Source organism: Paenibacillus sp. FSL P2-0173, assembly GCF_038008045.1.
Taxonomy (GTDB): domain Bacteria; phylum Bacillota; class Bacilli; order Paenibacillales; family Paenibacillaceae; genus Paenibacillus; species Paenibacillus polymyxa_B.
Genome location: NZ_JBBOYK010000001.1, coordinates 865,071 through 980,413, shown reverse-complemented (window position 1 = coordinate 980,413; position 115,343 = coordinate 865,071). Strand labels below are relative to the sequence as shown.

The window sequence follows — 115,343 nt, the reverse complement described above, 5'->3', positions numbered from 1 at the left end:
TGGAGAAACTGTTCACAGCGATGACAGCGGGAGATACAGCTAAAATCGGGAATTGCCATGAACGCCTGCAAACGCTATCCCACCAACTGTTGATGATGGAAGTGTAATACATCTGAACACCTCATGAAAATGGGGTGTTTTGATCTGTGAATAGACAGGGGTTCACTTCTGACACCAAAAACGTTAAAATAGAAGTGCACGTGTTCCGATTCACATAAAGTGTAATGCGGTAAAGCGGCGATGTAGAAGACAAAATATGTTGCAAAGGATGAGGAACCAGATGGCAAAACAGCAAATTGGTGTGATCGGCCTGGCGGTAATGGGTAAGAATTTAGCCCTTAATATTGAGAGCAGAGGCTTCACCGTCTCGGTTTTTAATCGCTCTCCAGAAAAAACGCACGATCTTATCAAAGAAGCAGAAGGTAAAAAACTGACGGGTACTTTCTCTATTGAAGAATTTGTGAACTCATTGGAGTCACCCCGTAAAATCCTGATCATGGTTCAAGCTGGTAAAGCTACAGATGCCACGATTGAACAGCTTGTGCCTCATCTGGACAAGGGCGACATTATTATAGACGGAGGCAATGCCTACTTCCCTGATACACAGCGCCGCAGCAAGGAGCTGGAGGAAAAAGGACTTCGCTTTATTGGTACAGGCGTATCCGGTGGTGAAGAAGGTGCCTTGAATGGTCCTGCTATTATGCCAGGTGGACAAGAAAGTGCCTATAAACTGGTAGAGCCGATTCTGACGGCAATCTCTGCCAAAGTGGAAGGCGACCCATGCTGTACATATATCGGTCCCGACGGTGCTGGTCACTATGTAAAAATGGTGCATAACGGTATCGAGTACGGCGACATGCAATTGATCGGTGAAGCTTATCACCTGTTAAAATCAGTCCTGAACGTGAATGCGGAAGAGCTTCATGAAATCTTCACGGAATGGAATAAAGGGGAACTGGACAGCTACCTGATCGAAATTACAGCTGACATCTTCTCCCAATACGATGCTGAAACAGGCAAGCCAATGGTAGACGTTATCTTGGATGCTGCTGGTCAAAAAGGTACAGGTAAATGGACAAGCCAAAGCGCTTTGGATCTGGGTGTGCCATTGTCCATGATTACCGAATCCGTATTCTCCCGCTTCTTGTCTGCTATGAAAGACGAGCGCATTGCGGCAAGCAAAGTGCTGAGCGGTCCTAATGCTGAGTCCTTCAGTGGCGACAAAAAAGAATTTATCGAAAGCGTACGTAAAGCACTGTTTGCAAGTAAAATTGTGTCCTATGCTCAAGGTTTCGCTCAAATGCGTGCAGCTTCCGATGAATATGATTGGGATTTGAAATACGGAAAAATCGCTATGATCTTCCGCGGCGGTTGCATTATCCGCTCGCAATTCCTGCAAAACATCAAGGATGCATATGACCGCGACCCTGCCTTGAAAAACCTGTTACTGGATTCTTACTTCAAAAATGTAGTTGAAACGTATCAAGATGCATGGCGTCAAGTGATTTCCGTAGCTGTATCTCAAGGTATTCCAGTGCCTGGCTTCTCCAGCGCGCTTGCATACTATGACAGCTACCGGACTGAGCGTTTGCCAGCAAATCTGCTGCAAGCACAACGTGACTACTTTGGTGCCCATACGTTCAAACGTGTGGACAAAGAAGGCGTATTCCATCATCAATGGTTCTAATGAACGGACGGATATGCATGAATAGCATTATGTAATACAACGGAAGCTTTTTTGCCCTATGGGTAGAAGAAGCTTCCGTTTTTTAATTTTTAATTATGGATATCATTCTAGGGTAGTAGAGGATTGTGTAATCTTTTGAGGCTATGGTATGATAGGGACAGAACGTTTTAATGCATTACCGCGTCTAAGCTTTGAGTTAAAACAAAAGAGACGGGAAGTTCCCGTCTCTTTTGTTAAGTAGGTTTTCTATTGCTCCTGTGCCCATTGCAGCATGCCGCCGGTCATGTTAGTACAGCCTTCATAACCTAGCTGCTGTAGATATTCGCAGGCTCGTTCACTGCGATAACCGCTCCGGCAAATAAAGATAATTTCACCGGTGCGTTCAATTTCTTCAAGACGACCCGGAAGTTGTCCGAGCGGAATGTGCTTGGCACCTTCAATCATGCCTTCCGCTACTTCTTCCGCTTCGCGGACGTCGATTAATTGCAATTGCTCTCCTGCTTGCAGACGTGCGCGCAACTCAGAAGGTTCAATCAGGGCGATTTGCGTCATGGCCGGACCTCTTTTCTGATAAATAATGGGTGCTGCGTATGTTTTTGATGTGTGCAAAATGTCACACATACTCTATGTATGATAGCTAAGCTATCTCTAGGCTGTCAATTGGCTTAATCCTAAAGGCAGGTATAGATTAATTAACCGACGGGATTCACTCGGGCGACCTAGATTAATATTTCTTATTTTTTGGGTGGAGAAATGAATGCTACAACTTGTATAATTAACGTAAAATAGGATGGTTTGAACCGAAAAGGAGCATGTACATTATGGATGTTATCGTTAGACCTACCCCTTCCTTGCAAGGAGAGATTGGGGCCCTATCCTCCAAAAACTACACTACCCGTTATCTGCTCACTGCGGCACTTGCTGAGGGACAAAGTACCATTTATTATCCAGCCCATAGTGAAGACAGTGATGCTATGCGTCGTTGTATCGCCGATCTGGGTGCAGTACTGGAAGAGGATGATGAAAAAATAGTTATTACAGGTTTTGGTAGCCATCCTCAAGCTGTGAAGGAATTGAATGTGGGAAACGCAGGAGCGGTGCTCCGTTTTTTGATGGGTATTGCATCTCTATGTCCGGATGTTACATTTGTTAATACATATCCCGACTCATTGGGTAAGAGACCACATGATGATCTAATCGATGCACTGGGGCAACTGGGTGTGGAAGTAGATCATCGTGAAGGTAAGTTGCCAATTCGTATTCAGGGTGGTCAGGCGAAGGGCGGTAAAATTCAGGTGTCCGGCTCGGTTAGCTCACAATATTTGAGCGCCTTGCTATTCCTTACGCCTTTACTGGAGGAAGACAGTGAAATCGAAGTGCTGCATGACTTGAAATCCAAGGTGGTCATTGGGCAGACCCTGGAGGTATTGCAAGAGGCTGGTATTATCATTCATGCAAGCGATGATTACATGTCTTTCCGTGTCCCGGGGCGGCAATCCTATCAGCCACGTACGTATACTGTACAGGGAGACTATCCAGGGAGTGCAGCGGTGCTAGCGGCTGCTGCAGTAACGAATTCTGATGTTACCATTCATCGTCTTAAAGAGCAGAGCAAACAGGGAGAACGCGCTATCGTAGATGTGCTGCGCATGATGGAAGTGCCACTGACACACGAGAACGATACCGTTGTCGTGAAGGGCAATGGCCGATTGAAAGCTGTCGAGTTTGACGGTGATGCTGCAACAGACGCTGTGCTTGCAATGGTGGCTGCGGCTGTATTTGCTGAAGGCACGTCCCGCTTTTATAACGTGGAGAATTTACGGTATAAGGAATGTGACCGCATTACCGATTATTTGAATGAGCTGACCAAGGCTGGAGCTCGGGTAGAAGAACGCCAAGCGGAAATTATCGTACATGGCAGACCGGAGGGTGTCGAAGGTGGCGTGGAAATTAACGCGCATTTTGATCACCGTGTTATTATGGCCTTGACGATTGTAGGTTTGCGTTCACAGAAGCCGTTAGTGATCAAGGATGCACATCATGTCGCCAAATCGTATCCGCAGTATTTTGATCATCTAACGACGCTTGGTGCTTCTGTAGAATGGGTAAAATAAAAGCAAACGAAGATGCGAATAGGAGGGAACAGGATGGCTTTTGAAAATCCGTCGAGAGAAGAGATTAAAACCATTTTGGAACAAGTAGGCAATATTGCGGTTGTAGGTTTGTCTGATAAATCAGATCGAACCTCTTATATGGTTTCTTATGCCATGCAGAAGCGGGGATACCGGATTATTCCGGTTAACCCTGCGGCGGCAGGGCAAACGATTCTTGGGGAGACTTGTTATGCCAGTCTTGCTGAAGTACCTGAGCCTGTGGAGCTGGTCAATGTATTCCGCCGCAGTGAATACTGTGCAGAGGTTGCGCGTGAAGCAGCAGCTATTGGAGCTAAGATTTTATGGCTTCAACAGGGGATTATAAGCCAGGAAGCCGCTGACATTGCGCAGGAGCATGGAATGACGGTTATTATGGATCGTTGCATTAAGGTGGAGGACTCAGTGACCCAGGCTGTACGTAAAGGATAAACAAGGATCAGTGACCCGTGCTATACGCACATGAAAACCTTCTTCCCTTGCTTCACAGGGTTGAAGGTTTTTGGTGCGAAATGAGGAATATGGTAAAGTATATTATACTTTTAGCAATCCATATAATGTATGTATGCCTGATGATGAAAATGGTCTAGACGGATTCATAGTGTTATCTGTTGTGGTGATAAAGTTTTTTGACCTGTAGAAGTGTAAATAAATATTTTGGCAGATGGAATCATTGCTTTGACAAAAGTATTTATTCGGCTTACCATCAGGGATAGAAAGGAGAGGAATGCCATGAATTGGCTCGGATCCTTACAACAGCTCGGTCGTGCTGTCATGCTCCCGACGATGGTGCTACCAGCCGCTGCAATATTGCTAAGTCTCGGCAGCCTTCCTTGGTCCACATGGGGATTCCCTATGGTGTCTGATATGGCAAATGCGGCGGGACATGGGATTTTTTATTTTTTGCCATATTTATTTGCGGTTGGTGTTGCACTGGGGATGTCGAATCAGGCAGGTCAGGCGGGACTGGCAGCATTAGCTGGTATGGCTATATATGATCAGGTCACATTGAGATTTGGAAACGGACTCATTCAACCGGCGACGCTCATTGGTATCATTTTGGGGGTCATTTCAGGGGTGGCTTATAATCGCTTCAAAAGCATCAAATTGCCCGAGGTGCTTCAGTTTTTTGGGGGTACCCGATTTGTTCTGCTGCTTATTGGCCTCTTCTCGGCTGTGTTTGCAGGACTCATGCTAATTATTGCCCCACTCATACAGAGAGGGCTGCAATTTATAGTAGGTCTGGAATCGAGCTTGGGCGGCTTTGGACTGTTTATCTACGGTATTCTATATCGGTTGCTGGCGGCCTTTGGTCTGCACCATCTGCTTAATAATATTTTTTGGTTTCAACTGGGTACATATAAAACGCCGTCTGGCAACGTTGTGCAGGGAGATTTACCCCGGTTTTTTGCTGGCGATCCGACAGCGGGCTATTTCATGTCCGGGTTGTTCCCCATTATGATGTTTGCGATCCCTGCCATTGCGCTGGCGATCATTCAGGAAGCACGTGAAGATTTGAAGCCAAAGGTGCAAAAAACATTTTTGACGGCTGCGCTTGTCTGCTTTTTTACCGGAGTGTCGGAACAGATCGAGTTCGCCTTTTTGTTTGCAGCACCTTATTTGTTCCTCGTTCATGCGGTTATGTCTGGGCTGGCCATGTGGCTTACCTTTGAGCTGGATATTCATCACGGATTTTCCTATTCGGCGGGTTTTATAGATTATGTCCTTAATTTTCATCTCTCACATAACGCCTGGTTGTTAATTCCAGTGGGAGTGGCGTATGGGCTTGTGTATTATGTACTGTTTCGATGGGCTATCCGGCGGTTCCGTATTCCAACTCCTGGGCGCGAGGAAGGTTCGGTTCTGGAGGATTGGGCCGGCAATATTCCTTATAGTGCTCCGCTTATTTTGGAAGCACTTGGCGGGAAGGAAAATATTGTGCAGGTGGAGGCCTGCATCACACGTTTGCGGCTGACCGTCCACAATGACAGACTGATCGATACCGGAGCGATGAAGGCTTTGGGATCGGCCGGGCTTATCAATCTGGGTGGAGGTAATTTGCAGGTTGTATTCGGAACGTATTCAGAACTGATTCGTGAGGAAATCGCGAAGCTGATGGAGCGTGATCTCCCTCAAATTTTGTTCAACGCTCCTGTACATGGAAAAATGCTCCCGATTCATGAAGTGCCTGACAAAATTTTTGCGACGAAGCTGGTCGGGGACGGTGTTGCTTTTGTTCCTGAACGTGGTGAACTTGTGTCTCCAGTGTATGGTACTGTGATGCACTTGTATCCGACTATGCACGCTTTAGGCATCTCCACACGAGAGGGACTTGAGGTTCTGCTCCACATAGGGATTGATACTTCACAGCTAAAAGGAAATTTTACTGCTATGGTAGAAGCAGGCGATACGGTGGAACCGGGGCAATTGCTGATCAAATTTGATTTGCAGGCGCTGCGCGAGCAAGCTCCATCGCTGGTGACTCCTATGGTCATCACGAATCCGGATCGCGTCAAGTCGTGGAGCTTTGCTCCGTTTAAAACAGTGAAAAAAGGTCAGGCCTCGGTAATGTCCGTTGTGCTGCATGACAGGAATGTTGGAGGGGTAGAAACATGATAGAAGGCATCGGCGCCGCAGCAGGTGTGGCAATCGGGAAGGCATTTGTCCTGCCGAGCTGGGAGTGGGATTTACCTGATCAAAAAATGGATGCGGTAGATCTTGCAAAGGAATTTGAACGGTTGTATGAAGGGATACGCACATCCAAAAGTGAGATCCAGTTTATTAAGGATGAGTTTCGAGAGATGGTGGGGCCGGAGGAATCCAGCATTTTTGATGCTCATCTTGCGATATTGGAAGATCCAGAATTCATGAATGAAATTCGCGGAATTATTGAGCGTCAGTATAAGGCGGCCGAGGTGGCCGTGAAGGAAGCCATTGATCATTTTGTAACAATGTTTGATTTACTGGATGATGAATATATGAAGGAGCGGGCAATTGATATCAAAGATGTGGGAAACCGGCTGCTCAAGCATTTGCTGGGTGCACCGGAAGTGACTCTTCCCAAGGATACACAGCCCTATATTCTGGTAGCCAAGGAGCTCTCACCCTCCCAATCGGCACACTTGAATCCTAGCTATGTTTTAGGGATTGTAACTATGAATGGTGGTAAAACATCACATTCTGCGATCATGGCCCGCGCACTTGGTATTCCACTCGTTTCAGGACTGGAGAGCAATCTGAATTTGCCCGTTCAAACGGGAGATATGATGGTTGTGGACGGAGACCTGGGCAAAGTTTATGTGAATCCGGAAAAAACGGTAACTGATCATTATAAAATTTTGCGTGACGAGCAGCGACGCAGAAAAGAGCAGCTTCAGGTACTTGCTTCTGTAGATGCCGTGACCAAGGATGGAACCACCCTGAGGCTGGCGGCCAATATTAGTTCGATTAAAGAGCTGGAGGCAGCTTTGAAGCATGGCGCTCAAGGTGTGGGACTGTTCCGCACGGAGTTTTTATACATGGATCGCAAATCTGCTCCAGATGAAGAGGAGCAGTATGAAGTATATCGGCTGATAGCGGAAAAGGCAGGAAACCACTCTGTAGTCATCCGTACATTGGATATCGGTGGAGATAAGCCGTTGGACTATCTTCAACTACCAGAGGAAGAAAATCCTTTTCTAGGTTACCGTGCTATACGGATCAGTCTGGATTGGAAGGAATTGTTTAAAACCCAGTTGACTGCAATTTTAAGAGCCAGTGCAACGGGAAATATCAAGGTAATGTATCCGATGATCTCATCCGTGGAGGAGGTCCGCCAGGCAGATGCTCTTTTGAAGGAGGCTATGGCGGATTTGGATGCAAGAGGGCTTGCCTATAATCCAAACATTCAGCGAGGAATTATGATTGAGGTACCGGCTGCAGCGATGATCGCTGATCTATTGGCAGCTGAAACAGATTTTTTTAGTATCGGAACGAATGATCTGGTTCAGTATGTGCTGGCTGTAGACCGTATGAATGAGCAGATTGCACATATGTACCATCCATACCATCCAGCTGTACTTCGAATGCTGCGCATGACTGCACAAGCGGCACATCAAGCAGGAATTGATGTGAGTGTATGTGGTGAGATGGCTGGAGATGAACGTTCCGTTCCTCTTTGGCTGGAACTGGGGATACATCAACTCAGCATGTCTCCCCAATCTTTGTTGCGGGTCAAGCATCGTGTGCTGAATACGACTGCATCTGAGGCAACGACAGTCGCTCAGGTTTGCTTTGGCATGTCCACTGGTGCAGCGATCGAAGACAAGCTGACTGCAGCTAATGTCAGCTGCACTCCGGCCGGGCCTGGACGGCAGTAATATATAATGTCCGCAAAGCTTTGCACAGCCAACACCCCGTATTGTTGAGCTTGTCGTAGCAAACCTTAAGGCGTAGCACGGCTTGGACGAAAAAGAACCTTCAAAACCACTTATTCATGGTTTTGAAGGTTCTTTTTTTCATCTTGTTGACAGCCTCTTGAGATTACGGAAAATTAACTTAATCTCTTATTTCCGGGTGTTATCTGCTAACAAATCGCAGAACGCTTTTCCGTAAGGTGGAAGATCAGGCGGCCGACGAGCAGATACAATATGTCCGTCCGTCACAACTGCCTCATCCTTCCAAATAGCTCCTGCATTCTCCATATCATCACGAATACCTGGTGTGGAGGTTACCGTAACACCATCCAAAATTTTAGCAGAAATCAGTACCCAGCCTGCATGGCAGATTTGTCCAATCGGCTTATGAGCAGCATGAAACTCCTGTACGAGTTGAATTACCTTGGGATAGCGGCGCAGTTTATCAGGTGCCCAACCGCCAGGGACGAGAATCCCGTCATAATCACTGCTATTCAGTTCCTCAAAGGCATATTCCGCTTCAGCAGGTACGCCATATTTTCCAATATATTTTTTACCTTTTTCCGCACCGGCTAAATGCACTTCTGCGCCTTCTTCACGAACACGGTAAATCGGATACCACAGCTCCAGATCCTCGAATTCCTCATCCACCAGGGCGATAACCTTTTTTCCGGCAAGTCTTGACATCCAACCATCCTTTCGTGCGTCACATGATGACACCTCTGTTTTGTAATCTGTACTTTTACATCTTAAGAAAAAGAACGCTCGAAGTCCATTCCTTCGCAGATTCTTATGTTAGCAGTCTGCTCTTTGACAGCAATTGTCGTCATTTTCTGACCCGCCAAAGCTTTGGTAATTTGTTCATAGCTGCAATCTGTGGAAGGATTTGAGGTCCCAAAGTCGAAATAAAACAAGGTATGATAGATTTAATGGAGTTAACAATTATTTATTAGACTAGTAGATAGATATATTTGGATTCTGATGAGATCCTCGTATAGTTTGATCCTACGTAATGAGGTGGTTAAATGCAGAAGCAATGTCAATGTGGCAAACCGATGGGACTGGAACTGCGAAAGGTAATCTATGCGGGCAAGGTTGAAATTTTGCACGTCCCTGTATTCTCATGCTCGTCATGCTTTTCCAGTGAGGTTTTGCAGCATGTGACGAAGGACATTAAGGCACTATTACAAAGTCTAGGGAGCAAACCTACGGCACGGAGAATATCTTTTGCTCGCAACAATGAACTGGCAGAAATAATTCGCAAGCTTGTATTGGAGGAAGCGGACAATCCCAATGTGGATTGGCAATCTGCTTTGGAGGAGCGCATGGAGCTTCGAATTAATCTCTTACTGGATCTTTATCGCTATGCGAGAAGTCTGGGAGACGAAGATTGGATGAATGATGTAGAGAAAAAATTGGTTCAATTATCCGGTTTTACCAGTGAATCGGTATTTACGAATACAAAAAACTAAAAAATATGAAAATTTTCATGGTCACCATTGGATTTTACATGTTCTTTTTGTTACGATGTGAATAGGCCATACGACAAGACACAGAAAGGAATGTATATCCAATGGCGACGATGACAAAAATGACTACTGTTCAACAATTAAATACGGCTCTGGAAGCGTCATCAGACAAGCCGTTGCTTCTCTTTAAACATAGCACACGTTGTCCGATAAGTGCAGGCGCATATCAGGAAGTGGAGTCCTATTTGCATGGCGCTCCCAACGAAAATATTGAATACGGTATCATTTATGTAGTAGAAGATCGGCCGGTGTCCAATGAAACCGCGGACAGGCTTCAGGTGAAGCATGAATCCCCGCAGGCCATTTTAATCAAGGGCGGAGAGGCTGTTTGGCATACATCCCATTCGAATATTACAGCCCGTGCACTCCACGATCATCTCACATAGATAGAATGTGTGCTGTCGTTGCATAAAGTAGTATTTTGTCGTATCATGGTTCTAATTAGTTGATCTAGGATTCGGTTGAAAATTTATTGGCAATGGAGAGAAGGAATGTGACGGTAACGATCTATGATGTAGCTCGCGAAGCTGGTGTCTCAATGGCCACAGTGTCCCGCGTAGTTAACAATAATCCTAATGTGAAACCTCAGACCCGCAAGAAAGTGTACGAAGCGATTGAACAATTGGGATATCGCCCAAATGCGGTCGCTAGAGGTCTGGCCAGCAAGAAGACAACGACCGTCGGCGTGGTTATACCCGATATATCGAACTCAATTTTTGCAGAAATTGCGCGCGGTATTGAGGATATAGCGAATATGTATCACTATAATATTATTTTGTGTAATGCCGACAAGCGAAAAGAAAAAGAGATTCGTGTCATCAACACATTGCTTGAAAAGCAAGTGGATGGTCTTCTGTTCATGGGTGGTACAGTAACGGACGAGCATATTCAGGCGTTCCATACAGCTGCGGTCCCTATCGTTCTATGTGCAACGAGTGATGAAAAAGGAAGCTATCCTTCGGTCGATATCGACCATGAAGCCGCTGCTTTTGATGCAGTAAACACGTTGATCCGCCATGGACACCGTCAAATCGCAATGATCAGTGGTACGCTTCAAGACCCTGCAAACGGCTATGCACGTTTCCAAGGTTACAAGAGAGCACTGGAAACAGCCGGAATTGATTATCAGGAGGATCTCGTGCGAATCGGGAACTACCGTTATGAATCCGGTGTCGAAGCAATGAAATATTTTCTCGGCCTGAAGAAGAAGCCAAGTGCGATTTTTGCTGCTACGGATGAAATGGCAATTGGTGCGATCCACAGTATTCAGGATGAGGGATTGAAAGTTCCTGATGATTTTTCGGTAATCAGTGTTGACAATATTCGTATGGCCTCTATGGTTCGTCCTCAGCTGACAACCGTCGCGCAACCGATGTACGATTTGGGTGCGGTAGCGATGCGTTTGCTGACCAAGCTGATGAAAAAGGAAAACGTGGAGAACCCTCGCGTTATTTTGCCGCATGAAACTATTTTGCGGTTGTCAGTTAATTATTTAGACTAGATGCAGTGCTGAATAGGATATACCTTCGATGAAAGCTCCTTTGATGGAGCTTTTTTCGCGGATATAAAGCTTCTTATGGACATCATCATCAAACCAAGAATAGAGGGATGCGTAATGAGCCGACTTTACGGATTAATGGGTGCTATGGATGAAGAAATTGAATTGCTGCTGGCAGCGATGACGGAAGCGAGCAAGACGGTCAAGGCTGGAATCACGTACACTACAGGAATCATTCACGGACAAAGAGTCGTTGTCTGCAAATCCGGTGTAGGCAAGGTTAATGCTGCGGTAACAACACAAATCCTGATTGATCATTTTGGTGTAGAACAGATTATATTTACGGGAGTGGCAGGGGCAGTTCATCCCGATTTAAACATTGGGGATATTGTCATCTCATCAACATGTATGCAGCATGATATGGATGTAACGCCTTTGGGTTATGCCAGAGGGGTCATTCCTTATCAGGACACCTCAGAGTTTGTGGCTGATCCCGAGCTTGCAAGTCTAGCTGAGCAAGCCTGCAAATCGTTTGGCGATCGGTATATTGTCGGCAAGGTACTTTCTGGCGATCAATTTGTTGCAAATCGTGAGTTAGTGACTGCATTGCATCAGGAAATGGACGGTGCTTGTACCGAAATGGAGGGTGCAGCTGTGGCTCAGACAGCTCATATGAACGCTGTGCCTTATGTTGTCCTACGATCTATGTCAGATAAGGCTGATGGATCGGCTCACGTTAATTATGCTGAATTTACGGTAGAGGCTTCACATCGTTCGCATCGTATTGTGGAGTTCATGCTCAAGCATTTGGGATAAGGGTATAATTTTTTAATACATGAATCTTCGGACAAACCGGATATGGTCAAACTGCTCCTGTGATGCGAGGGGCACATCCGTTCCCATTCGTACCATCAGACAGTTGGCAGGATGTGAGCATATTTCAGGATCATCCGTGGCGTACCAAACCATATCTACAGTTTTCATCAGACGTTCCATCATGCGGCGGTATTCCCATACGGAGAGACCGCTGCCTTTTAAATCCCAATGCCAATAGTATTCGGTGGTAAAAATAATATAGGATTCAAGTTGTCTGTCCTCAAAGGCAATCCGAATCATTCGGCTACCCAGGCCCAGACCACGATAGTCATCGGCTACCTCAACAGCTCCAAGTTCCAGTAAATCCTTCATGCCAGCTTCCGACCAGCGCTCCATCTCATCTGGGTAATGAAAAGTAACATATCCCAGAAGGGTTTCCCCGTTGTGGGCAATGATAATTCTGCCTTCAGGCAGTTCTGAAATATCCACCAACGCGTCGAACTGTTCCTTTGGTTTGCGAAAGGCATCTAATTGCTTGTGCATTTGAAATGAACGCAGTTGATCCGCGGATACGGGGCCTTCTACATAGATTGTTTGTCCGTTATGATCCAGCGTGTCCAAGTGGTACAGTTTTAAATGCTGCATGTGTACGCCCTCCTTGTTCGCCATGAGCTCGTTCCTCATATCCCCTACTTATAGCAAAAAAACAATTAAATGAAAAGGATGGTCGTCACATCCTGACCTATGATATACTGTTTTAGACATAAAATGTTCACAATTAAGTGCTTAAATCAACCAGTACACCAAAGGACTTCATCTGCTTTATTGATTTTGTAAGCGTTATCTTGTTCTGTGTGATTCTCATTAATCCATTGTGAGGAGGCTTAACGCATGAAGATTGAAGAACTCCAGACTGTAGTTCCCACATCCAACATGGGCCCGTATGAACAAGCTTACAACAACTTTCAGTGGGAGGATGCAGAGCGTCATTTTACGTGGTATGAAACAGGCAAGGTCAATATGGCACATGAAGCCATTGATCGACATGTACAGGAAGGACGAGGTGAGAAAGCGGCACTATTGTATTGTGACGCAAACCGTCACGAAACCTACACCTTCTCTCAGCTTCGTGCTAGTTCTAACAGGTTCGGAAATGTGCTGCGGAAATACGGTATTGGTAAAGGGGAGCGGGTGTTTATTTTCATGCCACGTTCACCCGAGCTGGTTATTAGTTTACTTGGTGTTCTAAAGGTAGGAGCTGTTGTCGGTCCATTGTTTGAGGCGTTTATGGAAACTGCGGTTAAGGATCGATTGGAGGATAGTGGGGCGGTGGCATTAGTGACCACACCTGCGCTTCTGTCACGGGTAAAACGTGAGGAGCTTCCTGAGCTGCGACATATTTTTGTGGTTGGTGATATGGATGCACGCGAGCAGGGGATTATCGATTTCGAGACAGAAATGCTTATGTCCTCAGAGGAACTTGAGCCAGAATGGTTGAATCGTGAAGATGGATTAATTATTCACTATACATCAGGCTCAACAGGCAAGCCCAAAGGCGTGTATCATGTGCAAAATGCGATGATTCAGCATTACTATACTGGCAAAATGGTGCTGGATTTGCGGGAAGATGATGTGTATTGGTGTACTGCTGATCCTGGCTGGGTCACGGGAACATCATACGGTATTTTTGCTCCATGGCTAAATGGAGCGACGAATGTCATTCGTGGGGGGCGTTTCAGCCCGGAAGACTGGTACCGCACGATTGAGCGTCACGAAGTGACCATATGGTATAGTGCTCCTACAGCGTTTCGGATGCTGATGAGCGCAGGGGAGCAGGTTGTTTCCAAATATGATCTTAGCAGTCTGCGGCATGTATTATCCGTTGGGGAACCGTTGAATCCAGAAGTGGTGCGATGGGGATGGCAAGTGTATACACAGCGCATTCATGATACTTGGTGGATGACGGAAACAGGAGCACAGTTGATCTGTAATTACCCTGAGCTGCCAATTAAGCCGGGTTCGATGGGAAAGCCACTCCCAGGTATTCAGGCTGCTATTTTGGACGACAGAGGGCAGGTGTTGCCTCCTGACCGGATGGGCCACTTGGCGATCCGTACACCATGGCCATCCATGATGAATCGTATATGGAACAATCCGAACAAGTTTCAGGAATATTTCCGCTTTCCCGGTTGGTATGTATCGGGTGATTCAGCTTACATGGATGAGGACGGATATTTCTGGTTTCAGGGTAGGATTGATGATGTCATTAACTCCTCCGGGGAGCGAATTGGCCCTTTTGAGGTGGAGAGCAAGCTTCTGGAGCATCCTGCAGTAGCGGAAGCCGGAGTCATTGGAAAACCAGATACCGTGCGGGGAGAGATTATCAAGGCTTTTGTTGCACTGCGTGAAGGCTATGCACCGTCTGAAGCTTTACAGCAGGACATCTATCGCTTCGTTAAGGAAGGGCTGTCTGCTCATGCTGCTCCACGCGAAATTGAGTTTAAGGAAAAGCTACCCAAAACCCGTTCCGGTAAAATTATGAGACGCGTGTTGAAAGCCTGGGAGCTTAACCTTCCTACAGGTGACTTATCTACCATAGAGGATTGAAGTGCTGTGCATATTAGAATTAAAAAAGGGAGTCTCCAAAGCCTTAATGGCTAAGGGGACTCCCTTTTTGATAGGGTGAATCTCATATTCACCCTATCACTTTCTGCTTTGTCTTCTGTTATGGACGGACGGCTCCGGAAGGAGCCGATTCCCCCATGGCATTCATGGAAGTGACACGAAACCAGCCTTTTGGCTTTTTCCCCGACTTATATTCAAAGCTGGGAGATGCGGTAGAGCCTATGTTTGTAAAAGGCTCCGCACCGCTTTCGCTGTAATACACGTTATAGCCTGTAATAGCGTCCGCAGACTTACCTGCGCTCCATTGGAGCGCTACGGATGAGCCAGCGGCTTTAGCTTGAGGCTGTCCAGGGGCAGTAGGAACCTCTGTAGGCTGTGCACCTGTTCCATCTCCCTCGCCCGGAACGTCTGGAGACTCAGAATCTGCAGGTGGCACCACAGGTGCTGCGCTTGCTTTCGTGCTTGGCCCAGACTCATGGCCGCCTACATCAACGGCGGTCACGTAGTAGCTGGAGCTGCTGCCCCCAGGGCTGTCAGAGAACACCTTGGAGCCGTCAGCCATAACAACCTTGCCAAGCCGTTGGAAGCTGCCCCCATCTGTAGAACGATACAGACGGTATCCTACGACGTCGCTGTTTCCGCTTGGGCTAAAGCTGATTATGGCTTTGCCGTCACTATAGCTTACGTTGACGCTAGATGGAGCGTTAGGGGCTGCTCCATCGTCCTTGCGTGGATCAATCTGAGTAGGAGCTTCCTTATCTGCATCCTGAGGCAGATAGTAGGACAACGAATTATGTCGTCTCATCACCTTGAAGGCTTGCTGAAGCTCTTTAATCAATTCTGAGATGGGCTTTTCCCGTTTTCTAACGGTCCGTTCATATAACATATCATCCGGTGTACCATCGCGTGGAATATAATTCACACCTTGGTAGGTAATATATTTCGCACGGCTCACACCATTTTCACTGTTTTTAGGTGGATACTTACTGTTATAAATGTCCGAACCATACGCGGATGCTGTGCGGCTTACAATGCCGTCAGGTCTCTTGAAGCTGTCCGTTTGGAACAGCTGGGCATCTTTAGCTGTTACTTCATTCATGATTAGAGCCCATAAGCGACGAGCCCGCTCTTTTTGGACTTTCGTTTCAAGCTTATTGACAGGTTGCTTGTAACCAACCCATACACCCAGCGTGACGTCAGGCGTAAAGCCCTCGAACCAAACATCAGTGTAGGATTGCGTAGTGCCTGTCTTGCCGGCAATCGGAATCTTGCCGGATTGATCAAAGTTCCGCTTCACCAGTCTGCCTGTGCCTTCCGACACGGCTGTACGCAACATATCCGTCATCAGGTAGGCGGTTTGCGGTGAGAAGGCCTGCACAGGATTAGCCTGATGCTTATATACAATATTGCCTTGCGAATCCACAATCTTTTCGATCATATAGGCGTCATTAAACACACCGCCATTTGGAATGGCTCCATATGCATTCGTGAGTTCCTCGACAGTCACCCCATGGGCCAAGCCGCCAAGTACACCCGTTTGAGCGTTGTTATCACTGGATTCCAAGGTGGTGATACCCAGTTTTTTAGCAAAAGCCCAAGCGTTGCTAATCCCTACTTTTTCGTTAAACAGCTTGAGTGCTATCGTATTTAGCGATTGATTCAGTGCATAACGCGCCGTAACCAATCCTTGATAGCGGTTGTTAGCATTTTTCGGAATGTGATATCCATTACTGCCATCTTTCAAAATAATAGGGGCATCATCCACGATACTACCAGGCTGCACAAGACCGCTGTCCAATGCAGGGAGATAGGCAGCAATCGGTTTCATTGCCGAACCTGGCTGACGTACCATCTGCGTGGCATAATTCATCTGCTCCTTTTGGAAGTCCCGACCTTCCATCATTCCAAGAATGGCGCCTGTTTTATGCTGAATCAGAATAGCCGCTGCTTGTTCGTCACCCTTGGTTTTACTAGTGGCAGAGAAGTTGTTTTTATTTTCTGCAATTTGACGCATAGATTTGTAGACGCTCTTATCAATGGTGGTGTACACCATATAACCGCCTGTGCGAAGCTGCTGTTCAGCTTCTTTGAGTAAATCGTTATCGTCCTTGGTCTTGGCATCTGCACTGGCATTAGCTGCTTGACCCGGATTGGTGACAGACATGAGTGCCTGCGCAGCCTGTCGTTCTGTTTCCATCATAAGGTATGGATAGGTGTTATAAGCTTTAACAGTGCGTGGTGCGAGAGATTTTTTGATATCAAAAGCCATCGCTTCATCATACTGTGCTTTATTGATTTTGTTCTCCTCCAGCATTCGACTGAGCACCAGGTGCTGGCGGTTGATGGCTCTTTTAAAGCCAGCTTCATTAAACTCGCCCTTACCGTTGTAAGCAGAATAAGAAGAAGGAAGCTGTGGCAAACCTGCCAGATAGGCGGCCTGGGCTACATTAATCTCGTTCAGATCATTCTCATTAAAAATACCTTTGGCCGCTGCTTTAATGCCAAAGACGTTGTAACCGCTTGAACCGTTACCAAAAGGTACTTTATTGAGATAGGCCGTAATAATTTGCTGCTTGCTCAGGAAGCGCTCAAGGCGCAGAGACAGCAAAATTTCTTTGACCTTGCGGTCATCCGTGCGATCGAGATTTAGAAAGACACGACGCGCAAGCTGCTGGGTGAGGGTACTCCCCCCGGTTTGTACGGATTCATGCAGCGCCTTTTGCTTCACAGCACGCAGCGTTCCCGACAAATCGACACCTTTATGCTCATAAAAATGATTATCTTCAATGGCAATGACTGCGTCAATGACGAGTTGTGGAATCTCCTTAAACGTGACAGGTCTTCGATCTTCTTCTGTCCGAAGTTGTCCGATGGGAGAGCCATCATTGAAATAAGCGAAGCCTGTAATTGCATTCTTATCTACTTCCTGTAGGATCATGGATCTGGAACGCACGGGTTCGCTTTTTACAATAGAAGCGACATATCCAGCGGCGGCCCCCCCTGCAAATAGTGCCCCCATAAAACCGATGATGATGACCCACTTTATGACACGGCCGAGCCTTCGCATGGTTGTCCTCAAGCGGGAAGGCTTTGGCGCTGATACATTGTTTTTTTCTTCAACCATTAAGTCTTCCTCCTTTATAACAGCCATTATTATAGCATAAAATTACAAAATGAACCCATATGCTAAAAAGCCTGTCTTTTGGTGTCGTTGACTACATAAAAGCAGTGTGTTATAAATAGGTCAAAGTAAATATCGTGAAAAGCAGAGAAAGACTTCAGTAGAAGGCGGATTCACGTTGTACAGAGAGCCGATGGGTGGTGTGAATCGGTAGCGTCCCTCCTTTGAATTACCGTCTGGAGCTGTCTGGATGAATGGAAAGCATTTGCAGGTTTGCGAAGCTACCATAGTAATCCAGTACCGGGTGTAGGCCCGTTATAGGAATGAAGTGAAAGAAATGTCTGTCTTTGACATGCGTTTCTTTAATTAGGGTGGTAACGCGAGTAGCTCCTTCTCGTCCCTTGGGATGAAAGGGGCTTTTTGGTTTGTCTAATATGTAATATTTTGGATGAAAAATAGGAGGTATACAGGATGAAGTGGGAAGAATTGAAGCCGGAGCAACAGGTAGAGGTCGAGCGACAGCTAGAGGTGATACAGCGGGGTGTGGCGGAAATTGTACCGGAGGATGAGCTGAAGCGTAAGGTAATCAAATCGGTCGTTAGCGGCGAGCCGCTCAAAATTAAGCTGGGTCTTGATCCATCTGCGCCCGACATTCACATCGGACATACGGTTGTTATGCACAAACTGCGCCAGTTCCAGGAATTAGGCCATCAAGTGCAACTGATTATCGGAGATTTTACAGGCAGAATTGGTGATCCGACAGGTAAATCGGAGACTCGTAAGCAACTGACTGAGGAAGATGTACAGCGTAATGCACAAACGTACAAGGAACAAATTTTTAAAATTCTCGATCCTGAAAAAACAAAGGTATTCTACAATTCCGAATGGTTAGGGCCAATGTCTTTTGCTGATGTAGTAACCCTGTCGGCCAAAGTAACGGTTGCCCGTATGTTGGAACGAGATGATTTTACAAAAAGGTACCAAAACGGATTGCCGATCAGCATCCATGAGTTCTTTTACCCGCTGATGCAGGGCATGGATTCCGTGGCTCTCCAAAGCGATATTGAATTGGGGGGGACGGATCAGAAGTTTAATCTGCTGATGGGCAGAACCCTGCAAAAAGAATACGGAGTTGAGCCGCAGGCTACTATTACATTACCATTGCTTGAAGGGCTGGATGGCGTCCAGAAGATGAGCAAAAGTTTGGGGAACTACATTGGTGTTGATGAGGAGCCGAACGAAATATACGGGAAATCCATGTCCGTTCCTGACGAGCTGATGCTGAAATATTTTGAGCTTGCAACGGATATCAACAACGAGGAGCTGGCAGAGCTGGCGAAAGGTGTTAAGGACGGCTCAGTACATCCACGTGATGCCAAAATGAAGCTGGCTGGAACGTTAGTGCGCATGTACCACGGTGAAGAAGCAGAGGAAGCAGCAAAGCAGCATTTTGTGACCGTATTCCAGCAACGTGCGCTGCCTGACGATATTGAAGAGTTCACCTTGACGGCTGATCAGTTAGAAGAAGGTGGCATTCGTGTAATCCAGTTGCTGACTCATCTGGGCTTTGCAGCATCTAATGGTGAAGCCAAGCGCAGTATTCAGCAGGGTTCGGTCAAAATTAACGAAGAGAAATGGACCGATGTGAACGAAGCATACACGCCGAAGGAAGGCGACATTGTGCAGGTAGGTAAACGGAAATTTGCTAAAATCAAGCTTGGATAATGAAAATATTTTCAAAAGCAGCGCTGAGATTGTATCGATCTCAGCGCTGCTTTTTTATTTCTGACAAGTGAAAAGTCATGGTAAACTTAGCACAAATAATCAAACATGTAGGTAAAGAGTTATACATAATGAAAACGTGGGTTGCACAATTTGGGTGTAGGATAGATAACCAAAACAATTACAAGTGCGGGGAAGGATTATATGGACTATTTTAAACGAATTCAGTGTGCGATTGAGTTTATTGAATTGAATCTCCGGGAGGATTTAAAAATTGCCGAGATTGCTTCACAGGCCTGTTTTTCAGCTTTTCATTTCCAACGGGTTTTTCAGGCCATTTCGGGTTTTACGGTTCAACAATATATAAGAAGGAGAAGATTGTCCGAGGCGGCTGAACAGCTAAAACAATCCAATCAAAAAGTGTTGGACATTGCTATTGAGTATCAGTACAACTCACAAGAAGCTTTTACCCGCGCTTTTGAAAAGAATTTTGGGATCACCCCTGGGAAGTATCGTAACGGTGATATCGAGTTTCCTGCGCAAAGTAAAATCAATTTTCTGGATTACCAAAAAAATACGATAGGGGATTTGGATGTGAATAAGCCGGTGATATTGCAGCTCGAAACAGTTAAAATTGTAGGATATGAATATAAAACAAATCTGAATAATGAGCAGCACTATAAAGAAATCCCAGGGTTTTATGGGCACTTTGGAGCAAATGAATATTTTATGTTTATCCCGAACAAAATTGCACCGGGAATGTCATATGGGGTTGCCTGTCGATTTGAAGACAACGGTGCATTTTCATTTGTGGTGGGCGAGGCAGTTGAAGAAGAGTCAAAAGAACTGGCAGAGGGTTTCGTATATATGGAGATTCCAGCAGGGAAGTATGCTGAGTTTGACGCTTCGGGTTCAGATGGACGGGTTCAGAATATACGAGACTTTATCTATGGCACATGGCTTCCTAATTCTAATTTTGAACGGAGGGAGGGGCCTGATTTTGAAATTACGGACGTGATGAATTCCTCCTATCCAGATCACTTGAGTATGAAGGTATACATCCCCATTGAATAAAACCCTCAGGCTCGATGCATAGGGAATATAAAAAAAGCACCCGAATAAATTCGGGTGCTTTTTGGTGCTAATACAAGGATTAGCGGTTGTAGAATTCGACGATTTGTTTTTCATCGATATCTTGGGACAATTCGCCACGCTCAGGCAAACGAATGAATTTACCTTCCAGAGCTGCGTCATTGTACTCCAGGTAAGCTGCCAAGTGGTTGCGGTTTTCCAAAGCTTCTTTAATGGAAGACAGGGAACGACTTCTTTCACGAAGACCGATCACGTCGCCAAGACTTACTTGGTAAGAAGCGATGTCAACTTTTTTACCGTTCACAGTAACGTGACCGTGAGCTACCAATTGACGTGCGCCTGCACGGGAATTAGCAAAGCCAAGACGGAACACAAGGTTGTCCAGGCGGCTTTCCAGCAAGAACATAAAGTTTTCACCAGCGATACCGTGCATGTGTTGAGCTTTGTTGAACAGGGTACGGAATTGTTTTTCACCCAAGCCGTACATGTGACGCAGCTTTTGTTTCTCTTGAAGCTGCATACCGTAGTTGCTGATTTTTCTCCGTTGGTTTGCACCATGTTGTCCCGGAGGGAAAGGGCGTTTCAATTCTTTACCTGTGCCGCTCAGGGAAATACCGAGACGACGGCTCAATTTAAATTTAGGACCAGTGTAACGTGCCATTATAGAGTTAACTCCTTCATAATTAAAATTTGAGTTGGGGCTCTCTTTGCGCTCCAATTTGTTCGGCGCTACCAATTAAGGTAAGACGCACTACTGACAGAAAAGTTCAGCCGCTGTCCTGTCAGCAACAAAAAAGATGAGGGTGACACAAACTGTTACGCCCAAAATTTAAGATCCGCACAGTAGATAGTTCTGCCGTACAGTCTTTTTCATTAATATATACTATATGTAAGAGTGGGTCAATGTCAAGAAAAGAAAAAGAATGAAAACGTCAGAATTTGTCGATAGGGCTTAAGAACTAAAAAAGTGGGACGAATTTCTGAAAAATGGATGCAAATTTCTAGAGTTGAGAGTAAAATAGATCATATTATGAGCTATAGTGGTGTATAGCCGCTGTCTTGGTACAGCTAATTTTGCTGTGAAGGAGCGCCTTAATATGTCGGAATTTTCAACAACGGATCAGCAAATGCTTGACAGTAAAACAGTCCAGGCTGGCGGTGCTCCGCTGTTTGATGATAAAGGATATACGTCTTTTGCCTGGCTCCAGAACATGGATATGACACCCTATGATTTCCCCTATATTAACCAGCTGCTTGTCCAAGGATATCGGAGTTGGTTACAGCAGAGCAATGGTATATCCTGGATTAACGAAGAATATACTGGTGTTTTTAATTTTATAGGTGTTCGTGTTGCTGGTAGGGAAGAAGATGATGACGAGGATTTGGATTTGGTCGAACGTTGTTGCATATCTAGAGAGATGGAAGTGAGTCAGCGCAAACTTCGTGATGGAAGCCTTGCGTTTGTGTATATGGTTCCCATACTATGCCGTAATTACAAGAGGGAGCCCTTTGCCGCTCTTCGTTTTACACGGCCTGCTCAACATTCTGTCTCAAATCAGGACACATTGTTAGCAGCTGCTTTACATTTTAAATCCTGCTTTTACTCGAAGTTTGAGTATATATTTATGGAAGATATCCTTGGGATGCAGAATCGAAGCGATCGTGAAGGTAGACGCCGTTCTATTTTATTTCAGATTGTAAAACGGATGCATGACAAAATTGACGTGGAAGGCGTGCTGGATGAGGTATTCGGGAGCATCGCCTATTTGTTTCCCCATGTAGATATCACCTTGTATATGAGTCAGGATCGACACAGTCGCAATCCGCAGGTCAAACCTTTGCTGCTGCATGAACGGGACGAAGATGTATGCGTCCGTGCATTTATGAAAGGGCAAATGGCTGTGAATGAGCCTGTCGGTACACAAGATGAAATGACTGAAATCGGCATCCCATTACGTGGCAAGCAGGGTGTATACGGTGTTTTCCATATGATCCTTCCATCGGGTGCGGATAGTATGAAAAAAGTGGATGTAGAGCTGATTGCCATGATGGCGGATACGGCTGGCACTGCATTTGAAAATGCGAAGCTGCTTGAGCAGTCTAATGTACTTATTCATGAATTGCGTCTCATTAATGAACTGGTTCAGCGCTTGAATCAGAGCCTGAAGTTAAATGAAATATTTGAATTTGCCGTGCAGGAGTTATTAAAAATGTTCATGGCTGACTTTTGTTGTATTGTACAGCTTGATCAGGATGGAAGCTGTTTTAAGGTCATGTCGAGTAATGTGGAAAGCTTAAAATTAGAAAGTTACCCTCATGAAGAGGGATTTGCTGGACTGATACGCAAAACAGGAGAACCAGTGATTGTGTCTGACTATAGAAAGGATGGGAAGATAACCTCTCATTTTATGGATGCGACGGACTCCCAGTCTTTGATGGCTGTACCTATGAAGACCAGCGGTACTCCTAGAGGGGTTATACTATTGTCCAGCAAGCTTCCACACTTTTTCTCTTATGATAATTACAAAATGCTGCAAATGCTAGCCCCTCATATCGGGTTGGCGGTAACCAATGCTATGCTGCACGCTGAGGTGCGACGTTTGGCTAATATGGATATGTTAACAGGTCTGTATGTACGTCATTATGTGGACCAAATCATTCAGCAACATCAGGAAAAGGATTTCTGTGGATCTCTTATTTTGGTAGATATTGATCAATTCAAACAGGTGAACGATACGTATGGGCATCAGACGGGTGACGAAATTCTGAAAAGCGTCAGCAATATCGTTCGTTCGGCGACTCGCGATGAGGATGTATGTGCCAGATGGGGCGGCGAGGAGCTTGCCATTTATTTACCGCAGCTGGGGGTACAGCAGGCGCTCGGATATGCAGAAAAAATACGTTACCGTGTACAGCATGAAACCGAGCCTCAGGTGACTGTTTCTTGCGGGATTGCTGAATGGAACTGGCTGGACGAGCAGATCAGTATTGAATCTTTATTTTATGGGGCTGATATGGCCTTGTACGAAGCGAAAAATGAAGGACGCAATCGAATAGTTGTTGATCATGTAGCCAATGTGTAGAGAATATTTCTTAGGGAATGTTCTCTTTTTGTCTTGCATAACCCATTGCAGACAGGTAATCCTAAACGTAGCTTTATCGTGTGTATGTTTGAACTATAGGGAAAACACGATAAAGTGAACCAGGTAGCATAACTGCCTTGAAGCAGGATTATTGCTCATGAGTACAGTTATGTTCAGGATAGGACGGATGATGGGATGCATTGGAGAAAGCAATGGGTGATTCAGGTTTGTGGTGTGTTCCTTGTGATAGGTGTGTTAAGTGGTTGTGCACTGGATCGACAATATACTCCTGAGCAGATTTTTAAGAGATCTGTTGCAGGAATGGCTGGCAAAGAGATGGTAACGTTTACTGGACGGACTGCAATTAGAACTGACAGTGGTCTGCCAACGAATAAGCAGTTTGAATATCGCGGTAGGCTAAGAAATCACGATGAATTGATCATGCATTGGGGCTCTACAGAAGCTTTTCGTAAGCAAGGTGGCTACGTAGCCCTGCAACAAGGTAAGTCCAAGCATGATGTTACACAAGAACATTTTCTTCGTCAGAGTGGAAAATGGGTTGCGCTGACATCCGGTTATCCCCCTCTGGGTGGAAATGGTATGTTAAATCGCTTCAATCCGATTCAGGAGCTTGAGGAATTAAATACACTGAATAAGAGCATTCGTATGGAAACGGGAGCTGCCCGGGGAACTTGGATGTTGAGGATTGAACCGGAATCTGCTTCGGCAAAGCGCTGGTTGAAAGATCGTTTAATAAAAGAAATGAATACGTTAAACCCTCAAATCGGGATATTAAAAACGCAGCATACAGGAACGAATCGAGAACTGCAAAAGAAGCTGACTCAAGTATGGTCACAAAGTTGTGAGGATATGAGCAACCAGTTGGAGCAATCCATTGTGCGTACTGTGTATCATCTGACCATAGATCGCCAAACAGGTTTACCCTTAAAGCTTTCATCGGAATGCAGGATTTCCCGACAGGGAGTGAATGAAGAGCTGCATCAAGAGGCTTTGATAACCAGAGTTACTTTTGAGGACTACAAGTAACGGAGCGGGCGTGATACAATGAATTTTGAATTAACCATTGTTCAAAAAGAATGAAATAGAGAAGGAGAGACACTACATGAAAGATCCTAGAATACTTAAGCTGGCGGAAAATTTGGTAGGTTACTCTGTTGAGGTGCAGCCTGGAGAAAATGTATTGATCGAAATGATTGGTACAGAGCGTGACTTGCTTAACGCCATCATTCATGAAGTTGGTAAAAAAGGTGGAAATGTTTTTGTACAACTTACAGACCGTAAGGTACAGAGCGCCATGCTTCGTCACGCGACAAAGGAAATGCTGGAGACCTGGGCTGAGATTGACCTTAACCGGATGAAGCAAATGCACTGCTACATCGGAATTCGTGCAGGGGAAAATGTAAATGATCTGTCAGATGTGCCGGAAGATAAAATGAAAATGTATAATTCCATTTATCAGCATGCGGTACATAGCGAACAACGGGTGAAACACACCAAATGGGTAGTGCTGCGTTATCCGAATGACAGCATGGCTCAATTGGCGAATATCAGCACAGAAGCATTCGAAGATTTTTATTTCGATGTGTGTAATTTGGATTATGCAAAAATGGACAAAGCTCAAGATGCATTGGCAGACCTGATGAATCGGACGGACAAGGTACGGATCAGCGGACCGGGTACGGATTTGAATTTCTCTATTAAACAAATCGGAGCTATCAAGTGTTCAGGTCAATGCAATATCCCGGATGGCGAAGTATACAGCGCACCTGTACGTGATTCCGTTAACGGAACTATCAGCTACAATGCACAAACCCTATATAATGGTATTACTTTTGAAAATGTTAAATTCCGTTTTGAAAATGGTAAGATCGTGGAAGCGACGAGTAACGATACGAAGCGGCTGAATGATATTCTTGATTCTGACGAGGGAGCACGTTATATTGGCGAGTTTGCCATCGGGTTTAATCCGCACATTTTACATCCAATGAAGGATATTTTGTTTGACGAGAAAATCGCTGGCAGCTTGCATTTTACACCAGGTCAAGCTTATGAAACAGCGGATAACGGTAATCGTTCATCCATCCACTGGGATTTGGTGTTGATTCAGCGTCCAGAATACGGCGGTGGTGAAATTTATTTTGACGATGTTTTGATTCGTAAAGACGGCATCTTTGTACTGCCTGAGCTGGAGCCATTAAACCCTGAAAATTTAAAATAACGATATCCGTTCTTGCTGAGAAAGCGATTTCAATGTATTATTATGGATGAGTAACGATACATGACAATTCAGTAAAGCGAGGGATCTCTATGTCCAATAATAACGCGGCTGTTGTTGAAATTGCACAGACGGCGAGCAAGTTTACCTCTTCCATCGTCCTTCATTCCGAAAATAAGTATATTGATGTGAAAAGTATACTGGGCTTGTTTACGACCCTAGTCAGCAGCCATAGCTATGAACTACACGTTCATGGACCAGATGCGGAGGAAGCTAAGAAAGCGATCATCGAGGTGTTCGAGAAGCACGGACTTCATATTTCAGTAGCCAGCTAACTTTATTCTTGAAGCAAAAGCATCCCTACCTGTAACTGTAGGGATGCTTTTTTTGTCAGGTTCTTGTATTAGCCTGCAATTTGGTCTAATATTAAGGATAGGACGTCTTGTGCGACATTGAGACATAGGGGGGAAGAATCCATGACTTCATCTGATTTGCAGGAACAATTGAATATCAAGGCTATTAATCTGCTTCAGGAAGATGCAGATAAAATAAAGAAGCTTATTGAAGTACAGATGGAGAATCTGGCAACCCGTTATTGCCCTCTCTATGAGGAAGTGCTGGATACTCAGATGTACGGATTTTCCAAGGAAGTGGATTTTGCGGTTCGCGCTGGACTTCTTCCGGAAATGGTAGGTAAACAGCTGGTCAGTGAGCTGGAACGCAATCTGGCTATTCTATATGAGGCCATGAATAATAAGGCCAATTAGGAAGACGGTTGAATTGATGAGAGCATGCGTAGTTTGAGAGCATGCTTTTTTTGATGCCTTTTTTAAAAAAATGTTCTTTTAGGATGGTGAAAGCGCATCGCCCTTCCACCATCCTAATGCACATTTTAAAACCTTAAAAGCTACACAAGGAAGAAGGATACACCTAACAATACATACACTACCAGTAGCATGAGTCCCTCATACCAGTTGGTTGAGCCGTCCTGGGTGATGGATTTGGCGATAAATACAGCGACAGCAATGGCGACCAGCTCAATTGTGGTGAAAACAATATTCATCGTGTTTCCCATAAAGTAACTGATAAAAATCAGCACAGGGGCAACAAATAGTGCAATTTGCAAACTGCTGCCGATAGCTATTTCGACAGATGCACCGATTTTGTTCTTCATCGCCAGTAAAATAGCAGCGCTGTGTTCGGCTGCATTACCAATAATAGCGACGAGGAAGGCACCTACAAACAATTCGCTGAGCCCAAATTGGGTCGTAAATACCTCCAGTGTACCTACCAGCCATTCGCTGACAAAAGCGACCATGACAGTAGCGAGTACCAAATAGGCAATGGATTTGTTTCTGGACCACACAGGGGCATGCTCATGTGGCAATTCTTCATCTTTTTGTTCGGTCACATCAGCTAAATAGTCCTTATGCGTAATCATAGAAAAAATAAGCCACGCAATATACGCGACAATGAGCGTGCCTGCGACAATGAGGCTGAGCGTATCTGATTCGTTATCCGTGATAACGTGTGTGTTCAGAAAGACAGCTGGAACGAACAAGGCAATAACAGCCACAATCATCAGAGAACCACTTAATCCAGCCAGCGATATATTGAAATTTTGCACTTTGTACTTTAAACCGCCAGCGAACAGACTTGCTCCGAGCACCAGCAGCAGATTACCGATGATGGAACCGGTAAGACTGGCCTTTACCATATCGTAAAGACCTTCTTTAACAAGAAAGATGGCGATGATCAGTTCGGCTGCGTTACCAAAGGTGGCATTTAAGAATCCGCCTAAACGTTGGCCAGCATAATGCGCGACACTTTCGGTCGCCCTGCCGAGAAAACCGGCTACGAATACAACAGAAATTGCGCAAATGACAAATTGGGCTATAGCGTTCCAATGCGTGTAATGAGCGACTGCGCTAAGAGCAAATGTCACTATAAGCAAAGCGGGAGATAACCATTTTTTCAATGAAGAGCACCTCGATATCAATAGATGTGTACAAGTTTGGTGAAAGCTGTCACTTGTATGGATTTTCTAAATTAATATACCCAAAATGATATAGGTTGTAAACGAAAGTTGTTTTTCATACGTAGGGTTTGCATTTGGAGTGGCTGAGGCTTTACAATACAAATAAAGGATGGATGAAGGGGGACATAGGTCATGGCAGAGCAAATTCAACAACTGGAAGCAGGAAACATCAAGATTTCCAACGATGTCGTAGGTAAAATTGCCGGGATGGCCGCATTAGAGACACCGGGCATTGCTGCAATGTCAGGCGGTTTATCGGAAGGCTGGGCCAAAAGGCTGAGCGGTAAAAATGTGCAAAAAGGCGTATCAGTGGAGGTTGGACAGCTGGAAGCTGCCATTGATCTACGTATTATCGTGCTCTACGAAACACCTATTCATGAGGTGTCCCGAATTCTTCAGCAAAATGTGCGAGAAGCCGTCGAAAGTATGACGGGTTTGCGGGTCGTGGAAGTGAACGTAAAAGTGGAAGGTGTCGCGTTCAAGGACGACGCAGTGTAAAAGAATCAGGAACCGATAAATTGACGTTTTTCACCAATTGTATACATGCCGGGAATTCCGTGGGATAACCCGAATAAAAACACGAAAACTGGTGGTTATAGAATCGCCAGTTTTCGTTTTGTGAGTCAACAGTATAGCCATTTTTGCAGAGGATTCCCGTATTTTTATACATAACCAAAAGAACTTCCAAAGCCACCGTTGTAAGTGGTCCATGGAAGTTCTTTTTTTAACGAAAACGGTTGGTTCTACGCGTTTGAAAGCGATTGGGTACTTCATTACGGACAGCTACCCCTGTGGTGCGTTCCTGCACCGCTTGTTTGGTGTTCTCACGAGAAATACTGAGCATAATGCCCATGGAAAACATCATGACAAGTAGGGAGGAGCCACCAAAGCTGATAAATGGAAGCGTTACGCCAGTGATTGGAATCGTTTGGGTTACACCGCCGATATTAATGAAGGCCTGAATAGCGATCAAACCCATGATGCCAGTGCCTACCAACGTTCCGAACGGATCATGGCAACGCAGAGCAATGATCATGCCTCGCCAAATGAAATACAAATATAGCATCAGGAATATGGCTGTTCCGACAAATCCGAATTCTTCACCAATTACAGAAAAGATAAAATCATTAAATGAATTAGGAAGATAGTGAAGCTTGATAATACCTTTACCAAATCCTGCCCCGTTTAAACCGCCTTCACCTATAGCTTGCAAGGACTGTACCAGATTGTATCCTGTTCCTTGTCTATATTTCTCGGGATTAAGAAAGGCTTGAAAGCGTCCGATTTTATAATCTTGCTTGGCAGCAGCTTGTCCATCTGTGGTTCCAGAATCTCCTCCAAACAACGACCCAATGCCAAATACGATGGAAGCGCCTAGCACGAGCAGAACAATTGATGCTGTAATATGCTTGACACTGGCTCCACCGGCATAAATAATCAGACCACTGGTAGCAACCAAAATGAAGCAGGAGCCTAAATCAGGTTGAAGCATGATGAGTCCTGCAACACAGCCTACAATGACTGTTACAGGTATGTAGCCAGTCCGCAGATCTCTAAAGCGATCTCCTTTTTTGACGATTAGTGCGGATAAGTAAAGAATGATGGAAATTTTTGCAAGCTCCGTTGGTTGGAAGCCAACACTACCAAACCTGAGCCAGCTTTTTGCGCCGTTAAGTGAGCCTGTAAAAAGAACGATGATTAGCAGTAATATAGTTATGAAAAATAAAGGTACAAAAAGCTTTTTATATTTTTCCATCTTAATATTCATAGCTACCAACATAATAAAAAGTCCAAGTACAGCAAAAGCAGATTGGCGCTTCACAAAATATAAAGAGTCAAAATTGTATTCTTTATTCAGCAGAGCTACGCTGGAGCTGGAGCTAAATACCATAATTACACCGAATCCAACCAATAACAAAGTGAGGATCAGCAATTGAAAATCCGGTGTGCCTCTTCTTCGAGTCTCCGGCTTCGTATTTCTCATATCAGCTTCCCCCGGTATTCGCCACAAGGTATATTCCTCGCAGACGGTTATCATTTTATCGTTTATCCATTTTATCATATTATGTTTGTTGGGCTTCTGCAACCTCCCTGAAGCAACAGATATCGCAACAATTCCATATCTGCTACAATAGGATGAAAATGAAGACTTGAGAGCAGCGGTGCATACGTGGTGACGCTGCATGATTAATTCGGGAACTTGCCCGGTGCTTTAAAAGGAGAGGTGGAGCAGAATTGACACAACATGCGATAGATAAGATCTGGTTTGATCGTTTGCAAGAAAACATGGTGGAGTGGCGTAGACATTTACATAAGAATCCCGAAATTTCCTTTCAAGAAAGCAAAACCGCAGCTTTTGTGGCGGATAAGTTGGAGAGTTGGGGAATCGAGATTCGCCGTCAGGTAGGGGGACACGGTGTTGTAGGCACCATTCGTGGTGCTAAACCTGGGCCTGTCGTCTTGCTGCGCGCCGATATGGATGCTCTTCCTATTCAGGATGAAAAGGAATGTGAATATCGCTCCAGCGTGGACGGAGCCATGCATGCTTGCGGCCATGACGGACATACATCCGCGTTGCTTGGAACGGCTTACTATTTCAGTCTGAATCGGGACGAGCTGCAAGGAGAAATTCGGTTGTTGTTCCAACCTGCGGAGGAATTGCTGCCTGGCGGAGCGGTCAGTGTAATAAAGGATGGTATATTGGAAGGTGTGGATGTCATTTATGGCATCCATTTATGGACACCTTTTCCGGTCGGGACGGCCGCGAGTTGCGCAGGGCCGTTGATGGCGGCGGCAGACGATTTTTATATTGAAATCACAGGTAAGGGTGGGCATGGTGGGATGCCCCAGTCCACTAATGATAGTGTCGTGGCGGGTTCAGCTCTTGTTATGCAACTGCAAAGTGTTGTAAGCCGTTCAGTCGACCCATTACGACCTGCCGTGCTGACGGTGGGAACCATCCAAGGGGGCTCTGCGCAAAATGTGATCGCAGAAACGTGTCGCTTGAGTGGAACGATTCGTACGTTTGATGAGGAGACACGAACGGTAATGAAGGAGCGACTGCATGAGGTGACGGAGCTTACAGCCGCAACATACGGTACAACAGCACAGGTTCGCTATATTATGGGATACCCACCAGTTGTCAATGACACACATGAAGCATCTCGTTTCTTTAATGAAGCAAAATCTGTTTTCGGCGAGGAGAATGTGCAGGAAGCGTCGAAGTTGATGCCTGCTGAAGATTTTGCGTATTATTTGGAACGTGTGCCAGGTTGCTTCATGTTCGTAGGAGCGGGTAACCCAGTTAAAGGAGCAGTTTATCCACACCATCATCCAAAATTTGATTTTGATGAGGATGCTATGATTAACGCGGTTCGTTTGTTTATTGCGATGTCTATGGGATACGCTGCGGAACGAAACGCAGGGGCAATTAAGGGCTAAAATGAGTTGAATTGGGAACGGTTCAATCTGGAGTATGAGGTTAATGAAATGGGGTACCCTACTGTTGAAAAGGAGGGAGTACCCATGAAAAAGGTTCAGGAAGTTATGACTAAAAAATGCGTAACGGTTACCCCGCAGGACAATATTTATGAAATTGCGGTCAAAATGAAGGACAATGATACTGGTTTTATTCCGGTTGTGGAAAGCGAAGGCAGTGATAAGTTGATCGGTGTAGTAACGGACCGTGATCTTGTCGTTCGCGGTTATGCGGCTAAAAATTCGGGTTCGGGTTCGGTCGATACCGTCATGACGACAGGTATTCGTACAGCCAGTGCGGACATGTCGGTGGACCAAGCAGCTGAACTGATGGCAGAACAGCAAATCCGTCGTTTGCCCGTAACGGAAGGAGACCGTCTGATCGGGATTGTCTCGATCGGGGATTTGGCTGTTCGTAATATTTTTGCAGACAACGCTGGAGAGGCGCTTAGTCATATTTCCGAGCAGGTCCACTAGAAGAATAATTAAGGTAGTATTAGTTTGGGGAGATCTTTACCCCGAGCTTCTAATCAGGAGTTCAACCCGAATATGGGTTGGGCTCCTTGCTATTCTGGTTGATATGCCAATAAACGGATAAGCTATTTATTATATAAGTTTAAAATGATGTATTGTTATATTATCAGGAGGTAGTTATGAATCCAGATCATCCTTGTATTGTACAACGTGATTTTACCGTTCTGCTGGAAATGGGCTTGCCCGGTTCAGAATGGGCTCGTTCTCAGTTGCAGATTTATGCGGAGCTGGTTAAAAGCCCGTCCGCTTTTCATACATACCACATCACTCCATTGTCTTTGTGGAACGCAGCTGCCCTCGGATGGAGTGCTGAGGACATTCAAAATAGTTTGCACTCCATGTCCCGTTGGGATATTCCACGTGATTTGTTGAAGGATATTGAACAGCTCGTTTCTCGTTATGGGACGTTGACGCTTTCACGGGAGGGTACGGAAGAAGAGCGTGCTTATAGTACAGATACTATTGGCGGATACCGTACTGAGCATGAGCCAGACGGAGGTATAAAGACAGGGAAAGCCAACAGCTATACAATGGGTGATCGCTTGATCTTGGCAGCAGAGACCCCCGCTTTACTGGGTGAGCTACTGACCAAGCAAGAGCTTAAACAGCTTGGTTTACTTCGAGTTGATGAGGAAAGCGCATCGGTTCCGCCCGAAAATCGAGGCTTGCTCAAGCAGGAATTAACGCGCTTGGGATATCCCGTTGTGGATACGGCAGGCTATCTTGAGGGGAATCAGCTTAGTTTCACCTTGGGAAAGGGACAAACGAAGTTGCAGCTTCGTGATTATCAAGTAAAGGCCGCTGATGCGTTTGAAGGAGCGGACGGCTTAGGGGGTAGTGGTGTACTGGTGCTTCCATGCGGAGCCGGAAAAACAGTGATAGGTATGGCGGTAATGAATCGGTTTCAGTGCGAGGTGCTTATTCTAACATCTAATACTACTTCTGTACGGCAATGGGTAGAAGAGTTAAAACGAAAGACGGATATTCCTGCCGATTCCATTGGGGAATATAGTGGTCAGAAAAAAGAGGTGCGTCCGATTACGGTGGCGACCTACCAAATCTTGACACACCGTCGCACCAAAGATGGGGATTTTGAGCATATGAAACTGCTGAGTGAGCGGAAGTGGGGACTCATTATATATGATGAGGTTCATTTGCTGCCCGCGCCAGTATTCCGGGCGACGGCTGACATTCAGGCTACCCGTCGTTTGGGGTTAACAGCCACGCTGGTTCGAGAGGATGGTTGTGAACGCGATGTGTTCTCTTTAATTGGACCCAAACGGTATGATATGCCGTGGAAGGAACTGGAGCGACAGGGCTGGATCGCTCAGGTCGATTGTGTGGAGCTACGGCTTCCAATGACAGCTGAACTTTTGGAGCGCAGTATGCGTGCCGAGGGTAGACAGCAGTACCGAATTGCAGCCGAAAATCCGGTCAAACTGGAGGCGGTACGTAGCCTGATGCAGCAGCACAGCGGCTTGCCCACGCTTATTATTGGTCAATATTTGGACCAATTACGTATATTGGCTCAGGAGCTCGGTGTCCCACTGATTACGGGTTCAATGAGCCAGACGGAGCGGGTGCGTTGGTTTGATGCGTTCCGCAAGGGTACAATTCGGACCCTATTGGTATCCAAGGTTGCAAACTTTGCGGTGGATCTGCCGGATGCGGCAGTAGCCATAGAGGTATCGGGTAGCTTTGGCTCTCGTCAGGAAGAAGCGCAGCGACTGGGCCGCATTTTGCGACCAAAGTCGGGCGAGAATAAAGCTTATTTTTATGCGCTAGTGACGGAGAATAGCAAGGAGACGGATTTTGCAGCTCGTCGTCAGCTGTTTCTGATTGAGCAAGGCTATGAATATGCGGTTCGCAGATTTAGTGTGACAGAGGCTATCGTAGGCCGGGATGATAAGCCTGGAGATCGTGGAAAGAAAAAGGAGGCCTAATCAAGAATGGGCGTAACGAACACGCAAGACAGCTGGAATGAGCTTTCATCAGATGAGCTGCTGGTGCTTAGACAATGCTTTATCCGGTACGCGGGACAGCCCATGAAGGAAGAAGAACCTATACAGCTTACCCGGGGAGCGTTAAGCGGAGTCGAAACGAAACTGGCACTGCGTGGATTACGTGCCCGGGGCTGGCTGGAGGCTGTTACCAAATCGTGGGGCGAACGAATTTTATATATTCCGGTTCATCGGCTACCGGATCTGTACGATATGTTGTTAGAGCAAAATCCAATGAACATGATGCATTCGGATCATCCGATAATGGTACATGAATCAATGACAGGCCTGGAGTCGGATTTGCTGCATGCGTTGTCACGTATTGCGGTACAGGGCGTTCCTTTGACGGCCAAAGGAACCATACATAAGCGGTCATTGCAAAAATTGAATGAACTGACCCCCTTTCGCCCAGAGGACCTGATAGGTCTTGGGTTGCATTATGCGCATGCAGAGCTGTATCCAGTGCAAACGGTGGTAATGATGGATTTGCTACTCAGTTTGGGTCTGTTAGTGAAAGAAACTGTGTCTTTTCGCGTTCAGGAAACGGAACTGGAGACTTGGATTCGTTTGTCTGCTTGGCAAATGCGCAAGCATATTTTTGCTACACTCATGGAAAGATACGGCAAGGCCGAAGCGTCTATGCAGCATTTTCGCTATATGCTGTGTGCCGTCTCCCAGTATGTAGGATCAGAAGGGTGGATATCTATCAAGTGTTTGCTGCAATGGATGCTTCAGGTAGGTCTGATCCAGCAGGAGAGTACGAACGGAGCTGATCCCAAGAACGGTGCCCTTTTAGACCTTGTTCCTACAATCTCAAATACGGAAGGGTTTGCGGGAGAAACGGTATCTGATTTTAATTTCAATGGACCATTCATGGAGGAATTGAAGGGTTGGCTGAAGGCACTGACTGCTTTTGGAATGGGCGATTGGGGCCAGACTGCATCGGGCGAACTGTGTTTTCGCTGGGATGTATCTGTGATAGATATGCTTCGTCCCAATAATTACGAGGATACACATCAAGAACAAGGTACTTTTTATGTACAACCTGATTTTGAAATATTGGTTCCACCAGATGTGGCATATGATGTGCGCTGGCGACTGGAATGCTGCTGTGAACGTGTGACAGGAGATCGGATGGTAGTATACCGGATCACCAGAGAAAGTGTTACAGAGGCAATCGAGTTAGGAATGGAGGCCAAAGCAATTCCTGCTCTTCTGCACAAGTTCAGCCGGACAGGTGTGCCTGATCATGTACGCATGGCGGTAGAACAGTGGGCAGGCGATGTCGGACGGACGGCTTTTGCAACGGTAACACTTTTGCGATGTGGCACACAGGAGGATGCAGACATGGTTGCACGCCATCCCGCGCTGGAAGGATTGCTGGAACGGCTCGGTGACAGGGACTTTATTATTCCGGCGAGCTCTGCTGTCAAAATACGAAAAACGCTTGCTGCAATTGGATTAGGTCCACGTCGTGAACTGGAAGGTGTGGACGATCCGACTCACCATTATCCATTGATTTTGGAACCAGAGAACATAAGTTCAGGCAGCCCCAACAGTGAAATGGAGTCCGACCCTACTCAAGCCCGTTCTATATTTTCCCAAGAGGGAAGAGCAGGTTTTGTTTATACTGGGCGCACGCTGCATTTTTACGAACAAGAGCACACGCTGCCTGATCCGTCTGACTATTTTCCAGAAAGATCTACAGTCCCCTCCTCATGGACAAAAGAATGGAGGAGTTACCATACTTCCACTGCCCGGCAGTTGATCGAGCAAGCGATTCGTTGGCAGGCTGCTGTGGGACTGCGAATCGGTGGGAAAGAGGTTAAATGGATACCGGAGGCGGTGGTTCCCGGTGCACCATGGAGTGTCACAGGCTGGTACGCCTCAGGAATGGATGACGAAGCACCTTCTCCTGCGACTTTACAGCCAAGTGAATGGTCAGACATGCGGCTGCTGGTTCCTTTTACATAGTAGAGCCAGGAAGTGCATGAAACTCCTTCTTCTCAAAAGAAGGATGTGGTATGATAAATGAGTCTACTTTTACAGGGTAGAACTTTATATAAAGTGAGATGAACATTCATGAGCGTAGCCGAATTGAACACGGTCAATATGGCAGAAGTGCTTATTAACGCCTATGAATTGGGCGATATGGTCAACCGATCCTTTGAAGTATCGGATTATTTATATTGGAAACAGCGTGTGGAATTGAACCCGTCTATTCAGGCGTGTGTACGCAAGCTGGATGCCAAAAAGGAGCTATTCGCGGAAACGGAGCGTTTTGGGCATTTTCATCCGAACTATCATGAAGCGAAGGATGCAGTGCAGGTCGTTGAGCTGGAACTGGAACAATTCGTGGATGTTAAGGAGTTCAAACGAGCCGAAAAGGCGCTGGATGATATGCTTCATGCCATGTCTGAAACGATTGCATATTCCGTGTCCGAGACCATTAAGGTGCCGAGCAATGATCCGAATGTGAAAAAGGGCGGATGTGGCAGCGGAGGGAAATGCTCCTGTGGATAGGTCATAGGAATGATACCGAGTGGAGGGGAGATGAAGCGAATGTTTGCCGAGCGGACAGGGTACATCATTTGGGTAAGCGATATCAAGGCTGCCCGCAATCTGGAGAAATACGGAAATGTCCACTTTATTTCAAAGCGTATGCATTATGTAGTTATATATATGAATGCGGATCGGGCAGAAGATACCGTTAAAAATATTCGCAGACTTTCCTATGTGCGTAAGGTCGAGCGCTCTTTTCGAAATGAGATTAGGACGGAGTACAACGACGATAAGGAAAAGATGAAAGAATATGAAATATAAGTTTCTAATGTCTATAAATTGTAAAATATTCTTAAAAGGTCAGCCTACGGGCTGGCTTTTTTTTGTAAAGCCAGGACTTTTGCATAATGGTCTTAATGCTGTTAGACCTAAAAAATCTTTAAAAATCACCCATAAACTTCAATTTTGTAACTTGTAGTCCCGGGTCTGTTGAGGTAACATATGAATATATTGGTAGATATAAAGACCTATCTGGTGGGGAGAGTGATCCCGTGCGTGACAAAGCAATGCAGCGATGGAGTACATACGAACCGTTCTACGTGGAGATGGGCGATAAAAAAGTCGCCGATATCGTGATTACAAATCATGCGAAAACTCGCTACTTAGATCGGATAGAGCAGAAACAGTCCGAGACGAATCATATCGCCGCCTGGCTTTGGGAATGCCTGAAGCAAAACAGGATGGAGTCCTACTATCATAACGAAGAGGATGTATATTTAATTGATGGTGATCTGGTCGTCGTGGCCGAATTTGGAGAGTTGCCCGGCGAGATGGATATTGCGGGGAATCCGCTGCACAAGATGATTGTCATTACCTTTTTGGGCCGGATGTCGGAGACCATTGAATTAAGGGATTTGAAGTCATACTATTCATGGCTACGCCATTCGCGGCGCATGACACTGATGAAAAGCACTCGTAAGCAAAAATAGACGGTGATTGGGCGGTCGGCCCTAGGCGAAAAAATCTCCGAACTTATGATTACCGTCAACTTTAAGTAGAAAGTATGCAGTTATTAGCTGCATGCTTTTTTATTTCCAACAATATAACTCTCCAATTCGGTAAGTTTACTTGGAAATGCTTCGACAGATGTTTTTCTTATGTTAAAATAGGGAGATCAGAGGGGAGAGGGCTGTCAGTATGAACTTTCATCAGTTGCACATTTTTTATACCGTAGCGGAGCGCGGAAGCTTCTCGGCGGCGGCACAAGCGCTGCATATGACACAACCTGCGGTGACGATGCAAATTCAGTCTTTAGAAGATTATTTCGGCACGAAGCTGCTGCAACGTTCGACTAAAAAAATCGAGCTTTCAGAGGCGGGAGCGACACTATTGCCTTTCGCGAAAAAAAGCATGCAACTGATCAGGGAAGCTGACGAGGCGATGTCTGCTTTTACTCACATGCTGGAGGGAAGATTGCATATTGGCGCCAGCCTAACGATTGGTGAGTATATTGTACCAAGAATGTTGGGGCCGTTTGGCCAGGAATACCCTCATATACGTATGGCGATGAATGTGATGAATACGACTCAAATTATGGATGATATACTAAAACATCAGTTGAATTTAGGACTGATTGAGGCCCCAGTCCAGCATCCAGATATCGTGGTGGAACCTGTGATGCAGGACGAACTGAAACTGATTGTGCCTTCAGGACATGCGCTGGCCAAGGCTAAAAAAGTGGTTCTGGAAGATGTGTTTAAGCATCCCTTTGTAGCCAGAGAAAAGGGATCTGGTACACGTCAAGTGATAGAAGATGAGCTGAAAAGTCGTGGTGTGGATGCCTCTCGACTTGGTATTGTAATGGAGATGGGGAGCACTGGAGCGGTCAAATCGGCGGTAGAGGCTGGACTGGGTATTACCATGCTATCACCTTCTTCGGTGAAGCATGAAGTTGCGCTCGGATTGTTGAAAATTGTAAACATTTCAGATATCACGTTCAAACGAGAATTTTATGCAATTCATTTGAAGTCGGCGTTGTTGCCGATTCCGGTAGTAACCTTCCTGTCTTACTTGCGTCGTCATGATCAGGGAACGGACGTGCAGAGGGACTCGCAGGACGAGCTTGCAAAGCTGAAAGAGAAGGAGGATGCATAATGAAGGAGCAGATTAGCGTAAAACGATATGATTTACATACACACACCCTAGCATCTGACGGTATGCAGCCACCTGTAGATAATGTGCGCTGGGCCAAGGAAAAAGGACTGGCAGGTGTGGCCATTACAGATCATGATACGGTAGCTGGCCTGGAAGAAGCTCTGGAGGAGGGAAAACGCATAGGAATTACTGTGGTGCCAGGAGTGGAAATTAGTACTCGAGCTGGCGGTAAGGATATTCATATACTCGGTTATTTTATGGATTACCGCAATAAAGTGTTTTTGGAGCGGTTGGAAAAGCTTCGCCAGGCGCGGGATACCCGTAATGATTTGATTTTAAGTCAATTGCGTAGTCTGGGCGTGGAAATCACACTGGATGAAGTGGTGGCTACGATGGGCAGACCGCTGGCACCAGATGAAAGCATTGGACGTCCGCATATGGCGGATACGCTGGTTCAAAAGGGATATGCGAAGGATATGCGAGACGCGTTTGACCGTTACTTGGCGGAAGGAGCGCCCGGATATGTGTCTGTACCCCGTGTAGAGCCTACGGAGGCCATAAACTGGATTCGTGAAGCAGGAGGGGTACCTGTGGTGGCCCACCCTGGCTTGTACGGAAATGATGAGCTGGTTCGCTCAATTATAGAGGAGGCGAAGCCTGTGGGCTTGGAGGTGCGACATTCGGACCATGATGCTGAGGCTGAGAGCCGATATACTGCGATGGCGGCGCAGTATGGGCTTATTGCAACTGGCGGCTCGGATTTTCACGGTGCACGCCAAGGTGTTATTTTTCACGGTGATCTGGGTAGCCGTAGTGTGGAAGGTCAGGTTGTCGAGGAATTGAGGAAGGCTGCTGTTGGACAAAAGTAAATAAAAAGCCCCTTGCCTTATGCATGGAACACAAGAAGTGTACCGTGCAAAGAACAAAGGGCTTTTTTTGTGGATTCAATAGGCTAGTGAGACTTAGCCGTTTTTGATGCGATTCGGCATTTTTTTGATCAGCTCCTCGTCGGGTGTAATGAAGAGCGTACGCTGATGGTCGTAGATGACAAAGCCGGGTTTGGCTCCGCTGGGCTTACGTACATGCCGAATCAGGGTGGCGTCCACAGGTACACTGCTGGATTGCTTGGCCTGGCTAAAATAGGCAGCGAGTTGAGCTGCTTCCTCTAGCGTCGTATCCCCGAATTGCTCAGCACGTATAACGACGTGTGACCCCGGAATATCCTTTGTGTGCAACCAGGTGTCATTTGGTCCGGCCAGTCGATTTGTCACATATTCATTTTGCAAATTGTTTTTGCCGACCAGTAACTCGATACCTTCGGATGATGTATAGACGTGCAGGGTTGGACGGTCGTTTTTCTTCTTTTTCTTTCCTTTTTTGACCCGATCTCTGAGATAGCCCTGCTGGACCAGTTCTTCACGTATTTCCTCAATGTCATTCATAGAGGCATGGGCTAGCTGCTGAAGAAGATTGTCCATATAACGGATTTCTTCGTGCGTTTTCTCCAGTTGTTCATCAATGACAGCCAAGCTGTTTTTATATTTGTTGTATTTTTTAAAATACCGTTGTGCATTATCCGACGGGTTGAGTAGTGGGTCCAGTGGGATGGTCATTGGACGCTGTTTCTCATCATAAAAGTTAGTGAGCGTCACTTCTTTGTCCCCTTTTTTCACCTCATGCAGCGAAGCGAACAGCAACTCTCCATAAATGCGAAATTGATCGGCATCTTCCGCCTCGGCCAAATCCTGATGGAGATAGTCGAGTTTTTTTAGGTTTTTACTCCGCTCGTTTTGCAGAAACCGCAGTAGGTCACTAACCTTTTGCTTAACCGTATCCCTTTCTGCTTTTTCACCGAAGAAGTCCTCCATACACTCACTGATAGTAGCGTACTCCTTACGTCCTTCTTGGATCAACGTCAGTGGAATGGCTGAGAATATCACTTTATCTTGTGCGTTTAGTCCAGATACCGGCTGAAAACGATGATTCCGCACGTCATCCATGATGTGACTGAATGTCCTCCATAGTGAACGATCACTATCACCAGATACTTCATTAGTTACTCGAGCTAGTATCTCTTCAGCAATGAGGGGACTGAGTCCAGTAAAAGTGTTCACGATCCAGCGTTTGGGAGCTTCTTCGGCCTCGATCGCTGTTTGATACGAGGATATGAAGCCTGCCTCTTCCGTTTCTAGTGGATTCAGCTTGTTTTGTTCAGGAGGCTCCGTGTATTGAAAGCCAGGCATAATGACCCGATAGCTGCTGATAGACGGTGTGACATGATGAATGCCATCCAGCATCACGCCTGTTTCCGGGTCAAGCAAAATAATGTTGCTGTGTCTACCCATTAGTTCAATGATAATTCGTTTGAGTGAAATATCTCCCAGTTCATCACGTTGACGTATATCCATGTGAATAATACGCTCCATGCCCACCTGCGTGATTTTCTCAATAACGCCTCCTTCGCAATGCTTGCGAAGGAGCATACAAAACATAGGGGCTTCTGTCGGATTAAGAAAGCTTTGTTCTGTAAAATGTACACGCGGGAAGGTCGGATTAGCCGACAGCAGCAGCTTTACGCTTCCGCCTTGTGCCCGCAGATTCAGCACGATATCGCGATCATTTGGCTGATGTATTTTATTAATGCGCCCGCCCCGGATGCCTTGCAGTTCGTGTACGATAGCGCGGGTTACGATTCCGTCCAATGCCATAATTATGTTCTCCTTTGAAGCAAATGTATTTTCGCCTTCCTTCTATGATACATAACTTTGGGACAAAACTTAAGCGGCTTTGTGATATTTCAGGTCCTGTCCGAATAGATTGAATCTAGAAAGTCTGTCCAGCTTATCAGCAATCGCGGCACAAAAATATAATAACGGGCAGCCATCCTACGCACAACCGACGGAAACGGACTATCTGACCGGGAGGGAATTGGGGAGAATGGAACAAGCACACTGGCACCAATTAAGCAATGAACAGCTTTCAACAAGTCTGGAAGTCGACCCGAAGCAGGGTCTTTCGGAGGAACAGCTTGCGGAACGAAGAGAAAGGTCAGGATGGAATGAGCTGAGCGAGGGGAAGCGAGTTTCGGCAATCTTGCTGCTGCTCAACCAGTTCAAGGATTTTATGATGCTCGTATTGATGGGAGCGACCCTGATATCCGGCCTGCTTGGCGAATATTTGGACGCGATTACCATTATTGCTATTGTTGTACTGAATGGAATTCTCGGCTTTGTACAGGAATTCAGAGCTGAGCGTTCATTGCGAGCTTTGAGACAACTGTCGGCTCCAACCGCCAAAGTGTTGCGGGGCGGCAAACGAATTCAAGTTCAGGCCAGAGAGCTGGTTCCGGGTGATATTGTGCTGCTGGAAAGTGGTGATCGCATTCCCGCAGATGTAAGGTGGTTGAGTACGAACGGCTGTGATGTAGAGGAGTCTGCCTTGACGGGGGAATCAGTTCCGGTGAGTAAGCATTCCCGTCCTATTCATGCCGCCGAAGTACCACTCGGGGATCAAAAAAACATCGGTTTTATGGGCACGATGATGACCAGAGGAACCGCACAAGGAATGGTTATACGTACAGGTATGAGTACCGAAATGGGTAAGATCGCAGACTTGATTGAAAATACGGAGTCGCAGGAGACACCGTTGCAGCACAGATTGGAGCAATTGGGCAAAATTTTGATTATCGTAGCGTTGGCGCTAACGGTGCTCGTTGTCGTAGCAGGCATTTTACATGGACAGCCAGCCATGAGCATGTTCTTGGCCGGAGTGAGCTTGGCTGTGGCGGCCATACCGGAAGGGTTGCCAGCTATTGTGACAATTGCGCTCGCATTGGGTGTGCAGCGTATGATTAAACGAAAGGCGATTGTGCGTAAGCTGCCTTCTGTTGAAACGCTCGGCTGTGCATCAGTCATTTGTTCCGACAAAACGGGCACCCTGACCCAAAATAAAATGACAGTCACCAAGCTATGGCTGGACGGTCGCTTCTGGGGAGTTACGGGAGAGGGCTACGACCCACACGGGCATATTATGGATAGAGACCTTCCTGCTGATCTTAAAAACGGACAATCTCTGCGTAGACTGCTACAAGCCAGTGTACTTTGCAACAATGCTGAAATTGTTCAAGCTGATACAGAGGAGTTGCGTTCGAAAAAGAAGACCAAAGAGCCGACGCCGTCCGCCGTTTGGGAGCTGAAGGGTGACCCGACGGAAGGAGCACTGGTCACGTTAGCTGCCAAGGGCGGGGTCACGAGACAAGGGCTATATGAGCTGTACACAAGGGAGCGAGAATTCCCTTTTGACTCGGATCGGAAGCGAATGTCGGTACTCGTACGCCACCAGGGAGGACACATCGTCTTTGCCAAAGGTGCGCCGGATGTGCTGCTGGGTCAGTGCTCCTACATTTTATGGGAAGGAAATGTCGTTCCGTTAACGGGCACGCTGCGCCAAAAGGTACTGGCAGCTAACGAAGGAATGGCCTCAGAGGCGCTGCGTGTACTTGGTGTCGCTTACCGTGATATCCGCTCGCATGAGCGTGTCTCCACGGTTGAGGAGGCTGAAGCACAGCTGATCTTTATCGGGCTGACAGGCATGATTGATCCGCCACGTCGCGAGGTTCGCGAAGCCATTGGCAAGTGCCGTCGTGCTGGCATTCGCACTGTGATGATTACTGGAGATCACGGTACAACTGCAGAGGCCATTGCACAGCAGCTGGGCATTCTTCAGCGCGGCTCCCATGTGTTGACAGGACAGGAGTTGTCTGTGATGGATGATGCGGCGCTGGACAAAGCCGTTGATACCGTCTCTGTGTATGCACGGGTTTCGCCGGAGCACAAGCTACGGATCGTCAAGTCACTTCAAAGACGCGGACATGTCGTAGCCATGACCGGTGATGGCGTCAATGACGCTCCGGCGATAAAGGCGTCGGACATCGGTATTGCGATGGGCATTACCGGGACGGACGTGACCAAAGAAGCGGCTGCGCTTGTACTGAGTGATGATAATTTCTCAACGATTGTAGCCGCAATTGAGGAAGGACGGAATATTTACGAGAATATCCGTAAATTTATCCGTTATCTACTCGCCTCCAATGTTGGTGAGATTTTGACGATGTTCTTTGCCATGATGGCCGGGCTGCCATTACCTTTGTTACCGATCCAGATTTTATGGGTGAATCTGGTGACAGATGGCCTACCAGCGATGGCTCTGGGGGTGGACCAGCCAGAAAAGGATCTCATGGAGCACAAACCTCGTGGCGCAAAGGAAAATATTTTTGCTCGTCGACTGGGCTGGAAAATCATTAGTCGTGGCTTGTTGATTGGTTTATGTACGCTAGCGGCCTTCTGGCTGACATTACGTATTGCACCGGATGACGCAGGACAATTGATCAAAGCACAGTCCGTTGCCTTTGCTACGCTAGTTCTGGCACAGTTAATTCATGTATTTGATTGCCGTAGTTCCCGTTCTATTTTCCATCGTAATCCGTTTCAAAATAGTTATCTCGTGCTTGCCGTGCTTTCTTCCGTAGTGTTAATGCTGGTGGTTATGTATGTGCCTGTGCTGCAACCTATTTTCAAAACGGTACCGCTTGGATTGCGTGAGTGGGCGCTATCCATTGTGGCAGCCGGGATTCCTACGTTTCTTATGGGAGCGGGAAGTGTATGGGGCGGTCGACGCAACCGTCGTCGCGGCGGAAATACACACTTTTCAGCGGGACGTACGAAGTTTTCAGCCTAGAAATCAGGTCCATGTATACCGCATCGCTTTCCCACTATTGCCCTGTATGATATCATGGGATCAAAGCTTCATGAGGAACATGATATCAGCAGCAACGGCGGAGGTAAGCTATGGAATTCACAAAAATGAACGGTCTAGGTAATGATTTTATCGTTTGGTTTGGGCATCAGGATTTGCCGTCTGACGCCTCGGAATTAGCTGTTCGGCTATGTGATCGACATTTTGGTATTGGTGCCGATGGGTTGGTATATATATTGCCGTCAGAAAAAGCGGATTTCTGCATGCGTATCATTAACTCGGACGGCTCGGAGGCCGAGCAATGCGGTAATGCTATCCGTTGTGCTGCTAAATACGTATATGACCGTAAGCACATCAACCGTGAACAGATCACGATCGAGACACTGGGTGCAGGGGTACAGCAGGTCGAACTAACTGTAGAGAACGGACTTGTTCGTATGGTGAAGGTGGATATGGGAGAGCCGATTCTTGAGGGTTTGAAGATTCCAACTACACTGGATCTGTCTAGCGTAATTAATGAGCCCATTGAAGCTGGCGGAAGTGGTTTTCGTTTTACGGCTGTATCTATGGGGAATCCGCACTGTGTCATTTATGTGGAGGATGCGCCAAGCTTTGATCTGGAAGCCTGGGGGTCGAAGCTGGAATGCCATCCGCTGTTCCCTAAAAAGACAAATGTTGAGTTCGCCACGGTACGTAGCCGGAAGCATATAGATATGAGAGTATGGGAGAGGGGAGCTGGACCAACGCTAGCTTGTGGAACCGGAGCCTGTGCTACACTTGTTGCTTCTGTACTAAACGGGTACAGCGACCGCCACGCCATTGTAAGCCTGAAGGGCGGCGATCTGGATATCGAATGGAGCGAGGACGATAATCACATATATATGACGGGCCCGGCTGAGATCGTGTACGAAGGTCGTCTGTTCTAAATCATGTGAACTTTAAAAATAGCGTGCAACTGGCCTATGAATCGTATAGAAGTGAGTGAAAAGAGGACCTTAGTAGGTCTTCTTTTTTTGGACTTACATGCCACTGTATACAAGGAATACGATGAACAAAGCAACATTCTGTCTTTTTTTGGCGCCTGAACGATGTATAATATAGAAAATGAGAAAACAATAAGGAGGCCGTTCATAGTGCGGAAATTTCGTTGGATTTCAGCAGTTGCAGTCCTCATATTTGTAGCCACCGCGCTTCCGGTTCAGGCGGCGACCATCCCTGCTGGCGCGGAAACGACGGACAAGCAGGTTGGCTCGCTAACTCCGACAGTGGTAAGCCGTTTAGAAAAAGCGGTGCAAGAACTCATCGGTTCAAAGACAGCATTTCAATTTGACGATGTGACAGATATGGGGAAAACTTGGATTGTAGAAGGCGAACTGGAAGATGGAACTGCTACGTTGCAGACAGAATATAATAAAGAAAAAAACAGAGTGGATTCTACAACCATACGATATAAAATAAGCAGCTTAGGAAAGGCGATGAACGCGCCACTCAAGACGAAAGTGCTAAACAGCGCCAAAGCATTTGACAGCAAGCGTCCTTTGCAATTTGAAGCATTCTGGCGGGTCAAATCCCCTTATCAGTCCAACAAGCCTTCAAATTACTGGGTATTTTGGGGCGCAGGAGAACAAGCTTCCTCGTTGTATGTGGATGTGGATCGAGGTAACGCTATTACCATCAACGCGGACTATGCGCTGAAGCAGGTGGACCCTTTGTTACTGAACCGTGCAATGAACACATTTAAGCGTGTGAGTGGACAGCGAATCAAGGTACAGCACGCTTCACGGTACAAGGACGAGACGAAGGGACTTTCATATTGGTCGTTCGAGGATGCAAACGAGGCGAGTGAGGTCAAAATTAGCGCGGTAACCGGTAAAGTGCTGGCCGTATCCACCTATGGGGTGGACTGGAATGATGACGCAGATTTCAAAAAAACATTTGCAAGCCCGAAATATACTGCCTCAGAAGCTTTGAAGCTAGTCAAGCCCAAGGCTCAAATGTTGTTTAATATCAATTTGTCGGGCTATAAAGTGAAAGTTCAAGGGAATCAATATACGTTCTCGAAGCAGCAAAAGGGAACGGATTCTATTGTGGCTAAAGTGAATAAAAAAGGGACTTTTTACGCTTACTCTCTTCATTCTTCTGATGGGAAAATGCCATGAAAATGTAGTAGGAAATAGAAAAGATAAATCAAGTCGTTTCACTCCTGAGATCATTTTGTCGGGGAGTGGGGCGGCTTTTTTTGTTTTTGGCTTATGTTTATAGTCTCTTTATGTTACATTAGTATGAAAATAAAGAGCGGGGTGGAGCAGAGGACATGAAACCGGATTTGCGTACTGTGCTGAATCGTGAAATTATTGTCGGAGACGGCGCAATGGGGACTTTTTTATATCAGCTAGGATTTCCAGTCAATACGTCTTTCGAAGAACTGAACATCACTTCGCCTGACGTTATATCAGACGTGCATGGTCAATATTTAAGTGCAGGAGCTCGATTGCTGGAGACTAATACATTTTCTGCAAATGATTATAAGTTAGCCCGGTTTGGACTGGAATCTAAGGTAGAAGAGATCAATCGTGCCGGTGTGAGAATTGCCAGAGCTGCGGCCGGACCTGAACATTATGTGGTAGGTGCGGTGGGTTCCATATGTGGGGGCAAACGGCTTAACATATCCAAGCTGGAGCTGGCAAGAAACTATGAGCAGCAAATTGATGCCCTTCTCTCCGAAGGAGTCGACGGCATTTTGTGCGAAACGTTTTATTCACTGGATGAAATACGCATTGCGCTTCACAGTGTACGTAAATACAGTGACATTCCGGTAATTTGTCAGTTTGCAGTTGATCAGGTTGGTCGTACCCAGGATGGTTTTTTAGTTGCGGAAGCTTTTTCGGTGCTGCGTAATGAGGGGGCAGACATCCTTGGATTTAACTGTCACTCGGGTCCGCAGGGAATTATGAGTGTAATGGAGCAGCTGGATGGCCCTTTGTCTGTACCGCTGTCCGTATATCCGAATGCTGGACTAGCAGATTATGTGGACGGTCACTATGTATACGGTGCATCACCTGAGTATTTTGGGGAATGTGCCAAGTCCTTTGTAGACCTGGGGACGAGGCTGCTCGGTGGTTGCTGCGGAACTACACCGGACCATATTGCAGCTATCTCAAAAGCTTTGAACCGTTTGCAACCGCCTCCGCTGGCTTCAAAAGAAGCTCTGTCGAAAGAGTCCTTTCAAGTGGCGGAGCAGATTGCAGATGAAGGGGAACGAGGAAATGGCAGACATACCAGCGAGCCCAACATTGTGGATCTGGTTAAGGAACGACATACGGTCATTGTAGAACTGGATCCTCCGCGCGATCTGGACATTACGAGGTTTATGCAAGGTGCTCATGCGTTGAAGAAAGCCGGGGCCGACGCACTTACACTGGCTGACAACTCGCTTGCAGTTACTCGTATGAGCAACATGGCGCTTGGACATTTGGTCAGTATTGAAACAGGTTTGCGCCCATTGATTCATATAGCATGTCGTGATCGCAATCTGATTGGTACTCAATCCCACATGATGGGTTTTGACGCGCTCGGTATTGACCATGTACTGGCGGTTACTGGCGATCCGGCGCGGTTCGGTGATTTGCCAGGCGCCAGTTCGGTGTATGATATGACCTCTTTTGAAATCATACGCATGATCAAGCAATTAAATGATGGTGTTGCATTTTCCGGTAAGCCACTGAAGCAGAAGGCTAATTTTGTGGTAGGTGCCGCATTTAATCCTAACGTCAAGCATTTGGGTAAAGCCGTGCAGCGATTAGAGAAGAAAATTGCCTCCGGAGCTGATTATGTTATGACTCAGCCCGTTTACGACCACGAGCTCATTGCAGCCATCGCGGAAGCGACACGACATTTGGAAGTACCGATTTTTATCGGTATTATGCCGCTGGCTAGTGGGCGCAATGCAGAATACTTGCACAATGAAGTGCCAGGCATTCAGTTATCCGATGAGGTGCGTGCACGTATGTCTGGTCTAGAGGGTCCGGAAGGACGAGCAATGGGCGTGTCTATTGCCAAGGAGTTACTCGATACGGCAATGGAACATTTTAATGGTATCTATTTTATGACTCCATTTATGTTCTATGAAATGACAGCTGAATTGACTTCTTACGTATGGCAAAAATCAGGCCGCGTACAGGCCCCCTTGTTTCGACTATAATAATCAATTACAATAGTATAATGGATGTGATGCCGATGTCATTGAGTATGACCGGATACGGTCAAGCCATCCTTCATTATGAGGGCTATAAAGTGCGCTTGGAATTGAAATCGGTGAATCACCGCTATTGCGAAGTGATGATGAGAATTCCGCGCGAATGGACTCGTTACGAAGATGGCTTGAGAAGAACGGTTCAACAGCAGATTAAACGCGGTCGTATCGATGTCTTCATCCACAGAGAACGTGATGAAGAACAGATGCCCGCCGCGCGGTTGAATGACACTGTGGTGCAGGCTTACCTGCATGCAGCGGAGCAGCTGGCGGATCGTTATGGAGTGAAAGGAACGTTAGGGATAAGCGATATTCTTGCTTTGCCTGACGTTCTGGGTGAGCCTGGAGAGGCTTGCCATGGAGACGAAGAGGACTGGGAAGAGCAACTACAGCGAGCTTTGAATGAAGCTTTGCAAGGTTTACTGGAGATGAGAAGGCGAGAAGGCGGGCATTTGGCGCAAGATGTGGAATCCCGTATTTTACGGCTGGAATCCCTGCATCATGAAATGACGGTGCTGGCTCCTCATGTTGTGAGCGACTACCGTAACAGGCTGAAACACAGGCTTAAAGAGCTTCAGGACGGTTCATTTACGCTTGATGAACATAAGTTCGGAATGGAGATTGCGTTATTCGCGGATCGCAGCAATATTGATGAGGAACTTACCCGGCTTCAAAGTCACTTTGGACAGTGCAAGGGATTGCTGCTGTCAGACGAGCCGGCCGGTCGCAAATTAGATTTTTTAATCCAGGAAATGAACAGGGAAGTCAACACGATCGGCTCCAAGGCTAATCATCTCACATTGGTTAATTTGGTCGTTGAGATGAAAGCAGAGCTCGAGAAAATTCGTGAGCAGGCTGCAAATATTGAGTAGCTACCTGGTAGCGGCACGGCTGCAAGAGTCACATGTATAGGGGGAAAGACCTGAATATGGCAATCAAATTGATCAATATTGGTTTCGGCAATATCGTGTCGGCCAACCGAATTATCTCCATCGTCAGTCCGGAGTCTGCTCCGATCAAGCGGATTATACAGGAAGCCAGGGACCGTCATATGCTAATTGATGCTACCTATGGCCGCCGGACGCGGGCTGTTATTATTACAGACAGTGATCATGTAATCCTGTCTGCGGTGCAGCCGGAGACGGTCGCTCATCGCCTATCCACTAAAGATGATGACAATGACGAATAAAAATGGAGTGTACTATGGCTAAGGGATTATTATTTGTAATATCCGGACCTTCGGGTGTCGGTAAAGGGACGGTAGGCAACGCATTGCGTGATAAGCTACCAGAGATAACATACTCCGTTTCTGCTACAACTCGAACACCTCGTTCAGGCGAACAGGATGGAGTGACCTATTTTTTTAAAACGCGTGAAGAATTTTTGGGTATGATTGAACGAGATGAAATGCTGGAGTATGCTGAGTATGTAGGGAACTATTATGGTACTCCACGTGATTTTGTAGATCAGACGCTTGCGCAGGGAAAAGATATTTTTCTGGAGATTGAAGTTCAGGGAGCGCTAAAGGTTAAAGAAAAATTTCCAGAAGGCATATTCATTTTTCTGCTTCCGCCTTCGCTAGACGAATTAAAGGATAGAATCCGGGGACGGGGCACAGAGACTCAAGCGACCATAGACCACCGTATGTCGGTAGCTGTGGATGAAATGAATTTGTTGCGTCACTATGATTATGCGGTCGTCAATGATGAGATTGATTTCGCTTGTAAACGAATAGAATCCATTATTATCGCCGAACATTGTAAGGTTCATCCTTAAACGAGGGCTTTACATATGCCAAGCGTACCTAAAGAGAAATAATACTGTATAAGCTGAGCTTGAAGGTGTACACTGGAGTTCAGCTTATACAGTCCCAAAACTACATGAAGAGGTGTCTATTCGTGCTGTATCCTTCCATTGATGAAATGATGAAAAAGGCAGATAGTAAGTATTCGTTGGTTGTAGCGGCTTCACGTCGTGCCAGACAGTTGCGCGAGGGTGAAAAGACGACTCTCAAGAATCCTAAATCCCACAAACAGGTTGGAGTGGCGTTGGAAGAGATTTACGCGGATCATCTGCGTCTTGAAAGCGGCGAAGACGAGTAAGAATTATACACAACTATTATAACCGGGCGCAATGCCAATTCCTTTGACAACCGCAAGGTTGTTATTTTTTTAGGTCAGGGGGAGTTAACGATGTTGAAGGGAAAAGTTATTATTCTTGGTATAACTGGCGGAATTGCTGCTTACAAAGGGGCTGCGCTGTGCAGTAGGTTGACGCAAAAGGGAGCCGAGGTTCATGTGATTATGACGGCCTCTGCCAAGGAGTTTATTACCGAACTTACGTTGCAGTCGCTCTCTCGTAATCCGGTGTACAGTGACACATTTGATGAAAGAGAGCCGTCAGTCGTATCCCATATTCATCTGGCGGATGCGGCTGATTTGGTGCTTGTTGCTCCTGCAACTGCGAATATTATCGGGAAAATGGCGCATGGTCTTGCTGATGATATGCTGTCTACAACGCTGCTGGCTACAACAGCGCCTATTATGGTGGCCCCTGCGATGAACGTACATATGTACACTCATCCGGCAGTCATGCAAAATATGGAGACGCTTGTATCACGTGGCGTGAAGATGATTGAGCCTGGTGAAGGATTACTGGCTTGCGGTTACGTTGGCAAAGGACGTTTGGAAGAGCCGGACACAATTGTGCAAACCATAGAGCGCTTTTTTGATCAGCAAGCTCAGGAACAAAAAACCAACATCAAGTCTGAACCACGATGGTTTGGTGGCGAATCTATGGAGGCTCAAGTGCCTGAGTCACTTGTGAATGAGAATGAATCGGTGCTTTCAGGCAAAAAAGTCATTGTAACGGCTGGAGGCACGATCGAGCGAATTGATCCAGTGCGTTATATCACAAATGATTCATCTGGCAAAATGGGCTTTGCCATTGCAAAAGTGGCTCAGGAGATGGGTGCAGAGGTGCACTTGATTGCTGCCAATACCAGCGCGGAACCGCCTGCTGGTATTATGCTTGAAAGAGTCCAGTCAGCTGAAGACATGTACGCCGCTGTATTAAAGCAATGGGAAACGAGCGATATGGTCGTTATGGCTGCTGCAGTTGCAGATTATCGACCACGTGAGATTGCACAGACCAAGATCAAGAAAAAAGATAGTGTATTTACGCTAGAGCTAGTGAAGAACGTCGATATTCTAGAATCACTCGGACAGAGTAAGAAACATCAATTTTTAATTGGCTTTGCAGCTGAAACCGAACATTTGGAGACGTATGCGATAGATAAATTAGAACGTAAAAATTGTGATTTGATCGCGGCAAACGATGTAACTGTGAATGGTGCTGGTTTTGGCGTCGATACGAATGCTGTTCAAATTTATGACCGAAGCGGGATCGTAGAGCGTATTCCTGTACAGTCAAAGGAAGAAGTTGCGCGTAAGTTGCTTACTATAGCCGCGGGACGCATGGGTGGGGTGCTGCATTAATGGAGACGGGCAATTTAGTTGCCAAGGTCATTGTCGATGTACCTGCCAAGGATACGGACCGCACCTTCGATTATCTGATACCAGACTCAATGAGACCTTGGATTGAGCCGGGTAGCCGGGTAGCTGTACCATTTGGCAAACGGACGGTGCAGGCTTTTGTCATCTCGGTAGTCCCAGCTGATGATCCACCGAAATACAGGATGAGAGGGATCCAGGAGTTGCTGGATTTGGTACCACCCTTATCTGCCGACCTAGTCGAACTGGGCAAATGGATGAGCGAACGTTATGCTTGTAATCAAATTATGGCACTGCAAGTGATGATTCCTACCGCGCTCAAGGGCAAAGCAGAACGTTATATCTCAATTGCGGAGCAGCATGAGTTAACGCATTCACAGCGTACTATACAACCGAATCAGGGCGATGAACTCGAATGGGCACTTCTGACCGACGATGGTATGAGTGATCCGACGGAGCGTCGGATTGTTAGCTTCATTCAGGAGAAGGAGCAAGTCCCATTGCAGCAACTCAGTCGACGTTTCCCTGAGGAAGCAGAGGTTATTAAATCACTGTTACGCCGGGGTGTGCTTCAGGAAAGTCAAGTTATTAAAGACAAACTCGGCAAAAAGACCATGAAATCCGTTGATCTGGCTATCGGCATAGACGAGGCATCAACGGCGCTGGAGCAATTTTCTGCCAAAGCGCAGCGTCAGCGGGAGGTACTTGCTTTTTTGCTGGAACGTAGCGAGTTTCTGCCTTTGTCGCTGAAGGAAGTCATGACCTCACTGAGTGTGTCTGCTGCAACGGTTAAGGCGCTGGAAGATAAGGGCTATGTGTTGCTGGAGGATGTCGAAGTGTTCCGCGACCCGTACCGGGGCAGACACTTCAAGCCTACAGAGCCACTCCCTCTCACAGTAGAGCAGCAGTCGGTATATGAACGGATTATTCGCCAGCTGGACACGCGTGAGCAAGGGGCTTATTTGTTGCATGGAGTCACAGGGAGCGGTAAGACGGAAATCTATCTGCAGACGATTCAGCGCTGTATCGAGCAGAATCGTCAGGCCATTGTGCTGGTACCTGAAATATCGTTAACCCCACAAATGGTTGAGCGTTTTAAAGGCCGGTTTGGCGATCAGGTAGCAGTGATGCACAGTAGGTTGTCCGGGGGGGAACGGTACGATGAGTGGCGCAAAATACGCGAAGGCCGTGTGAAAGTGGCGATTGGTGCTCGCTCGGCAGTATTTGCGCCTTTTCGTGAGTTAGGTCTTATTATTATGGATGAGGAGCACGAAACGTCCTACAAGCAGGAAGAGACACCTAAATACCATGCGCGTGATGTTGCCATTCGCAGAGCCCATCAGCATGGGGCTGTCGTTATTCTCGGCTCGGCAACACCGTCGCTGGAAAGCTACTATGCGGCTCGCTCACAAAGCAACGACGAGTTTGCGCCGCTGCTGCTTGAAATGCCAACTCGCGCATTGGGGAACACGTTACCCGAAGTACATATCATGGATATGCGTGAGGAACTGCGTGCTGGCAACCGCTCTATGTTCAGCCGTGCGTTGCATAATGGAATTGCAGAGCGGTTAGAGCGTAAGGAGCAGACGGTACTACTGTTGAATCGGCGTGGGCACTCCACGTTCGTCATGTGCCGTAGCTGTGGCTATGTCGCGGGTTGTCCGCATTGTGATATTTCGCTTACGTATCATCAGCGGTCGAACAATTTACGTTGCCATTACTGTGGTTATTCCGAGCCCGTGCCTCAGACTTGCCCTGAGTGCGGTAGTGAGCATATTCGCTATTTCGGTACAGGTACCCAGCGAGTGGAAGAAGAGTTGGCGAAGCTATTCCCCGGTATACGTGTTGTTCGAATGGATGTTGATACAACGACAGAAAAAAATGCCCACGAAAAGCTTCTCAAGCAATTTCGTGATAAAAAAGCGGACGTGCTGCTCGGTACTCAAATGGTTGCCAAAGGCCTGGACTTTCCCGATGTGACACTGGTTGGTGTCATTACTGCGGATTCGGCTCTCAATTTGCCAGATTTTCGGGCTGCGGAAAAGACATTTCAGCTGTTAACACAAGTAGCTGGACGGGCTGGGAGACATCAATTGCCGGGGGAAGTATTCGTACAATCCTATACTCCAGAGCATTATTCGGTGATTCACGCAAGTCGCCATGATTATGCTTCTTTTGTGAGGGAAGAATTGAAACACCGCCGCAATTTGCACTATCCACCATATTGTCGTCTTATTTTGGTGACCTTTTCTCATGAACAACTCCCGGTGCTGGTCCGACTGGCTGAGAATTATTCAGCAACACTACAGGGACGGGCCAGACAACGGGGCTGGTTCGGGAATATGGATCGTCTTACATCGGATGTACTCGACATTTTGGGGCCAGTAGCTTCACCCATTTCGAGAATCAAGAATAGATACCGATTTCAATGTATGATAAAATGGCGTGGAAATATCGATGCGATTAGTTTGGCTCAGCAAGTAGCTGATGAAATGGCCGAATCCGCACAGGCACAAAAGTTGCTGATTAGTCTGGATGTTGATCCGCAAATGCTTATGTAGAGTGTTGCCACAAAAGTTATTATCACAATTAATGCGGACAAGCCGTCCGTACATAGGATAATGTAGCAGTCGCGTGTGTGATGAATACAGTTAAGCCTAAATGAAACATAAAGAGGAAGGTGTTCTGTTGTCATGTCAATTAGAATTATAGTGTTGGAGCCGGATGACGTATTGCACAAAGTAGCAAAGGAAGTCACTAAAATTACGCCTAACGTGCAAAAGCTGCTCGACGATATGGCAGATACGATGTATGAAGCGGAGGGAGTAGGTCTTGCTGCTCCGCAAGTAGGTATTTTGAAGCGTCTCATTGTTGTAGATGCTGGAGATGAGCATGGATTGATTAAAATGATCAATCCAGAAATCGTAGCCGAAGAAGGGGAGGAATTGGGTCCTGAAGGCTGCCTGAGTATACCTGGGTTGAACGGGGATGTGCGTCGTGCCGAGAAGGTTACAGTCAAGGGACTGGACCGCGAGGGTAAGGCCATTACCATTACAGCGACAGGGTTGCTTTCTCGTGCTTTTCAGCATGAAATTGACCATTTAAATGGAATTTTATTCACGGATATTGCAGAAAAAGTATATGAGGTTGCGCTGGAACAGCCAGGACCGAACCGTCAGATAGGAGAGTGAGGTTCGATGAGTCAAGACATTCGTATTATCTTTATGGGTACGCCTGAGTTTGCAGTGCCATCGCTGAACATGTTACTGGACAACGGTTATAACGTGGTCGGTGTGATTACACAGCCCGATAAGCCACAGGGACGAAAAAAAATATTGACGCCTACACCAGTCAAGGAAGCGGCAGAAAAACGCGGATTACCTGTACTGCAACCGACCCGCCTGCGCCAGCCAGAAGCGGTGGCTCAGGTGGCAGAGCTGCGTCCTGATCTGATCGTAACCGCAGCCTATGGGCAAATTTTGCCTAAGTCCGTACTAGACTTGCCTCGGTTCGGCTGTCTGAATGTGCATGGTTCGTTACTTCCCCGTTATCGGGGAGGTGCACCGATCCAGCGTGCGATTATTAACGGTGAGACCGTGACGGGTGTGACGCTGATGTATATGGCGGAAGGACTGGATACTGGCGATATGATATCGCGAGTTGAGGTTGCTATAGAGCCGGAGGATACCTCCGGTACGATTTTTGAGAAATTAAGCGTAGCTGGAGCAAAGCTTTTGCAGGACGAGCTGCCTAAGTTGCTGGCAGGCCAATCAGACCGTACGCCGCAAAATGAGGACGAGGCTACCTATGCCCCTAACCTGAACCGCGACGATGAGCGTATTTCGTGGAGTGACAATGCACAGCAGATATACAACCGGATTCGCGGCCTTGTTCCCTTTTCCGGCGCGTTTACGCTTTGGGAGGGAAATGTTTTTAAAATATGGGCTGCTGAGCAGCCTTTCATAAATAATGACGTGAGTGGCTCAAATGCTCCAGCACCCGGGACGGTTCTTCAATTGACCGCTCGTGGCATTGAGGTGCAGACAGGCGAAGGAACTCTCTGGCTGACTCAGGTTCAACCGGCTGGCAAAAAAGTTATGGATGCTGGAACCTTTGCACGCGGCGGACAGATGAAGCCAGGCATGGTGCTCGGATGAGCGGGAGTCACTCCCGCCAGGGAGGCCAAGGCAAGGGAGTGGGTGCCAGAACCGGCAAGACTCGCAATCAGACGGCGCGGGAAGTTGCACTTGATGTGTTGACCAGTGTGGAGCAAGAGGGTGCGTATAGCAATCTTGAGCTAAATCGTCGGCTTCAGCAGGCAGGTTTGTCTGCAAGTGATGCTGGTTTGGCGACGGAACTTGTATACGGTACAGTCGCACGCCGAAATACACTAGATTATTTTTTGAATAAATTTGTTCAAAAAGGAACGGCCAAGCTTCAGGCTTGGGTACGTTCGTTGCTGCGGATGAGTGTGTATCAGGTGGTGTATCTGGATCGAGTTCCGGATCATGCAGTCGTTAGTGAAGCGGTGACCATTGCCAAGCGGCGTGGGCATCAGGGTATTTCCGGTATGGTCAACGGCGTGCTCCGCAGCATGCTGCGTGAGCCGGACAAGCTGCGTATTCCTGACGATTTGTCACCGGAGGAACGGATTTCATTAGAACATTCCCATCCACAGTGGCTGGTTAAGCGCTGGATTAAGCAGTACGGTGCAGATACTGCTGAGGCTATCTGTCAGGCTAATAATGAGCCCCCTGCGGTCAGCGTACGGGTGAATACGACAATGATCAGCCGTGATCAGCTGCTGGACGAGATGAACTCAAAAGGGCTTGATGCCGTTCCTTCAGCAGTTAGTCCTTATGGGATTGTTGTTCGTAGCGGTGGAAATATGGCGCTTACCTCGTGGTATACGGACGGCTTGCTGTCCGTACAGGATGAAAGCTCCATGCTCGTTGCCGAAGCAGTCGCTCCTGAGCCTGGCATGCTGGTACTGGATTGCTGTGCCGCTCCAGGTGGCAAAACAGCTCATATGGCTGAGCTGATGAAGGATCACGGACGGATAGTTGCGAATGATCTGCATGCCCATAAGCATCAATTAATTCGTGAACAGGCTAATCGACTTGGCCTGGATGCCGTGGAAACAGTCACTGGTGATGCGCTAGAACTGAAGGAACGATATGCTCCAGCTTCTTTTGACCGTATTTTGCTGGATGCGCCATGCTCTGGCTTTGGAGTGATTCGTCGTAAACCGGACCTGCGTTGGAGCAAAACTGCGCAGGATGTTCGCGACATTACACAGCTTCAGCATGAGCTGCTGGATAGTGTGGCGGGACTGTTGAAGCCAGGTGGTATTCTGGTATACAGCACATGCACGATTGAACCGGACGAAAATGAAGGACAATTGACTCAATTTTTAAGCGAACATCCAGAGTATGAATTGGCAGAGGGTCATTCCTTCCCGGACGTGAGCCGCGAAAAGGATAGTATACAGGGAGGCTCGGTACAGCTGTTACCGCAGCATTTCCACAGCGACGGATTTTATATCGCGCGCCTGCGTCGGGTGAAATAGCGCGGAAGAGAATTCCAGGCAGCTTTCCACCAGTATTTCCACATTCCGCCGGAACATTTCCGGCGGTTTTTTGCATGAAGACGAAAAATTTTTACCCCCTCAGGGATTTGTGCTAAAATAGGAAGAATGAAAAATACTATCTGCGATCAAACAGAACTTAATGAAGAAGGAACGGGTGCAAACATTGATGAAACCTTTTATATATGATTTAACTCTGGAGGAGCTTCAGGACTGGGCCAAGAACAATGGCGAGCCTGCTTTTCGTGGAGGACAAATTTTTGACTGGCTGTATGTGAAGCGAGTCAATGATTTCAGCGAGATGACGAATTTGTCCAAGGCGCTGAGAGAGAAGCTTGAGGAGCAATTTAGTTTTGTGACGCTTAGTGAAATTACAAAGTTGGAATCGAAGGACGGTACAGTAAAATTCCTGTTCGGTTTGCACGATGATCATGCCATTGAAACGGTCATTATGAGACACAATTACGGAAACAGCATTTGTGTAACGACTCAAGTGGGTTGCCGGATTGGTTGTACTTTCTGCGCTTCGACGCTCGGAGGCCTCAAACGGAACCTGACGGCTGGTGAAATTACTGCACAGGTGGTGCAGGCTCAGAAAATTTTGGATAAAACCAATGAACGAGTGAGTAGCATCGTGATTATGGGCTCGGGCGAGCCTTTTGAAAACTATGAAGCGACCATGACGTTTTTACGTACAATGGTTCATGAAAAAGGTCTGAACATTGGTCAACGTCATATCACAGTGTCGACCAGCGGTATTGTACCGAATATTTATAAATTTGCCGACGAGGATACCCAGATTAATCTGGCAATATCCATTCATGCGCCTAATGATGCGCTTCGTTCGAAGCTGATGCCTGTAAATCGGCGTTATCCCTTTAAGGATGTTATGGATTCTCTACGTTACTATCTTGCTAAGACGGGGCGGAGAATTTCGTTTGAATATGCCCTGATTGGTGGGGTAAACGATCAGGCAGAACATGCTGAAGAGCTAGCGGATGTGTTAAAGGACATGCTGTGTCACGTCAATTTGATTCCAGTCAATCATGTGCCTGAGCGCAAGTATGTACGCACATCACGCAGTGATATTTTTAATTTCCAACGTATTCTTGCCGAAAAAGGCGTCAATGTGACGATCCGGCGTGAACAGGGTCACGATATTGCCGCTGCTTGCGGTCAGTTGCGTGCAAAGCATATGGAGTTGGGGTGAAACCATTTGATCAAAACAGTTCATGTCAGCCATGTCGGACGTGTACGTTCGGTGAATGAGGATTCTGCCTGGATCAGGCACTTGGAGCAAGGCTATATCCTTGGGATTGTTGCCGATGGTATGGGGGGGCATTTGGCCGGTGATACGGCCAGCCGCCTTGCGGTAGAGACACTTGCCGCTGATTTGGCGACGCTGGAGAGCGGATTATCCGCACATTCTTTGACGGCGGCGCTCAGCGACGCTATTTTGCATGCCAATGAAGTCATCTTCCAGACGGCTGCACGCGATGAAAAGTATCATAATATGGGAACGACAGTTGTTGCGGTTTTATTAAACGACGCATCCGGAATTATCGGACATATCGGTGACAGTCGTGCCTATGTCATTTCTAAAGGAGCGGTACGTCAGCTTACAGAAGACCATACTTTGGTTAATGAGCTGTTCAAAAACGGTCAGATCAGTAAGGAAGAACGGGAGAACCATCCTCGTCGCAATGTACTGACACGGGCGCTGGGCACTGATTCCGAGGTGAAAGTGGATATTGACTCCATTGCGCTGGAAAAAGGCGATGTACTGTTACTGTGTAGCGACGGATTAAGCAATCTGGTAACGGAAGAACAAATCAGCAAAGTAGTAGGTGCCGCAGAGAATCCTTTGGAGGAGCGCGCGGATCGTCTGCTACATCTGGCGTTGCTTGCCGGAGGAGACGATAACATTACTGTAGCTTTGTTTGAATTGCCCGACGACACGGTTTCATTGAGTGAAAAGGGGTGTGACGCATGATCGGGCACCTGCTAGGGGGAAGATACGAAATTATTGAGCGTATCGGTGGCGGCGGTATGGCGCTGGTGTATAAGGCTCAAGACATTTTGCTGAATCGCAATGTCGCAGTTAAAGTGTTGCGCCAGCAATTTGTTCATGATGAGGAATTTATTCGCCGATTTCGGCGTGAGGCGCAGTCTGCGGCCTCGCTTTCGCATTCGAATGTGGTCAGTATTTATGATGTCGGCCAAGAGGATGAAATCCATTATATTGTAATGGAGTGCATCGAAGGTAAAAATTTGAATGAGATTATTAAAGAACGTGCACCATTGCAAGTGGATGAAGCAGTACGGATTGCTTCCCAGATTTGTGATGCGCTGGAGCATGCCCATCAAAATCAGATCATTCACCGAGACATTAAGCCTCATAATATATTAATTGGACGTAATGGACGGGTTAAGGTAACTGATTTTGGGATTGCTAGAGCTGTTACGTCAACGACCATTACCCAGACGGGTTCTGTTGTGGGTTCTGTTCATTATTTTTCACCTGAGCATGCAAAGGGTGTCGTCACCGGCGAAAAATCGGACTTATATTCTTTAGGTATTGTCTTATATCAAATGCTGACAGCGCAGCTCCCTTTCCTGGGAGAAAGTCCAATTAGTGTAGCGCTCAAGCATTTGCAAGAGGAATTTGAGGAACCACGTAAAATTAATCCGTTGATTCCGCAAAGTGTGGAAAATGTCATTCTAAAATCCATGCGCAAAAATCCAGAAGAGCGTTATCAATCGGCAGACGAAATGCTAAAAGATCTGGAAACCTGTTTGCTGCCGGGACGGCGTAATGAATCCAAGCTGGAGTTTACACATTTGGATGATGAGGATCAAACACGGGTTATTCCGGCTATTAAGCCTCAACAATTAGGGATGTCTTCTAGTGGCGATGATGTACCTGTTCAACCGCGTGAGTCTGAACAGCTTCCGAGCAAGCAATCGTCCAAAAATAATAGAAAAAAAGCGATCTTGTGGGTAACACTAGTGTTGGTGTTACTTCTGTGCATGGGCGGAGTGGTGTACTATGTGCAAAGTGTACTTGTCGTGCCTGAGGTAAAAGTACCAGGTGTATTGACACAAACAGAAGACCAAGCGAAGGTTAATCTCAGTAAAGCGGGATTACTCATTGAGGAGCCAATACAGCATGAATACAAAGAGGGAATCGCGCCAGGAGTTGTATTTTATCAAAGCTATCCTGCAGATTCTTTAGTCAAGGAAGGAACCAAGATTAGTCTGAAAGTCGGGATTGCCAAGCCGCTCACTCCGATGCCGGATGTCAAAGGCCAAAGCTACGAGAATGCTGTTAAGCTGCTGACCGCCCAGCAAATTAAGGAGACGCAGATTCAGCAAAATGAGCAGTTCAGTGATCAGGCCGCGGGGACCGTCCTTAGTCAGACACCCGCTGCAAATGAGCCATTTGATAAGGACTCAGTCCAGGTTGTGCTCACAGTCAGCAAGGGCGCTGATACTGTGAAAATGCCAAGCCTGGTAGGGAAGACGCAGAACCAAGCAGAAAATGAGGTTAAAAAGGCAGGGCTGAAGGTTGGCTCGATTAAAGAAGAATTTAGCTATGAGCAGGAAAAAGGAAGAGTAACCAAACAGTGGCCGTCAGAGGCAGGCAGTGAGTTGCCACCAAATACGGAAATTACGTTTTATGTAAGCACGGGTTACCCGCCAGAAGCGATTACACTACCATTTAATGTGCCTGTTGCGCCGAAGGAAGAGGGCAAAAACAGCAAAATTCGTATCACTTATACGGATGCGCGTGGAGAAAATCAGGAATGGGGAAGCCGTACGATTAATACGACACAGATGTTCACTATCAATCTGCTAATGGCTCCGAACAAAGACAGTGTTGTCTCAGTATTTAGAGATGGTGACTTTATTGATACGTATCCAGTCTCTTATATTGAGGCGAAAAATGGAACGGTGACGATGCCCCAAATTGCTCCGCCTGCTGGAACTTCACCAACGGATACACCTGATGGTACTTCCTCGCAGAATGGAAGTGGAAACGGCGAGGAAGGTGATAGCGGGGGATCTTCTAATGATACTGGCAATAGTGGAGGCGACTCGAACAATCAGGAGGGCACAGGAGGTAATGGTGACCCTTCCGCCTTTGTTCCTGGAACGAATTCCACGGGGAGTACGCGCAGTGAGTTGGCGGTTAGTCATAAAAACAACCCAGGCCACGCAAAGAAGGAAAAAGTGATTGAGGCTGTTCAGCATCAGTAAACTTGCAATAGGAAGATGCTCAACCTGTTATACGCAATGAAACTTGAACATTATGAAGGAGGACATCTTACACATGCCTGAAGGTCTGATCGTCAAGGCGCTTAGCGGATATTATTATGTCTCCAGCCTGGATCAGGATGGGCGTCCGGTATCTGGCGAAGCTACAGTACAATGCAGAGCACGCGGCATTTTTAAGAAAAAAGAGATTACGCCTCTTGTCGGTGATCGGGTCGTTTACGAACTGACTGAGAACGGGGAAGGTATGGTCGAGGAGATTAGAAAGCGTACGACAGAGCTAATTCGTCCTCCAGTAGCTAATACCACGCTAGCCGTGCTACTGTTTTCCTTGCGTGAGCCGGATTTAAACCTGCCTTTACTGGACAAATTTTTAGTCCATATTGAGCACGCCGGACTGGATACGATTATCTGTCTGACTAAGCGCGATTTGTATGAAGGCAGCCCTTCAGAGGATGACACCGTGCTGGCCGTTCAGGAAATGTACCGGAAGATCGGTTATGAGGTGCTGGTGACCAGTGCCCGTACCGGAGAAGGGACGGCTGAGCTTAAGAAGCTGTTGGCTGGTCAAATCAGCGTGTTTTCCGGGCAATCAGGTGTAGGAAAGTCTTCCATGCTTAATGCTCTGGAGCCTGGGTTAACGCTGGAGACGAGCGCCATAAGCAATAAGCTGGGCCGAGGAAAACATACAACTCGTCATGTGGAGCTGATTCCTCTAGACAACGGAGGGTTTGTAGCAGATACACCGGGGTTTAGCCAGCTGGATTTTCTGGAGCTAGGTGTGGATGAGTTATCTCCCTGTTTTCGTGAATTCCAGCAGTATGCGGAAGGATGTAAATTTCGGGGGTGTACCCATATTCACGAGCCTAGCTGTAAAGTAAGAGAGGCCCTGGAAGAAGGCCATATTTCACAGGGACGATATGATAGCTATTTGCAGTTCTATCAGGAATTAAAAGAAAAAAAGCGGAGGTACTGAGTATATGTTAAAAATAGCACCGTCGATTTTATCCGCTGATTTTGCTCGCTTGGGCAGTGAAGTTGCGGAAGCTGAGGCAGGAGGGGCAGACTGGATTCATGTGGATGTAATGGATGGACATTTTGTATCCAATATTACACTGGGCCCACCTATCGTTCAGGCTATTCGTCCGCATACGACTCTTCCCTTAGATGTTCATCTGATGATTGAGCATCCTGAACGCTATATTGGCGATTTCGTAAAAGCAGGAGCCAACATCATCACTGTTCATGCTGAGGCCTGTGTTCATTTGCATGGTGTCCTTCACTTGATCAAGCAGCAAGGCGCTCTGGCTGGAGTGGCTCTCAATCCGGGTACTTCACCATACGCGATCAAGGAAGTGCTGCCAAATGTGGATATGATTCTGGTGATGACGGTCAATCCTGGCTTTGGAGGTCAGTCCTTCATTCCAGAGACGTTAAATAAAATCAGACAAATCCGTGCTTGGTTGAACGAACTGGGTCGTCCAGACGTACATATCGAGGTAGACGGAGGTATTGCGGAGGAGACGGCACCAGCCGTATTTGAAGCGGGGGCTGACGTGCTGGTGGCTGGGAGTGCGGTATTTGGCAGAACAGACCGCGCTGCGGCTATAGCTGCGATTCGGGACAGTGCAGCACGTTTGTCCAAGTGAAGCTGACCGAAGCATTGTGGATGACTGTAGCGAGCATGGCGACGGGGTTGACCCTTAGCTGTTTCTCGCTAGTGAAGGCTCCTTGGAATGCTGTTCTTTCACTTTTGGCTGTTCTAATTGTACTGTTTTATTTTCGGAAAAATGAACGGCGTGGTTTACGAATAGGTTTTGTAGTGTGCAGCGTACTTTATTATATCCTGTTTATTTTCATACTCTCAGCATATCTCTATATTCGCGGACTTGTCTGATGGTATAGCCTGGGATGGTTGTGCATAAATATGGTTACATGAGCGGGATTCTCATGTAGCCTTTTTTTTGTGGGGCAACAACCCTTGACAGGTTGCATAAACTACAGAGAACGGATGCAGGAGGATGATGGGGAGGGTGAGGCATGAAGTTTTACACAATCAAGCTGCCAAAATTTCTGGGTGGATTCGTTAAAGCCATTTTGAATACATTCCAGAAAAACTGAATTCAACGTAATGTAAACACAGGATGTAGGATGAAAGCTGGAGGTACACAGGGCATGCTTCCCGGGCACAACAGATAGGTAGCTCGGCAGTAAAAGATAGGAACGCACGGGAAGGTGCCTGACATTTTGTTCTCCTGAACCAGATGGATATTACTTTCGAATAACCAAAAAAGCACCCGTTTAAAACGAGGTGCCTTTTGTTTATAACGATATTTTTTTACGACTACACGCGAGTCACTTTACCGGCTTTCAATGCACGAGTGCTGACATAAACGCGTTTCGGTTTACCGTTAACGAGAATGCGAACTTTTTGTACGTTGACGCCCCAAGTACGGCGATTACGGTTGTTAGCGTGAGATACGTGGTTACCGCTGCCAGGCTTTTTGCCTGTTACAGAACATTTACGAGACATGATTCCACCTCCTATTCTGAAAATAACCAAATTCCATATGGAACGGGTCTCTCTTCAGGCCGACTGGGTCAGCCGGACTTTGTAAGTCACTAACCTGAACAAAACAATACTTAAATATAATATCATAGTCAAAAAAGCTCCGTCAACTGATTCAAAAACTTTATTTATTTCTCTTTCGCATTATAGTACAATATGGGATAGTTATTGCTGCGATTATTTTGTATTAAAATGGAATGTGAATTCTTATTCCAGTCATGCCGGCAGTTCAGAGGCGGGACTATAGTCATCATTCCAGCCGATGATTTATTGTTAGGCAGTTGACTGGTTTTTCATTTTATATGACCTGTAGAAGAACGACCAGACGTGAGTACAAAAGCTTACGAAAGTGTGATATTCGTATTCGTCGTCTGGCTTTAGTATAATTCAATTGAACCTGTACGCACAGTTGAATAAGGTGTTGTGAAGGTTGATAGTAAAACAAGTGTATTAAGCTAGGAAGGGGAATTCTCTTGAGTAATCGTTCTTTGAATGGAACAGATTTTACCGCAATGGTTTTAGCCGGGGCGGAACAATTACAGCAGCATGCGGAACATGTCAATTCACTAAATGTATTCCCAGTGCCAGACGGTGATACGGGAACCAACATGAATTTGACGATGAGCGCGGGCGTAACGGAATTAAAGAGGGGGGACTCTTCCTCCATCGGTGTCATGTCCGGCATATTATCCAAAGGTTTGCTGATGGGAGCCCGCGGCAATTCAGGGGTTATCCTGTCTCAGTTGTTTCGTGGCTTCAGCCGTTACGCTGCCCCATACGAGGAATTGAATACCCTTCAGTTCGCATCGGCATTGCAGAGCGGGGTGGATGCGGCCTACAAGGCGGTTGTTAAGCCGGTGGAGGGTACAATTCTTACCGTGGCGAAGGAAGCGGCCAGGCATGCTGTGTTTTTCTCGCGCCGGACGAACGACATCACGGAACTGATGGAAGAAGTGCTTGCCAAAGCGAAGGAAACGCTTGCCATGACGCAGGACATGCTCCCTGTATTGAAGCAAGTAGGAGTTGTAGATTCGGGTGGGCAAGGTCTTGTGTACATTTATGAAGGTTTTATGCAGCATCTTGGAAGCGGCTTGGTGACGTCTTCAACTGCAAAAAGTGATAATGTACGCACGGTTTTTGCTCCTCACGTATCGGAGAGACCTACTGCTACTGCAGTTGTTCCTTCCCCAGATGCGCCGATTTCTGCGCAAGCGAAGCTCGAAACGGATAATATTGAATTTTTGTATGATATGGAGTTTTTTATTAATCGACAATTGGGCGAAGCGCAAGGTACCGATTTTGATGAGGAAGCCTTCCGGAAAGCGTTAGCAGTAGATGGTGATTCTATTATCGTAATTTCAGACGATGATGTCATCAAGGTTCACGTGCATTCTAAGGCTCCTGGTGAAGTGCTGAATTTGGCACTGCGCTACGGAGAAATTACACAGATTCGTATTTTAAATATGCGCGAGCAGCATCGTGATTTGTTGTCTGCGGGTATGGATGTTGCTCCTGAGCCTGAGTGGTTTGCTGAAATACCAACAGAGCCTGCACGTGAGGAAGAGCCGTCTGAGCCCCCTGCTCATGAACTGGCATCCTTTGGTTTTATAGCTGTGGCTTCCGGTGAAGGAATTGCTGATATTTTCAGAAGTTTAGGCGTCGATGTTGTCCTTTCTGGCGGCCAGACAATGAATCCGAGCACAGAGGACTTCGTTAATGCGGCGCGCTCGATTGCGGCTCAACATATTTTTATTCTTCCGAATAATTCCAATATTATTTTGGCGGCAGAACAAGCACGTGAACTGCTAGAGATGGAACGTATGGTGTCGGTTATTCCGAGCAAAACAATTCCTCAGGGCATTGCGGCAGCATTTGCCTTCCAGGAGGAAGAGGCTTTTGAGGTGAATCAGGACAATATGCGTGACGCAGTCACCCGGGTGAAGTCTGGGCAAGTGACCTACGCGGTACGGGATACGACACTGGATGACCTGCATATTACAGCCGGGCATTACATCGGTATTCAGGATTCCAAAATTGTAGCGACCGAGGAACACTTAATGGCAACGTCCCGTCTTTTGCTAGCGAAAATGCTGGTGAATGGCGATGAAATTGTTACGATTCTCACAGGTTCAGACGCGAATCAAGAAGACACAGATCAGCTTGTTGCATGGCTTAAAGAAAATTATGCGGATGCTGAAGTGGAAGTTCATGAAGGTGGTCAGCCGATTTATCCTTATTTGTTCTCAGTGGAAACCTGATGTGCTTTAGCACGCCCATGGAAGTCCACAACAAAAGGAGGTCTGACTGATGAGCAGTACCATCATTTTGACGGATAGCACGGCTGATATTCCACCGGAATTAGCAGACCGTCTCGGTATAGTTGTTGTACCATTGACAGTGATGTTCGGCAGCACAGCTTACCTGGACGGCATTGAGATGTCAGCGTCGCAGTTTTACAGCGAACTAGTACGGGCTGATGAGCTACCTACGACATCACAGCCTTCACCAGCCCGTTTTTTGGAGACATACACGACGCTGTTGGAGCAATACCCCGAGAGCCAGGTTATCTCTATCCATTTATCCTCGGGTGTGAGCGGAACGTATCAGTCTGCTCTGCTGGGCAAATCCATGCTGGAGAAGCATGAACATAGAGTGACTGTGGTGGATTCCAAATCAGCTTCATACGGATACGGCATGCTAGTGGTTTATGCGGCAGAGCTGGCGGCTGCCGGGCACTCCCCGGCTGATATTGTTCGGGCTGTGGAACGTCGTGGGGAGCGCCGTCGTTTGTATTTCCTGGTGGATACCCTGGAATACTTACAAAAAGGCGGACGTATTGGCAAGGCAGCGGCAATGGTTGGTACGTTACTTAACATTAAACCGATTCTTTCGATTGACAAAGAAGGCACTATTTATTCGGTTGATAAGGCGAGAGGGCATAAAAAAGCGACAGCACGTATAATTGAACTACTGGAGCGGGATTTAAAAGGCCAAAAAATTAATATTGCTGTGGGTCATACGGCAGATCGCTCAGCGGCAGAAGCGTTCGTGGCTCAGCTGGCAGAGCATTTTGAGCTGGGAGATCGAATATATACTGAACTTGGCGCTGTGATTGGGACCCATGTAGGGCCAGGAACGATTGGCATTTTTGTATGGCCGGCCGGAGATGAGAGGTAATATGCTGCAATTGGATCAAATACCTTTAAAACAAATACATGGCGTGAGTGCTCTCAAAGAGGGAGAGCTTCACGCTTTTGGCATTTCTAACGTACAGGACATGCTGGAATATTATCCGTTTCGGTATGAAGATTACCGACTGCGCTCGCTAAGCGAAGTGAAGGATGGAGATAAGATTACAGTACAGGCCAAAATTATGGGCATTCCGGTGCTTCAGCGTTACGGGCGCAAATCAAGGTTGACTTGTAAATTGATGGCCGAGGATTGGATGTTTACCGCGACGTGGTTTAATCGGCATTTCATGAAGGAGCAGCTAACCTCAGGTCGTGAAATTGTGGTGACTGGTAAATGGGATCTCAAACGGATGCAGATGACTGTTGCAGATTCTGAGTTTCCTGATAAAGGAGTAGCCCGCTCGGGGACACTTCAACCGGTGTACTCTATAGGCGGCAAGATTACGCAAAGCTGGATGCGAAAAACAATGAGCCAGACACTCCAGCAGTTTGGTGAAATGATCCCCGAAATATTGCCTGAGTTGCTTGTGCGTAAATATAGTATGATGCCGCGCAAGCAGGCTATTGCAGGTATACACCAGCCTCAGGACAACCGCGAGGGGCAAGAGGCTCGTCGGCGGATGGTGTATGAGGAGCTATTTTTATTTCAGCTGAAAATGCAGGCATTCCGGGCGCTAAATCGTGGTCGAGCGGACGGGGTGGTACATACCGTGGATAACGCCACGATTCGTGAATTTGTAAGGGCTTTGCCTTTTGAATTAACGGATGCACAGAAGAAGGTAGAGCTTGAAATACTGCACGATCTACGCTCACCTTATTGTATGAACCGTCTGCTTCAGGGAGATGTTGGGTCAGGTAAAACAGTTGTTGCTGCCATCGGTTTATTTGCCACAGTACGTTCCGGTTTTCAGGGAGCGCTGATGGTGCCAACCGAAATATTGGCCGAGCAGCACATGCGATCGCTTCACAAGCTGTTTGAGCCCTTTGGAATCAGTGTGGGCCTACTGACTGGGAGTACAACCGGGAAGAAGCGTAAGGAGCTGCTAGCTGCTCTCCAAATGGGTCTGCTGGACATTGTAGTAGGCACCCATGCTCTCATTCAGGAGGATGTATATTTTCACCAGCTTGGGCTTGTTGTAACGGATGAGCAGCATAGATTCGGAGTGAATCAGCGTAGTGTACTGCGTCGCAAAGGCTATAATCCCGATGTGCTGACGATGACGGCCACACCGATCCCCCGTACGCTGGCCATCACTGCGTTTGGCGATATGGATGTTTCTACGTTGTCAGAGCGGCCGAAGGGGCGTATTCCAATTTCCACCTATTGGGTGAAGCACGAACTGATGGATCGGGTACTTGGTTTTATTTCCCGCGAGGTAGATCAGGGACGGCAGGCTTATCTGATTTGCCCGTTGATTGAAGAGTCGGAGAAGCTGGACGTACAGAATGCCATCGATTTGCATATTCAAATGCAACAGGCTTTTCCACATTACCGCGTTGGGCTATTACATGGACGAATGACTCCCGCAGAAAAGGAAGAAGTTATGCGTTCTTTCTATGCGAATGAGGTTCAGTTGCTCGTTTCAACGACGGTTGTGGAGGTGGGGGTAGACGTCCCAAATGCGACGCTAATGATCATTATGGATGCGGATCGTTTTGGATTATCCCAGTTACATCAATTACGTGGACGAGTTGGACGGGGAGCACATGCCTCGTATTGTGTACTGATCGCTGATCCTAAGTCGGAGGTTGGTCAGGAGCGGATGAAGGTTATGACCGATACGGACGATGGTTTTGAGGTGGCTAGACGCGATCTGGATTTGAGAGGGCCGGGTGACTTTTTTGGCACCAAGCAGAGTGGGCTACCCGAGTTTCGTTTAGCAGATATGGTAGCGGATTTTGAGGTGCTGGAAAAGGCGCGGGAGGATGCAACCGATCTGATCAAGGATTCGTCCTTTTGGACATCTCCGCAGTATGAAGCACTGCGCGGTTATTTGCAAAAAGAACAGATTTTCCAGGGGGATCTCATCGACTAATCCACCATGAATCATGAGGTTGTTCTAAACGTTTTAAACAGATAGGCACAATGGACAGGCTGGCCGTCATATATTTGGGAATGACCGAATGATATGGGAGGTGTGGCAACATTGAGCTATCAGCAATATGGAATTAGTCCGCAACTGGTGGAGCGGATTAAGTTGAAAATGAAGAATCGTGCGCTCAAGGAGCGGGTTAAGCAGCAGATTGAAGGTGTGACTAAAGCGGACCTGCAAAATAAAGCTAAGGTGCGTCATCTTGTGAAGTCCACTTCTGCTATTTTAAACGAGCGTTTGACGGCTGCGCAGGAGGAGCAATTGACCGCCTTCGTATTGGCACAAAAAATTGATCCGTCCAATACATTCCATCTAATCAAGCTGTGGGGAATGTTCCGTTGATTGCTTTTGAAGAGGTGCTTCAAAGCGCTCTCCATGTTTTTTTGTGAAGCACAGATGAAAAAAGGATTGCCTGATATCAGGCAATCCTTTTTGGTTTGTATTAGTTCATTCCCCGGGCAATAGCTAGTGTGTGCTTATCATGAGACTTTTATTTGTAATGACCTCCAATTTTGATAGACCGTTCCATGGCCTGCCCGGCATCTGTTAACGACGATGCGCGCATGATGATGGACTGACCGTACCGATCCTTTAAAGTGTCCGTCACCTTTTCCAAAGCACGGGATCGCTCCAGATCCTCAAAAAAATCCAGCTGATACAGTTGATCATCCACCAATCCGCTTAAAGTAACCCCTGCGCGCTTCACGGGCATATGATTCCAAAAAGTATAAAAGATTTTTTTAACGGTTTCATATACCTTTTGGGTATGGTTTGTAGGATCGGGTATCTTCATTTGTCGGGAGAATCCGGTTGGTGCCTCGTAGGGACTGCATATACAATGAACAGTCACAACCGAGCCCATATATCCTTTGCGGCGGGCGTCCCGACACACCTCCTCTGTTAGTTCAAGCAGGATGGTTTCCACTTCCGCAGGCTGGAGATAGTCGCGGGGAAGAGTCATCATATGACCGATGGATTTGGGAGGTGTATTAAATGTTTCCGGCTTGACCGGGCTGTGATCGATCCCGTTAGCAGTTCGCCATATCACCTCTGCCTGAATATCGGACTGCTTGCCGAAATGAGACCGGAATCTGTCCTGTAGCCGGGGTAAGGGAGTACGTGCAATATCTCCAATGGTGTGTAGTCCAAGCTTCTCCAAATGCCGTTCCATGCGCGAACCGATGCCGAACATAAGACGTACTGGCTGAGGCCACAGCAACGCTGCAATATCGGATGTAGGCAACAAGAAAATGCCACTGTCATTTTTTTTAGCCCATATATCTGTTGCGGTTTTAGCCAGCATTTTGTTTGAGCTGATGCCAATTCGAATCCATACTCCTGTTTGTGCCAGTACCTTTTGCTGAATTTCACTTGCAATACTCACCGGATCCCCGAACAGGGAGAGGCTTCCGCTCATATCCAGAAACTGTTCATCAATGCTGAAAACCTCAACCAAATCCGTATATTCATTATAGATTTCTGTTATTTTTAATGAGACATCGATATAATGCTGCATACGTGGGCGTACAATGATAAGGTCAGGACATTTTTTCACCGCTTCTCCCAGGCGTTCTGCTGTAGATATACCGTATTTTTTGGCCAGCGGACACGCAGCTAAAATAATGCCTGAACGAAGTGCAGGGTCACCGGCCACAACGAGTGGCTTATGTTGGTATTTGGGATCATCTGCTTTTTCGATGCTGGTATAAAAACTTTGGCAGTCCGATAAGAATATGGTTCTATTTCTGCTTTCCTTCAAAAATCCGACCTCCTCTCCTGATATGTGTGGGTCATCCTTCCAAAATATTCTTGAATGTATACTCTTATAGTAGTATTATATACAGAACAAGTGTTCCTAATACAAATGTATTTTTTGGAACGTTACAGTTTACGGAAAACCTAACATGGCGTATCATAATATCTTGAGCAAAAACAAGTGGAAATGAATGAATATTGAGGGGAGAAAACCATTTTTATGAACCCAAAACGTCGACCATCATCTCAAAAACGCAGTAGGTGGCGTATTTTTGGCAGAGTTTTGCTGATTAATATCAAGTGGTTCTCGTTTGCGGGTGTACTTGGAGTGCTGTTTGCTGGAGGTCTTATATCCGGTTATGTGGCGGCACTGGTTCATGATGAACCTGTACGATCACGTCAGTTGATATATGAAAAGGTAAATGAGAACGCTCTGACCAGCTTTGTATTTTTTAATGATCAGGTAACTCCGGTTGGAAGAATGCGCATGGAGGAGGATCGACAGCTCGTTGATCTGAAGGATGTTCCTCAGTCTATTGTGGACGCCCTCATTTCAACGGAAGACAGCCAATTTTATGAGCATCGTGGTGTGGATTTAAAGGGAACTGCTCGTGCCGTTAAGCAGAAGCTTTTGAATGAAAACCGCCAAACAGGCGGCAGCACACTGACGCAGCAGGTAGCCCGAAGGGTTTTTCTCAGTCTGGATAAGACGGACAGTCGCAAGGTGAAGGAAATGCTGCTGGCACTGCGTATGGAGCGGTTTATGGGCAAGGATAAAATATTAACGGCTTACTTAAACAAAATGCCTTTTGGTAATGGTTCCGCTGGTTACAATTTATATGGAATCAAGTCTGCTTCGTTAGGGATTTTCAATGTAAGTGATCTACATAAGCTTCATATTGCTCAGGCGGCTTATTTGGCAGGTCTCCCGCAACTGCCATCTGTTTATTCCGCTTTTGATGGTAAAGGGAACTTCGATGAAGAAGGCTTCAATAAAGCGATGGAGCGCCAACGTGTCGTGTTGGGAAGAATGCTGGCAACAGGTAAACTTACGCTATCCGAATATAACGAGGCGCTTCAATTTGATGTGAAAGCCACTCTTGCGCCACATCGCGAAAAAAGTTATAATACATTCCCTTATTTGATGCTGGAGACAGAGCGGGAAGCCGCCCAATTGTTAGCGCTCCAGCAAAATCCCGATATCACGGCAGCCGAGATTTCCAAGCCTGAGCATGCCGAGCTTCTTCAAAATACGCGAGAAGAGTTGCAACGGTCCGGCTATCGAATTTATACAACGATAAATAAGAAAATTTATAACAATATGCGGCAGATTGCAGCCAATCCACAAAATTTTTCTCCATACAGTAAGAAGAAGGGATTAGAGCAGATTGCAGCAATCATGATTGATCATAAAACAGGGGCTATACTCGGTATGATCGAGGGCAGGGATTTTAATACCGAGCAAATGAACTATGCAACTCAAATGACACGTCAGCCCGGTTCTGCCATGAAGCCTATTGCTGCTTATTTACCTGCTTTGGAAAAGGGCTACACTCAGCCAGCCGGTCTTATTGATGATTCACAAATCATATTGAAAGACGGGCGTAAAGGTTATCATATTCCTAAAAATTATAACAGACGGTACGAGGGGCTTATGACAGCCCGTGAAGCACTCAATCGGTCAATCAACATCCCTGCGCTGAGGCTGTTCCTATATGAAGTTAAAATTCCAAATGCTTGGAATTTTGTGCGTTCTCTTGGAATTACGACGATTCAGCCGCAGGATGAACATGCTCAGACAGGGGTTTTGGGTGGACTAAGCAAAGGGGTATCCGTCGAGGAACTGACCGCAGCATATGGAACGATTCCCAATATGGGTGTATATAATGCACCTCATCTGATCAGCAAAATTACGGATGCCAACGGGAAGATCGTATATGAATTTAAACCGCAGACGAAGCGTGTATATTCGCAGCAAACCGCATTTTTGATGACGGATATGCTCAAAACGGTTATATCAGATCCGAGGGGAACCGGCAAACGCCTGCAAAATGCTTTTAAAAGCTACGGTGCCATTGATATCGCCGGTAAAACCGGTACGACACAAAACTTTGGTGATGTGTGGTTTATGGGGTACACACCTGACGTTACACTAGGCGTCTGGGCTGGTTACCGCCAACAGGTTAATACATTATCTCAAGAAGGCCATTCCAGAGCACAGTCAGTGTGGGCACTGATCATGAATGAGGCGGTCAAGGACCAGCCTGAGCTTTTTAAGAAAAAGCACTTTATACGGCCGGAAGGTGTTGTAAGAGTTACGGTTTCTAGCCTTACAGGTAAGCTGCCAGGGCGTTATTCCCGTCAATCGGGTCAACTCGTGACTGACTGGTTTAATCAAAAGTATGTGCCTACCGAAGTTGGAAGAGAACAGCTTCCGCGTTCTGCTAGACCAGTGGTCCCGTCTAAACCAGATATCAAGGAAAAAGAAGTCCCAGAGGTTGAGGTACCTGCAATAGATCAAGAGAAAATTCCACCAGAGGAAACGGATCCTACTGTTCCTGACGCAGGCACAGAGATAGATATGCCTGATGAGAATGAAGATTTGCCATCTACAGATACTCCGCAACCTTCTGTTGAAAACGAGCAGGTGACTCCTTCTGAATCACAAAGCCAGAGTGAGACTCCAAAAACCAAATCTGACGAAGTTGTTTATCCTGAAATAATATCTGATCAACCCAAAAACTAAACGACAGGAACGGCCTAGTTTAAAATGCCGTTCCCGACAATGTCTACAGTGACCTGCGGATGAAAACGGATATTGGGGTATTCTTTATTCCAATCTACACTTTTCCATACTGCTGGATAATGAGCGATCAACTGTCTGCCTACGCCAAAGGCATCACATCCATTTTCCTGAAGTGTACGGATAATTTGTTCCGCATCCTGGGTCATGATTTCGGAAAGTTGACGGTTCAGACGCTGTACGTTAGCTTTATCTTGAAGATGGTTTCGTGCATATTCAACAATATCGACAGGCAATTTTAGGTTAAGCTCCACATCAATTTGTCCATCGCGCTGAACGTTCACTTTAAGGCTACGTTTGACATTCTGGATTTTAGCCTGATACGTAATAAAGTTTTGCACATCACCGACAGGTCCGGGATGTATCCTTTTTACAAAGCGAGCTGTATTTTTCCACTTTCCAGTCATTAACACATATAAAACACCTTGCTCACTACTTAGGCTTCCTGTGAATTTTTGTCCGTGAAATAAGGCAATTCCACGTGCTGTAATATCTTCTCCTTCTTTGGAAAGATAGGGGAGTACAAAATCTTGACCCGGATCAAGCATTGGGGGGAGCAGTGTCTCCAGTGTCATTTCCGGGAACATACACATTTCCTCAAGGCTTCTGATTTTTTTGGTTATAAATTCGCCAATCAAGAGGCTACCTATGCTTTTTTGATCTATTATTTCCCCAGCTAATCCATCTACAATAGCTACCTTGACATGGGAAGTCGGATGGTCAGGCTCACGATACAGCACATCCAGATAGGGATATAAATCTTTTCGGGCCAAGCTTGTACCATACAGAATAACTCCGTATTTGAAAAAGCGGATATCCCCGGTTACTTTGGCTCGGATTTTGTCTGTACTTTGCCGAACGGAATGGCCGGTGCCTGAGTGAATTTCATTGGTGCTTTTACCTTGATTGCTTTGAGAATCGTCTACAACCTCTAGCGTTTGCAACAACATGCCTTCAGGAGTGAGATCATAAGCCGATGCATTTGCCAATCGGGCATCCTTCAAATTGTCCTGATCCCAGCAGCCTGTTATAAAAATGAGTAGAGTTAGCATTCCAAGCGCTCTGCTCTTTTTTTTCATGTTTCAGGTCCCTCCTTTTTTTTGAAGAGATAGGAGAGGATCAGCAGCAGAAAAGGGAACGCAATTAGGAAAATATAAGCAGAATTATTGGCTATGGAACCAATAAGCTCGAAATCTTCTCTTCGTTGAGGCAAATAGGCAATACAACATGAGGCGAGCACAACAAAGGAAACCGCCTTTTTGTGACTTTTTTGCTTGAATAGATAGCTTATTCCGTAAGACGCCGCATAATAATAACCACTTATAGCTCCAAAGATCGAAATGAGCCAAATCGGCAGAAAAATAAAATCGACCCGATCCATCGTTCCCAGTGGAATGGATCTGAGCAAATAAATGACTGGCTCCGGCATTAATTCAAGCTGTTGGGGGCTGAATACGGTTTACAGGTAAATACGGTAAAACAATACAATAGTACCACGATCGCGTTAGCTGCCAGAATTGACTTGAGCTTGCTTGTACTTTTGCCCTCAACCATGGGAAAGACGACAAGAATGAACTCAAAACCAAACATCGCTAGGAGCGTTTCTTTTGAACCGACAATAATACGGGGCCATCCCGCCTCAGTCAGAGGTAGCAGATAAAGCGGGTTGGACTGCTTTATACCATAGCTAATTAACAGCATCATGGGAAAAATCAGAAATGAAATTAAAACAAGTACTCGGGCAATCGTTCTTAAATTTTCGCGAACCAGATATATGCTACTGAACAAAAACAGGGCAAGTATAGCCCAACGGGGAGTATATTGCAGCATCCAGCGGTTAATGACGTCATAAGCGTTCACAAGAACCGAGGTACCCATGAGCAGATAGTAAGCAATGTAAGCCACAGTCAATGCTTTTCCAATCCAGCAACCAGTAATCTGGGTTAATATTTGATAAATCGAAGAGGAGGGAAAACGTCTTAGCAGGAGCCAGCACATCAAAATAATGAGTTGATCAAAAGGCCACCAATAATGACAGATATCCAACCCCCTCCTTTAGCTGAAAGGTGCATCTGATAGGGAAGTGACAAAATATCTACGCCAATCTCAAACTTAATGATGAGAAAAAACAGTTGACCCGATGCAATGGTACTTTCTTTATTCACGTCTTTTCCAGCTCCTAGAGTCGTTCTGCTGCTTCAATTTTTGGGCTTGGGAATCATATGGTCGCTGATGGAATGTCCAAATCGGAAAGCGGATAAAAACATCTTTCATATCACCGAGCCGGAATGGTGCAAGAGGAGCAAAGTAGGGCGTACCAAAGGTCTCAAGCTTGCAAAGGTGGATAGTAAGAAAAAGTAAACCGAAAGCAATGCCAATGTATCCAAACAAGGCTGCAGCAATCATCATCGGAAAACGAAGGATACGAACCGCTGAGCTCATTTCATGAGAAGGCACTAAAAAAGAAGAAATGGCTGTTAACGAGACGACGATGATCATCGTATACGACACGAGACCAGCCCGAACGATAGCATCTCCGATGACGAGACCGCCAACGATTCCAATAGTTTGACCAACCCGACTGGGTAGACGAACCCCGGCTTCTCGTAGCACCTCAAAGATCAATTCAAGCAGCATAGCCTCCACAATCGCTGGGAATGGAACATTTTCCAGTGATTTTTTGATGGTATGCGCCAGCTCTAATGGCAAAATAGCTGGATGAAAAGCAATCGTCGCAATGTAAATGGCAGGTAGCGTAAAAGCGATCAAAAAGCTCATCATTCGAATCGTTCTTAGAAATGAACTAATAATCCAACGACCGTGATAATCATCTGGGCTTTGGTAAAATGCAAAAAAAGAGACGGGAGCTATTAGAGCAGTTGGGCTACCTTCAGCCAAAATCGCTATGCGTCCCTCCATTAGATTGGCGGTCACACGATCCGGTCGTTCCGTGCTGAGTTGTTGAGGGAAGAGGGAAAAAGGGTTGTCCTCAATAAACTCTTGAATAAAACCGGGGGGGAGCACCATATCGGAGGAGATCGCTTTAATTCTCGTTTTCACTGCTTCCACTAGCTCAGGATTAGCCAAGTCTTGAACATAGACAATAGCGATTTTAGTCCGGGTTTTAGATCCCACATAAAAGTAGCGTACAACCAGTGACGGTGTGACAATTTGTTTGCGAATCAGATTCAGATTGATGGATAACTGCTCAATGAATCCATTGTGCGGTCCGCGAATAATCCCTTCGTTTTCTGGTTCGTCCGTACTGCGAGCATACGTTTTTTCGGAAGAAAGGATAAAAAATTCCTCCGCTCCATTTATCATAAAAATGCAATATCCCTGAATAAGCGAATCAGCAGCATTTTGAAGGTCGGTGTCTTTTTGACTGCTTAAGGTAGTGAACATTTGATGAGAGACTGCATCGGTTTTCTCATATAAGGCACTCAGGATATGAGTTTGAATCATCTCCTGATCTACGAGCGAATCAATATAGAGCAGCATACCGTCTTTGCCGTCAACGGAAATCGCCTGCTTTTTTAAATCATCCGTATAAAAAAGGGCTTGCTCAATAAAGGAAACATTCCTACTTAATTCAACGGAAGCTGCGTCATGTCCAGCCAAGAGAGCACCTCCTTTTTGGATGAGATAGGCATAATGTGAGTCAAATGGATTGAGTTTATCCATGATATGGTGACTTATCCATTCTCGAATCACCTTCACTTCACGTAACGCAATAGTTTTATACTAGAATTTAATTTAGGTTGATAAATGGGAGGTGGGTTGGTTATTTTGCAGGGAATGAAAATTAATCGTGCAAGAACTAGAGACGAGATTACAAGGGGGCTTAATCTTGGGTGGGGTCAATTCCCAGATAATGTCCCAGTTTCCGTCGGACCTCGCTGCGGGCAAAGGATGAAAGCATGAAAAAACGCCTTTGATAGCCGCGGCATACATACAAAACCTCTACGCCTTCATGATTTCGGATTTCGCTGTATATTTTAACCCCTAGTGTTTTCATTCGCGCCTTTGTCTCTGCTAATTGAACAGCTACGCGCTGTTGTACTCCAGTCAGGCTACGAACATACAAATCGGGCATTTTTAGAGGAGAGGTATTTATAATACGAATGTCTCGTTCCAGCACATCCAGCACAAGAGTTAGAAGTACACAGATCTTGATCAGCCCTGCGTCTTCTTCAGAAGGCAAAGGAGCTTTATTCTTGTGGTTTAGTGTCTTTTGGTTTGGCATAAAAATCTCCTTTACTCCGAGTAAGAATACAATATATAATCAGTATATAGAACGTATGTTCTGTTTATACCTCCCTCATCATAGGAATTTTTCCATTACTAAAGCAATCATCAATTATTGGAAAAGTGGTAGGGAGCGATATCCTATGTGCCATTGTGTAAAGAATTCATGCGTTTATCGCCAATGACAGTCAAACAGAGTTTATGTTAAGCTATTGGATAAAAACTTACATAAAAGGAGAGATCGTTCTGGCTGCGGTCAGCCTTTACTATTTAACTTAAGAAAGTGGAGAAAGAAGGTATACATATTGTCACGTTCGTTATATGCAGCTTTATTATTGTTGAGCCTCATTTGGGGCGGTTCGTTTATGTTTATCAAGGTGTTGTTGCTACATCAAGTAGGGCCGTGGACGATTGTATTTCTCAGATCCAGCTTTGGATTTATTTTTATCGTCTTATTAATGCTACTTATGCGCAGGCCGTTTGAAATCAAAAGCATTCCGTGGAAATCGGTTGTTCTGGTAGCTTTGGTCAACATGGTTTTGCCATGGACACTGATCGGTTTTAGCGAGACCAGAATAGCTAGCAGCATGGCTTCTGTATTGAATGCCACCACGCCAATATGGACCATGTTGGTGGGGCTTGTTTTTTTCAGGGCTATTTTTCATCGAATGCAGTGGTTAGGAATGGGTCTCGCTTTTGTAGGAATCATTATTTTATTGGGTATTAATCCTGCATCTATTATTTCTGTTGATCCTGTGGGTTTTGGATGTATGCTGCTTGCGACTCTCTGCTACGGATTTGGAACACAGCTCTCCAAACGTTTTCTCTCCAATCTTTCCATGTATCAGGCTACTTTTTCGACACTGTTTGGTGCTGCGGTAGGGGGTGGCATTATGATGGCAATTGTGGAGAGACCTGATTTGTCGATTGTTTCTGACCCAGGTGTATTGGGTTCTCTTATAGGACTGGGAGTTTTGGGATCAGGAGTAGCATATATTTTGTTCAACTACATGATTTTGCGGGGGAGTGCGGAATTTGCTTCTTCGGTGACGTATTTTGTACCAGTAAGTGCCATTGTATGGGGCTTTTTGCTCCTGAATGAACATATCGGCTGGAACGTTCTGACCGGGCTGGTCCTTATACTTGGAGGCGTGTTTATGGCCAACCAGCGTAGAACCGCCAAATTAAGTGAATAATAATCTAAACAGAAATAAAATACGCTTTGGTTATTATATTAAATGTGCATTCGCCAAACCTTCGGTATAATGCGTTAATTCGCACATACAATAAAGCATGCTCACACATAAAATAAAATATGGTGCAGCAAAAAAGCAAGCTGTTTAGCAGGTGACAAGGTGTGGTATAATAAATTATAGAATTATATGCACCACAGAAATGTCGGAGTTTTATTCCACAAAAGAAAGGATCAGGATACCATGTGTCCCCGAAGGATACTTCCCCAAAGGACGATTTGGAAACGATTTGATCTGTCTTATACTTAGCTTTTCCGCGGAGTAACGTCAAGTTGCGAAAGCCAACTCTGCGGAAGAGGGGATTGTACATGCGAAGGACCAAGTCCTCCAGGCACATCTTACCCGGTAGCTTCCGTAAGAGTGGGTTCATCCACATCAAACTTACGAGAAACCGAGGGAGCCTGTATGAGGAAAACTTACGAATCTATCGTGAACAATGGAGCATTGAGACAGATTGCTGTCATGTTGCTCGGAACATGCATTTTAGCTTTTACGTACTATCACATTAATGCTCAAAATCATTTGTCAGAAGGCGGCTTTGCAGGCTTGGCCCTGCTGGGACATTACGCATTTGGCATATCTCCAGCATGGAGTATGTTGTTGCTTGATATTCCCGTCATATTGCTGGCATGGGTACTGAAGGGCAGAAGATTTATGCTGCTTGCGTTAATCGGAGCCGTCGCTTTTTCACTGTTTTATGCAGGATTTGAGAAGTATTCGACTCTGGTTATAGATCTACATGGAAATCTGCTGATAGCTGCTCTACTTTGTGGGGTGCTTACAGGTTTGGGAGCCGGAATCGTACTGCGATTCGGTGGAGCAACCGGGGGCGATGATATCCTATCTCTGCTGATCAGTGAGTGGCGCGGGTGGAAAATCGGCAATGTGTTTATTGTCAGTGACATCATCGTACTGGGATTATCATTGTTGTATCTGCCTATGAAGGAAACAATGTTTACAATACTGGCTGTGTGGCTTGCCGGAAAAATAATTACATGGACGACCACGTTCCAACTGCACCGACCTGTGAAAAAGGTACTGCCAGCGGCTATTCCCGCTAAAAAGGTGGTTGCCAAAACAGTGCCGGTCGTCCACAGCCTTCGTCAATAAGGAAAGGGTGTTACGTCAGGAGAGAAATCTTCTTACGTAACACCCTTTCGCTGTATTCAGCTTCTATCAGGAAGGCTTTAAAGTTGAATGAATGCGTCCATTCCGGTCATGAATAATTGCAGAAATCTGTTGGCGTTCTACAAAACTTTGAGCTTCGTCAATCGCCTCATTTTTGTGTTTAAAGGTTGAAATGGGCTGGTTGTGTCCCTCTTCTTTGATTGCCCAGCGATCCTTGTGCGGCACCACATGAATGGGTTCCTTTGCATCGGAAGAAGCGGAATGATGGTTGTGCAGATTTTCGCTTGAATGCTGTTTTTCATGTTTTGTCGGTTTCTCATCTTGCTCGGCTGGATGATTATCGTTCCATTCCTCGGCTTGGGAAGTGGCAATCGCAATCGAGCGCCCTTCTTCATAGCCGTCACGGAGTAGGGCGTTAGCAATATCGACGGCTTTTTCTCGCACACGAGGCTCCAGGTTTTTCATGGATGGAGGGTAATCATGTTTGTTCCAAGGCATAGTTGCACACTCCTTATAACAGATGATGTATTATGTATTACCCGTTGTCGGCTTAAACAAACGGAAATCAAAGAAATGAATATATTGTAAAATGTATCTTGAGAAAAAGCATATAATGGTGTGCAGAATACCAGAAAAAGGAGTGAAGCATTTGCTTGCCTGGGGTTTTGTTTTTTTGCTGACTATCATCATTCATACTACAGATAGCTTGTCCTATGCTCTTCGACTTGGATTGGCGTTAACCGTTGCGGGGATGCTGCTGTTGGTTTCACGCACCTCTAACATGGCGCAGGGGCCTTTACTTGGAGGGATGGCCGATCAGGCTAAAGCTGCAACACAAGTGGGCGGAACGGATATTAGACTGGAACTATATATGCATGGGGTACTGCTGGCAGCAACCGTTGGAACCATGCTTGCTATATTACTGTATCCAACAGTGGTACGCATGTCAGCCAGATGGATTGTGCATTTGGAGCATACCGGATCTATTCCGGCTTTGGTGCGTCATTTAATGCTGCGAAGTCGCTGGAAACATGCAGGCTACTACATAAAGCGCCCCACCTGGTCAATGCTTACTTCACTGATTAGTGGAGCGATACCCAAGCGTCTAATTATTCTGAATATAGCTGTCACTGCGATTTATACAACAGGAGTAGTATCTGCTTTATATGCATCATTCCTGTGGCCTGCTCAAGGTACAGCAATGTCAATGTCGTCAGGTCTAATCAATGGCGTCGCAACGGTATTATTAACCTTGTTAATTGATCCAAGATTGGCGGTTCTGTCGGAGAAAACGCTACGAGGGGAGCTACCCTTAACTCGGATGAACAGCATGTACGGCTGGATGATCATCTCGCGCTTGGCAGGTACTTTATTAGCCCAGCTATTGCTAGTACCGCTAGCCATTTGGCTTGGATGGGTAATGAGTTAAATGGCTAGCTTACGTAATGATGTGCTGCCACATCCCAAAAAAGGCTGGCCCGTGATCATCTATTAAAGATAGATCGCGGGTCAGCCCCAATGATTCCATGGCTATTTACTGTTCAAATAATGACTTATATGCTCCGTATCCTTCACGTTCCAAGTCTTCTTGAGGCACAAAGCGGAGCGCGGCGGAATTTATGCAATAACGCAAACCATCTGGACCAGGACCATCATCGAATACGTGCCCTAAATGGGAGTCAGCTTCACGACTTCGCACCTCGGTACGGATCATAAAATGGCTGAGATCAGTTTTTTCTTTGACATTGTAGCTGCGCAATGGACGGGTAAAGCTGGGCCAACCGCAACCTGCGTCAAATTTGTCCAATGAACTGAACAAAGGCTCTCCTGATACGATATCCACGTAAATGCCTTCACCTTCATGATCCCAAAACTCATTTTGAAAAGGGCGCTCGGTCGCGTTTTTTTGTGTTACTTCGTATTGAATAGGCGTCAGCCGATCTTTAAGATCGGATTTATCAACCTTGCCGGACCAATTTTGCTCGATAAAATCTTCACGTCCCGAACCTTTGCGGTAGCGCTTGTAATGAGCGGGGTTCTTCTTATGATAGTCCTGATGATATTCTTCTGCTTCATAAAAAGTGGCCGCAGGCAGGATCGGTGTAGCAATGGGCTTGTCGAAGCGGCCACTTTGAGCCAAAGCTTCTTTAGACGCTTCTGCCTTGATTCGTTGCTCTTCATTATGATAGAAAATAGCCGTTTGGTAGGATGAACCCCTATCGTGGAACTGTCCACCTTCATCCGTCGGATCAATCTGCTGCCAGAATAGCTCCAACAGTTTTTCATACGGGAAAACTTGTGGGTCAAATGTAATCTGTACGGCTTCCACATGTCCCGTTGTTTCAGAACACACCTCTTCATAGGTAGGATTTTCGGTATGTCCCCCTGTGTATCCAGATCTAACCTTCAAAATACCGGGTAATTCCTCAAAAGGGGAAACCATGCACCAGAAGCAGCCACCTGCAAAAGTTGCTTTTTCTACTGTGTGTGGATTGTTGGTGCTCATATTTGTCACTCCAATCTGAGAATGTTTAATTAGTTGTTATTTAAATAGCTTACAATTAAATTATATACGAGATTTTTGCAAAATCCAACGAAACGTCAGAAACCAAACAGCAGTGTAACTGGCTCTGTCCTCAAAAATCGCAACGAAAGAGACGGTGGCAAACTATCGCATTATATTCTATTGGCGCGTTGAAGCCTTTTTCGGTAGAGTATAAAGCCGCCGCCCACCAGTGCAGTATATAGCACCAAAATGAGCAAACCGGTGATTGGATGTTCTGCAAAGGTGCCGCCTGCATAAGCATACACCGCAATTGCGGGAAGCTTGCCAATAGCTGTACCTAGGATAAAGCTCCAGAACGGAAACCCTGCTACTCCAGCGTATACATTTACCGCTGCCTGGGGGATGACCGGAATCAGGCGAGCCAGCAGCACAGCAGCAAAAGGCTCCCTCTCCATGACCCGATTGAAGCGCTCCAATGCGGGAACCCGCTCCAAATAGGCACGTCCTTTGTCACGGAACAGGGTACGTACGGCACTATAAACGACCAGCGCAGCCAAGGTAGTGCCCAGCCAGCAGATCAGAGCACCTTGCCAGGGGCCTGCGGCATAAGCAATAGAAGCGATAATCAGCTTGTACGGCACAAACGGTATTAACGCGAATAAAAATGCGAGCAGTAGCAGAACTGGAAAGGAGGTTTGCTTGTCCGCCCAGGCGAGCCAATCATATCTGTAGATAAACGCGATGCAAAGCAGCGAAACATAAGCCGCGACGAGTAGCCATTTTTTCATTTACATACCTCTTTCAATATCCCTGTTCGGCTTATCGCTTATACAGAAAAAAATAGGGTTCACATTCCCAATAATGTGTGCTATACTGCCACTAATAGAATAGTTCCCAAAGGGGAGTAGCTCAACGAGTAAAGTCGTCATTACGGGATTTTTAATCCCCGGCTTTATTGGCAACGTAATGTTGTAAGCGAGACCTTTGCCAGGATTTTAGGAATCCGGGTAAATGGTCTTTTTTTGATGCCAAATTTGGGTCAAGCGCCGTTTCCGGATTCCGTGAAATGGCGCTTTTTTAGTATAAAGCGCTGAACTATGTACAGTATAACAAATAAATAAAAAAGGTGGGAGAAACGTATGGATTTTTTGTCAATTGAGTTTTTAACCGCATTAGTATCCATCATTATCATTGATCTGGTGCTAGCTGGTGACAATGCCATCGTAATCGGTTTGGCGGCTCGCAATGTTGATAAGGCCAATCAAAAGAAGGTCATTATTTGGGGGACGGTCGGAGCGGTCATCATTCGTGTGATTGCTACAGTGCTGGTCACGTATTTATTGCAAATTTATGGATTGCGTTTGATTGGGGGACTCGCACTTATCTATATTGCCTATAAGCTGCTGGTCGAAGAGAAAAAACATGAAATTTCAGCTACGAATCAAATGTGGGCAGCGATCCGCACGATTATTATCGCGGATACGATGATGGGCCTCGACAATGTACTTGCTGTTGCGGGAGCAGCTCATGGAAACATGCTGCTTGTTATACTGGGTCTGGCAATCTCCGTTCCAATCATGGTGTGGGGAAGTACGATTATCTTGAAGCTGACTGAACGTTACCCAGTAGTTATTACGATTGGTGCTGCTGTACTGGCTTACACTGCCGCCAAAATGGTGGTGGCGGAACCGCTGATTGCACACTGGTTTATGAACGGGGTCATTAAATACGGCTTTGAGGTTCTGGTTGTGGTTCTGGTTGTAGCCATTGGGATGCGTGTTAAAAAAATTAAAAGTGAAAAAACAAGAAAGCAAGCGCAGCACGCCTAAGCTAACTTACATTAAGTAAACTTAGCTGAAGCTGAACATTCATGCCGTAGAGGCTGTTCTGTTAGGTCCAACTGGACCCGGAGCAGTCTCTTTTCTTTGCTTGTCAGCAGACTTCCATGTAAACTAGACAACAGATGAATGAGTGATTAAAGGTGGGAGCGAAATGGACAAGCAAACGAAGACAAGGGTAGCTATTGCAGGACTGGGTGGTATTGCTCGAAAAGTATACTTACCGTTACTGGCAGCACACCAAGGTGTAGACATTGTAGGTGTCATGAACCGTTCACAGGAGCCGGTGAGTTCCATTATGGAGCAATATAGGTTGCCAAGAGGAACGACTGATGTGAAGGAGATGCTAGCATGGGAACCGGAAGCTGTATTTATACATGCCGCGACCGAAGCTCATTTTGATCTAGTTATGGCGTGTATTGAAAAAGGGATTGCTGTGTATGTGGATAAACCGTTGTCCTATGATGTTCGTCAGAATCTGGAAATGACCGCTTTTGCGGAAGCGCAGGCCGTGCTGCTGGCGGTAGGCTTTAATCGACGTTTTGCCCCGCATTATGTAGCTGCTAAAGCATGGTTAGAGGAAGCAGGTGGATTCAGTCAATGTGCGGCCATTAAACACCGTACTGGATATGATCGAAGACCGGCGGCACAGACGGTTTATGATGATTTAATTCACATGCTTGATTTGCTTTTGTGGTTGGGTGGCGATGATTATGAGCTGCTGCATAGTAGTATGAATACGACGAGTGATGGATATATGGATGCTGCGTTCGGGACCGTACGTTTGGGGAATGCTACCGGAAGCTACAGTATGAGTAGACAGGCAGGGGCTGACATAGAGAAGCTGGAGCTTCACGGGGCAGGACGGTCTGTTGAAGTAATAAATATGGAACAGGCTGTTTTTATGCAAAAAAATCATTCACCACTAACGCAAACATTTGGAAGCTGGGATACGATTTTGAAAAGACGGGGATTCACCGGAGTCGTGAATCATTTTCTGGAGCATATTCATCGTCCGGAGGAGTGTGCTGTACGGGCTGGAAAAGTATTGGAAAGCCATATGCTGGCTGACGAACTGATCAGCCGTTTGAGTGTTTAATATGGAACGTCCGAACGTGATCTTAACAGTCCAGACAGACATCAAGAATTAGGTTGAAGGAGAAATGAATGAATGGAAGAAGATAACCGTGGTAAACAGCTAGAAGAAGCCATCATTGAAAATTATAAGCAAGAAGAAGATATGATGATCCTTGTATTTGCGCAATGGTGTATCAATCACGGGTTGGAGCCAGAGGAATTATATCGTGTAGCGTATCCGCATCAGGATAGTAACGAGCGTCTGCTACGAGTACGCAAGTTGACTGTATCGCGTGAAGAAGCGGGTGATATTCCGCTGGATACGGTATTAGGGGTACTGTCCATGTTCGGAAATGAGGACTTGGCGATGGTCGTATCTGAGGCGGCTGCCAGCCTTTCGTCGGAACGGAAATAGGGCTAGCCAGAATAAACAATATACTGTTATCATTTATGGCATCATGGACTCACTGTATTTACTTAAGACATTGTTGATGGGGAGGGTAAGCTTACGATGGAAGATATACCTATGCCAAGTACCTGTAAAGGCTGTGAAAGAGATATCTCGATATCGGAAGAGCAAATTACCAGAATTCTAACCAACATGAGACCCAAAATGGAATGTGTAAACGATGAAGTGTACGAAGCCAGACTGTTGGCCTGCTCACAATGTGAAGAGTTAATGTCCGGGCATACATGTGGCATCAGCGGAAGTATTGTTCGTGTGCGTGCTTTGGCGGCAGCTCAAAATTGTCCCAGTTACCATGGTTCACGCTGGATAGGAACAGCCTAAAAGATACAATGCTCAGGCTCGGCTGAACTTGGATTACGGGTTAAAGTAGTCATACCTTGGTCTGCCCTAATGGCAGGCTTTTTGGTTTGATTGGACCTTTTCTTAACGATTGACAAAAAGTAGGCAATAAAATATATTAAACACGTGAAATGTTTTTATTTAATTATTAATATTTATATTAATGTTTTCTAGATGAGATGTTGCGTAAAAATTAAGATCGGAAGAAGATCGGTAATATGAGTGATATTTAGACCAAAAATGAAAGCGCAAACATTCGTAAGGGTGTTCCAACAATCTTAATATTTTGGGGAGGGTTTGTTGTGAAGGGTTCTATTGTTGTTAATACCGATTGGAAACAAGGCATTATTAATAAAAATATTTATGGACAATTTGCTGAGCATCTTGGACGTTGCATTTATGAAGGCATATGGGTTGGAGAGGACTCACCGATTCCAAACACAAACGGAATTCGAAATGATGTAGTGGAAGCCCTGAAAAAGCTGAACATTCCTGTATTGCGCTGGCCGGGAGGCTGTTTTGCCGATGAATATCATTGGAAAGATGGTATCGGACCAAAAGAAAACCGTAAGAGAATGGTAAATACGCATTGGGGCGGTGTGGTTGAAAATAATCATTTTGGCACACATGAGTTTTTTCAATTGTGCGAACTGTTAGATGCAGAGCCTTATATTTGTGGAAATGTCGGCAGTGGTACAGTTCAGGAAATGTCGGAGTGGGTAGAGTACATGACCTTCGATGGAGAGTCCCCTATGGCTGCATGGCGTCAGGAAAACGGTCGTGAGAAACCATGGAAGATCAAATATTTTGGAGTGGGTAACGAAAACTGGGGTTGTGGCGGTAACATGCGCCCAGAATATTATGCCGACCTGTATCGCCGCTATCAGACATATGTCCGTAACTATGGCGAGAACCGCATTTATCGGATTGCAGGGGGGGCGAATGTGGATGATTATCGTTGGACCGAAGTGTTGATGCGTGAAGCTGGGCATCTTATGGACGGTTTGAGCCTGCATAACTATACGATCCCGGGAAACTGGGAAGGGAAACGGCAAGCACTCGGCTTTGATGAAGCGGAATGGTTCGAGACGATGAAAAAATCATTGCATATGGATGAATTGATTACACGTCATTCAGCCATTATGGACCAATATGATCCTGACAAAAGGGTCGGACTGATCGTCGATGAATGGGGAACCTGGTTCCTGACTGAGCCGGGGACCAATCCGGGCTTCCTGTATCAGCAAAACACGATGCGCGATGCGCTGGTAGCTGGGCTGCACCTACACATTTTCCATAATCACCATGACCGAGTACAGATGACGAATATCGCTCAAATGGTCAATGTTTTACAGGCAATGATTCTGACCGAAGGCCCTGCTATGCTGTTGACGCCGACATACCATATATTTGAAATGTTTAAGGTGCATCAGGATGCACAAGCACTGGCTGTTCATGTAAAGGTGGGCGATTATGAATATGATGGGGATTCCATCCCACAAGTAAGCGTGTCCGCCTCCAAGGCGCAGGATGACAATATTCATATTAGCTTTTGCAACATCCATCCGGGCGAGTCGGCAAACTTGAATTTGGAGCTAAGAGGACTGGAAGAGGTTAAAAAGATCAGCGGTGTTGTTCTTGCCAGCGACGATATGCAGGCACATAATAAGTTTGATCAGCCAGAGCGTGTGAAAAAGGAAGCTTTCACATCCTATCAGCTGCAAGGTCAGCATTTGGATGTTACACTGCCACCAATGTCGGTAGTGATGCTGACAATTGCTCCGTAAAAAAGCTGGGTTGTGGTATGTAAGCACAATTTCATTATTATTGGTTATGAACAAAGAGAGCGTTCAGGTGAACGCTCTCTTTTACCTACAATTGCTCGCGGTGAATCACCCTGAATTCTTTGGGCGACATACCGAAGCGGGAACGAAATACGCGATGAAAATACGTGTAATTTGCAAATCCTGACGATTCGGCGGCTTGTTCCAGTGACATGGGACTGAAAATGATTCGTTCTCTCGCCATGTTAAGCCTGATGTCCAGCGTGTACTGCATAATGCTCGTATCGAATGTTTCCTTAAACAGATGTACTGCTCGGGATACGCTGATACCGACGTGTGAAGACACGTCATCCAGCTTGAAGTTAGAGGATGCATTTTCTTCAATATAATTTTTAATCTGATACGCAAGATAGTTATGATGAGTAGCGATAGGATGATCGGATAGCATACGGTCAAACTCCAAACATAAAATGCGCATGTAATAACTTGATATTTCCGGGTAAGGATTAGAAATACGTCGTTGCTCCATCACAAGCTGACGAAATAGGCCAAGCAGGGCTTCTGTGAGCTGAACCTTAATTCTGTTGGGTCGTTTATGATGGTTCCACCACTCATCTACCCAGGAACCACCGAAAAAAATGTGATAATCTCCACTTTCCACGACCAGATCTCCCATGGGATTCAACTCACTATGAATATCCAGTTCATAAGGCTCGGTAGGATTGAATAGCAGTAGATCACCCGCTTCAATCCGTGTCATTTCCCCGTTAATGCGGGCCTGGCAGCGTCCATCTGTTTGCAAACGGAATAAATAATTTTTGATCCCATCAGGCTGGTTCGAATAAAAGGGCTTTCGATGGAAGGAATAGCCTGCGGTAAGAACCTGACAAGGCTCGACGATAGACATGATGATGACTCCTTTGGGCATATGGCTGTTTCAAATATTGACCAGATTGTTCATGTTTTAATCATATTATTCATTTTAAACGAAACAGAAATAGAATACTATGTGAACTGTAAAGCTTACATGTTAGATGAGAAAGTACATGTTGGAGGCCAAGGAGTGTGACGACGTGGAACGAATGAAGGCCGGGATTATCGGATGCGGTACTATTAGCTCGGTATATCTTGAAAATCTCCAAAAGAGCCCACTTATTGAAGTGGTGGCCGTCGCTGATTTACTAGATGAGAGGGCCAAGGAGAGGGCCGATGAATTCAACATTGAAAACGTATACAAGGTGGATGAATTGCTTCGTCAGCCTGAGATTGAGCTTGTATTTAATCTGACCGTGCCTGGCAGCCATGCACTGACAGATGTGGCGATACTAGAGGCAGGCAAGCATGTGTACAGTGAAAAGCCTTTGGCGCATTGAAATTCACGGACCATCGTGCTAATGCTGAGCTGGCCTACCATGTGTTAGAAGCCATGCATGCTTTTCAGCGCTCATCATTGGAAGGCAATCACATTACGATGGAAAGCACGTTCAAGCCGGACGAGGATTTGTATTATGGAACAGATATAATGGAAAATTCATCCTAATTAAAGAGGTGAAGGGTAATGGCTAAAGTAGGATTGCAATTGTACACAGTAAGGGAAGAGCTTGAACAGGATTTTGAAGGTACATTGCGCAAGGTAGCTGAGCTTGGTTATAAAGGGGTAGAATTTCATACCTTTTTCGGACGCAATGCCAAGGATGTCAGAGCGCTTTTGGATGAGCTGAATCTGGAAGTTGTCGGAACTCATATACAATATTCTCGTTTGTTGGATCATTTGGATGAGGAGATTGCATACCACAAAGAATTGGGCAATAAGTACCTAATCGTTCCTTATTTAACCGAAGAACAGCGACAGTGGGATGAAATTTTTGCTAATTTGAATCGTATTGGTGAAAAAGTGAAAGAACAGGGCTTGATACTGGCTTATCATAATCATGATTTTGAATTGACAGAAAAAATCAATGATCGCCCGGTATTCGATGCTTTATATGATGCGGTTTCCGATGATTTGTTACAGGTCGAAATGGATACTTGTTGGGTATACTATGGGGGCTATGACCCAGTGGAATACATCGGACGTTATAATGGACGCCTGCCTATCATTCACTTAAAGGATATGGCACGTGACAAGCAACAAAAAGCAGTGACTGTAGAGCTTGGCAAAGGCGAAGTGCAGCTTCAGGCCATTACAGACGCCGCTATTCAGGCAGGTGTGGATTGGGTCGTCGTGGAACAGGATTTCTGCTCAAACCCTCCAATCGAAAGCATTGAAACCAGCATTGAATGGCTCCAACAATACGCAGCTCAGGGAGGAAATATTCATGTCTAAAACACTCAAAATCGGGATTATTGGTTGTGGAGGCATTGCCAACGGCAAACACTTGCCGAGTCTTGCCAAGCAGAAGCGTGCAGAAATCGTTGCATTCTGTGACATCATTCAGGAGCGCGCTGAAGAGGCAGCAGAAAAGTTTGGAGTTGAAGGGTCGCAAGTTTATAGTGATTACCGTCAGTTGCTAGAAAATAAAGACATTGAAGTCGTACATGTGTGTACACCCAATGACTCGCACTCAGAAATTACCGTAGCGGCGCTTGAGGCAGGTAAGCATGTGCTGTGTGAAAAGCCGATGGCTAAAACTGCTGAGCAAGCACGGGAGATGCTCGATGCAGCCAACCGTACAGGTAAGAAGCTGTCTATTGCGTATCAAAACCGATATCGTGATGACAGTTTGTATCTGAAGCAATTGGTTGAGCAAGGAGAGCTTGGAGACATTTATCTGGGCAAAGCCATTGCTCTACGCCGTCGCGCGGTTCCGACTTGGGGAGTATTCTTGGATGAAGAGAAGCAGGGCGGTGGTCCTCTTATTGATATTGGCACGCATGCACTCGACCTGACACTCTGGCTGATGGATAATTACAAGCCTAAAAGTGTACTAGGTTCAACCTTCCATAAGCTAGGGGATCGTAAAGATGCGGCAAATGCCTTTGGGCCTTGGAATCCTGAGGAATTTAAGGTAGAGGACTCAGCTTTTGGTTTTATTACGATGCAAAATGGAGCTACGATTGTACTGGAATCCAGCTGGGCATTGAACGTCGTAGAGTTTGGCGAAGCGAAGACGCTGTTATGCGGAACCGAAGGCGGAGCCGATATGCAGGATGGATTGCGCATTAACGGGGAAAAGAACAGCCGCTTGTTTGATACGAAAATAGATCTGGATGCAGGCGGTGTTGCCTTTTACTCTGGAGAAACGGAAAATGAAGCAGACCGCGAAGCCCGTCTGTGGATCGAATCTATTCTGGACGACAAAGAACCTCTTGTGAAGCCGGAACAGGCACTGGTTGTTACTGAAATTTTGGAAGCTATCTATGAATCGGCCCGTACCGGGAAAGCTGTCTATTTTGACTAAGCACGTAATTATCCCGAATAGACCATCATTATAATGAAAGCAGCTTTTTTCACATATGATACAGGGAGGGATTTCTTTTGAAACTTGGAGTATTTATGGTGTTGTTTGGCGGACGTTCGCTGGAGGAGGCACTGGATTATGTGGCTTCTCAAGGATTGGATGCTGTAGAAATCGGTACAGGCGGCAACCCAGGAGATAAGCATTGTAAGCCGGATGAGTTGCTGGAGAATGATACAGCGCTCAAAAATTTTAAAAAGGCAGTAGAGTCCCGCGGACTAACGATTAGTGCGCTTAGCTGTCACGGCAATCCTCTTCATCCGCAAAAGCATTTGGCCCAAGCTGATCATGAAACGTTTCTTAAAACCGTTCGATTGGCAGAAAAGCTGGAAGTTCCAGTTGTGAACACTTTCTCTGGCTGTCCGGGTGATCATGAGGATGCGAAATATCCAAATTGGCCTGTGGCTCCGTGGCCTAATGATTTTCAGGAAGTGTTGAAGTGGCAATGGGAGAATAAAATTATTCCTTACTGGACTGAGACGGGAAAATTTGCAGCAGATCATCATGTTAAAATTGGGCTGGAGCTACACGGAGGCTTCTCCGTTCATACACCAGCGACCTTGCTTCGTTTGCGTGAAGCTGCGGGAGAGGTCATTGGTGCTAATCTGGATCCGAGCCACATGTGGTGGCAGGGAATTGACCCAGTGCAGGCGGTTCAAATTTTGGGCCGAGAGGGAGCCATTCACCATTTTCATGCCAAGGATACGACGATTGATCCGGTCAATGTAAATAAATATGGACTTACCGATATGCAGGAATATACCAAAATGCTAGATCGCGCTTGGCAGTTCCGTACTGTGGGTTATGGACATGATGTAAAAACCTGGGCAGATATTATCAGTGCTCTGCGTCTGGTGGGATACGATTATGTAGTGAGTATTGAGCATGAAGATGGTCTGATGTCCGTGGAGGAAGGCTTTACTAAGGCTGTCCACAATCTTCGCCAGGTATTAATTGAAGAACCGCTGAGCGAGATGTGGTGGGTCTAACCTAATAGGGGGAAATGTTGATGATTAACGTCACCATTTGGAATGAATTTTTGAACGAAAAGTTGAATGATGAAGCCAAACAGATATATCCTGACGGGATACACAAAGCGTTGGCTGACGGCCTGGCAGGAGAGGGATTTGCCATTCGAACAGCTACTCTTCGTGATGATGCCGAGCATGGTTTGGGAGAAGAGATCCTGAATTCCACAGATGTGCTGCTGTGGTGGGGGCATAAAGCCCACGATCAGGTGAGCGATGAAGTTACGGCGCGTGTTGTAAAGCGAGTGCAGGGAGGAATGGGCTTGATCGTGCTGCACTCGGGCCATTTTTCAAAGCCATTCAAAGCCCTAATGGGCACTAGCTGTGATCTGAAATGGAGGGTGGCAGGTGAACAGGAGATTATTTGGTCGGTGAATCCGTCACATCCTATTGCAGAAGGCATAGACGCCAAAATTTTGTTGAAGCAGGAAGAGATGTATGGCGAGTTCTTTGATATTCCAGCGCCGGATGAATTGGTATTTGTTAGTAACTTTGAAGGCGGCGAAGTATTTAGAACCGGATGTACTTTCCGCCGAGGTAGCGGTAAGATATTCTATTTCCGCCCAGGTCATGAGACCTATCCGACTTATTACCAGCCTGATATTTTGAAAGTTATCGCCAACAGCATTCGTTGGACTTCTCCGACAAGTATTAACAAACCAATATATGGTAGAAGTGAACCTGTAAGACCTCTCGGTGGAGTGTTGGTATAATAACAATCATCACATTTTGATGAGCTGTATAATGAACAGATTGATAGGCGGAACCTCTAGGGATTCCGCCTTTTTGTATTTAACGATTTAGACATATACCTGCTGTGTTGGTTTGTTGTATAATCAGTTTTGGTCATGGCAACTTTATCAGCGCAGGTATTTAATTTAAGAAGAAAGTGTTTTCTTTCGGGATAAAGTATGCTAAAATGATATATACTAACAAAAGGAAAGCTTTATCAAACCGAAATGCAAAAGAAGGTGAAAAATTTGGAGAGTCAACCGCAATTTACAAAAATGTGTCCGCGTTTTGAAACCGCCTTTTCATGTTTGGGTAAGCGTTGGAATGGATTAATTATTCAATCCATGATGAGCGGTCCTAAGCGGTTTAAGGATATTTCCAATCTGATTCCCACAATGAGTGACAAAATGTTATCAGAACGGATGAAAGATTTGGAAAATGAAGGAATTCTTACACGTCATGTATATCCGGAAACTCCTGTCCGCATTGAATACGAGCTAACAACCAAAGGCCGTGCACTTCAGCCGGTTATGGAACAGATTCAATTTTGGGCTGAGGAATGGATTAGATGAGCACCAAACTAAATAAGCGTTTCTCATAGCAAAACAGCCTTTTCCTAGGAAAAAGGCTGTTTTTTTATTTTGTGTATAGGACTACTTATCCATTTTACAGAAATGATCTGCATAGGCAGGACGGCTTAATAGCCTTTGACGCGCCCTGCAACTGAGAATAATCCTGCTGTTGCACGGCGGGGCACACGGGTTTGAATATCCAGCGCGGCCGAACGGAATGTACCCAAGCAGGAATGGCAAAGTCTTCCTGCATAAATAGGGGAACGGCAGGATTCACAAGGATAATCAAGCTGACTGTATGTGGAGGGAAACTTGCCTGCTCTTACCCAATCTGTGAGCAATTCTATAGGTGTGCCGGTTACGTCACTGAGCTGACGAGTATGAGTAGAAGGATGCTTCCATAGATAGTTAGAACAGCGGTCCAAGAATATATTTTCTTCCTGAATACAAGAACTACACAGGTTTCTAAGGTTTTGACGAAAAACGGAACCGCATTTTGGGCAATTAGAAGTATGTATCTCCATAGAAACCAGTCCTTTGTATCGAAATATAGTGAAATTTTAAATTTATTAGTTATATATTACTATGACCTTATACCTATATCAATCTTTATTTATGGAATCTCTGATCTTTAAGTGTATGTTGAAATCTGTGTTGACATTACTTTGTTACTTATGTATTATTACTTACATAAAGTTACTTAATGAATAAAATAAACCATTACTGATAAGGGGATCTTTATATGATGCCATCTTTATTTTTGGCCACGGCTCACCGGTGCTTGCTATTGAACAGACGGACTATACTTCATTTTTAGAGCAACTAGGGAAAAGCATTCGCCCTAAAGCGGTTGTTATCTTTACTGCTCATTGGGAAGCGCAAACGTTGACGATCAGTTCGATGGATGACGTGTACGATACCATTTATGATTTTGGCGGTTTCCCACCGGAACTGTACATGGTGAAATATCCAGCACATGGTTCTGTGGAACTGGCCAATAAGCTGGAAAAATTATATGAACAAAAGGGCATTGACGTACAAACTGACCGGGTGAGGGGACTGGATCATGGATCCTGGACATTGTTGCATCGTATGTATCCTGAGGCAGACATTCCGGTAGTTCAGATCTCAGTAAATCCATATCTTTCGCCCAAAGCACAATATGCCATTGGTGAAGTGCTGCGTGGACTGGGAGAACAAGATATTCTGGTCATTGGCAGTGGAGTGACTGTTCATAATCTGCGTATCGTCAAATGGGGGGAAACGAAAACAGAACCTTGGGCTATAGATTTTGATGATTGGATTATTGAAAAAGTGCAAAGTAGAGATATAGAGGCTTTGGATCACTATGAAAGCGAAGCACCGTATGCTCGCCAGGCCGTACCAAGAGCAGAGCACTTTGTACCGTTGTTTATTGCAATGGGGAGTGGCAATCCTGCAAACAAAGCCAAGGTCATCCATAGAAGCTATGAGATGGGGAATTTAAGTTATCTATGCTTACAGTTTTAAAAAGTGTGTTGCCAGAAGAAGGACTATTGTTAAAATGCTTCGCAACTGCTTCTGTATAAGTAGAGGAGTGGAAATAAATTAGGGAGTGTTATAAGCTATAATGGCTTATAACACTCCCTTTTACGTAAAAAACGATTTATTATATGCGGCAAATCTCACGAGGGCACAATTCACAATGACATACGCCTTGCAGCATTTCCAAATCCTTGACAACAATCATGCCATTATCATATTCAACTGCATTTTTCTTACGTAGATCACTAAGCATCCGGTTTACGCTTTCCCGAGTCGCACCGATCATATTTGATAAGTCAGTATGAGTAATTTTTTTATGAATCAGGATATGTTCGCCGTGAGGCTCACCATAGGTATTGCATAGACGGATGAGTGTTGAACATAAAGCGCCAGGCTTGCCGTACATCATCAAATCGCGGAACTTAGTCTGAGTAATGCGATGATGCGAACCCATCCATTTCATAAAGTCAATCGCAAAATCACAATGCTGGCAAATAAGTAGCTCCAGATCTGTATGATCGATTACGCCAATATCACTGTCTTCCAGAACCTCAGCAGAAAAGGAATGCTTAGTACCGAAAAATGGATCGGCTTGACCAACAAGATCGCCGCTTTGATACATATATAGAATAAGTTCCTTACCCTCATCCGTTGTTTTGGTTACTTTCACGCGTCCGCGCTTAATATAAAACAGCTTATCCGCTGTATCTCCTTCCCAGAACAGATGCGAGCTTTCTGGCATAACTCGATCTTTCATCATCACTTGCAACCGGTTGAAGCTGGCCTCCGAGAAGCAACAGGTGTTGCCGCGGGCTTCCATTACATTTGTAGTGTTTCTCATCGTCCATTTCCCCTTTGTATCCTATGTTTTTTATCTGCAACTTGATCAATTCAAATTCATTATATACCTGCGCAATGCGTTTTTGGGGCAAGAAGAGGGGGTAAAAGTGGCAGAATTCCAAACTTTGTGATTTAATTCACTTCATAAAATAAAATTTTAAATAGATTGTGAAAAAAATCACAATATATCTTGAAAAGCTGTGTTACGATCAGTGCGTGAACAAGAGATAGTACACGAGATAACAGGAGGATGAGGGAAATGGCTGTTAAAAACGAGGTTATCCAAAAAGAGCAAAGCGCAGAGCAGTATATTCAAACGCTGATTGACCGGGGGAACCGGGCACAGCAAGCTTTCATGAGTATGAATCAGGAACAGATTGACGAAATCGTACAAGCTATGGCACTCGCAGGGATGGATAAACACATGTACCTGGCGAAGTTGGCTGTTGAAGAAACAGGACGCGGTGTGTACGAGGACAAAATCACCAAAAACATGTTTGCAACAGAATATGTCTATCATAGTATCAAAAATGAAAAAACCGTCGGTGTCATTGAAGACAATGATTTTGACAGTTTTCAAAAGATAGCAGAGCCAGTCGGCATTATCATGGGGATCACTCCAGTGACAAACCCGACTTCGACTACGATGTTCAAAGCGTTGATTGCCATTAAAACACGTAACCCAATCATTTTCGGTTTCCATCCATCTGCTCAATCGTGTAGTGCGGAAGCAGCCCGCGTCTTGCTCGAAGCAGCCGTCAAACATGGTGCTCCAGCTGATTGTATTCAATGGATTGAAGCTCCATCGATGGATAAGACAAATTCACTCATGAATCACCCGGATGTGGCTCTGATTCTGGCAACTGGTGGATCAGGCATGGTTAAGGCGGCATATAGCTGCGGTAAACCTGCTCTGGGTGTAGGCCCAGGTAACGTGCCTTGCTTTATTGAAAAAACAGCAGACATCAAGCAGGCCGTGAACGATCTTATCCTCTCTAAATCTTTTGACAACGGTATGATTTGTGCTTCCGAGCAAGCGGTTATTATCGAAGAGCCAATCTTCGAACAAGTGAAAAAATTGATGATCGCTAACGGCTGCTATTTTGTAAATAAAGAAGAAGCAGCTAAGCTCACTCAAGGAGCTATGAATGTCGAGAAATGTGCAGTGAACCCAGCAATCGTCGGGCAGTCTGCTGTGAAAATTGCTGAAATGAGTGGTATCACAGTACCAGCAGGAACTAAAATTTTGGTCGCTGAGATTGAAGGGGTAGGAACAAAATTCCCATTGTCTGCGGAAAAATTGAGTCCTGTATTGGCTTGCTATAAAGTAAAAAATGCGGAACAAGGTATTCAACGCGCTGCTGAAGTCGTGGAATTCGGGGGCATGGGCCACTCGTCCGCTATTCATTCGAACGATGAGGACGTTATCGCCCGCTTCGCAAACCGTCTGCAAACAGGACGTATCATTGTAAATGCACCTTCCACACATGGTGCGATTGGCGACATTTACAACACCAATCTTCCTTCGTTGACACTCGGTTGCGGTTCGTACGGTCGTAACTCGACTTCGTCGAACGTATCGGCAGTCAATTTGATTAATGTGAAAAGGGTGGCGAAACGGACGGTGAATATGCAATGGTTCAAAGTACCTTCCAAAATCTATTTTGAAAAAAATTCGACACAGTATCTTGCTAAAATGCCTGATATCACACGTGTAGCCATTATCACGGACCCTATGATGGTAAAACTGGGATATGTGGATCGTGTTATTCATTATCTGCATCAACGCCAAACACCGGTAGCTATCGAAGTGTTCTCTGAAGTAGAGCCAGATCCATCGACAGTTACGGTAGAACGTGGTACAGAAATGATGAGACGTTTCCAACCGGATTGCATCATCGCACTGGGCGGCGGTTCGCCAATGGATGCGGCTAAAGGCATGTGGATGTTCTATGAATATCCAGATACTGATTTCAATAACTTAAAACAAAAATTCATGGATATCCGTAAACGGATTTACAAGTACCCACGTCTGGGCCAAAAAGCACAATTTGTAGCTATCCCTACAACCTCGGGTACAGGTTCCGAAGTTACATCGTTTGCAGTAATTACGGACAAAAACCTGGGTAACACGAAGTACCCGCTGGCTGACTATGAGTTGACTCCTGATGTGGCAATTATTGACCCAGTGTTTGTATATTCGCTGCCTAAAACAGCTGTAGCGGACACAGGTATGGACGTTCTGACACATGCTATCGAGGCTTACGTGTCCGTAATGGCTAATGATTACACAGATGGTCTGGCAATTAAAGCCATTCAATTGGTATTCCAATACCTAGAACAATCGGCTCTGATCGGTGATAAGCTGGCTCGTGAAAAAATGCATAATGCTTCCACACTTGCTGGTATGGCGTTTGCTAATGCATTCTTGGGTATTAACCACAGTCTTGCACATAAATGGGGTGGACAATACCATACAGCGCATGGCCGCACGAATGCCATTTTGCTGCCGCACGTTATTCGCTATAATGCGAAAAAACCGACAAAATTTGCTTCGTTCCCTAAATATTCGCACTTTGTTGCGGATGAGCGTTATGCAGAAATCGCGCGCATACTGGGACTGCCTGCACGCACCACCGAAGAAGGGGTTAACAGCTTGATCGAAGCAATCCGTAAGATGAACAAAACACTCGGTATCGAGGAATCGTTCCAACAAATCGGTTTCGATGCGAAGGATTTCGAATCACGTGTAGACTATCTGGCTGACCGCGCATTTGAAGATCAATGTACAACTGCGAATCCGAAGTTGCCACTGGTTACGGAGTTGGCTGATGTCTATCGCAATGCCTTCTACGGACGTTTTGACCAATAATATAATAGGTACGAAGAGGCTTGTGAAAAAGCATTTTCTCGTTCAATACCGATGCAGGCTCTCTATATAGAGGGCCTGTTGGTTTGGGAAGGGAGGTGAACGGCAAGGCTAAGGATATAGGCGCGAAGCTAGGGAAAATAAAGTGATAAAAATCACTCATGTTGTGATTTTTATCACATACTACACTCTATCATTATTCTACAATAAGGGTGTAAGAAAGGTCCCGACACTGAGCGTAAGGCATCGGTGAACAGGCCGGGCTCAAGAAATAGCTTTATCGTGAAAAAAATCACAAGTCCGGAAGACCAAACAATTTGGAGGGATTTACATGTCGGTGATTGAGAGAGAATTACAAGAGCAACAATCTGGCTGGAGAGGTTTTAAAAAAGGCAAATGGACTAAAGAAGTCAACGTCAACGATTTTATTGAAACTAATATCTTACCTTATGTTGGCAATGAAGAATTTTTGGTTGGTCCTACCGCCAACACAACTGCATTGTGGGATATTGTATCCGATCTTACCAAAAAAGAGTTGGCAAACGGCGGCGTGCTTGATGTAGACGTGAATACGCCATCCACTATTATTTCACATAAACCGGGTTATCTAGACCGGGATAAAGAGCAAATTGTCGGTGTACAAACAGATGCTCCATTCAAACGCTCTTTGCAGCCGTTTGGTGGAATTCGGATGATGATCGACGCTTGCAAAGCCTATGGTTTTGAAGTACCGGAAAGTATCATTGATATCTTCACTCATATTCGTAAAACTCACAACCAAGGTGTATTTGACGCTTATACAGATGAAATGAGAGCAGCTCGTAAAGCTGGTATCATTACTGGTCTCCCAGATGCATACGGTCGTGGTCGTATTATCGGTGACTATCGTCGTGTAGCTTTGTATGGTGCAGACTTCTTGATCCAAGATAAAAAACTGCAACTGAAAAGCCTTGAAGTTGATTCCATGGAAGAAGACGTAATTCGTCTGCGTGAGGAAATTTCCGAACAAATTCGTGCTTTGAATGAACTGAAACAAATGGCTGCTGAACACGGTTTTGATATCTCAAAACCTGCTAACAATGCGAAAGAAGCTTTCCAATGGGTATATTTTGGATATCTTGCAGCAATCAAAGAACAAAATGGTGCAGCAATGTCCTTAGGACGTGTATCTTCCTTCCTTGATATTTACTCTCAACGTGATATGGAAGAGGGTACAATGACAGAAGAACAAGCTCAAGAACTGGTCGATCATTTTGTTATGAAATTGCGTATTGTTAAGTTCTTGCGCACACCTGACTATAATGAACTGTTCAGTGGAGATCCAACTTGGGTTACTGAGTCCATTGGTGGTATGTCCGTAACTGGAGAAACTCGGGTAACTAAAAACAGCTTCCGTTTCCTGCACACCCTCTACAATCTGGGACCTGCACCGGAGCCGAATCTGACTGTACTGTGGTCGGAAAAATTGCCTGAAGGCTTCAAAAAATATTGTGCGAAAGTTTCTATTGAAACTAGCTCCATTCAGTACGAGAATGACGATCTGATGCGTCCGATTTATGGAGACGATTATGGTATTGCTTGTTGTGTATCGGCAATGAAAATCGGTAAACAAATGCAATTCTTTGGTGCTCGTGCCAACTTGGCTAAAGCTCTGCTGTATGCAATTAACGGTGGTAAAGATGAAAAATCTGGCGTCCAAGTAGGGCCTGAATTCCCAGCCATTACAGGCGAAGTTCTGGAATATGAAGAAGTGTTGAGCCGCTTCAAACCTATGATGGAATGGTTGGCAAAACTGTACATGAACACTTTGAATGTTATTCACTACATGCATGATAAATATAGCTACGAACGCATTGAAATGGCGTTGCATGATCGTGATATTCTCCGCACCATGGCTTGTGGTATTGCGGGTCTGTCAGTTGCTACCGACTCCTTGAGTGCCATTAAATTTGCAAAAGTTAAACCAATCCGTAACGAAAAAGGGATTGCTGTTGACTTTGAAATCGAAGGCGAATATCCTTGCTACGGTAACAACGATGACCGTGTAGATAACATCGCTGTGGAACTGGTAGAAAGCTTCATGAGCATGATTCGCAAGCATAAAGCTTATCGTAATGCGGTTCCTACTCAATCTGTACTGACTATTACTTCCAACGTAGTGTACGGTAAGAAAACAGGTACAACACCGGATGGACGTAAAGCAGGCGAACCGTTTGCACCAGGGGCAAACCCAATGCACGGCCGTGATAAAAAAGGTGCTTTGGCATCTCTGAGTTCCGTAGCCAAATTGCCTTATGAACACAGTCTGGATGGTATCTCGAACACCTTCTCCATCGTGCCTAAAGCACTGGGTAAAGAAGAAGAAACACGCAAAACAAACCTTGTTTCGATGATGGATGGCTACTTTGGAAGCCACGCACATCATCTGAATGTCAATGTGTTTGCTCGCGAACAACTGTTGGATGCAATGGAACACCCAGAAAACTATCCACAACTGACGATTCGTGTTTCCGGCTATGCCGTTAACTTTATCAAGCTGACTCGTGAACAACAATTGGATGTTATTAACCGTACTTTCCACGGTACAATGTAAATAAGTATTACAATGACGCACGCATAGCGGATGCGGGAAGGATGATGCAACATGTTGAAAGGTCACATACACTCATTGGAAACCTTCGGGACCGTCGATGGTCCCGGCATCCGCTTCGTGCTCTTTATGCAAGGATGCTTGTTGAAATGTCAATATTGCCATAACCCGGACACTTGGGCCTTGAATGAAGGTAATCCAATGACGTTGGAGGAGGTATTGGCTGAGATTGAGCCGTATTTAGCCTATTACCGTTCTTCAGGAGGCGGATTGACCGTATCCGGTGGAGAACCGACGCTGCAAGCTCATTTTGTCGCAGAGCTGTTCAAAGAAGTGAAACGTCGGTGGAATTTGCACACGACACTGGACAGTAACGGCTTTAATGACGCGGGCCGTATCCATGAACTGCTGGACGTAACAGACTTGGTGCTACTGGATATTAAGCATATTGACAATGATAAGCATATTAAGCTTACAGGCAAGTCTAATGACCGTATGCTAAGTACGGCTCGCTGGTTGTCTGAGCAAGGGCGCAAAATGTGGATTAGACACGTATTTGTACCGGGTATTCATGATGACGAGCAAGATTTATTGAATTTGGGACGGTTTATCGGAACGTTGAACGGAGTCGAGAAATTCGAAATATTACCTTACCATCAAATGGGTGTTTACAAGTGGGAAATGCTCGGTAAGGAGTATCCGTTGGAGGGAGTTCCATCTCCTACAGATGAAGAAGTTCAACGTGCTTACCGACTCATTGAAGAGGGTCGTCTGGAGACTGCAGGAAAGAATGCTGTCTGTCGTCCATCATAATGTAAATGGTTCAAAAGCTATTTCCTAGTAATGAAGCCGCCGCCACATCAGGTCAGATGGGCGGCGGTTTTTTGTTGTTGAATTTTTTGCAGTCACAGGAGAAAGTTCCCTTTTTTTCATGATCAGCAAAATTTCCAGAAACTTTTTAACAACTGACGCGTCTAATAGTATGACTTTTTACGGGAATGATAATAATTTGGTGATAGAAGGAGACAGACAATGAATTTCAAGAAATGGACCATGCTCACCGCCCTTGCGGTGGCTCAGGTGGCCGCAGTAGCCCCTGTAGGAGCAGAAGCAGCATCAACAACCGTTCAATCCACCGATTCGGTTAGCGCACAGCAGGCTCAGGCCAATGTTGCTGATTCAGGCGTTCAGAATAGCATCGGAGATCAAGATGGAACTAGCACACAAAATGACACGGTTACACCTAATAACACAGGCGTATCCAATGATCCATTGACTGGCCTGCCTACGGATACAACCAACGGATCGAACGTTTCCAATGATGTATACGGTGGAGACGGAATTATCACCAATCCTGGTGGAGCTCCAACATCCATGGGTGCTAATCAATTGATTTTGTACTTAAACAGCGCGAAAATGGAACAAAACGGACAGGTGTACACAGCAACTCAGCCGATGACTGTTAAGGACGGAGTTTCCTATGTAGCTATCCGTTCTCTTGTCAGCCGTGTCGGATTGCAGTTTAGTTATGACACTGCCACCAAAGAAACCGTAATCACACAAGGAACAAATGTCATGCGCTTCAAAACAGACAGCAAGGTTTATACGGTTAACGGTGAAGCCAGACAAATGAAAGGACCGGCTTTTCAGCAAAAGAACGTATTTATGGTGCCATTGACCTCGATTACACAGGCCTTAAATATTCCTTATACTGTGAATAATACGACTAAACAAGTTATCATGGATTTGAATCAGAAACCTAAAGCTTCCTTCACGGTTCAGCAAAAAGATATCTATGCGGGCGAAACCCAAGTTACGTATTTGACGAAGGAATCTTCTCCTACAGGTCTTCCGATTGTGAACCAACGTTGGGAAGGTAAGCAGGACGTATTTCAGGAGCCGGGTACATATGTAGTTACCTATTCTGTTCTTGACTCTGCTGGGAACTGGAGTGATCCTTACTCAGTTACAATTACAGTAAGACCACCAAATCAGCCGCCAGTGGCTCTGTTTACAACTGATAAAAAAGAGTACAAGATGGGCGAGAAAATCACCATTACCGACCTGAGTACAGATGATGAGAATGCTATCACTAAGCGTGATTGGGAGAATAAGAAACTTGCCTTCTTCCAACCAGGTGATGTAACAATTACGCTCACCGTAACTGATAAGCACGGCGCAACAGGTACCAAAAGTGAAACGATTAAAATTACAAATGAACTGCTGTACAACGAAGATGATTTCAATAAAATCTTCACACCATATGGTGATAAATATACAGTAGACGGCAGTCAGGTGCCAACCATGGCTACTATTCCAGTGACAAGTACTTCTTCACCGCGTCTTTTGATCCGTGCTAACAGCCCAGAACGTGTGTTCCAGGATGGTATCGTGTATCAAGAAACCGGATCAGGCAGCACGCGCATACTCGTCCATCATGTCAATGAAACGGGTAGAGATGTGAAGATGTACGTGATTGCGACCAACAACAATATCACTCCTGCCAATATAAATGTCGAAAATTCCGGTTTTGCTGGACCATCTGAATTTGCCACGGCTGCGGGTAAAGTCTCGATTCAACGATATTTTCAATCCATGCAGGATGGAAGCAAGCGTTCTAGCACAGTTCTAAATCCTGGCGAAAATCGCATTATTTTAGAGGATTTGAATGCACAAAAAATCAAGCAAAAACAGGTCATTTCTCTGTTATCCGATTTATATACGGATCAACCTATTCAATACACGGTTATTGTGTTGGATGCAAATGTAGATCCGTTGACCGTGATGCCTACTCTGGCAAAACTGCCTAAGGACGGTATTCACAACCGTGGAACGTACGCTAATGCTGATATCTCGCTCAATTATACCGAAGAGGTTGGTAAAACAGCTCAACGTATCGTTCTTGGTGATAATAAGGTAGACCCGAACCTGATTGGTACGGACGGTCTGGACGGCTCTTCTGCTTCCAATGCCGGTAATTTTGGTGTTGTATATAAAGTTAAATTGGATCATGTAGCGCCGTATTCACTGATTACGTTCAACCCGCGTGGAGGCGAATATTCCGGCTATGCGATGGTAAACAATCAGGTTGTGGGTATCCCGACGAACGGCGCGGTATGGGCTCCAAATGAGATGAGTGTGCTGTATCGCACAGGGCATATCGAGGAAAGTGTAGAGATGTATTTCACTGCTGCTGCAGGAAGTAACTTGCCAGTTTCCGTAGTAGTTATGCCTTTACCAGCTATTAAAAATTAATATGAATTAACCGGTGCTGTTTACCGGCTTAGACCTTGGGTCTCGTCATTCACCGTTTAAAAGTCGATGTCACTTGCAGAATATAGACGTTCTCCTGCTGCGAATTTGGTCGTAGCGCCGGAGAGCGTCTTTTTCTTATGTATAGATACGAATATCTCTTATAATATTGACTTTAATCGTGGTATAATAAATAGATGCAAGCCTAAGCCTGCATCAGAAAACCTGAAACTACAGACAGGGGAGGGTGAAACGCATGCTGACAAAGGATGAAATTATTGCAACAATGTCCGCTCAGGGGCTGCGTATTACAGATCAGCGCAAGACGTTGGCCACGTTATTTTCCGAGAATGAAGGGTATCTGTCCCCCAAAGACGTTTATGAATATATGGGTAAGAAGTACAGTGGACTTAGTTTTGATACGGTTTATCGTAATCTGCGTGTAATGCAGGAATTGGGTGTACTGGAACAGGTATCTTTTGAGGATGGAATGAAGTTCAAGGTGAGCTGTAATGAGCATCATCACCATCACCATATGATTTGCTTGAGCTGTCAGAAAACATTACCGATTTCTTTTTGCCCAATGCAAATGACGGATACAACGGATCAATTCCAAATCGTCGAGCACAAGTTTGAAATTTTTGGTTATTGCAAAGATTGTCAACAGAAGAATGGGCATACTGACAGTAATTCGGATGGGGGATTCAGACAGACGAGCAGTCACACTCACAGCCACGGGGGCTACTGAAATGAAAATCACCACACGCAGAGTGGTACAGGCTCCGATTAAGTTTTATCGTTCCTATATTTCACCGTTAAAGCCGGCTACCTGCCGATTCTATCCAACGTGTTCGGCGTACGCGTTGGAGGCGGTAGAGATGCATGGTGCGCTCAAAGGTTCATGGCTTGCTGCTAAGCGTATAGCCAAGTGCCATCCCTTTCATCCGGGCGGCGTAGATTTGGTCCCTCCTGCAAAAAAGGGAACAGATAGGTCTAGCGAAGATCGTTTGGCTACCCACTCTGAAAAGGGTCTGACTTGACAGCGCTATGCGGATTTGGTTATATTTTGGTTAATATTGTTTTCCTGCGAAGGGATGAGTAGGGTAAACCGCCCAGTACAGAGAGCCGGGGTTAGCTGCAAACCGGTCTGGAGCGAAGCCTGAATATGGTCCTGGAGGAACCTTTTTCGAGCGTATTTGCCACAGTTATTAGTGTTTAGGAGGCAAGCGTAAGGGGGAGGCGTGTTCCAGCGTTAATGGGCGGTCAGATGTGACCGGTGAAGCCTGTAGTCTGCGAGGATACAGGAAAATTGGGTGGTAACGCGTGAGGTGACTCTCGTCCCATAGGGGCGGGGGTCTTTTTTGTGCCCAATTTGTGTGCCAAATTCATGAATTGGAGTACCATCATGTCAGCAGGACCTATAGAGCTGCGTGAACAAAACAGGAGGCAACACACATGTCCAATGAGAACACATTTTACATTACGACACCGATCTATTATCCGAGCGACAAGCTACATATAGGTCATGCTTACACGACGGTTGCGGGAGATGCAATGGCCCGTTACAAGCGGCTACGCGGTTATGAAGTGCGCTATTTGACAGGAACGGATGAGCATGGTCAGAAGATTGAGCAGAAAGCAAGTGCAGCAGGCAAAACGCCGCAACGTTTCGTAGATGATATTGTGGCAGGTATTCAAGAACTGTGGCGGAAGCTCGACATTTCCAATGACGATTTTATCCGTACTACGGAAGAACGCCATAAGGCTGTCGTACAAGAAATTTTTGATCGTTTACTGAAGCAAGGCGATATTTACAAGGGAGAATACGAAGGCTGGTACAGCATCCCTGACGAGACGTACTACACAGAAACTCAGCTGGTTGACGTGGTGAAGGACGCCGAAGGCAATGTGGCTGGAGGAAAAAGCCCGGATAGTGGACACCCTGTAGAACTGGTCAAGGAAGAGTGTTACTTTTTCCGTATGAGCAAGTATGCTGATCGGTTGCTGCAATTTTATGAAGAGAATCCGCAGTTTATCCAGCCGGAATCACGTAAAAAAGAGATGATCAATAACTTCATCAAGCCGGGTCTGGAGGATTTGGCTGTATCCCGTACTACCTTCGATTGGGGCATTAAGGTGAAGGGGGATCCGAAGCATGTCGTGTATGTGTGGATTGATGCACTTTCCAACTACATCACAGCCTTGGGTTATGGCTCTTCCAATACCGAGCTGTATGATAAATTCTGGCCTGCAAATGTGCATATCGTAGGTAAAGAGATTGTACGGTTCCACACGATATATTGGCCGATTATGCTGATGGCGCTGGATCTTCCGTTGCCTAAAAAAGTATTTGCACATGGTTGGCTGCTCATGAAAGACGGTAAAATGTCGAAATCTAAAGGCAATGTTGTAGACCCAGTGACGTTGATTGACCGTTATGGTCTGGACCAACTACGATACTACTTACTGCGCGAGGTGCCTTTTGGGGCAGACGGAACATTTACACCAGAAAGTTTTGTAGATCGAGTTAATTCGGATTTGGCAAATGATCTGGGCAACTTGTTGAATCGTACCGTGGCGATGGTAGATAAATATTTTGATGGTAAGGTTCCAGCTTATGAAGCGAATGTAACAGCATTCGACGGAGCTTTGGAAGACATGGCAACATCGACTTATAGTAAAGTAGAAGAAGCCATGGAAAACATGGAGTTTTCCGTGGCATTAACGGCGATTAGCCAATTTATTAGCCGTAGCAACAAGTATATTGACGAGACGCAACCATGGAATTTGGCTAAGGATGAGGCAAAACGTCGCGAATTGTCATCTGTTATGTTGCATTTGGTAGAAAGCTTGCGCATCGCTTCCATCTTACTCCAGCCATTCTTAACCCGTGCTCCTCATAAAATTTGGGAGCAGCTCGGTATTAGCCAAGGTGAGTTGACTACATGGGATAGCGGCAAACAGTTCGGTCGTATTCCGGAAGGAACGCAGCTGGTCAAAGGTAATCCGATCTTCCCGCGTCTGGATTCAGAGCAAGAGGTTGCTTTTATCGTGGAAGCGATGACTGGAGGTAAGAAGCCGGAGGAAGCTACGACACAAGCTCAACCGCAGAATGCATCTGAGACGAGCCAGGAAGCACCGGAGGCAAAGGAAGAGATTGGCATTGAGGATTTTGCCAAGGTGGAACTGCGCGTTGCTCAGGTCGTCGCCTGCGAGCCTGTGAAGAAGGCCGATAAACTATTGAAGCTTCAGCTTGACCTTGGTTATGAGCAGCGGCAAGTAGTATCAGGGATTGCGAAGTTTTATACACCTGAAGATATCATTGGGCGCAAGGTGATCTGTGTGACCAATCTGAAGCCAGTAAAACTTCGGGGAGAGTTGTCGCAAGGTATGATTTTGGCAGCATCACATGGAGATCAGCTTACGCTGGCCACCGTACCGGAAGGTATGCCGAATGGTGCGGTTGTAAAGTAGAACGCTATGTAAAAATAAAAGAGCGTAATGAGCGTATGTCCGGGAATTATTCTTCCTGGGCATGCGCTTTTTGGCTTGCATCATATTTTGCTCCCGCTATACGTATGTTTTAGTAGGCAGGGCTTGTTTGCTTGTGTTCACTTAAGACAGGTGGGAGGAAATGATGATGACAAATATCAACGCTGGGTTGGCGATCATAGCCGGACTGGTTTCTTTTTTTTCACCGTGTTGTTTACCGCTGTATCCATCTTATTTATCGTATATGACAGGGATGTCTGCGCGTGAACTGGCTGAAGGACGGCACAAGACTGAGGTTCGTTATCGTACGATGGGACATACGCTTGCTTTTGTATTGGGCTTTTCGGTGGTTTTCTATTCACTGGGTGCAAGTGTCGGGTTGCTTGGAGAATGGTTTGCCAATTATGGGGATGCGCTAAGAGTGGTAGCGGGATCACTTATTTTACTAATGGGGCTGGTATCTCTTGGTGTGGTGCGTCCTTTGATTCTAATGAGGGAGCATAAGCTTCGCTGGACATGGAAGCCTGCCGGGTACGCCGGTTCCTTTGTAATCGGAATTGGATTTGCGGCAGGCTGGTCGCCCTGTATCGGTCCCATGCTAACAGCTATTATCGCTTTGGCGGCAGTAGAGCATCACATTTGGTTCAAACTGATTACAGGCTATGCGCTTGGCTTTGCGATTCCATTTTTTGTATTAGCTTTGCTGGTAGGCTCTGTTCGACTATCCTCTCGCTATACCTCCATCCTCATCAAGACAGGTGGCATACTACTAGTTATTACGGGCATTTTACTGGTAACGGATCATATGACCCATGTAACGCTATTTTTACAACGGATTACCCCAGATTGGATGCTAGTTATGTGAAATATTCAATACGACTTAAAGGGAAATGTTCAAAAATGCGCTCTGTGATAAACTCTCGCAGTGCATTTTGCTGTTCATCGGGATAAACATATTTGTTTTGTCCCCAGCGGCCCCATTTTTTCTTGCGTTTCTCTATGTCCATCTCCAGCTTGGTTTTCGGATAACGTTTCTCGATGACAGCTTTGGATGTTTTGGTGAAGCGATGCTGAATTAATTCGAACGTCAAATCTTTTGTAGCATGCTGTGGCAAGGTTTCTCCCAATTTTCGCAGCAACTCGCCGTAACCTTCTTCCCAGCCGTCATACCAGATGATGGGTGCGATGATGAACCCCAGTGGATAACCGGCTCGTGCGATTTTGCCAGCGGCTTCAATACGTTCCTCGAAGCGTGAAGTTGCAGGTTCAAACTGTTTAATAACATAATCGGAATTAATGCTAAAGCGGATGCGAGTATGACCATTATGTTTAATATCCAGTAATGGATCAACATGATGATATTTAGTAACAAAACGCAGACGACCAAATTCTTCATCTGCCATGAAACGAATCAAGTCTCCAAGCGTTCCGGTGATATGCTCCAAACCAACTGGATCGGAGGTGCAAGCTGCTTCAAAACGGGTAATTTCAGGCGCACGCTCCTCGATATAAGCTTTAGCTGCTGATAAGATATCGTCAGTGTTGACATATACACGAATATACGGCTTTGCTCCCAAGGTTGTTTGTAAATAACAGTAGTGACAGTGCCCCATACAACCAGTCGAAATGGGGATGGCGTATTCGGCAGAGGGCTTGGATTGGTCAAAAGTTAACGTTTTACGGATACCGACAACCAAAGTTTTTTTTGCCATTCGGTACTTTTCAACTTCAGTTTCACCTGGTAAATTGGTAATTCGGTTGTGAGAGGTAGTCATCCGATACGGAATATCCTTGGCTTTAACCCAATCCATAATACGCTGGCCCTTGGGATAATTCAGTGCGTCTGGCTCAAAAAACACCAGATCAGGCAAAAATGGCTTGGTTCCTCTGGTTTGGACAGGAGTACGCTCAAGCGTAGACATGACTAACGCTCCTTTCGAAATAAATCCACAGTGCTCTGGTGTCCAACTTTAACATATTGCCGCAGAAATAAACGATACAGGGACGACGATATTAGTGTGCCCCGCTTAAATTGAACAAATCGTGGCAATAGCTGTGAGTGAAGGGATGAGACTTGCCAATGGGCAATGATAACATGTATCATTACATAGTAGGTTTAACGCAGGAAATGAAGGCGGTAAGCGCCCGTTCAATAACAGAAAAGAGGGAAACAAGTGCCAACGCCAAGCATGGAAGATTATTTGGAACGCATTTACCAACTGATTGATGAGAAGGGTTATGCTCGTGTCTCGGATATCGCAGAGGGGTTAGAGGTGCATCCTTCGTCTGTCACCAAAATGATTCAGAAGTTGGATAAGGACGATTATCTTGTATATGAGAAATATCGGGGACTGATTTTGACACCGAAAGGGAAAAAGGTCGGCAAACGGTTGGTTGATCGCCATCAGTTATTAGAGCAATTTCTGGATATGATTGGGGTTGACAAGGACCTGATATATAAAGATGTGGAAGGTATTGAGCATCATTTGAGCTGGGATTCCATCACCCGTATCGAAACATTGGTTGAGTATTTTCGTCGGGATGAAGATCGCTTGCGCCAGCTTCATGACATACACAAGGAATTGAGTGGAGATTCCTAAAAGCATCTGTCCTTACGGACGATGCTTTTTTATTTGTCCCGACCGCAACAAATATCCGGTTATTAGCGTCTATCCATTATATAGCAGGACAAGATAGGGGTTAAAATTAACAGGGTTAGCGGAGGATTGTAATAATATGAATCGAAAGAAAATAGTGGCATTGGCTGCTGGCCTACTCTTAGCAGTGCAGACTGCCATCGTTCCTGGAGTTCAAGCAGCTCCAACTGGTAATATTGAAATTATATTGGACGGACAGTCCCTGCAAAGTGACGCGTCACCGTATATTGTACAGGGAGCCAATGTTACGATGGTTCCTTTGCGAGTGATTAGTGAGGGATTGGGCGCTCAGGTCAACTGGTCGGAATCGTCCGGTACGGTAACGATTACAGCACAGAACAAAAATATATCTATGGAGAACGGTGCACAAAGCGCTACGGTGAATGGCAAGTCAGTTCGACTGGATGCATCTGCCCGTATGACAAGCGGGAGAGTCATGGTGCCTCTGCGTTTTGTTGGGGAAGAGTTGGGATTAAAAGTGGATTGGCAAGCTTCAGAGCGAGTCATTACGTTAAGCAGTGGTAAGGAAGGTGTCTCTACTGGCGGGAACACTTCTGCGGGAAGCAGCGGCTCCATATCAGATACGTCTGCATCTGGCAATCAGGAGAGTGTAAGTACAGATCAGAGAGCCATCGATGATGAGCAGGCGGTTGTCGCTTCACCGTCAACGTCTACTAGTGAGGACGGTTCAAGTTCTTCACAGGCAAATGTGGTTCAGGTAAAGACTTCAACTTCCATGCGTGGAGCATGGATTTCTACCATTAACGGAGATTGGCCTTCTTCCGCTGCCCGAAGCAGCTCAGAGAAGCAAAAGCAGGAGTTTACTAAAATGCTCGATGATTTGCAGGGGATGGGCATCAATGCGGTATTTGTTCAGGTTCGTGCCAGCGGTGATGCGCTCTATCCATCGAGTCTTGTACCATGGAGCAAGTATTTGACCAACACCCAAGGTAAAAATCCAGGCTACGATCCCTTAAAATTTATGATTAGCGAATCGCATAAGCGAGGGATGGAATTCCATGCCTGGTTTAATCCGTTCCGTGCGAATTCTACAGGAACAACCAGCGGTTTGGCTGCAAACCATGTGGCTAATCAACATCCGGACTGGATTGTTAAGAATGGTAGCCAATTGTACATCAATCCAGGAATTCCGGCTGCACGTCAGCATGTCATTGCGGCGATTATGGAGGTCGTGAACGGATATGATATTGACGGCGTCCATTTGGACGATTATTTTTATCCTTACAGCGGGACTTTTGATGATGATGCGACCTTTAAAGCATATAATGCCAACAAAATCTCTAACAAGGGCGACTGGCGGAGAGATAATGTGAACAGTTTTGTTCGCGATTTGGGCAAAAGCATTCATGCCAGCAAGTCTAAAGTTCAATTCGGAATTAGTCCTTTTGGGGTATGGCGTAACAAATCTCAGGACTTAACGGGTTCAGACACGAAGGCAGGCGTTACAGCGTATGATACGACGTTTGCGGATGTAAGAACCTGGATTAACAAAGAATGGATTGATTATGTAGCTCCACAAATTTACTGGAGTATCGGTTTCCCAGCGGCGGGATATGACAAGCTTGTCGCATGGTGGTCCAATGAGGTAAAAAACTCAGATGTTAAGCTGTATATCGGTCATTCTCCTTATAAGATCGGTACCCCTGAAAAGGGCTGGCAAACGGCTCAAGAGCTAATTAAGCAGCTTGAACTGAACGAAGATTATAAACAGGTCAAAGGGGATATTTACTTTAGTGCACAGCATTTGCGTAAAAATCCATACGGACTCATTCAGCTTCTTCAAAATTATTATCAAATGTGATATAAATTGGATCATATAGGTTCTATTTGGGCCTCCGTTCTCATACATAAGCAGTAGAACTGCTTACTCCCAAGAGAACGGAGGTTTTTTGATCTATGCTGATCAATGCTGTGTTCCAGGGTGGAGGGGTTAAGGGAATTTCGCTGGCGGGTGCAGTTAAGGCTGCGGAGGAGCATGGAATTGTATTCAATCGTTTGGCAGGTACATCATCAGGTGCTATTGTAGCTGCTTTATTGGCTGCGGGATACTCTGCGGATGAAATGAAAGCCGTAATTGAGAAAACCCCCTTGGTCAAGTTGTTACGACGTTCTCCAGTGTTCAATATTAAGTGGGTTGGACCAGCAGCTCGTATCTTTCTTAAAAAAGGGCTCTACTCAGGGGAGGCACTGGAGCACTGGGTACGTGAGCTGTTACGAGCTAAGGGAGTGCGTACGTTCGCGGATTTACCTCCTGGCAAACTGCGCATTATTGCATCAGATATCACGAATGGACGCATTCTGGTGCTTCCTGAGGATATCAAACGTTTTGGTATCAATCCCTCTTCACTGGAGGTAGCTAAAGCCATTCGGATGAGCACAAGTATCCCTTATTTTTTTGATCCTGTTATGTTAAGGCTTGATTCTGCACTTGCCAAGGGAAAGACTTTTTCTCAGCAATTTGTATTTGTAGTTGATGGGGCTTTACTAAGCAATTTGCCGTTGTGGCTTTTTGATGAGCCTGTAAATGAACGTGAGGCCAAAACGATTCCAACGGTAGGGTTTCAAATGGTGGGCAAAACGGGGACGGAGACCAAAGTTTCTTATATACGGGGTCCATTGACCATGCTGCAGGCTATTTTTGATACCATGCTATCAGCACACGATGAACGATATATTGAGCAGGAGAATCGGTATCGGACGATTAAAATTCCAACATTGGGTATCCGCACTGCACAATTTAACATTTCTACAGAGCAAAGTGATTTGTTGTATGCTTCCGGTGTGCAGGCAGGGGATGCTTTTTTCCACAAATGGAGCATCACTTCTTACCAGCAGCAGTATAGCAAGTACCAATTGATGAAGGATACCATGTACGCTATGAAATAAACACTAACTCGCAGTTAAAGTTAATTTAAAAGGGTGTAAAAAAGGAGCCTCTTCCCGGTCATATTTGAATACGCGGGTGATGGCTCCTTTGTGCTACATTTTAAAGGATGATTATCATTAATGATATTTAGGTTGTTCTTCTTCATTTTTGCCCTTGGAACCTTCAATTACATGAAAAGGATACGCTTTGCGCTTGCCTGTAGTCTGCTGCTTACGTGCGTTGGCTGTTTTGGCCATGGTGCGCACAGAGGGTTTGATTTTGGGAGTACGATTGCGTTGCCCTGGCAGGTATTTGTATAGCAGAAATATAACTGCAAAAACAAGGACGGGA

At 45.9% G+C, this 115,343-nt stretch carries 99 protein-coding genes, 3 pseudogenes and 1 other annotated feature (2 of these 103 cut by a window edge); of the genes and pseudogenes, 79 read left to right on the top strand and 23 right to left on the bottom strand.

Annotated features, from left to right (window positions below):
- Positions 1-107 carry the 3' end of a hypothetical protein gene (locus tag MKX30_RS04335; RefSeq protein WP_339200343.1) on the top strand. Its footprint begins 493 nt before the window's first position, so the window shows 107 of its 600 coding nt (coding positions 494-600); its start codon lies beyond the left edge, outside the window; it ends in the stop codon at positions 105-107.
- A gap of 173 nt (positions 108-280) precedes the next feature.
- Positions 281-1,687, top strand: coding sequence for an NADP-dependent phosphogluconate dehydrogenase (gene gndA / locus MKX30_RS04330; protein WP_013310934.1), 1,407 nt, complete (start codon positions 281-283; stop codon positions 1,685-1,687).
- A gap of 246 nt (positions 1,688-1,933) precedes the next feature.
- Here gndA and MKX30_RS04325 read toward each other — a convergent pair whose 3' ends face one another.
- Complete coding sequence (locus tag MKX30_RS04325) at positions 1,934-2,239, bottom strand: rhodanese-like domain-containing protein (RefSeq protein ID WP_160790156.1); 306 nt, start codon at positions 2,237-2,239, stop codon at positions 1,934-1,936.
- A gap of 269 nt (positions 2,240-2,508) precedes the next feature.
- Here MKX30_RS04325 and aroA point away from each other — a divergent pair, with 269 nt between their 5' ends.
- From aroA to ptsP, 4 genes are all read left to right on the top strand, one after another.
- A complete protein-coding gene (gene aroA / locus MKX30_RS04320) occupies positions 2,509-3,801 on the top strand; it encodes a 3-phosphoshikimate 1-carboxyvinyltransferase (protein WP_264453599.1) in 1,293 nt (430 codons plus the stop codon).
- A gap of 33 nt (positions 3,802-3,834) precedes the next feature.
- The gene (locus MKX30_RS04315; protein ID WP_013310932.1) at positions 3,835-4,269 is read left to right on the top strand and encodes a CoA-binding protein; all 435 of its coding nucleotides are present in this window, start codon (positions 3,835-3,837) and stop codon (positions 4,267-4,269) included.
- A 300-nt stretch (positions 4,270-4,569) separates the two neighbouring features.
- Positions 4,570-6,453 carry a glucose PTS transporter subunit IIA gene (locus MKX30_RS04310; protein ID WP_023989337.1) on the top strand — a complete coding sequence of 628 codons (1,884 nt, stop codon included), beginning with the start codon at positions 4,570-4,572 and terminating at the stop codon, positions 6,451-6,453.
- A complete protein-coding gene (gene ptsP, locus MKX30_RS04305; RefSeq protein WP_023989336.1) occupies positions 6,450-8,195 on the top strand; it encodes a phosphoenolpyruvate--protein phosphotransferase in 1,746 nt (581 codons plus the stop codon). The genes MKX30_RS04310 and ptsP overlap by 4 nt, the downstream gene beginning before the upstream one ends.
- Before the next feature lie 186 nt (positions 8,196-8,381).
- Here the strand turns inward: ptsP and MKX30_RS04300 are convergent, their stop codons facing one another.
- Positions 8,382-8,918, bottom strand: a complete 537-nt coding sequence (locus tag MKX30_RS04300; protein ID WP_023989335.1) for a type 1 glutamine amidotransferase domain-containing protein — start codon at positions 8,916-8,918, stop codon at positions 8,382-8,384.
- Between the two features lie 338 nt (positions 8,919-9,256).
- Here MKX30_RS04300 and MKX30_RS04295 point away from each other — a divergent pair, with 338 nt between their 5' ends.
- From MKX30_RS04295 to MKX30_RS04280, 4 genes are all read left to right on the top strand, one after another.
- Positions 9,257-9,703 (top strand): hypothetical protein, encoded by a 447-nt coding sequence (locus tag MKX30_RS04295; RefSeq protein WP_023989334.1) that lies wholly within the window; start codon positions 9,257-9,259, stop codon positions 9,701-9,703.
- A 101-nt stretch (positions 9,704-9,804) separates the two neighbouring features.
- A complete protein-coding gene (gene ytxJ / locus MKX30_RS04290) occupies positions 9,805-10,146 on the top strand; it encodes a bacillithiol system redox-active protein YtxJ (RefSeq protein WP_013310927.1) in 342 nt (113 codons plus the stop codon).
- A 107-nt stretch (positions 10,147-10,253) separates the two neighbouring features.
- On the top strand, positions 10,254-11,261 hold the full coding sequence (gene ccpA, locus MKX30_RS04285) for a catabolite control protein A (protein ID WP_023989333.1): 1,008 nt from the start codon (positions 10,254-10,256) through the stop codon (positions 11,259-11,261).
- A gap of 114 nt (positions 11,262-11,375) precedes the next feature.
- On the top strand, positions 11,376-12,074 hold the full coding sequence (locus MKX30_RS04280; RefSeq protein WP_068941485.1) for a 5'-methylthioadenosine/adenosylhomocysteine nucleosidase: 699 nt from the start codon (positions 11,376-11,378) through the stop codon (positions 12,072-12,074).
- Positions 12,075-12,086: 12 nt separating this feature from the next.
- Here MKX30_RS04280 and MKX30_RS04275 read toward each other — a convergent pair whose 3' ends face one another.
- Complete coding sequence (locus MKX30_RS04275; protein ID WP_069080014.1) at positions 12,087-12,719, bottom strand: GNAT family N-acetyltransferase; 633 nt, start codon at positions 12,717-12,719, stop codon at positions 12,087-12,089.
- A 246-nt stretch (positions 12,720-12,965) separates the two neighbouring features.
- On the opposite strand from MKX30_RS04275, the gene acsA reads away from it, so the two are divergent.
- Complete coding sequence (acsA, locus tag MKX30_RS04270) at positions 12,966-14,681, top strand: acetate--CoA ligase (protein ID WP_028540545.1); 1,716 nt, start codon at positions 12,966-12,968, stop codon at positions 14,679-14,681.
- Between the two features lie 118 nt (positions 14,682-14,799).
- Here acsA and MKX30_RS04265 read toward each other — a convergent pair whose 3' ends face one another.
- Positions 14,800-17,823 (bottom strand): penicillin-binding protein 1A, encoded by a 3,024-nt coding sequence (locus MKX30_RS04265; protein ID WP_069080013.1) that lies wholly within the window; start codon positions 17,821-17,823, stop codon positions 14,800-14,802.
- A gap of 135 nt (positions 17,824-17,958) precedes the next feature.
- Positions 17,959-18,225: a binding site (T-box leader), on the top strand.
- 66 nt (positions 18,226-18,291) lie between these two features.
- On the opposite strand from MKX30_RS04265, the gene tyrS reads away from it, so the two are divergent.
- Positions 18,292-19,545 carry a tyrosine--tRNA ligase gene (tyrS, locus tag MKX30_RS04260; RefSeq protein WP_013310921.1) on the top strand — a complete coding sequence of 418 codons (1,254 nt, stop codon included), beginning with the start codon at positions 18,292-18,294 and terminating at the stop codon, positions 19,543-19,545.
- A gap of 201 nt (positions 19,546-19,746) precedes the next feature.
- Complete coding sequence (locus MKX30_RS04255) at positions 19,747-20,616, top strand: AraC family transcriptional regulator (protein WP_069080012.1); 870 nt, start codon at positions 19,747-19,749, stop codon at positions 20,614-20,616.
- Positions 20,617-20,695: 79 nt separating this feature from the next.
- On the opposite strand, the gene rpsD is transcribed toward MKX30_RS04255, so the two are convergent.
- Positions 20,696-21,295 carry a 30S ribosomal protein S4 gene (gene rpsD, locus MKX30_RS04250; RefSeq protein ID WP_025723468.1) on the bottom strand — a complete coding sequence of 200 codons (600 nt, stop codon included), beginning with the start codon at positions 21,293-21,295 and terminating at the stop codon, positions 20,696-20,698.
- Positions 21,296-21,731: 436 nt separating this feature from the next.
- On the opposite strand from rpsD, the gene MKX30_RS04245 reads away from it, so the two are divergent.
- The 5 genes from MKX30_RS04245 to MKX30_RS04225 all read left to right on the top strand — a co-directional run bounded on the left by MKX30_RS04245 (position 21,732) and on the right by MKX30_RS04225 (position 26,720).
- Complete coding sequence (locus MKX30_RS04245; RefSeq protein ID WP_069080011.1) at positions 21,732-23,717, top strand: sensor domain-containing diguanylate cyclase; 1,986 nt, start codon at positions 21,732-21,734, stop codon at positions 23,715-23,717.
- 195 nt (positions 23,718-23,912) lie between these two features.
- A complete protein-coding gene (locus tag MKX30_RS04240; protein WP_176716837.1) occupies positions 23,913-24,764 on the top strand; it encodes a hypothetical protein in 852 nt (283 codons plus the stop codon).
- 76 nt (positions 24,765-24,840) lie between these two features.
- Positions 24,841-25,956 carry an aminopeptidase gene (locus MKX30_RS04235; protein WP_013310916.1) on the top strand — a complete coding sequence of 372 codons (1,116 nt, stop codon included), beginning with the start codon at positions 24,841-24,843 and terminating at the stop codon, positions 25,954-25,956.
- A gap of 89 nt (positions 25,957-26,045) precedes the next feature.
- Complete coding sequence (locus MKX30_RS04230) at positions 26,046-26,288, top strand: HPr family phosphocarrier protein (protein WP_013310915.1); 243 nt, start codon at positions 26,046-26,048, stop codon at positions 26,286-26,288.
- A gap of 141 nt (positions 26,289-26,429) precedes the next feature.
- On the top strand, positions 26,430-26,720 hold the full coding sequence (locus MKX30_RS04225; RefSeq protein WP_007431028.1) for a YlaN family protein: 291 nt from the start codon (positions 26,430-26,432) through the stop codon (positions 26,718-26,720).
- A 140-nt stretch (positions 26,721-26,860) separates the two neighbouring features.
- Here the strand turns inward: MKX30_RS04225 and cax are convergent, their stop codons facing one another.
- Positions 26,861-27,931: a calcium/proton exchanger gene (cax, locus tag MKX30_RS04220; RefSeq protein WP_028540551.1), complete on the bottom strand. Its 1,071-nt coding sequence runs from the start codon at positions 27,929-27,931 to the stop codon at positions 26,861-26,863.
- 192 nt (positions 27,932-28,123) lie between these two features.
- Here cax and MKX30_RS04215 point away from each other — a divergent pair, with 192 nt between their 5' ends.
- Positions 28,124-28,489 carry an Asp23/Gls24 family envelope stress response protein gene (locus MKX30_RS04215; RefSeq protein ID WP_013310912.1) on the top strand — a complete coding sequence of 122 codons (366 nt, stop codon included), beginning with the start codon at positions 28,124-28,126 and terminating at the stop codon, positions 28,487-28,489.
- A gap of 226 nt (positions 28,490-28,715) precedes the next feature.
- Here the strand turns inward: MKX30_RS04215 and ftsW are convergent, their stop codons facing one another.
- Complete coding sequence (gene ftsW, locus MKX30_RS04210) at positions 28,716-29,975, bottom strand: putative lipid II flippase FtsW (protein WP_023989322.1); 1,260 nt, start codon at positions 29,973-29,975, stop codon at positions 28,716-28,718.
- A gap of 251 nt (positions 29,976-30,226) precedes the next feature.
- Here ftsW and MKX30_RS04205 point away from each other — a divergent pair, with 251 nt between their 5' ends.
- The 9 genes from MKX30_RS04205 (at position 30,227) to MKX30_RS04165 (ending at position 39,527) form a co-directional block, all read left to right on the top strand.
- Positions 30,227-31,432, top strand: a complete 1,206-nt coding sequence (locus MKX30_RS04205) for a M20 metallopeptidase family protein (RefSeq protein ID WP_028540552.1) — start codon at positions 30,227-30,229, stop codon at positions 31,430-31,432.
- A gap of 84 nt (positions 31,433-31,516) precedes the next feature.
- Positions 31,517-31,945 (top strand): CBS domain-containing protein, encoded by a 429-nt coding sequence (locus MKX30_RS04200; RefSeq protein WP_023989320.1) that lies wholly within the window; start codon positions 31,517-31,519, stop codon positions 31,943-31,945.
- A gap of 176 nt (positions 31,946-32,121) precedes the next feature.
- A complete protein-coding gene (locus MKX30_RS04195; RefSeq protein ID WP_023989319.1) occupies positions 32,122-33,945 on the top strand; it encodes a DNA repair helicase XPB in 1,824 nt (607 codons plus the stop codon).
- A gap of 6 nt (positions 33,946-33,951) precedes the next feature.
- Positions 33,952-35,976: a helicase-associated domain-containing protein gene (locus tag MKX30_RS04190; protein WP_028540554.1), complete on the top strand. Its 2,025-nt coding sequence runs from the start codon at positions 33,952-33,954 to the stop codon at positions 35,974-35,976.
- Positions 35,977-36,084: 108 nt separating this feature from the next.
- A complete protein-coding gene (locus MKX30_RS04185) occupies positions 36,085-36,525 on the top strand; it encodes a YlbF family regulator (protein ID WP_013310906.1) in 441 nt (146 codons plus the stop codon).
- A 39-nt stretch (positions 36,526-36,564) separates the two neighbouring features.
- Entirely contained in the window at positions 36,565-36,825 is a 261-nt protein-coding gene (locus MKX30_RS04180; RefSeq protein WP_023989316.1) for a YlbG family protein, read from the top strand.
- A 230-nt stretch (positions 36,826-37,055) separates the two neighbouring features.
- A complete protein-coding gene (locus tag MKX30_RS04175; protein WP_023989315.1) occupies positions 37,056-37,493 on the top strand; it encodes a hypothetical protein in 438 nt (145 codons plus the stop codon).
- Positions 37,494-37,701: 208 nt separating this feature from the next.
- Positions 37,702-38,658 (top strand): selenium metabolism-associated LysR family transcriptional regulator, encoded by a 957-nt coding sequence (locus MKX30_RS04170; RefSeq protein ID WP_049828338.1) that lies wholly within the window; start codon positions 37,702-37,704, stop codon positions 38,656-38,658.
- Complete coding sequence (locus tag MKX30_RS04165) at positions 38,658-39,527, top strand: PHP domain-containing protein (protein WP_023989314.1); 870 nt, start codon at positions 38,658-38,660, stop codon at positions 39,525-39,527. The genes MKX30_RS04170 and MKX30_RS04165 overlap by 1 nt, the downstream gene beginning before the upstream one ends.
- Positions 39,528-39,620: 93 nt before the next feature.
- Here MKX30_RS04165 and MKX30_RS04160 read toward each other — a convergent pair whose 3' ends face one another.
- Entirely contained in the window at positions 39,621-41,366 is a 1,746-nt protein-coding gene (locus MKX30_RS04160) for an Rqc2 family fibronectin-binding protein (protein WP_071558514.1), read from the bottom strand.
- 229 nt (positions 41,367-41,595) lie between these two features.
- Here MKX30_RS04160 and MKX30_RS04155 point away from each other — a divergent pair, with 229 nt between their 5' ends.
- The 19 genes from MKX30_RS04155 to spoVM all read left to right on the top strand — a co-directional run bounded on the left by MKX30_RS04155 (position 41,596) and on the right by spoVM (position 64,159).
- Entirely contained in the window at positions 41,596-44,394 is a 2,799-nt protein-coding gene (locus MKX30_RS04155; protein WP_209942768.1) for a calcium-translocating P-type ATPase, SERCA-type, read from the top strand.
- 110 nt (positions 44,395-44,504) lie between these two features.
- Complete coding sequence (gene dapF, locus MKX30_RS04150; RefSeq protein ID WP_023989311.1) at positions 44,505-45,338, top strand: diaminopimelate epimerase; 834 nt, start codon at positions 44,505-44,507, stop codon at positions 45,336-45,338.
- A 207-nt stretch (positions 45,339-45,545) separates the two neighbouring features.
- Positions 45,546-46,571, top strand: coding sequence for a hypothetical protein (locus MKX30_RS04145; protein ID WP_023989310.1), 1,026 nt, complete (start codon positions 45,546-45,548; stop codon positions 46,569-46,571).
- Between the two features lie 155 nt (positions 46,572-46,726).
- Complete coding sequence (locus MKX30_RS04140) at positions 46,727-48,613, top strand: bifunctional homocysteine S-methyltransferase/methylenetetrahydrofolate reductase (RefSeq protein ID WP_028540559.1); 1,887 nt, start codon at positions 46,727-46,729, stop codon at positions 48,611-48,613.
- 35 nt (positions 48,614-48,648) lie between these two features.
- Positions 48,649-49,536 carry a YicC/YloC family endoribonuclease gene (locus MKX30_RS04135; RefSeq protein WP_013310895.1) on the top strand — a complete coding sequence of 296 codons (888 nt, stop codon included), beginning with the start codon at positions 48,649-48,651 and terminating at the stop codon, positions 49,534-49,536.
- Between the two features lie 56 nt (positions 49,537-49,592).
- Positions 49,593-49,853 (top strand): extracellular matrix/biofilm regulator RemA, encoded by a 261-nt coding sequence (gene remA, locus MKX30_RS04130; RefSeq protein ID WP_005548256.1) that lies wholly within the window; start codon positions 49,593-49,595, stop codon positions 49,851-49,853.
- Between the two features lie 14 nt (positions 49,854-49,867).
- The gene (gmk, locus tag MKX30_RS04125) at positions 49,868-50,440 is read left to right on the top strand and encodes a guanylate kinase (RefSeq protein WP_013310894.1); all 573 of its coding nucleotides are present in this window, start codon (positions 49,868-49,870) and stop codon (positions 50,438-50,440) included.
- A 122-nt stretch (positions 50,441-50,562) separates the two neighbouring features.
- Complete coding sequence (rpoZ, locus tag MKX30_RS04120; RefSeq protein WP_013310893.1) at positions 50,563-50,766, top strand: DNA-directed RNA polymerase subunit omega; 204 nt, start codon at positions 50,563-50,565, stop codon at positions 50,764-50,766.
- Positions 50,767-50,856: 90 nt separating this feature from the next.
- Entirely contained in the window at positions 50,857-52,161 is a 1,305-nt protein-coding gene (gene coaBC / locus MKX30_RS04115; RefSeq protein WP_023989307.1) for a bifunctional phosphopantothenoylcysteine decarboxylase/phosphopantothenate--cysteine ligase CoaBC, read from the top strand.
- Positions 52,161-54,737, top strand: a complete 2,577-nt coding sequence (gene priA / locus MKX30_RS04110) for a primosomal protein N' (protein WP_341062466.1) — start codon at positions 52,161-52,163, stop codon at positions 54,735-54,737. Before coaBC ends, priA begins: the two co-directional genes overlap by 1 nt.
- Before the next feature lie 132 nt (positions 54,738-54,869).
- Complete coding sequence (def, locus tag MKX30_RS04105; protein ID WP_023989305.1) at positions 54,870-55,367, top strand: peptide deformylase; 498 nt, start codon at positions 54,870-54,872, stop codon at positions 55,365-55,367.
- Between the two features lie 6 nt (positions 55,368-55,373).
- Positions 55,374-56,333 (top strand): methionyl-tRNA formyltransferase, encoded by a 960-nt coding sequence (fmt, locus tag MKX30_RS04100; protein ID WP_339200327.1) that lies wholly within the window; start codon positions 55,374-55,376, stop codon positions 56,331-56,333.
- Positions 56,330-57,745, top strand: a complete 1,416-nt coding sequence (gene rsmB / locus MKX30_RS04095) for a 16S rRNA (cytosine(967)-C(5))-methyltransferase RsmB (protein ID WP_071558516.1) — start codon at positions 56,330-56,332, stop codon at positions 57,743-57,745. Before fmt ends, rsmB begins: the two co-directional genes overlap by 4 nt.
- A gap of 187 nt (positions 57,746-57,932) precedes the next feature.
- Positions 57,933-58,973, top strand: coding sequence for a 23S rRNA (adenine(2503)-C(2))-methyltransferase RlmN (gene rlmN / locus MKX30_RS04090; RefSeq protein ID WP_013310887.1), 1,041 nt, complete (start codon positions 57,933-57,935; stop codon positions 58,971-58,973).
- A 6-nt stretch (positions 58,974-58,979) separates the two neighbouring features.
- Positions 58,980-59,756: a Stp1/IreP family PP2C-type Ser/Thr phosphatase gene (locus MKX30_RS04085; RefSeq protein WP_025723490.1), complete on the top strand. Its 777-nt coding sequence runs from the start codon at positions 58,980-58,982 to the stop codon at positions 59,754-59,756.
- Complete coding sequence (gene pknB / locus MKX30_RS04080) at positions 59,753-62,023, top strand: Stk1 family PASTA domain-containing Ser/Thr kinase (protein WP_071558518.1); 2,271 nt, start codon at positions 59,753-59,755, stop codon at positions 62,021-62,023. The genes MKX30_RS04085 and pknB overlap by 4 nt, the downstream gene beginning before the upstream one ends.
- A gap of 73 nt (positions 62,024-62,096) precedes the next feature.
- Entirely contained in the window at positions 62,097-63,014 is a 918-nt protein-coding gene (rsgA, locus tag MKX30_RS04075) for a ribosome small subunit-dependent GTPase A (RefSeq protein ID WP_023989300.1), read from the top strand.
- 4 nt (positions 63,015-63,018) lie between these two features.
- A complete protein-coding gene (gene rpe / locus MKX30_RS04070) occupies positions 63,019-63,687 on the top strand; it encodes a ribulose-phosphate 3-epimerase (protein ID WP_028540565.1) in 669 nt (222 codons plus the stop codon).
- Positions 63,688-64,078: 391 nt separating this feature from the next.
- Positions 64,079-64,159 carry a stage V sporulation protein SpoVM gene (gene spoVM / locus MKX30_RS04065; protein WP_010345573.1) on the top strand — a complete coding sequence of 27 codons (81 nt, stop codon included), beginning with the start codon at positions 64,079-64,081 and terminating at the stop codon, positions 64,157-64,159.
- Between the two features lie 223 nt (positions 64,160-64,382).
- Here the strand turns inward: spoVM and rpmB are convergent, their stop codons facing one another.
- Positions 64,383-64,571, bottom strand: coding sequence for a 50S ribosomal protein L28 (gene rpmB, locus MKX30_RS04060; protein WP_013310881.1), 189 nt, complete (start codon positions 64,569-64,571; stop codon positions 64,383-64,385).
- Positions 64,572-65,080: 509 nt separating this feature from the next.
- On the opposite strand from rpmB, the gene MKX30_RS04055 reads away from it, so the two are divergent.
- The 4 genes from MKX30_RS04055 to MKX30_RS04040 all read left to right on the top strand — a co-directional run bounded on the left by MKX30_RS04055 (position 65,081) and on the right by MKX30_RS04040 (position 70,233).
- Positions 65,081-66,865, top strand: a complete 1,785-nt coding sequence (locus MKX30_RS04055) for a DAK2 domain-containing protein (RefSeq protein WP_023989298.1) — start codon at positions 65,081-65,083, stop codon at positions 66,863-66,865.
- Between the two features lie 49 nt (positions 66,866-66,914).
- Complete coding sequence (locus MKX30_RS04050) at positions 66,915-67,784, top strand: DegV family protein (RefSeq protein ID WP_023989297.1); 870 nt, start codon at positions 66,915-66,917, stop codon at positions 67,782-67,784.
- A gap of 1 nt (position 67,785) precedes the next feature.
- A complete protein-coding gene (gene recG, locus MKX30_RS04045) occupies positions 67,786-69,834 on the top strand; it encodes an ATP-dependent DNA helicase RecG (protein ID WP_028540567.1) in 2,049 nt (682 codons plus the stop codon).
- 111 nt (positions 69,835-69,945) lie between these two features.
- Positions 69,946-70,233 (top strand): stage VI sporulation protein F, encoded by a 288-nt coding sequence (locus MKX30_RS04040; RefSeq protein WP_013310877.1) that lies wholly within the window; start codon positions 69,946-69,948, stop codon positions 70,231-70,233.
- Between the two features lie 148 nt (positions 70,234-70,381).
- Here MKX30_RS04040 and MKX30_RS04035 read toward each other — a convergent pair whose 3' ends face one another.
- Positions 70,382-71,650, bottom strand: coding sequence for a DNA polymerase IV (locus tag MKX30_RS04035; RefSeq protein WP_069080002.1), 1,269 nt, complete (start codon positions 71,648-71,650; stop codon positions 70,382-70,384).
- Between the two features lie 216 nt (positions 71,651-71,866).
- Between MKX30_RS04035 and MKX30_RS04030 the strand changes: the two genes are divergently transcribed.
- A complete protein-coding gene (locus MKX30_RS04030; protein ID WP_254347464.1) occupies positions 71,867-74,392 on the top strand; it encodes a transglycosylase domain-containing protein in 2,526 nt (841 codons plus the stop codon).
- Between the two features lie 14 nt (positions 74,393-74,406).
- Here the strand turns inward: MKX30_RS04030 and MKX30_RS04025 are convergent, their stop codons facing one another.
- From MKX30_RS04025 to MKX30_RS04005, 5 genes and pseudogenes are all read right to left on the bottom strand, one after another.
- The gene (locus MKX30_RS04025; RefSeq protein WP_023989293.1) at positions 74,407-75,528 is read right to left on the bottom strand and encodes a Ger(x)C family spore germination protein; all 1,122 of its coding nucleotides are present in this window, start codon (positions 75,526-75,528) and stop codon (positions 74,407-74,409) included.
- Positions 75,525-75,857 carry a GerAB/ArcD/ProY family transporter gene (locus MKX30_RS04020; RefSeq protein WP_254347463.1) on the bottom strand — a complete coding sequence of 111 codons (333 nt, stop codon included), beginning with the start codon at positions 75,855-75,857 and terminating at the stop codon, positions 75,525-75,527. The genes MKX30_RS04025 and MKX30_RS04020 overlap by 4 nt, the downstream gene beginning before the upstream one ends.
- Before the next feature lie 20 nt (positions 75,858-75,877).
- Positions 75,878-76,614 (bottom strand): annotated as a pseudogene (locus MKX30_RS04015) (GerAB/ArcD/ProY family transporter).
- Complete coding sequence (locus MKX30_RS04010) at positions 76,607-78,070, bottom strand: spore germination protein (protein WP_028540572.1); 1,464 nt, start codon at positions 78,068-78,070, stop codon at positions 76,607-76,609. The pseudogene MKX30_RS04015 and the gene MKX30_RS04010 overlap by 8 nt, the downstream one beginning before the upstream one ends.
- Positions 78,071-78,293: 223 nt before the next feature.
- The gene (locus MKX30_RS04005; protein WP_028540573.1) at positions 78,294-78,695 is read right to left on the bottom strand and encodes a hypothetical protein; all 402 of its coding nucleotides are present in this window, start codon (positions 78,693-78,695) and stop codon (positions 78,294-78,296) included.
- Positions 78,696-79,002: 307 nt separating this feature from the next.
- On the opposite strand from MKX30_RS04005, the gene MKX30_RS04000 reads away from it, so the two are divergent.
- Both MKX30_RS04000 and MKX30_RS03995 read left to right on the top strand, forming a co-directional pair.
- Positions 79,003-79,893 carry a DMT family transporter gene (locus MKX30_RS04000; protein WP_341062464.1) on the top strand — a complete coding sequence of 297 codons (891 nt, stop codon included), beginning with the start codon at positions 79,003-79,005 and terminating at the stop codon, positions 79,891-79,893.
- Positions 79,894-80,355: 462 nt separating this feature from the next.
- Positions 80,356-81,060, top strand: a complete 705-nt coding sequence (locus MKX30_RS03995) for a YitT family protein (RefSeq protein ID WP_013310869.1) — start codon at positions 80,356-80,358, stop codon at positions 81,058-81,060.
- A gap of 66 nt (positions 81,061-81,126) precedes the next feature.
- Here MKX30_RS03995 and MKX30_RS03990 read toward each other — a convergent pair whose 3' ends face one another.
- On the bottom strand, positions 81,127-81,576 hold the full coding sequence (locus MKX30_RS03990) for a DUF2188 domain-containing protein (protein WP_341062463.1): 450 nt from the start codon (positions 81,574-81,576) through the stop codon (positions 81,127-81,129).
- 151 nt (positions 81,577-81,727) lie between these two features.
- Between MKX30_RS03990 and MKX30_RS03985 the strand changes: the two genes are divergently transcribed.
- Entirely contained in the window at positions 81,728-82,507 is a 780-nt protein-coding gene (locus MKX30_RS03985; protein WP_341062462.1) for a lipid II flippase family protein, read from the top strand.
- A gap of 105 nt (positions 82,508-82,612) precedes the next feature.
- On the opposite strand, the gene msrA is transcribed toward MKX30_RS03985, so the two are convergent.
- On the bottom strand, positions 82,613-83,584 hold the full coding sequence (msrA, locus tag MKX30_RS03980; protein WP_023989287.1) for a peptide-methionine (S)-S-oxide reductase MsrA: 972 nt from the start codon (positions 83,582-83,584) through the stop codon (positions 82,613-82,615).
- A 170-nt stretch (positions 83,585-83,754) separates the two neighbouring features.
- Positions 83,755-84,372: a TVP38/TMEM64 family protein gene (locus MKX30_RS03975; protein WP_023989286.1), complete on the bottom strand. Its 618-nt coding sequence runs from the start codon at positions 84,370-84,372 to the stop codon at positions 83,755-83,757.
- A 351-nt stretch (positions 84,373-84,723) separates the two neighbouring features.
- Between MKX30_RS03975 and MKX30_RS03970 the strand changes: the two genes are divergently transcribed.
- The 5 genes from MKX30_RS03970 to MKX30_RS03950 all read left to right on the top strand — a co-directional run bounded on the left by MKX30_RS03970 (position 84,724) and on the right by MKX30_RS03950 (position 89,094).
- Positions 84,724-85,413, top strand: a complete 690-nt coding sequence (locus MKX30_RS03970; RefSeq protein WP_023989285.1) for a TerC family protein — start codon at positions 84,724-84,726, stop codon at positions 85,411-85,413.
- A 163-nt stretch (positions 85,414-85,576) separates the two neighbouring features.
- A complete protein-coding gene (locus MKX30_RS03965) occupies positions 85,577-86,521 on the top strand; it encodes a Gfo/Idh/MocA family protein (RefSeq protein WP_023989284.1) in 945 nt (314 codons plus the stop codon).
- A 72-nt stretch (positions 86,522-86,593) separates the two neighbouring features.
- Positions 86,594-86,914 carry a hypothetical protein gene (locus tag MKX30_RS03960; RefSeq protein WP_023989283.1) on the top strand — a complete coding sequence of 107 codons (321 nt, stop codon included), beginning with the start codon at positions 86,594-86,596 and terminating at the stop codon, positions 86,912-86,914.
- A gap of 96 nt (positions 86,915-87,010) precedes the next feature.
- Complete coding sequence (locus MKX30_RS03955; protein ID WP_023989282.1) at positions 87,011-87,289, top strand: hypothetical protein; 279 nt, start codon at positions 87,011-87,013, stop codon at positions 87,287-87,289.
- A 320-nt stretch (positions 87,290-87,609) separates the two neighbouring features.
- A complete protein-coding gene (locus MKX30_RS03950) occupies positions 87,610-89,094 on the top strand; it encodes an alpha-N-arabinofuranosidase (protein WP_023989281.1) in 1,485 nt (494 codons plus the stop codon).
- A gap of 85 nt (positions 89,095-89,179) precedes the next feature.
- Here the strand turns inward: MKX30_RS03950 and MKX30_RS03945 are convergent, their stop codons facing one another.
- Positions 89,180-89,998, bottom strand: coding sequence for an AraC family transcriptional regulator (locus MKX30_RS03945; protein ID WP_023989280.1), 819 nt, complete (start codon positions 89,996-89,998; stop codon positions 89,180-89,182).
- 166 nt (positions 89,999-90,164) lie between these two features.
- Here MKX30_RS03945 and MKX30_RS03940 point away from each other — a divergent pair.
- The 7 genes and pseudogenes from MKX30_RS03940 to MKX30_RS03910 all read left to right on the top strand — a co-directional run.
- Positions 90,165-90,458 (top strand): annotated as a pseudogene (locus MKX30_RS03940) (Gfo/Idh/MocA family protein); the annotation flags it as partial.
- 2 nt (positions 90,459-90,460) lie between these two features.
- A complete protein-coding gene (locus MKX30_RS03935; RefSeq protein WP_233903743.1) occupies positions 90,461-90,631 on the top strand; it encodes a hypothetical protein in 171 nt (56 codons plus the stop codon).
- Positions 90,632-90,649: 18 nt separating this feature from the next.
- Complete coding sequence (locus MKX30_RS03930) at positions 90,650-91,417, top strand: sugar phosphate isomerase/epimerase family protein (protein WP_341062459.1); 768 nt, start codon at positions 90,650-90,652, stop codon at positions 91,415-91,417.
- Positions 91,410-92,492, top strand: a complete 1,083-nt coding sequence (locus MKX30_RS03925; RefSeq protein WP_013310855.1) for a Gfo/Idh/MocA family protein — start codon at positions 91,410-91,412, stop codon at positions 92,490-92,492. Before MKX30_RS03930 ends, MKX30_RS03925 begins: the two co-directional genes overlap by 8 nt.
- A 77-nt stretch (positions 92,493-92,569) precedes the next feature.
- On the top strand, positions 92,570-93,538 hold the full coding sequence (locus tag MKX30_RS03920; protein WP_013310854.1) for a sugar phosphate isomerase/epimerase family protein: 969 nt from the start codon (positions 92,570-92,572) through the stop codon (positions 93,536-93,538).
- Between the two features lie 20 nt (positions 93,539-93,558).
- Entirely contained in the window at positions 93,559-94,290 is a 732-nt protein-coding gene (locus MKX30_RS03915) for a ThuA domain-containing protein (RefSeq protein WP_341062458.1), read from the top strand.
- Positions 94,291-94,536: 246 nt separating this feature from the next.
- Entirely contained in the window at positions 94,537-94,881 is a 345-nt protein-coding gene (locus tag MKX30_RS03910) for a winged helix-turn-helix transcriptional regulator (RefSeq protein ID WP_013371810.1), read from the top strand.
- Between the two features lie 125 nt (positions 94,882-95,006).
- Here MKX30_RS03910 and MKX30_RS03905 read toward each other — a convergent pair whose 3' ends face one another.
- Entirely contained in the window at positions 95,007-95,306 is a 300-nt protein-coding gene (locus MKX30_RS03905) for a hypothetical protein (protein WP_226887755.1), read from the bottom strand.
- Positions 95,307-95,623: 317 nt separating this feature from the next.
- Here MKX30_RS03905 and MKX30_RS03900 point away from each other — a divergent pair.
- A pseudogene (locus tag MKX30_RS03900) lies at positions 95,624-96,390 on the top strand (DODA-type extradiol aromatic ring-opening family dioxygenase).
- A gap of 139 nt (positions 96,391-96,529) precedes the next feature.
- On the opposite strand, the gene MKX30_RS03895 reads toward MKX30_RS03900, so the two are convergent.
- The gene (locus MKX30_RS03895) at positions 96,530-97,246 is read right to left on the bottom strand and encodes a Crp/Fnr family transcriptional regulator (protein WP_341062457.1); all 717 of its coding nucleotides are present in this window, start codon (positions 97,244-97,246) and stop codon (positions 96,530-96,532) included.
- Between the two features lie 258 nt (positions 97,247-97,504).
- On the opposite strand from MKX30_RS03895, the gene adhE reads away from it, so the two are divergent.
- The 8 genes from adhE to MKX30_RS03855 all read left to right on the top strand — a co-directional run bounded on the left by adhE (position 97,505) and on the right by MKX30_RS03855 (position 110,313).
- Positions 97,505-100,117, top strand: a complete 2,613-nt coding sequence (gene adhE, locus MKX30_RS03890) for a bifunctional acetaldehyde-CoA/alcohol dehydrogenase (RefSeq protein ID WP_023989274.1) — start codon at positions 97,505-97,507, stop codon at positions 100,115-100,117.
- A gap of 328 nt (positions 100,118-100,445) precedes the next feature.
- Complete coding sequence (gene pflB / locus MKX30_RS03885; RefSeq protein WP_025722256.1) at positions 100,446-102,707, top strand: formate C-acetyltransferase; 2,262 nt, start codon at positions 100,446-100,448, stop codon at positions 102,705-102,707.
- A 51-nt stretch (positions 102,708-102,758) separates the two neighbouring features.
- Positions 102,759-103,517: a pyruvate formate-lyase-activating protein gene (gene pflA / locus MKX30_RS03880; RefSeq protein WP_013310845.1), complete on the top strand. Its 759-nt coding sequence runs from the start codon at positions 102,759-102,761 to the stop codon at positions 103,515-103,517.
- Between the two features lie 219 nt (positions 103,518-103,736).
- A complete protein-coding gene (locus tag MKX30_RS03875) occupies positions 103,737-105,959 on the top strand; it encodes a copper amine oxidase N-terminal domain-containing protein (protein ID WP_340958800.1) in 2,223 nt (740 codons plus the stop codon).
- Between the two features lie 253 nt (positions 105,960-106,212).
- Positions 106,213-106,704, top strand: coding sequence for a Fur family transcriptional regulator (locus MKX30_RS03870; RefSeq protein ID WP_013310843.1), 492 nt, complete (start codon positions 106,213-106,215; stop codon positions 106,702-106,704).
- A gap of 1 nt (position 106,705) precedes the next feature.
- On the top strand, positions 106,706-106,996 hold the full coding sequence (yidD, locus tag MKX30_RS03865) for a membrane protein insertion efficiency factor YidD (protein ID WP_023989271.1): 291 nt from the start codon (positions 106,706-106,708) through the stop codon (positions 106,994-106,996).
- 415 nt (positions 106,997-107,411) lie between these two features.
- Positions 107,412-109,430 carry a methionine--tRNA ligase gene (gene metG / locus MKX30_RS03860; RefSeq protein ID WP_023989270.1) on the top strand — a complete coding sequence of 673 codons (2,019 nt, stop codon included), beginning with the start codon at positions 107,412-107,414 and terminating at the stop codon, positions 109,428-109,430.
- 166 nt (positions 109,431-109,596) lie between these two features.
- Entirely contained in the window at positions 109,597-110,313 is a 717-nt protein-coding gene (locus tag MKX30_RS03855; protein ID WP_053325701.1) for a cytochrome c biogenesis CcdA family protein, read from the top strand.
- Here the strand turns inward: MKX30_RS03855 and splB are convergent.
- Positions 110,306-111,370, bottom strand: coding sequence for a spore photoproduct lyase (gene splB / locus MKX30_RS03850; protein WP_023989268.1), 1,065 nt, complete (start codon positions 111,368-111,370; stop codon positions 110,306-110,308). The two genes, MKX30_RS03855 and splB, sit on opposite strands and share 8 nt — an antisense overlap.
- Before the next feature lie 252 nt (positions 111,371-111,622).
- Here splB and mntR point away from each other — a divergent pair, with 252 nt between their 5' ends.
- The 3 genes from mntR (at position 111,623) to MKX30_RS03835 (ending at position 115,012) form a co-directional block, all read left to right on the top strand.
- The gene (gene mntR / locus MKX30_RS03845) at positions 111,623-112,048 is read left to right on the top strand and encodes a transcriptional regulator MntR (RefSeq protein ID WP_007430946.1); all 426 of its coding nucleotides are present in this window, start codon (positions 111,623-111,625) and stop codon (positions 112,046-112,048) included.
- 136 nt (positions 112,049-112,184) lie between these two features.
- Positions 112,185-113,927 (top strand): family 10 glycosylhydrolase, encoded by a 1,743-nt coding sequence (locus MKX30_RS03840; RefSeq protein WP_341062456.1) that lies wholly within the window; start codon positions 112,185-112,187, stop codon positions 113,925-113,927.
- A 95-nt stretch (positions 113,928-114,022) separates the two neighbouring features.
- On the top strand, positions 114,023-115,012 hold the full coding sequence (locus MKX30_RS03835; RefSeq protein WP_023989266.1) for a patatin-like phospholipase family protein: 990 nt from the start codon (positions 114,023-114,025) through the stop codon (positions 115,010-115,012).
- Between the two features lie 117 nt (positions 115,013-115,129).
- Here MKX30_RS03835 and MKX30_RS03830 read toward each other — a convergent pair whose 3' ends face one another.
- Positions 115,130-115,343 carry the 3' portion of a hypothetical protein gene (locus MKX30_RS03830; RefSeq protein WP_023989265.1) on the bottom strand. 107 nt of this gene lie beyond the right edge of the window, so 214 of the gene's 321 nt are visible here — the last part of the coding sequence; the start codon falls outside the window, past its right edge; it ends in the stop codon at positions 115,130-115,132.

Excerpts from the sequence above, each read along its gene's own strand:
- MKX30_RS03945 (WP_023989280.1), bottom strand. The coding sequence starts at position 89,998 with ATGTCTATCGTCGAGCCTTGTCAGGTTCTTACCGCAGGCTATTCCTTC.
- rsgA (WP_023989300.1), top strand. The coding sequence starts at position 62,097 with ATGCCTGAAGGTCTGATCGTCAAGGCGCTTAGCGGATATTATTATGTC.
- MKX30_RS03965 (WP_023989284.1), top strand. The coding sequence starts at position 85,577 with ATGGACAAGCAAACGAAGACAAGGGTAGCTATTGCAGGACTGGGTGGT.
- priA (WP_341062466.1), top strand. The coding sequence starts at position 52,161 with ATGGAGACGGGCAATTTAGTTGCCAAGGTCATTGTCGATGTACCTGCC.
- acsA (WP_028540545.1), top strand. The coding sequence starts at position 12,966 with ATGAAGATTGAAGAACTCCAGACTGTAGTTCCCACATCCAACATGGGC.
- metG (WP_023989270.1), top strand. The coding sequence starts at position 107,412 with ATGTCCAATGAGAACACATTTTACATTACGACACCGATCTATTATCCG.
- gndA (WP_013310934.1), top strand. The coding sequence starts at position 281 with ATGGCAAAACAGCAAATTGGTGTGATCGGCCTGGCGGTAATGGGTAAG.
- MKX30_RS04190 (WP_028540554.1), top strand. The coding sequence starts at position 33,952 with ATGGGCGTAACGAACACGCAAGACAGCTGGAATGAGCTTTCATCAGAT.
- rpe (WP_028540565.1), top strand. The coding sequence starts at position 63,019 with ATGTTAAAAATAGCACCGTCGATTTTATCCGCTGATTTTGCTCGCTTG.
- MKX30_RS03955 (WP_023989282.1), top strand. The coding sequence starts at position 87,011 with ATGGAAGATATACCTATGCCAAGTACCTGTAAAGGCTGTGAAAGAGAT.
- ftsW (WP_023989322.1), bottom strand. The coding sequence starts at position 29,975 with ATGAGAAATACGAAGCCGGAGACTCGAAGAAGAGGCACACCGGATTTT.
- MKX30_RS04155 (WP_209942768.1), top strand. The coding sequence starts at position 41,596 with ATGGAACAAGCACACTGGCACCAATTAAGCAATGAACAGCTTTCAACA.
- MKX30_RS04315 (WP_013310932.1), top strand. The coding sequence starts at position 3,835 with ATGGCTTTTGAAAATCCGTCGAGAGAAGAGATTAAAACCATTTTGGAA.
- MKX30_RS04135 (WP_013310895.1), top strand. The coding sequence starts at position 48,649 with ATGTCATTGAGTATGACCGGATACGGTCAAGCCATCCTTCATTATGAG.
- MKX30_RS04200 (WP_023989320.1), top strand. The coding sequence starts at position 31,517 with ATGAAAAAGGTTCAGGAAGTTATGACTAAAAAATGCGTAACGGTTACC.
- MKX30_RS04215 (WP_013310912.1), top strand. The coding sequence starts at position 28,124 with ATGGCAGAGCAAATTCAACAACTGGAAGCAGGAAACATCAAGATTTCC.
- MKX30_RS03835 (WP_023989266.1), top strand. The coding sequence starts at position 114,023 with ATGCTGATCAATGCTGTGTTCCAGGGTGGAGGGGTTAAGGGAATTTCG.
- MKX30_RS04140 (WP_028540559.1), top strand. The coding sequence starts at position 46,727 with ATGAAACCGGATTTGCGTACTGTGCTGAATCGTGAAATTATTGTCGGA.
- MKX30_RS04170 (WP_049828338.1), top strand. The coding sequence starts at position 37,702 with ATGAACTTTCATCAGTTGCACATTTTTTATACCGTAGCGGAGCGCGGA.
- MKX30_RS04195 (WP_023989319.1), top strand. The coding sequence starts at position 32,122 with ATGAATCCAGATCATCCTTGTATTGTACAACGTGATTTTACCGTTCTG.
- gmk (WP_013310894.1), top strand. The coding sequence starts at position 49,868 with ATGGCTAAGGGATTATTATTTGTAATATCCGGACCTTCGGGTGTCGGT.
- MKX30_RS03925 (WP_013310855.1), top strand. The coding sequence starts at position 91,410 with ATGTCTAAAACACTCAAAATCGGGATTATTGGTTGTGGAGGCATTGCC.
- pknB (WP_071558518.1), top strand. The coding sequence starts at position 59,753 with ATGATCGGGCACCTGCTAGGGGGAAGATACGAAATTATTGAGCGTATC.
- pflB (WP_025722256.1), top strand. The coding sequence starts at position 100,446 with ATGTCGGTGATTGAGAGAGAATTACAAGAGCAACAATCTGGCTGGAGA.
- MKX30_RS03840 (WP_341062456.1), top strand. The coding sequence starts at position 112,185 with ATGAATCGAAAGAAAATAGTGGCATTGGCTGCTGGCCTACTCTTAGCA.
- MKX30_RS04160 (WP_071558514.1), bottom strand. The coding sequence starts at position 41,366 with ATGGCATTGGACGGAATCGTAACCCGCGCTATCGTACACGAACTGCAA.
- MKX30_RS04265 (WP_069080013.1), bottom strand. The coding sequence starts at position 17,823 with ATGGTTGAAGAAAAAAACAATGTATCAGCGCCAAAGCCTTCCCGCTTG.
- fmt (WP_339200327.1), top strand. The coding sequence starts at position 55,374 with ATGAGTCAAGACATTCGTATTATCTTTATGGGTACGCCTGAGTTTGCA.
- dapF (WP_023989311.1), top strand. The coding sequence starts at position 44,505 with ATGGAATTCACAAAAATGAACGGTCTAGGTAATGATTTTATCGTTTGG.
- MKX30_RS04030 (WP_254347464.1), top strand. The coding sequence starts at position 71,867 with ATGAACCCAAAACGTCGACCATCATCTCAAAAACGCAGTAGGTGGCGT.
- rsmB (WP_071558516.1), top strand. The coding sequence starts at position 56,330 with ATGAGCGGGAGTCACTCCCGCCAGGGAGGCCAAGGCAAGGGAGTGGGT.
- MKX30_RS04295 (WP_023989334.1), top strand. The coding sequence starts at position 9,257 with ATGCAGAAGCAATGTCAATGTGGCAAACCGATGGGACTGGAACTGCGA.
- remA (WP_005548256.1), top strand. The coding sequence starts at position 49,593 with ATGGCAATCAAATTGATCAATATTGGTTTCGGCAATATCGTGTCGGCC.
- MKX30_RS03875 (WP_340958800.1), top strand. The coding sequence starts at position 103,737 with ATGAATTTCAAGAAATGGACCATGCTCACCGCCCTTGCGGTGGCTCAG.
- MKX30_RS04255 (WP_069080012.1), top strand. The coding sequence starts at position 19,747 with ATGGACTATTTTAAACGAATTCAGTGTGCGATTGAGTTTATTGAATTG.
- MKX30_RS03895 (WP_341062457.1), bottom strand. The coding sequence starts at position 97,246 with ATGAGAAACACTACAAATGTAATGGAAGCCCGCGGCAACACCTGTTGC.
- rlmN (WP_013310887.1), top strand. The coding sequence starts at position 57,933 with ATGAAACCTTTTATATATGATTTAACTCTGGAGGAGCTTCAGGACTGG.
- ytxJ (WP_013310927.1), top strand. The coding sequence starts at position 9,805 with ATGGCGACGATGACAAAAATGACTACTGTTCAACAATTAAATACGGCT.
- tyrS (WP_013310921.1), top strand. The coding sequence starts at position 18,292 with ATGAAGTGGGAAGAATTGAAGCCGGAGCAACAGGTAGAGGTCGAGCGA.
- MKX30_RS03970 (WP_023989285.1), top strand. The coding sequence starts at position 84,724 with ATGGATTTTTTGTCAATTGAGTTTTTAACCGCATTAGTATCCATCATT.
- MKX30_RS04165 (WP_023989314.1), top strand. The coding sequence starts at position 38,658 with ATGAAGGAGCAGATTAGCGTAAAACGATATGATTTACATACACACACC.
- MKX30_RS03995 (WP_013310869.1), top strand. The coding sequence starts at position 80,356 with ATGAGGAAAACTTACGAATCTATCGTGAACAATGGAGCATTGAGACAG.
- adhE (WP_023989274.1), top strand. The coding sequence starts at position 97,505 with ATGGCTGTTAAAAACGAGGTTATCCAAAAAGAGCAAAGCGCAGAGCAG.
- rpsD (WP_025723468.1), bottom strand. The coding sequence starts at position 21,295 with ATGGCACGTTACACTGGTCCTAAATTTAAATTGAGCCGTCGTCTCGGT.
- MKX30_RS04240 (WP_176716837.1), top strand. The coding sequence starts at position 23,913 with ATGCATTGGAGAAAGCAATGGGTGATTCAGGTTTGTGGTGTGTTCCTT.
- MKX30_RS03930 (WP_341062459.1), top strand. The coding sequence starts at position 90,650 with ATGGCTAAAGTAGGATTGCAATTGTACACAGTAAGGGAAGAGCTTGAA.
- msrA (WP_023989287.1), bottom strand. The coding sequence starts at position 83,584 with ATGAGCACCAACAATCCACACACAGTAGAAAAAGCAACTTTTGCAGGT.
- pflA (WP_013310845.1), top strand. The coding sequence starts at position 102,759 with ATGTTGAAAGGTCACATACACTCATTGGAAACCTTCGGGACCGTCGAT.
- MKX30_RS04310 (WP_023989337.1), top strand. The coding sequence starts at position 4,570 with ATGAATTGGCTCGGATCCTTACAACAGCTCGGTCGTGCTGTCATGCTC.
- MKX30_RS04025 (WP_023989293.1), bottom strand. The coding sequence starts at position 75,528 with ATGAAAAAAAAGAGCAGAGCGCTTGGAATGCTAACTCTACTCATTTTT.
- MKX30_RS04245 (WP_069080011.1), top strand. The coding sequence starts at position 21,732 with ATGTCGGAATTTTCAACAACGGATCAGCAAATGCTTGACAGTAAAACA.
- recG (WP_028540567.1), top strand. The coding sequence starts at position 67,786 with ATGCTGCAATTGGATCAAATACCTTTAAAACAAATACATGGCGTGAGT.
- MKX30_RS04325 (WP_160790156.1), bottom strand. The coding sequence starts at position 2,239 with ATGACGCAAATCGCCCTGATTGAACCTTCTGAGTTGCGCGCACGTCTG.
- coaBC (WP_023989307.1), top strand. The coding sequence starts at position 50,857 with ATGTTGAAGGGAAAAGTTATTATTCTTGGTATAACTGGCGGAATTGCT.
- MKX30_RS03870 (WP_013310843.1), top strand. The coding sequence starts at position 106,213 with ATGCTGACAAAGGATGAAATTATTGCAACAATGTCCGCTCAGGGGCTG.
- def (WP_023989305.1), top strand. The coding sequence starts at position 54,870 with ATGTCAATTAGAATTATAGTGTTGGAGCCGGATGACGTATTGCACAAA.
- rpmB (WP_013310881.1), bottom strand. The coding sequence starts at position 64,571 with ATGTCTCGTAAATGTTCTGTAACAGGCAAAAAGCCTGGCAGCGGTAAC.
- MKX30_RS03855 (WP_053325701.1), top strand. The coding sequence starts at position 109,597 with ATGACAAATATCAACGCTGGGTTGGCGATCATAGCCGGACTGGTTTCT.
- MKX30_RS04230 (WP_013310915.1), top strand. The coding sequence starts at position 26,046 with ATGTCCAATAATAACGCGGCTGTTGTTGAAATTGCACAGACGGCGAGC.
- MKX30_RS04300 (WP_023989335.1), bottom strand. The coding sequence starts at position 8,918 with ATGTCAAGACTTGCCGGAAAAAAGGTTATCGCCCTGGTGGATGAGGAA.
- MKX30_RS04280 (WP_068941485.1), top strand. The coding sequence starts at position 11,376 with ATGAGCCGACTTTACGGATTAATGGGTGCTATGGATGAAGAAATTGAA.
- MKX30_RS04180 (WP_023989316.1), top strand. The coding sequence starts at position 36,565 with ATGTTTGCCGAGCGGACAGGGTACATCATTTGGGTAAGCGATATCAAG.
- MKX30_RS03960 (WP_023989283.1), top strand. The coding sequence starts at position 86,594 with ATGGAAGAAGATAACCGTGGTAAACAGCTAGAAGAAGCCATCATTGAA.
- MKX30_RS03915 (WP_341062458.1), top strand. The coding sequence starts at position 93,559 with ATGATTAACGTCACCATTTGGAATGAATTTTTGAACGAAAAGTTGAAT.
- MKX30_RS03990 (WP_341062463.1), bottom strand. The coding sequence starts at position 81,576 with ATGCCTTGGAACAAACATGATTACCCTCCATCCATGAAAAACCTGGAG.
- MKX30_RS04225 (WP_007431028.1), top strand. The coding sequence starts at position 26,430 with ATGACTTCATCTGATTTGCAGGAACAATTGAATATCAAGGCTATTAAT.
- splB (WP_023989268.1), bottom strand. The coding sequence starts at position 111,370 with ATGTCTACGCTTGAGCGTACTCCTGTCCAAACCAGAGGAACCAAGCCA.
- spoVM (WP_010345573.1), top strand. The coding sequence starts at position 64,079 with ATGAAGTTTTACACAATCAAGCTGCCAAAATTTCTGGGTGGATTCGTT.
- yidD (WP_023989271.1), top strand. The coding sequence starts at position 106,706 with ATGAAAATCACCACACGCAGAGTGGTACAGGCTCCGATTAAGTTTTAT.
- MKX30_RS04235 (WP_013310916.1), top strand. The coding sequence starts at position 24,841 with ATGAAAGATCCTAGAATACTTAAGCTGGCGGAAAATTTGGTAGGTTAC.
- aroA (WP_264453599.1), top strand. The coding sequence starts at position 2,509 with ATGGATGTTATCGTTAGACCTACCCCTTCCTTGCAAGGAGAGATTGGG.
- MKX30_RS03975 (WP_023989286.1), bottom strand. The coding sequence starts at position 84,372 with ATGAAAAAATGGCTACTCGTCGCGGCTTATGTTTCGCTGCTTTGCATC.
- MKX30_RS03910 (WP_013371810.1), top strand. The coding sequence starts at position 94,537 with ATGCAAAAGAAGGTGAAAAATTTGGAGAGTCAACCGCAATTTACAAAA.
- ptsP (WP_023989336.1), top strand. The coding sequence starts at position 6,450 with ATGATAGAAGGCATCGGCGCCGCAGCAGGTGTGGCAATCGGGAAGGCA.
- MKX30_RS04005 (WP_028540573.1), bottom strand. The coding sequence starts at position 78,695 with ATGCCAAACCAAAAGACACTAAACCACAAGAATAAAGCTCCTTTGCCT.
- MKX30_RS04275 (WP_069080014.1), bottom strand. The coding sequence starts at position 12,719 with ATGCAGCATTTAAAACTGTACCACTTGGACACGCTGGATCATAACGGA.
- MKX30_RS04185 (WP_013310906.1), top strand. The coding sequence starts at position 36,085 with ATGAGCGTAGCCGAATTGAACACGGTCAATATGGCAGAAGTGCTTATT.
- MKX30_RS04050 (WP_023989297.1), top strand. The coding sequence starts at position 66,915 with ATGAGCAGTACCATCATTTTGACGGATAGCACGGCTGATATTCCACCG.